Below are 111762 nucleotides of genomic sequence, written 5' to 3'. Positions count from 1 at the left end.
GCGGACGGCGTGCTGTCGCGCGACCTCGAAGGGCTGCTGCACGATGGCGACCAGCGCTGGCTGACGCCGAGTGCCAAGACGGTGTCGTCGCTGACGCCGGAGCAGTTCAAGGCGTTCTGGGCGCCATTGCTCGCCAGCGGTCCGATCGAGGTCGACGTGTTCGGACAGATCAACCCGGACGAGGCGATCGCCGCGGTGGCCAAGAGCTTCGGCGCGCTGCCGCCGCGGGTGGACAGCTCGACCGCGCCGCCGCCGGTGCGCTTCCCCGCGCATGTCGCGAGCCCCGTGCTGCGCTATCACAACGGCCCCGACAATCAGGCGAGCGCGGTCATTGCCTGGCCGACGGGTGCGGGCCTGACCGATATCGCCGAAGCGCGGCGACTGGACGTGCTGGCCCAGGTGTTCAGCGACCGCCTGTTCGAACAGATGCGCCAGGCGGAGGGCGCGAGCTACAGCCCCGGCGTCGCGAGCAGCTGGCCCCGGGGCCTGCCCGGCGGCGGCCGCCTCATGGCGGTGAGCCAGGTCGCGCCCGCCAACGTGCCGCTGTTCTTCAGCCTCGCCCGCAAGATCGCCGCGGACTTGGCCAAGACGCCGGTCACCGCCGACGAGCTGGAACGCGTGAAGGGCCCGCTACAGCAAAGCTACGCCCGCGCCGCGACCAGCAGCCTGTTCTGGCTGCGCGAAATGTCGGGCGGCACCTTCGACGAACGCCGCATCGACGCGGTCCGTCGCCTGGGCCGCGACTTCGGCGAGGTGACGCCACAGGTGTTGCAGGCGACCGCGGCGAAATATCTGGTGCCCGAGAAGGACTGGACGCTGGCGGTGCTGCCGCGGAAGAAGTGAGGGGCGGGGGGACGCGAGCGCGCCGTGACCTCCCCCTCCGTCAGCTTCGCTGCCACCTCCCCCTGGCGGGGGAGGAATGGCTGAAAAGTCCTCCCTCGCTTTAGCGGGGGAGGGGGACCGCCCGCGTCAGCGGGTGGTGGAGGGGGCGTTTCCGCGGGCGTTTAGCTCGGCGAGGATGAGCCGCATCACCGCATCGAGATCGCGGAGAATGTCTGCGGCCGGGATGCGCAAGGTCGTGACGCCCTGTTCGGCGAGCCACGCGTCGCGCCTCGCATCGCGTTCGGGGCGGTCGGCGCGGTCATGCGCTTCGCCGTCAACTTCGATGACGAGGCCCGCTTTGGCGCAGTAGAAGTCGAGGACGTATGGGTCGACGGGGACCTGCTTCCGTATGCGGAGCGGAAGTTTGCGGAGTTCGCGCCAGAGCAGGATTTCTGGGAGGGTGAGGTTTCGCCTCAGTGCCTTTGCGTCGGCGAGGTTTCGTTTGGGGCCGCCGAGCTTCACCCTGTCCTCCCCCGCCAGGGGGAGGTGGCACGCCGTAGGCGTGTCGGAGGGGGAGGACAGCGGTGCGCCTGCGACCGAGAATTAGCCTCGCCCCCCCTTTTACGCTCACCCCTTGTACAACGCATCCAGCCGTTCGCCGTACACGCCGCGGATCACGTGGCGGCGGATCTTCAGGCTTGGGGTCAGCTGTTCGTTTTCGATCGCGAAGGGTTCGTCCGCCAGGATGAAGCGGCGGATGCGTTCGGTGACGGACAGGTCCTTGTTCACGCGCTCCACGGCATGGCCGATCGCGGTGCGATATTCGCTGTTTTCCGCAAGGCGCGCCGCCTTGCAGGCGGTGCCATTCGCCGCGCACCATTCCTGCGTCCATTCGGGGTCGGGCACGATCACCGCGACCATATAGGGGCGGCGGTCGCCGGCGATCATCGCCTGGACGATCTCGGGCTGCAGCGTCAGCATGCCCTCGACCTTCTGCGGCGCGACGTTTTCGCCCTTGTCGTTGATGATCAGGTCTTTCTTGCGGTCGGTGATCTTGATGCGGCCCGCCGCGTCGATCTCGCCGATGTCGCCGGTGTGCAGCCAGCCGTCGCGCAGCACGCGCGCGGTTTCCGCCTCGTTGCGCCAATAGCCATGCATCACCAACTCGCCGCGCACCAGAATCTCGCCATCGGGCGCGATCACCACCTCGGTCGCCTCGAGCGGCGGGCCGACCGTATCGACCTTCACGCCCACGCGCGGCCGGTTGCACGAGATGACCGGCGCCGCCTCGGTCTGGCCATAGCCCTGCAGGAAGGTAAGGCCAAGGCTCTGGAAGAACAGCCCGACCTCCGGCGTCAGCGGCGCGCCGCCCGACACCATCGCCTTCATCCGCCCGCCGAAGCGCTTGGCGATCTTGGGCTTGAAAAGCGTGTCGACCAGCAGCTTGGTCGGCCGATCGATGAGCGAGAGCCGCCCCGCGCTCTGCTTCGCGCCGATCTCCAGCGCCTTGTCGAGCAGCCACGCGGACATGCCGCCCTTCTTCTCGATCGCCTTGCTGATCCGCGTGCGCAGCACTTCGAACAGGCGCGGCACGACGAACATGATCGTCGGGCGCACTTCCTCGATATTGGCGGCGAGCTTGTCGAGGCCCTCGGCGTAATAGATCTGGCCGCCCAGCCCGATCGGGAAATGCTGCCCGCCGGTATGCTCATAGGCGTGCGAGAGCGGCAGGAACGACAGGAACACCTCGTCGTCCCAGCCGAAATCCTCGGAGATCAACGCCGCGCAGCCGTTCACATTGTGCAGCAACGCGCCATGGTGCTGCATCACGCCGCGCGGCGCGCCGCCGGTGCCGCTGGTGTAGATGATGCAGGCCAGATCGTTGCGCTGGAAATCCGCCTCCGCCGCGACGCGCGCGGGATCGGCGGGATGATCCGCGATCAGCCGGTGCCAGTCGTGAAAATCGATGCTGGTCGACGGCGCGCGCATCGGGTCGATGCCGATCACCGTCTGCCCCTGGTTCGATCGCAGCACCGCGGGCATCAGCGTCCGGGCGAGCTTTTCGGTCGATACGATGATCGCGCAGGCACCCGAATTTTCGATGATGTGCGCGTGGTCGCGCTCGGTGTTGGTCGTATAGGTCGGCACGGTGACGCAGCCCGCGGCCATGATGGCGAGGTCGCTGATGCACCATTCCGGCCGGTTCTCGGCGACCAGCATCACCCGGTCGCCGCGCTTCATGCCGATCGCCTTCAGGCCGGCGGCAAGGCTCGACACCTGCCGCGCCGCCTCTGCCCAGCTCGTGGCGACCCATTGGCCGTCGCGCTTCGCCCACAGGAAGGGGGCGTCACCCTTTTCCGCCGCGCGCGTGAAGAACATGGTGACGAGATTGGGGAAGTGTTCGAGGGTGCGCATGGCTCTCTCCTGCATGCCGGCGGCGCGTGTGGATCCCGCGCCTGCCGTAACGTCCGTGACGCGCTTTTTATTCCGAGGGGCGATTGGCGACGGGGGCCATGGGCAGCGGCTTGGTGACGCGGCCCGTTTCGTCGATCGCGGCGCCCTCGCTGCGCGGATCGGCGGCACCGACCCAGCGGTTGCCCTTCCATTCGATCGCATTGGCCTTGAGGCCCAGCGGCGCGATCTGCGTCCGTTCGCCAAGCTTGGCGAGCGCGGGCTGGAGCGCTTCGGCGGGCGTGCCCTTTTCCAGCGTCGCGACCGGGCCGGGTGCGTAGACGAGGCCGAGGCGGATGGCGTCCTCTGCCGACAGATTCCAGTCGAGCACGCCGATCAGCGCCTTGGCGATCTGCGCGATGATCGTCGATCCCCCCGCCGCACCGAGCGCGAGGCGCACCTTGCCCTGCGCGTCATAGACGATCGTCGGCGCCATCGAGCTGCGCGGGCGCTTGCCGCCCTCGACGCGGTTGGCGACCAGATAGCCTGCGTCCACGGGCACGATGTCGAAATCGGTCAGTTCGTTGTTCAGCATCGTGCCGTCGACCATCAGGCCGGACCCGAACGGCCCTTCGATCGTGGTCGTCACCTCGACGACATTGCCGTCGCGATCGGCGACGGCGAGGTCGGTCGTACCGGCCACCTCGCTGACCGGCGCGGCGGTGCGCGGCGGCGCGCCCGGCGGCGTACCGGCACTGACCGTCGCCATCGTCGTGCTGGGCGAGATCAGCGCAGAGCGCTGCGCGATATAGGCGGGGTCGAGCATGCCCGTGATCGGCACGCGCACGAAATCGGGATCGCCGACATACATGTTGCGGTCGGCATAGGCGAGGCGCGAGCTTTCGGCGAACAGATGCCAAGCCACCGGGCTGGCCGGGCCGAGCTTGCCCATGTCGAACCGTTCCAGCTGCTTCAGAATCATCAGCACGGTGATCCCGCCCGACGAGGGCGGGCCCATGCCGCAGATCTTGTAGGTGCGATACGGTACGCACAGGTTCGGGCGCGGCTTCGCTTCGTAACTGGCGATGTCGCCGGTGGTCATCTGCGACGGGTTGCGCGCGGCACCGTTGACCGTCGCGACGAGCTTTTGCGCCTGCGGACCGACGTAGAAGCTGTCAGGGCCGAGCTTGGCGATCCGTTCGAGCAGTGCCGCCTGCGCCGGATTGCGGATCAGGCCGTCGGCGCCGGGCGTGAAGGTGGCGCTGCCCTGCGGCGTCAGGTCGCCGCCGAACGAACGAACCGCATTGTTGAACCGCGGCGAGGGCTGGAATCCCTGCTTGGCCAGCCGGATCGCGGGCGCGAACAGCCGCGCCCAGGGCAGTTTGCCGCCGTTGCGATGCGCCAGCGCCATGCCGCGCAGCGCGCCCGGCACGCCGACGCTGCGGCCGCCGGGGACGGCATCGGCATGCGACAGCGGCGTGCCGTCGGCGGTGTAGAACCAGCGCGGGGTGGCGGCGTGCGGTGCGGTTTCGCGCGCGTCGATCGTGTCGATCTGGCCGGTGCGCGCGGCGTGGCGCACCCAGAAGCTGCCACCGCCCAGGCCGGAGCTTTGCGGCTCGACGACGTTCAGCGCGAGCATCGTGGCGATCGCCGCATCGGTGGCGCTGCCGCCGGCCTTCAGCATCTCGACGCCCGCCGCCGCGGCACGCGGATCGGCGGCGCTGACCATGCCGGGCACTTTCGGCGCGGGCGCCGTCGCTCCGGGAGCCCTGGGTCCGGCCGGGGTCTTCGCCGGTGCCGCAAGGGCGGGCAGCGGCAGTGATAGGACGGCGAGCGTCAGGGCAAGTCTGGTCATCGCGGCGAAACCTAACGCCTCGCCGCGTCAGGGCAAGCCGTTACGCCCCTACGGCATCCGTGACGCTGGCGAAGCCATCGTGGGCGAGGCATGCGTCGAGATCGGTCAGGATGCGGCGGGCGAGGCCGGGGCCCTCGAAGACCAGCGCCGAATAGAGCTGCACGAACGATGCGCCTGCCCGGATGCGCGCATAGGCCTCCGCGCCGCTGTCGACACCGCCCGCCGCGATCAGCGCGATGCCACCGCCGCTCGCCGCGCGCACATCGGCGAGGCGCTGGCGTGCGAGCGTGGCAAGCGGCGCGCCCGACAGGCCGCCGGTTTCGCCGGCATGCGGGCTGCGCAGCGGTGGGCGTGACACGGTGGTGTTGCCCATGATGATCGCGTCGATCCGCCGGTCGATCGCCGCGCGGACGATGCCGTCGATCGCAGCCGCATCGAGATCGGGCGCGACCTTCAGGAACAGCGGCGTGCTGCCCCGCGCCTCGGTACAGGCGGCGAGCAGCTCGTCCAGCGCTGCGCCGTGCTGCAGGTCGCGCAGGCCCGGCGTGTTGGGCGAGGAGATGTTGATCGTGACATAATCGGCGAGGGGGACCGCGGCGGTGACGCCGGTGACGTAATCGGCGATGCGATCGGTCGCGTCCTTATTGGCGCCGACATTGATGCCGAGCCGGCCGGAGCGCCGTTTTGCGGCACGGGCATTGGCGAGGCCCGCGTCCAGGCCACCGTTGTTGAACCCCATCCGGTTGATGACCGCGCGATCCGCGACCAGCCGAAACAGCCGCGGTTTGGGGTTGCCCGTCTGGGGCAGGGGGGTCAGCGTCCCCATCTCCACCGCGCCGAAGCCCATCGCGAACAGCCCGTCGACCGCGACGCCATCCTTGTCGAGGCCCGCCGCGACGCCAAGCGGATTAGCGAACCGGAGAGTGCCGATCTGGGTCGCGAGTCGCGGGTTTGGGGTGTGAGCCGCGACGGGCAGCTTTCCGCGCGCCGCCAAGGCCTTCAACGTCAACCCATGTGCGCGCTCGGCGTCGAGGGTGAACAGCAGCGGGCGCAGGGTCTGATACATGGTGGCGCCCATCGCACTGGGGAGGGCGAAGGTCAAAGCCGCCACGCGCCGTCCCGCCCTCCTTTCGTCATCCCGATGCAAACCTTCGTCATCCCGGCGAAAGCCGGGATCCATGGACACGATGCCTCCCGCGGTTCCTGCCCAACACGAGCGTCCCGCCTCCATGGATCCCGGCGTCCCCCGGGATGACGGGGAGGAGGGCGTTCCTCCCACCCAAATCCGTCATTCCCGCGAAGGCGGGAATCCATAACCGCTACCGGTGCGGCCCCATCGAAGACCTGCGCATCTGGATTCCCGCCTCCGCGGGAATGACGAAGGGGGCGGGCGCCCCTTCCGTACCATATCGACCCGCCCGCGACGCAAACACCACACCCCCGCTTGACCCCGCCACACAAACCCCTATCTGGCAATCGGATCGAATTGATCCGATTTGCGAGCCGTTCTCAACAACCGGCGTGCAACAAGCAGTTCGGAGCCATGCGCCTTTCCAGCCTCGCCGATTATGCGGTCGTGATGATGTCCGCCGCTGCGCGCCACTGCGGTGCCGCGGGCCGGCTGAACGCGACGCTGCTCGCCGAAGAAACCGGCGTGCCGCTGCCCACCGCGCAGAAGCTCGTCAGCCGCCTGTCTTCCGCCGGCCTAATCGAGAGCACGCGCGGCACCGGCGGCGGCTTTCGTCTGTCGCGCCCGCCCTCTGCGATCAGCCTCGCCGACATCGTCGAGGCGGTCGAGGGCCCGATCCAGCTCACCTCTTGCGTCGAGGGCAGTCGCCACGACTGCGCGATCGAAGGCGCGTGCCAGGTCCGCCCGCATTGGGGCATCGTCAACGAAGCCGTCCGCGGCGCGCTCGCCGGTGTCAGCCTCGCCCATCTCTCCCGCGCGCCGGCCGCCGCCGCGCCCCGCATTCCTGTACAGGTGTAACCCATGGCCACCAAGAACGCCGAAGCCTATGCGGCCGTCTCCAAGACCTACGAATGGGGCTTCACCTCCGATATCGAACAGGACTTCGCGCCCAAGGGGCTGAGCGAAGACACCGTCCGCTACATCAGCGCCAAGAAGGACGAGCCCGAATGGATGCTCGACTGGCGCCTGAAGGCCTTCCGCCTGTGGCAGACGCTAGAGGCGCCGGACTGGGCCAAGCTCAACGTCCCCCCGATCGATTACCAGGACGCCTATTATTACGCCGAGCCCAAGGCGAAGCCGAAGCTCGGCAGCCTGGACGAGGTCGATCCCGAAATCCTGCGCGTCTACGAAAAGCTCGGCATCCCGCTGGAAGAGCAGAAGATGCTCGCCGGCGTCGAGGACGGCAGCGAACCCAGGCGCCGCGTCGCGGTGGACGCGGTGTTCGATAGCGTGTCGGTGGCGACGACCTTCCGCAAGGAGCTGGAGGCCGCCGGCGTCATCTTCCGCTCGATCAGCGAAGCGATCCGGGAATATCCCGACCTCGTGAAGAAGTGGCTTGGCAAGGTCGTGCCGCAGCGCGATAATTATTTCGCCACGCTCAACAGCGCGGTCTTCAGCGACGGCACCTTCGTCTACATTCCGGAGGGCGTGCGCTGCCCGATGGAGCTGTCGACCTATTTCCGCATCAACGCCGAAAACACCGGCCAGTTCGAACGCACGTTGATCATCGCCGACAAGGGCTCGTACGTCAGCTACCTCGAAGGCTGTACCGCCCCGATGCGCGATGAGAACCAGCTGCACGCGGCGGTCGTCGAACTCGTCGCGATGGACGATGCCGAGATCAAATATTCGACCGTCCAGAATTGGTATCCGGGCGACGAGGACGGCAAGGGCGGCATCTACAATTTCGTCACCAAGCGCGCGCTCTGCCAGGGCAAGAACAGCAAGGTGTCGTGGACGCAGGTCGAAACCGGCAGTGCGATCACCTGGAAATATCCGTCCTGCGTGCTTGCGGGCGATGGATCGGTCGGGGAATTCTACTCGGTCGCGGTGACGAACAATCGCCAGCAGGCCGACACCGGCACCAAGATGATCCACCTCGGCAAGAACACCAAGTCGACCATCGTGTCGAAGGGGATCAGCGCGGGTCGCAGCGACAACACCTACCGCGGCCTGGTCCGCGTCGCGCCGACCGCGGAGAACGTCCGCAATTTCACCCAGTGCGACAGCCTGCTCCTTGGCGACCAGTGCGGCGCACACACCGTGCCGTACATCGAGGTCAAGAACCCGAGCGCGCAGATCGAGCATGAGGCGACGACGTCGAAGATCAGCGAGGACCAGCTGTTCTACGCGATGAGCCGCGGCCTGGATCAGGAAGCGGCGGTCGCGCTGATCGTCAACGGCTTCGCTCGCGAAGTGCTGCAACAGCTGCCGATGGAGTTCGCCGTTGAGGCGCAGAAGCTGCTGGGGATCTCGCTGGAAGGCTCCGTCGGATGACCCAAGCACCCCGTCCTGCCGGACTTGTTCCGGCATCCACCGTGCCACAAGGGGGCGCTGCCCGAGTGGAGGAGTGGACCCCGGAACAAGTCCGGGGTGACGGTGGCGTGTTGTGCTGCGGCGGACTTAGCAAGTGACGATTGCCGGCTGGTCAGGCTTGGCGGTGGTAATTGCGGTTAGCTTGGTGAGCACGCTGGCAATCGTTTTCTCGTTCCTGTTTTTCGTTATCCATCTTTCAAAGAAGAAGCGTTCCCGCTGATGCTGAAAATCGAAAACCTCCACGCCGAGATCGACGGCAAGCCGATCCTCAAGGGCCTCAGCCTCACCGTCAACGCGGGCGAGATCCATGCGATCATGGGTCCGAACGGCGCGGGCAAGTCGACGCTGGGCTACGTGCTCGGCGGTCGCCCCGGCTATGAGGTGACCGAAGGCTCGATCACCTTCGACGGACAGGACCTGCTCGACCTCGAACCCAACGAACGCGCCGCCGCCGGCGTGTTCCTCGGCTTCCAGTATCCGGTCGAAATCCCCGGCGTCAGCAACGTCCAGTTCCTGCGCGAGGCCTTGAACGCCCAGCGCGCGACGCGCGACGAAAAGCCGCTGTCGGGCGCCGAATTCCTGAAGCTCGCCCGCGCGCAGGCCGCATCCCTCGAAATGGATGCCGAAATGCTCAAGCGCCCGGTCAACGTCGGCTTTTCGGGCGGCGAGAAGAAGCGCAACGAGATGGTGCAGATGGGCATCGTCGACCCCAAGTTCGCAATCCTCGACGAAACGGACTCGGGCCTCGACATCGACGCGCTGCGCATCGTCGGCGACGGCATCAACCGCATCATGCGCAAAGCCGACAAGGCGGTGCTGCTGATCACCCACTATCAGCGCCTGCTCGACTACGTGCAGCCCGATCACGTCCATGTTCTGGCCGACGGCCGCATCGTCCGTTCGGGCGGACCGCAGCTGGCGCTGGAGCTGGAGAAGGAAGGCTATGCGGGGGTGGTCGCGTGACGCTGTCCCAAAAGTCCTCCCTCGCTTTAGCGGGGGAGGGGGACCGCTCGCCGCAGGCGAGGGGTGGAGGGGGCGTCTCCGCATACGCGAGCCTCGCCATATCCTCCCCCTCCGTCACGGCTGCGCCGCGCCACCTCCCCCTGGCGGGGGAGGACTGGAAGCCGAGCGCCTCAGGCACCATTCGTCCTCTCCGCGTCTCCGCGTCTCCGCGTGAAACCTCGTCTCTTCGCGTCTTCGCGTCTTCGCGCGATCAAAAGAGCATCGCCGCATGACCGACGTCCTCGACCTTCCCACCACCCGCGACGAGGCGTTCCGCTGGGCCGATATGCCCGCGCTGCAGGCCGCGCGCGCGCTGTCCGCGACGACGGCAGCGATCCCGCAACCGATCCTGGCCGATGCCATCCGGCTGGTGTTCGTGGACGGCGATCTGGTCGACCAACCGGCCGGGCTCGACATCGCGTCCATGATGCTCGCCAGCGACCACCCGCTCGCCCGCCATGCGGCGGGGCAGGGGCTTGGCGTGACGCTCGCGCCCCGGAGCGTCACCCGCCTCGAGATCGTCCGCGCCAATGCGGGCGGTGACGGCCACACCCCGCTCAGCATCACGCTCGGCGAAGACGCCGTCCTCACGCTGGTCGAAACCTATACCGGCACCGGTTGGACCAACACGCTGACCCGGTTCGATCTGGGCAAGGGCGCCCGCGTCATGCGCGCGGTGCGGATCGTGCAGGATGCGGGCTTCGTCTCGACTCGGGACGAGGTGGCCATCGCCGAAGCCGCCAGCTTCGTCAGCGTCGCATTGGGCGCCACCGCTGCCGGCACCCGCCTCGACGCCGCGCTGACGCTGAACGGCGACGGCGCCTATGCCGAACTCGGCGGCGCGCTGCTGACCCGTGACGAGCAGCGCCAGGAATGCGCGGTCCGCGTCCGCCACGCCCACCCCAACGGGCAGTCGCACCAGCTGTGGCGCGCGGTCGCTGCCGATCGTTCGACCGTCAGCCTCGCCGCCGCGGTCGAGGTGGCGCGCGATGCGCAGAAGACCGACGGCGAACAGTCGCTGCGCGGTCTGCTGCTGCAACGCACCGCGACGGTGAACCTGAAGCCCGAGCTCGAAATCTTCGCCGACGACGTGAAGTGCGCGCACGGCGCGACGGTCGGCGAACTCGATGCACGCGCGCTCTTCTACATGCAAAGCCGCGGCATCCCCGCGGCGCGCGCGAAGGCGTTGCTGACGCGGGCGTTCGTTGCGGACGCGCTCGACCGGATCGCCGACGAAGCAGTGCGCGAGGTGTTCGCAGCCGACGCCGACGGCTGGCTGGATAAAGCCCTCTCCCATCGGGAGAGGGAGGGGACCCGCCCGGCGCAGCCGGGTGGGGAGGGTGAGGGCGGCGCATGATCGACGCTGCCAGCTGCCCTCACCCTTCCGCCGCTTTGCGGCTCCCTCCCTCTCCCGATGGGAGAGGGCGTTTCGAAGGGTTACGTACCCTCCACTTCGTCCACTTCCGCGCGTGCGGAGCCGTCGCATGACCGCCACCGAAGCCCCGCTCGACCGGCTCGCCGACTTCCCCGCGATCCCCGCCGGCTGGGCGTATCTCGACACCGCCGCCACCGCGCAGAAGCCGCAACCCGTGCTCGACGCGATTGCCCGCGCCTATGGCGAGACCTATGCGACCGTCCACCGCGGCGTGTACCAGCGTTCCGCCGACATGACGCTGGCCTATGAAGCCGCGCGCCAGAAGGTCGCGCGCTTCATCGGCGCGGCAACTCCCGACGAGATCGTCTTCACCCGCGGCGCGACCGAAGGGATCAACCTCGTCGCGCAATGCTGGGCTGTGACGCAGCTGAAGGCCGGCGACCGCATCCTGCTGTCGATGCTGGAGCATCACAGCAACATCGTACCCTGGCAGATGGTCGCCGAGCGAGTCGGCGCCGCGATCGACGTGCTGCCGCTGACGGACGACCATCGCATCGACCTCGACGCGATGGAGCGCATGCTGACGCCGCAGCACAAGCTCGTCGCGCTGGCGCATGTGTCGAACGTGCTCGGCTCGGTGCTCGACGCCAAGCGCGCGACCGACTTCGCGCATGGCGTTGGCGCCAAGATCCTGCTCGACGGCTGCCAGGCGGTGCCGCGCGTCGCGGTCGATGTCGCGGCGATCGGCTGCGACTTCTACGTCTTCTCCGGCCACAAGCTTTACGGCCCGACCGGGATCGGCGTGCTGTGGGGCAGGGGCGATTTGCTCGCGGCGATGCCGCCCTATCAGGGTGGCGGATCGATGATCGATCGCGTCACCTTCGCCAAGACGACCTATGCGCCCCCGCCGGGCCGGTTCGAGGCAGGCACCCCGCATATCGTCGGCGCGCTCGGCCTCGCCGCCGCGATCGATTATGTCGAGGGCATCGGCCTCGCGGCGATCCACGCGCACGAAACCGCATTGGTCCGCGACGCGCGCGCGGCGCTGTCGTCGCTCAACTCGGTCCGGCTGTTCGGGCCGGAGGACAGCGCCGGCATCGTCAGTTTTGCGGTCGAGGGGGTGCATCCGCACGACGTCGGCACCATCTTGGACGAAGGCCGCGTGGCGATCCGCGCCGGCCATCATTGTGCGCAGCCGTTGATGGAGGCGCTGGGCGTCGACGCGACCGCGCGCGCGAGCTTCGCGGTCTACAACGGCCCGCAGGATATCGAGGCGCTGGTGAAGGGCGTCGAACGCGTAACGAGGATATTCGGATGAGCGATACGATCCGTATCGAGGAAGTGGACGCGGTCGAAACGCCGCCGCGCGCGCGCGTTGACGATGCAGCCGAGCCGCGCCAGCGCGACTATCTGTCGGGCTTCCTTCAGCAGAAGCCGCAGGGCGATGCGCCCGGCGAGCCGGGCGGCGCACTATATGAAGGTGTGATCGACGCGCTCAAGGAAATCTACGACCCCGAAATTCCGGTCAACATCTACGACCTCGGCCTGATCTACGGCGTCGAGGTGACGGCCGAGGGGCAGGCCGTGGTGACGATGACGCTCACCACGCCGCATTGCCCGGTCGCGGAATCGATGCCGGCCGAGGTGGAGATGCGCGTCGCCGCGGTGCCGGGCATCGCCTTCGCCGACGTCAACCTCGTCTGGGATCCGCCTTGGGATCCGCAGAAGATGTCCGACGAGGCGAAACTCGAATTGGGGATGCTGTGATGGCCACCACGCTCCGTCAGCGCCCGGCGCCGCTGATCCTCACCCCATCGGCGGATGCGCGCATCGCCGACTTGATGGCGCGCGCGCCCGACGGCGCGATCGGCGTCAAGCTGTCGACGCCGCGTCGTGGCTGCTCGGGCCTCGCCTATTCGGTCGATTACGTCACCGAAGCCAAGCCCTTCGACGAGCGGATCGAGACGCCCGGCGGCACGCTGTTCGTCGACGGCGGGTCGATCCTGTATCTCGTCGGATCGACGATGGATTGGGTGGAGGACGATTTCACCGCCGGCTTCGTCTTCAACAACCCCAACGCCAAGGGCGCCTGCGGCTGCGGCGAGAGCTTCACCGTCTGAGGCGCCCCCCCCGGGGGGCGGCGCCTGCTGGGGCTTCAGGCGCGGTTGGCGGCGCTGAGCACCGCGCGCACCGAGGCGGTGGCAATGTCGGTGTCGAGGCCGACGCCGAACACGGTGCGGCCGTCGGCGGTGCGGCATTCGACATAGGCCGCGGCCTGCGCATCGGCGCCATGGCCGATGGCATGCTCGCTGTAATCGACTACGTCGAGGTCAGGCCCCGTCGTCTCGCTGAGCGCCGCGATGACGCCGGAAATCAGGCCATTGCCGCGGCCGGAGATCGAGCGCTCCTCGCCATCCACCGCGACGCGGCCGACGAACAGCCGATCCCCGGCGGTGCCGCGCTCCTCATAGTCGCGAAGCACGAACCGGTCGCCTTCGCGGGGCAGGTAGGTCGCCTCGAACCGGCCCCAGATGTCGGCGGCACCGAGCTCGCGGCTGGTTTCGTCGGCCAGCGCCTGGACGTGGCGGCTGAAATCGGCCTGCAGGCGCTTGGGCAGCTTCAGGCCCTTGTCCTGTTCGATCACCCAGGCGACGCCGCCCTTGCCCGACTGCGAATTGACGCGGATCACCGCTTCGTAGCTGCGGCCGAGATCGGCGGGGTCGATCGGCAGATAGGGGACCTCCCACGCCTCGTCGTTCTGCTGTTCGCGGGCCGCAAACCCCTTCTTGATCGCGTCCTGATGGCTGCCCGAAAAGGCGGTGAACACCAGCTCGCCGGCATAGGGGGTGCGGGGATGGACGGGGATGCGCGTCGCATATTCCACCGTCTTCACGATGGCATCGATGTCCGACAGGTCGAGCCGCGGGTCGACCCCTTGCGTGTACATATTGAGCGCGACGGTCACGAGGTCGCAATTGCCGGTGCGCTCGCCGTTGCCGAGCAGGCAGCCCTCGACGCGATCGGCGCCGGCCATCAGCCCCAGCTCCGCCGCGGCGACGCCGGTGCCGCGGTCGTTGTGGGTGTGGAGCGAGATCACCACCGCGTCGCGGTTCGGGATGTTGCGGCCGAACCATTCGATCTGGTCGGCATAGACGTTGGGCGTCGCGCACTCGACCGTCGCGGGCAGGTTGAAGATGATCGGCTTATCGGCGGTGGGTTGCAGCACGTCCATCACCGCGGCGCACACCTCGACCGAGAAATCGAGTTCGGCAGTCGAGAAGGTTTCGGGGCTATATTCGAACCGCCAATCGGTGTTGGGGCGCTTGGCGGCCTCGTCGCGCAGCACCTTGGCGCCTTCGATCGCGATCTGCTTCACCTCGTCGCGGGTCATGCCGAACACGATCTTGCGCCACGCCGGCGAGACGGCGTTGTAGAGGTGGACGATCGCCTGCTTCGCGCCGTCGAGGCTGGCGAAGCTCGTCTCGATCAGGTCGCGGCGCGATTGGGTGAGGACCTGGACGAACACGTCGTCGGGGATGCGATCGGTCTTCACCAGGCCGCTGATGAAGTCGAACTCCGTCGCACCGGCGCTTGGGAAGCCGACCTCGATTTCCTTGAGGCCTACCTTCACCAGCAGATCGAAGAAGCGCGTCTTCTTTTCCGCGTCCATCGGGTCGATCAGCGCCTGATTGCCGTCGCGCAGGTCGGTCGACAGCCAGCGCGGGGCCTGGGTGATCACCCGCGACGGCCATTGCCGGTCGGCGAGGTCGATGGTGGGGAAGGGGCGGTATTTGGTCGAAGGATCGCGAAGCATGGGGAGTCCCGTCGTCGGCCGCGCGCTGCCGGCGCGGCAAGGTGGCGCTGAAGCGTTATCCGGCCCTTAGGGGAGCATGCATGAGCAGTGGCCGCCCCTAAGGGCGGGTAAGTCGCAGGGTGGCGGCGGCGCTCATCATCACGGCTGCGTCATGACGGAGCGCGGCGGCTTTGTCCACCCGCCAAACGGGCGGTGCGTGCGGAAAAGTTTCAGGCCATCCCGCACGCACGACCATTTTATTGCGCGGTAAAGGCGGCGTTGATGTCGAGCTTCACATCGTCGGCGACGACGGGGAGCGCATAGCCGAGGCCGAAATCGCTGCGCTTGATCATCGCGGTACCGCGGAAGCCGAAGTTCAGCTTCTTGCTCATCGGGTTGGTGCCCGCGCCAACGAAGGTCGCGTCGATCGTCACCGGCTTGGTGACGTTCTTGATCGTCAGGTTGCCGGTGATCTTCGCGCGATTGCCGTTGGCGACGACCGAGGTCGAGACGAAGCGCGCGGTGGGATAGGTCGCGGCGTCGAAGAAGTCCTTCGATTCTAGATGATGCTTGAACTGTTCCGACGTGGTCGACAGCTTGTTGATCGCGAACGTGACGTCGAGCTTCGCCGCGGCGGGGCGCTTGGGATCGATGGTCAGCGAGCCGCCTTCCGCGCCGAACTGGCCGGACAGCATGCTGAAGCCCATGTGGTTGAGCGTCCACGTCACCTGCGTGTGCGCGGGATCGACGGCATAGGTGCCAGCGGTCACGGCGGCGGCGTTCGGCGAGCCGGGCAGGCCGGCGGGGGCCTGCGCGATAGCGGGCACGGCGGCAGCGGCCAGGACGGCGGCGAGGATCAGGCGCATGTGGTGGGTCTCCCTGGGAACAATCGTTTCGGGTTTGACCATAACGCTGCGCAGGGGGAAAGTGCCGGTTCGGAAACGGTTGGTTGCGCGCTTGGCTGTCGTAGTCCTCCCCCGCCAGGGGGAGGTGGCACGGCGAAGCCGTGACGGAGGGGGAGGGAAGCGACACGCCTCGGCTGGACGGGCGTCGCCGTCCTCCCCCTCCACCATTCGGCAGGCGCCGAACGGTCCCCCGCCCCCTGGCGGGGGAGGATTTACAGGACCGCTTAGTTCTTCGCCTTGTCGACCAGCTTGTTGGCGCCGATCCAGGGCATCATCGCGCGCAGTTCGGTGCCGACCTTTTCGATCGGATGCGCGGCGGCCTGCTTGCGGCTGGCCTTCAGCTCGGGCTGGCCGGCGCGGTTGTCGAGGACGAAGTTCTTGACGAAGCGGCCCGACTGGATGTCGGCGAGCACGCGCTTCATTTCCTTCTTCGTTTCCTCGGTGATGATCCGCGGGCCGGTGACGATATCGCCATATTCGGCGGTGTTGCTGATCGAATAGCGCATGTTGGCGATGCCGCCTTCATACAGCAGGTCGACGATCAGCTTGGTTTCGTGGAGGCATTCGAAATAGGCCATTTCGGGGGCGTAGCCCGCCTCGGTCAGCGTTTCGAAACCCGCCTGGATCAGGTGGGTGATGCCGCCGCACAGCACGGCCTGCTCGCCGAACAGGTCGGTTTCGCATTCCTCGCGGAAGTTGGTTTCGATGATGCCGGACCGGCCACCGCCGACGCCCGACGCATAGGCGAGCGCGACGTCATGCGCGTTGCCGCTGGCGTCCTGATGGATCGCGATCAGGCAGGGCACGCCGCCGCCGCGGACGTATTCGCTGCGCACGGTATGGCCCGGGCCCTTGGGCGCGATCATGATGACGTCGATGTCCGCGGGGGGCTCGATCAGGCCGAAATGCACGTTGAGGCCGTGCGCGAAGGCGAGCGCCGCGCCGGGCTTCATATTGCCCTTGAGGTCCGCGTCCCAGATCGCCGCCTGATGCTCGTCGGGCGCCAAGATCATGACGATGTCGGCCCACGCCGCCGCTTCCTTGTTCGACAGCACCTTGAAGCCGGCGTCGATCGCCTTCTTCGCGGTGGCCGACCCTTCGCGCAGCGCGATCGCCACGTCCTTGACGCCGCTGTCGCGCAGGTTCTGCGCATGGGCGTGGCCCTGCGACCCATAGCCGACGATGGCGATCTTCTTGTCGGTGATGAGGTTCAGATCGGCGTCGCGATCGTAATAGACCTTCATTGTACTTCCTTTCGTCACCCCGGCCTCAAGCCGGGGTCCCGCTGTTGTCCCGCCGGTTGAAGAAGCGGGACCCCGGATCACGTCCGGGGTGACGGGAGGGTTGTGGGGAACGGGTGGTGAAACTTACGCCGCCTCTTTGCCGCGGGCGATGGCGACGATACCGGTGCGGGCGACCTCGATCAGGCCGACTTCGCCCATCAGCTCGACGAACTTGTCGATCTTCTCGATCGAACCCGTCACCTCGAACACGAAGCTGGTCGTCGTCGCATCGACCACGCGGGCGCGGTACACGTCGGCGAGGCGCAGCGCCTCGATCCGGTGATCGCCGCTGCCCGCGACCTTCACCAGCGCGAGCTCGCGTTCGACATGCGCGCCCTGCGCGGTGAGGTCGGTCACCTTGTGGACGGGCACCAGCCGATCGAGCTGGGCGATGATCTGTTCCATCGTCGCCGGCGAGGCGCTGGTGACGATGGTGATGCGGCTGACCGTCTTGTCGGCGGTGATCTCGCTGACCGTCAGGCTTTCGATGTTATAGCCGCGTGCGGTGAACAGGCCGGCGATCCGCGCGAGGATGCCCGGTTCGTTGTCGACGATGACCGCCAAAGTGTGGCGTTCGGTGGCTTCGGTCTTGATGTGCAAATCAAATTCCTCCCCGGAACGGGGAGGGGGACCGCTCGCGTAGCGAGTGGTGGAGGGGGCCCTCCACCGGCGCCATCGCTTGCCGCACTCCCCCTCCACCATGCTCCGCATGGTCCCCCTCCCCGTGCCGGGGAGGAATAAAGGGTCAAACCAGCGCTTTCGCCTCGTCGTCCATCGTGCCGCTGACCTCATTGGCCTGCAGGATCATATCGGTATGCGCGGCGCCGCTCGGGATCATCGGGAAGCAATTGGCGAGCTTCGCGACGCGGCAGTCGACGATCACCGGGCCGTCATGGTCGAGCATCGCCTGGATGCCGTCCTCCAGCTGGTCGCGGCGGTCGATCAATATGCCCTTCCAGCCATAGGCCTCACCCAGCTTCACGAAGTCGGGCAGGCTGTCCGAATAGCTTTCGGCGTAGCGGCTTTCATAGGTCAGCTCCTGCCACTGGCGGACCATGCCCATATATTCGTTGTTGAGGATGAAGATCTTGACCGGCAGGCGATATTGCGTCGCTGTCGCCAGTTCCTGGATGTTCATCTGGATGCTGGCTTCGCCGGCGATGTCGATCACCAAGGCATTGGGGTTGCCGAGCTGCGCGCCGATCGCGGCGGGCAGGCCATAGCCCATCGTACCGAGGCCGCCGCTGGTCAGCCACCTGTTGGGCTTCTCGAAGCCGAAGTGCTGTGCCGCCCACATCTGATGCTGGCCGACCTCGGTCGTGATGATCGGGTTGCGCGCGTGCGTCGCCTCCCACAAGGCGCGGATCGCGCGCTGCGGCATGATGTCGCTGGCGGTTTCGGGGAAGTCGAGACAGCCGACCGCGCGCCAGCCGGCGATGCGGCGCCACCAGTCGGTGGTGTCGGGCTTGGGGTGCTGGCGCGCCTTCCAGATGCGGACCATGTCCTCCATCGCATGGCCGGCGTCGGCGATGACGGCGAGGTCGACGCGGACGTTCTTGTTCACGCTCGACCGGTCGATATCGATATGGACCTTGCGGCTGTTCGGACTGAACGCATCCAGGCGGCCGGTGACGCGGTCGTCGAAGCGGCTGCCGATTGCGATCACCAGATCGGCCTGGTTCATCGCCATGTTCGCCTCATACGTCCCGTGCATGCCGAGCATGCCGAGGAACTGCTGCGACGAGGCGGGGAAGGCGCCAAGGCCCATCAGTGTCGAGGTGACCGGCGCGCCCGAGATGCGGGCGAGCTCGATGAGCAGCTGCGACGCCGCCGGACCCGAATTGATGACGCCGCCACCGGTGTAGAGGATCGGGCGCTCGGCGGCAGCAAGCATGTCGACGACCTGCTCGATCTCCGACTGCGGCGCCTTGACGCGCGGGCGATACGTCTTGTGCTGGATCGGGCCGGGCTTGGTGTAGCGCGCGGTCGCGACCTGAACGTCCTTGGGGATATCGACGACGACGGGGCCGGGACGGCCGCTGGTTGCGATATGGAACGCCTCGTGGATCGTCGGGCCCAGCTTCGCCGGGTCCTTTACCAGGTAATTGTGCTTGGTGCAGTGACGCGTGATGCCGACCGTGTCGGCTTCCTGGAACGCGTCTGTGCCGATCAGCCCGGTCGGAACCTGGCCGGTGATGACGACCATCGGGATCGAATCGAGCAAAGCATCGGTGATGCCGGTGACCGCATTGGTCGCGCCGGGGCCGGAGGTGACGAGGACGACACCGGGCTTGCCGGTCGAGCGGGCATAGCCCTCCGCCGCATGCGTCGCCGCCTGTTCGTGGCGGACGAGGATGTGCTTGATCCGCGTGCCGTTGGCGTTCGCCCGGAACATCGCGTCATAGATCGGCAAGACCGCCCCGCCGGGGTAGCCGAACACGACCTCCACGCCGAGATCGCACAGCGCCTCGACCAGGATGTCTGCTCCGCTCTTTTCGCCCACGGTTCGTCTCCACCAGAATTGCGTTTGGTGCGGCGCGGGTAGCCGGACGGGCCAGGGGGGTCAACCCTTTTCTATAATAAACTTGCTATGGCGACATCGATTTCATTCGATTCTGTCGCGATGTGCCATTCTTCGGGCGGTTGATGGCGAAACCAAGTATATTGCCGCTTCGCGTAGCGCCGCGTGTCGAGCTGAACCTGTGCCAGTGCGGCGTCGCGCGAGGTCGCATCGCGCAGATATTCGCCGATCGGCGGCACGCCGATTGCGCGACGGATCGGCGCGTCGGCGGGCAGGTCTTTACGGGCGAGCAGCGTGGCGACTTCCTCGATCGCGCCGTTGGCGAACATCGTCTCGCAGCGGGCGTCGATCCGGTCGAACAGCGACGAACGGTCGGGGAGCAGGATCGCGGCGGCGAGCCGGATGCGGTCGCCGATACCGCCGACCCGCTGCGCCTGCCAATGCGCGAGTGGCCGGCCGGTCGCGCGCACCACTTCCAATGCGCGTGCCACCCGCGTGGTGTCGGCCGGGGCGAGGCGGGCGGCGGCCGCGGGGTCTTCCTGCGACAGCAGACGATGCGCCTCGGCTACCGGCAGGCCGCGCACGTCGGCGCGGATGGCGGGGTCGATCGGGGGCACGGGCGCGATACCGTCGAGCAACGTCCGCATGTACAGGCCGGTGCCGCCGACCAGGATGGGCAGGCGACCCTCGGCATGGACGGCGTCGATCGCGGCGCGCGCCTCGTCGGCCCAGCGTGCGGCGGAATAACGCGCGTCGGCACCGTCGACATGACCGAACAGGCGATGCGGCACGCGCGCCTCTTCCGCGGCATCGGGGCGGGCGGTGAGGATTCGGAGGTCGGCGTAGACCTGGCTCGCGTCGGCATTGATGACGACGCCGTCGTGGCGCTCGGCGATCCGGATCGCTGCAGCGGACTTGCCGCTGGCGGTCGGCCCTGCGATGAGCGCGACGCTCGGTTTGGGGTGGGAGACGGACATGTTCACGGCAACGCTCATAGGCGAAGCGCTGACGCGAGGCGACCTGTCGGCCGCAGTCGACCGGCTGGCGGCGGCGGGATGTGCGCCCGGCGCGGCGGCGTGGCTGGACGAGGGCGTCGCGGCGGATGTCCCGTTCGCCCTTGATGCGGCAGCGGGGCGCGGCGCGCTGGAGGGCGCGTTTGCCGCCACCGACGTTATCGTTCAACCGACCGCCTCGCGGCGGAAAGCGCTGCTCGTCGCCGACATGGATTCGACGATGATTACCGTCGAATGCATCGATGAACTCGCGGACTATGCCGGGATCAAGGCGGAGGTGTCTGCCGTCACCGAGGCGGCGATGCGCGGCGAGCTCGACTTCGAAGGGGCGCTGGACGCCCGCGTCGCGCTGCTAAAGGGCCTGAGCGAAGACGTGATCGCGCAATGTCTTGCCGAGCGGGTGACGATCATGCCGGGTGCCAAGGCGCTGGTGCGGACGATGCGCGCGCAGGGCGGGCATGCGGTGCTGGTGTCGGGCGGCTTCACGCGGTTCGCCGAGCCGGTGGCGGCGGACATCGGCTTCGATCGGGCAATCGCCAACGTGTTGCTGATCGAGAACGGCCGGCTGACGGGCACGGTCGCCAAGCCGATCGTAGGATCGGCGACCAAGGAGGAGACGCTGCGTGCCGCGATCGCGGAGCGTGGGATCGACCCGGCGCTGAGCCTGGCGGTGGGGGACGGCGCGAACGATCTTGCGATGATCGGCGCGGCGGGGCTGGGCGTGGCCTATCACGCCAAGCCGATCGTCGCGGCCGCGGCCGCGGCACGGGTGGATCATGGCGATTTGAGCGCGTTGCTCTACGCGCAGGGCTATGCGCGCAAGGATTGGGCGGCGTAGGCGACGATCCGCATCCACCCCGTCACCCGGAACGAGTCCGGGGTGACGGGGAGGGCAGGCCGCTCGAACCACGCCGAAATTAGGGCGCCACCACCACGCAGGACACGCCCGAAGCCGCGCATGCCTTTTGCGCCGCGGCCTTGTTGGCGAAGCCGCTGGCCTGCAGCCGGATCACGTTGCCCGCCTTGGCGTAGACGGGCTGCGCGCCACCCAGCTTGCCGCGGACGCGCGCCCATTGCGTGCTGGCATTCGCCTGGGTGCTGAACGCGCCGAGCTGGATTTTCCACGATCCGCCCATGGCGGCAGGGGCAGCGGCGGCGGCCGGCGCTTTGCGGATCGGTTCATGCGGCGCGATCCGGTCGTTGACCGGGCGATCGGGCGAGCGCTGGTGCGGCGGGATGACGTCCTCCGGCTTGCGCGGCGGCGTCTTGGCGGGCCGAGGCGTTTCGACGGAGCGGGAGGGCGGCACGCTGGTCGTCGCCACCGCGGTGTTGCGCTGGGCGGCAGGCGGCGCATTGCGCAGCTCGTCGCGATACCGCTGGGCCAGCGCCGTGCCGCGCTCGCGGTCGGCCGGGGTGATGTACTGGTCCATCTGCGCCAGCGTTTCCGACGCGGCCTTCAGACCGGCCTGCGAGGCCAGGGTCATCAGCGCATAGGCGCGTGGATAGTCGCGCGGCACGCCGTCGCCGTTGAACAGCATCGTGCCGAGCACCAGCTGCCCGCGCGGTTCACCGCGGGCGACCGACTTTTCCAGCCACGGCGCGGCTTCGGCCTTGCGGCCCGACTGGAACAGCGCGAGCCCGTAATTGTCCTGCGCCTGATAATGGCCCTGGAGCGCCGCCTTGCGGAACCAGCTTTCCGCAAGCGCCGGATCGACCGGCACGCCGCGGCCAAGCTTGTACGCTTGGCCGAGGTTGAACTGCGCATCGGCGTCGCCCGCCACCGCCGGCCCGCGCCATTGTGCGACCGCGCCGTCGTAATCGCCGCGACCCCAGGCGTCGACGCCCGCCTTGACGCTCTGCGCGCCCGCCGGCGTGGCGAGCGCCATGCCCGCCGCCAGCGCCGCGCGTGCGAGTCCACCGAAGTTCCGCATTCCGCTGCCCTTTTTGATCCCGTGTTGCCGCCACCATGCCCCGCCAGATCGCGCAAGGCAAAGTGGGATCGCCGCACACCGTCCCATTAACCGGTTCTTAGCCTCGATCTGACAGGTATCGCGACAGATTTGGACGGTTCGAAGGGAAGCTATGCGCGTCCTCGCGGTGGCATCGCAAAAGGGTGGGTCGGGCAAGACGACCTTGTCGGGGCATCTCGCCGTGCAGGCGCAGATGGCCGGCAATGGTCCCGTCGTGCTGATCGACATCGACCCGCAGGGCAGCCTGTCCGAATGGTGGAACGAGCGGACCGCCGACTTTCCTGCCTTCGCGCAGACCACGGTCGCGCGGTTGCAGGCCGACCTGGAAGTCTTGCGGCAGCAGGGATTCAAGCTGGCACTGATCGATACGCCGCCAGCGATCACCATGGCGATCCAGAGCGTCATCGCCGTCGTCGAACTCGTCGTGGTGCCGACGCGGCCCAGCCCGCACGATCTGCGCGCCGTGGGTGCCACCGTCGATCTGTGCGAGCGGGCGGGCAAGCCGGTGGTGTTCGTCATCAACGGTGCGACGCCGCATGCTCGGATTACCAGCGAGGCCGCGATCGCGTTGTCGCAGCACGGCACCGTCGCCCCCACCACCATTCACCAGCGCACCGATTACGCGGCGTCTATGATCGATGGCCGAACCGTGATGGAGGTCGACCCGGACGGACGATCCGCGGCAGAGATCACGGAATTGTGGACGTTTGTCGCCGACCGGCTGGAGAAGAATTTCCGCCGGACCGTGTTCAGCGTGCCGAATGCGTCGGGCCATGCCGGCTTCGGCGCGCGTCCGGCGGGCGGTGGCTTCGGTCGCCGGGTGATCGGGGGCTGATCGCGTGACCGCATCGTCCAAGCCGATGGCGGCCTTGTCGTCCGGCCTGCTCGCCCGCAAGGGACAGGCGCGGCCGGCGATGCGCAGCGGCGCACTGATGAGCTTTCCCCCCAGCCAGAGCGATGACCTCGGCTGGAACGACATGGGGGCGGCAGACAGCGTTCCACCCGTGCTCGTCCAGCGCGACCTGCTCGCGGCGCAAATCGGCCGACCCGCCGCCGTGGCCGAGGTCTCCCTCGCCGCAGCCCAGCGCATCCAGCGCGAGACGCCAACCGAAGGGCAGACGGCCCTGGCGCTGCGCATCGATGCCGATCGGCATCTGCGGCTGCGGCTGGCCAGCGCCATCACCGATCGATCCGCACAGGATCTGCTGACCGACGCCCTCGACGCGCTGCTCGTCGCGGTGCCCGAGGTCGATACGCTCGTCGCGCAATTGTCGCGCGCAAGGACTCGGCCATGACCCGGCCGCACCGCACCAGGGTCGCGAAACACTGGGGGTTTATCCGATGACACCGCGTCTCATACTGTCGCTCGGCCTGTCCGCGCTCGTGCTCGGCGGCACGATGGTCGGCTGCACCGCGACCGGCAATCACCTTGCCAAGGCGAGCGACCGCGCGGCGGCGCGTACCGCCAAGGCGGCGCACCGCGACGCCGAAAAGGCCGCGCGCGCACTGGCGACGCGGGACCCGTCCGCGGTGGCCTATGCCGAAAGCGCGGTATCGCAGGCACCGCGCGACGCGGGCTATCGCATGCTGCTGGGCCAGGGCTATCTGCAGGCAGGGCGCTTCGCGTCGGCGCGCGACACCTTTGCCGATGTCGTCGACCTGATGCCGGGCAACGGCAAGGCCGCGCTCAACCTCGCACTGGCGCAGATCGCGACGGGCGACTGGTCCGCGGCGCGCGCGACGCTGGACGCCCATGCCAAGGATATCCCCGCCGCCGACCTGGGCCTTGCCACGGCGCTGGCCGGTAATCCGGCGGGCGCGATCACGATCCTCGACGCTGCGGCGCGCGCGCCGGGCGCGACCGCGAAGATCCGCCAGAACCTGGCGTTGAGCTATGCGCTCGCCGGGCGCTGGGACATGGCGCGGATCGCCGCGGCGGCGGATATGTCGTCCGCCGATCTCGACGCACGGATGGAGCAGTGGGCCGCCTTCACCCAGCCGAAGGGCGCGCCCGATCAGGTCGCGAGCCTGCTCGGCGTGCGGCCGGTTGCTGATGCGGGCCGGCCGGTGGCGCTGGCACTCAACGCGCCGACGCCGGTGACGCCGATGCCGGATGCGCCGGTGCAGACGGCCGCGGTCGAGACGCCCACGCCGGTCGCTGCCGAGGCGCCCGCACCGGCGGTCCAATTCGCGAAGGTCGACCTCCCACCGCAGCACCATGCGGTGCAGCCAGCGCCGACGATGCTGATCCGCGCCGATGCCACCCCCGCCAAGCTGGCGCTTGCTGGCAGTGGTCAGCGCCATGTGGTGCAGGACGTGCCTGCGGCGACGCCGCTCGCCCGATCCGCGCCGGCAGGCGACTGGTTCGTCCAATTGGGTGCGTTCAGCAACCCGGCGGTGGCCCGGTCGGGCTGGGCCAATGCGACGCGCCGTTTCGCCTCGCTGTCCGGTCATCAGCCGACGAGCGCGCGCTTCGCCGCCGAACAGGGGTCGCTGTATCGTCTGTCGTTGGGTGGCTTTACCCGCGATGCGGCGGTGCAGATGTGCCGCGCCTATCGCGCCAAGGGCGGCGCCTGCTTCGTCCGCCGCGAGGCGGGGGATCGCATCGCGCAATGGCTGCGGACGCCGGTGCAACTGGCGTCGCGCTGACGAGCAAACCGGGAGCGCAGGTCGCCTAGGCGATCTCGCGCCCGCCCTTCCACACGCGGAGCACGCGGCCCTGTACGGGCAGGCCGTCGAAGGGTGTATTGCCTTCTGAGGCGAAGGCGGTGCCATCGACCTGCCACGGCGTTTCCGGATCGAACAGCATCAGGTCCGCCGGCTGCCCGGCGGCGAGCGTACCCGTCTCCAGTCCCAGCACGCGCGCAGGGTTGACCGACAGCATCGCCAGCAGCCGTTCGAGCGGCAGCAGCCCGTTGCGCACCAGCATCAGCCCCAGCGGCAACAGCGTCTCTGCGCCCGCCATGCCGGCCGCCGAATCGACGAAGGGGAGGCGCTTCGCTTCCGGGCCGTGCGGATCGTGGCCCGAGCACAGCACATCGATCGTCCCGTCCGCGATCGCGGCGCGGGCGGCCTGCCGGTCGCTCTCGCTGCGCAGCGGTGGAGAGACATGGGCGTAGGTGCGAAAATCGCTCATCGCGATATCCGACAGATGCAGATGGGCGGGCGTGATACCGCAGGTGACGCGGACTCCGCGGCGCTTGGCGGCACGGATCAGGTCGAAGGCCGCAGCGGTGGTCGCCTGCCGGATATGGAGCCGGGCGCCGGTTTCCTCTGCCAGCATCAGGTCGCGCGCGACGGCCAAGGCTTCGGCGACGGCGGGGGCGGCGGGCAGGCCGTGTCGCGTCGCCGTCTCGCCATCGGTCGCGACGGCGCCCGCGGTCAACGCGCCATCTTCGGCATGCGCGACGACGACGATGTCGAGGTCACGCGCGTAGGCGAGGACGCGCAGCATGACGCCCGAATCGGCGATCCAGCCGCGACCCGTGCCGACCGCACGCGCGCCCGCGGACGCGCAGATCGCCATTTCCGCCATCTCTGCCCCGGCCAGGCCGCGCGTTGCCGCGGCGATGGGGTGGATCCACAGGTCGGGCTTGCCGATCAGTGCGGCGCGCTGGACGATGCCGGGATCGTCCAGCACCGGATTGCCATCCGGCATCAGCGCGACGCGGACGATGCCGCCCGCCCGGAAGGCGGCGCGATCGATGCGGAATACGCCGAGGTCGACGATGCCGGGGCTGAGCGTCTTGCCGCCGCAATCGACGATCGTCGCATCGGCGGGCAGGTCGATCGTGCCGCTGGCGACGATCGCGCCGTCGCGGACCAGCAGGCTGCCGTCGCGGACGCCGCCGGTGGGGCAGGCGAGACGGGCGTTGATGAAGCCGATCACGCTCATGCCCAGCCCTCCACCTTGCGGGCGCGGCGGGTGAGGACGTCGAGGCAGGCCATGCGCACCGCCACCCCCATCTCCACCTGTTCGGTAATCGCCGATTGCGGCCCGTCCGCGACGCTCGAATCGATCTCGACGCCGCGGTTCATGGGGCCGGGGTGCATGACCAATGCATCGGGCAGTCGGGCGATTCGCTCGGGCGTCAGGCCGTAGCGAAGCCGATATTCGCGGCTCGACGGAATGTAATCGCCTGCCATCCGCTCGTTCTGGACGCGCAGCATCATGACGACGTCGGCGCCGACCAGCGCCTTGTCGAAATCGGTGAAGGGGGTGACGCCCATCCGCTCGACTGCCTTGGGCATCAGCGTCGAGGGCGCGCAGACTCGGACCTCTGCGGCGAGCGCGGTGAGCGCGAGGATGTTGGAGCGCGCAACGCGGCTGTGCAGCACGTCGCCGCAGATCACGACGCGCTGGCCGGCGATGCTGCCGCGGCGGCGGCGGATGGTCAGCGCGTCGAGCAGTGCCTGCGTCGGATGTTCGTGGCGCCCGTCGCCGGCGTTGAGCACCGGGCAGTCGACCTTGTCCGCGATCAACCGCACCGCGCCCGAGGCCATATGGCGGATGACGATCACGTCGGCGCGCATGGCGTTCAGCGTCTGCGCGGTGTCGATCAGCGTTTCGCCCTTCTTCACGCTCGACTGCGCGGCATGCATGTTGACGACGTCCGCGCCCAGGCGCTTGCCCGCGATTTCGAAGCTCAGCAGCGTGCGCGTGCTGTTTTCGAAGAAGGCGTTGATCTGCGTGAGGCCGTCGAGGCGTTTGTCGGGCGCCGCATGGTTGCGGTTCGCGGCGATCCACGTTTCCGCCTCGTCGAGCAGAAAGGCGATCTCATGCGGCTGGAGGCCGTCGATGCCGGTCAGGTGCCGGTGCGGGAAAACGGCGCCGCCCGGAAGCTGGGCGGCGGGGCTGTGATCGGAGGCTTGCATCAAGTCGCCCGGTTAGCGGGCGCGCGGGGCAGGGGCAACCGGGAAGGGCTGGGGTCGCATCATCACGATAACCCTCCGCCATGGGCTAGAGCCGGATGACATGATTTAGAATCGTTCGTGCTGAGCTTGCGAAGCACAGGTGCCCGCAAGCGCCGACCTCGCCTGTGGCGCCCTGCCTTTCAACAGGCTCAGGGCGAACGGAGAAGGGGGATGAACGCCATGTCATCACGCACTAGCCGCGAACCGGGCGGCAGACGGCGGGCAAAAAAATAGCGGCCCGAAGACCGCTATTTCCCAACCGAAGTTGTCACAGCAACTTAGTTGCTGTCGGCCTTGCCGCTGTTGTCGTCGGCGACGACGACGATGCCAGCAGCCACGGCAGCGACCGCCAGAACGGCGATCAGGATGCCGCCACCGGCCAGCTCGTTCTTCTTGCCCGACACCGAACCGGTGCGGACCGACTTGGCGACCGACAGGCTCGCCGCCGGGTTCGCCGGAGCGGCAACCGCCGGAGCAACAGCCATCGTCGCGGCCGCAGCGGCCATCAGATACTTCCCAAGACGCATAAAAACTCCCTCTTCATGTTCGTCACGGTCGCCCTGCCATAAACAGGTAAACAAGACAACCACTCACGCCGGCCGTTTACGCTCGCGGACAGCATTTCATACGACACCGGATGATGCCGTCTCCGCGGTCATAGCAGGGGTCGGTCCGGCATGAACCCCCCCATATGCCGCGCCAACAACGCCTGACCGGGCCAGAGTATCCCTTCAGCCCGTCAGCCGACCTGCACGGTCCAGCGCTCGGTGCCCTCCAGTCCCAGCGCGGTCAGTCGGCCGGTCTGGTAGGCGCCCGTATCGACGCCGATGCGATAGCCCTGCACGTCGAGGTCTTCGCTGATCGTGTGGCCGTGGACGATCACCTTCTCCAGCGGGCCGTTGTGATCGAGGAACGGCTTGCGAATCCAGCGCAGGTCGGCGGTGCGCTGGGCCGCCAGATCGGTATCGGGGCGGACGCCAGCGTGGACGAAGGCATAGTCGCCGATTACGATCAGGTCTTCGAATCGCTCGACGAACGCCTGATGCTCGGCCGGCACGTGGCGTTGCATCGCCTGATGCAGCTCGTCATAGTCCATCCGGTCGTACTCGGTGGAATCGACGCCATAGCTCAGGATCGTCTCGCGCCCGCCGATGCGGCAGAACATGCGTAGCGCCTTCGGGTCGCCCTTCAGTGCGTCGAGGAACACCTCTTCGTGATTGCCGAGCAGGAACCGGGTGGCGGGGCGGTCTGCGGCCAGACGGTACAGCCGCTCGATGACACCCGCCGAGGCCGGGCCGCGATCGACCAGGTCGCCGAGGAAGATCAACGTCGTTTGCGCGCGCCCGCGCGCCGCGTCGTCCGCGTCGATCGCGCTGAGCAGGCGGCTCAGCTGGTCGTCACAGCCATGGATATCGCCCACCGCATAGACGCGTTCGCCATCGGGGATCGCAGGGGTGGGAGCGGCCGCCGCGCGGCGCCCCTGTAGCAACTTTTTGAGCATGAAATCCCGTCAGTCGAGCAGGCAGGGCAGATAGGGCGCCGTACCGGTGGCGGCAACACCCTGAACCGCGCCTGACGGGCAGGCGTCAACCCGCGAGGCGGAGCGCGTCGCGCGGCGATCGGGGGGCGGGCTGGTCCGGCCAGATGCCGCGTGTATCGAGCACCAGCTTGTCGGCGCGCTCCTCCAGCGGCACTGATCGGAACACGTCATGATCGACCAGCACGATCATGATCGGGCAGGCATCGATGGCGGTGTCGATGTCGATCAGCGTCGCGCCATGGGCTTCCAGCGCGGGCGGCAGGCGGTCGGCATAGGGCTCGACGATGCTCACGCGCGCACCGAACCGTTCGCTGAGCGCCTGCGCGACGCGGAGCGCCGGGCTCTCGCGGAAGTCGTCGATATTCGCCTTGAACGCGAGGCCCAGGCACGCGACCGGCGCGCCGGGATGCGCCTCGATCAGCGCCGCGGCCTGGGCGATGACGTGATCGGTCTTGCCGTCGTTCACCAGTCGGGCGGTGCGGATCAGCGGCGTGTTGGCGGGATCGGCATGGACCAGGAACCAGGGATCGACCGCGATGCAATGGCCGCCGACGCCAGGGCCGGGTTGCAGGATGTTGACGCGCGGATGGCGGTTGGCGAGGCGGATCACCTCCCAAACGTCGACGCCCATCGTGTCGGCGACGAGGCTCAATTCGTTCGCGAAGGCGATGTTGACGTCGCGGAAGGCGTTTTCGGTGAGCTTCGTCATCTCCGCTGCGCGGGCATTGGTGGTGACGCACGCGCCGCGCACGAAGCGGCGGTAGAAGGTCAGTGCCTTGCGGGCGCAGCGCGGGGTGATGCCGCCGATCACGCGATCGTTGTCGATCAGCTCGACGAGGATGCGGCCGGGCAGCACGCGTTCCGGGCAATAGGCGATGGCGACGTCGGCGGCTTCGCCGGCGCGGCCGGGTACGCGCAGGTCGGGGCGCAATTGGGCGAGCAGGTCACGGACCCGCTCGGTCGTGCCCACCGGCGACGTCGATTCGAGGATTACCGTATCGCCCGCCTTCAGCACGGCGGCGATCGTCGTCGCGGCGTCGAGCACGAAGCGGATGTCGGGCGCATGATCGTCGGCGAAGGGCGTCGGCACCGCGATGACGAAGACATCCGCCGGCTCGATCGTCAGCGAGGCGCGCAGCGATCCGCGGGCGACCACGCCCGAGACGAGGCCGTCCAAGTCGACCTCCTCGATATGCACGCGGCCCGAATTGACCGTCTCGACCACCGATGGCGTGACGTCGACGCCCAGCACGCGCGCACCGGTGCGCGCGATCACGGCGGCGGTGGGCAAGCCAATATAGCCCAGCCCCAGGACGACGACCTTCAATTCAGAGTCCGAAACCATCGGCGACGATCCTTGCGATCCGGCTGCTGGCATGACCGTCGCCGAACGGATTGTGGGCGCGGGCCATGGCGGTATAGGCCGCCTTGTCGTCGAGAAGGGTGAACACTTCGGAAACGATGCGCGCTTCGTCGGTGCCGACGAGGCGCGCGGTGCCCGCCGAAACCCCTTCCGGCCGCTCGGTCGTGTCGCGCATCACCAGCACGGGCTTGCCGAGTGCGGGTGCTTCCTCCTGCACGCCGCCCGAGTCGGTCAATGCGATCGTGCAGGCGTCGAGCGCGCGGATGAAATGCGGATAATCGAGCGGCGCGATCCGCGCGACGTTCGGGGCGGCCGGTAGCACGGCGTCCATGACGGCCGCGACATTGGGATTGGGGTGTATCGGGAAGAGCACGGCCACGTCCGGCCGTGCCGCGATCCGCGCGATCGCCCGCCCGATCGCCGCCATGCCGTCGCCGAAATTCTCGCGACGATGCGTCGTGACCAACACGATCCGCCTGCCGGCGAAGCGAGCGAGCAGCGGGGCGAGATCGCTGGCGAGGTCTGGCTGTTCGGTGATGCGTGCGCGGGTCCAGTGCAGCGCGTCGATCACGGTGTTGCCCGTGACATGGACGCCCTTCGTCACATTCTCGCGCGCCAAAGCCGCCGCCGCCGTCTCGGTCGGCGCGAAGTGCAGGTCGGCGATCGGCGCGACGATGCGACGGTTCACCTCTTCGGGCCAGGGATGATAGATGTCGCCGGAGCGTAGCCCGGCCTCGACGTGCGCGACGGGAATCTTGCGATAATAGGCAGCGAGCGCCCCCACCATGGCGGTCGCGGTGTCGCCCTGGACGATGACGCGGTTGGGCGCGATGCGATCCATCACCTCGCCCAGCGCGGTCAGCAGGCGCGCGGTCAGCCGGTCGAGCGACTGGCCCGGCTCCATGAGGTCGAGGTCGACATCCGGGGTGAGGCCCGCGATCGCCAGCACCTGATCGAGCAAGCCCCGGTGCTGTGCGGTCACACAGGTAACGACGTCCATGCCATCGACCTGTTGCAGCGCCCGGACGACCGGGAACAATTTGATCGCTTCCGGGCGGGTGCCGAAGATGACCAAAGTTCGGGGGCGGCTTGTCGTAGTCATTGCCGAAGGTTAGTGCGGCGCCCGTTAACAAGCGAGTAAACGTTGGCGCCGTTTTTCTGCGGCGTCATGCCGGATTTAGGGTCACCGATGACGATCAAGCGCGTACGCAAGGCGATTTTCCCGGTCGCGGGCCTCGGCACCCGGTTCCTGCCGGCGACCAAGGCGATGCCGAAGGAGATGCTGACGGTCGTCGACAAACCGCTGATCCAATATGCGGTGGACGAGGCGCTCGAGGCGGGGATCGAGCAGATCATCTTCGTCACCGGCCGCGGCAAGCATGCGCTCGAAGACCATTTCGACATCGCCTACGAACTGGAAGACACGATGCGCGCGCGGGGCAAGAGCCTCGAGATCGTCGACGGCACGCGCATGAAGCCGGGCAGCCCGGTCTACATCCGCCAGCAGGAGCCTCTAGGTCTCGGCCACGCTGTCTGGTGCGCGCGCGAGATCGTCGGCAACGAGCCGTTCGCGGTTTTGCTGCCCGACGAATTGATGGTCGGCACGCCGGGCTTCGTCGCCCAGATGGTCGCGGCCTATGACAAGGTCGGCGGCAATATCGTCGGTGCGTTGGAAGTGGCCGACAGCGAGACGGACAAATATGGCATCATCTCGCCGGGCAAAGTAGACGGGCGGCTGACCGAGGTCACGGCGCTGGTCGAAAAACCGGCAAAGGGCACCGCGCCGTCGAACCTGATGATCCCCGGCCGCTACATTCTGCAGCCGGAAGTGATGCGCATCCTCGAGCGCCAGGAAAAGGGTGCGGGGGGCGAGATCCAGCTGACCGACGCCATGGCGCAGTTGATCGGCCAGCAGCCGTTCCACGGCTTCACCTTCGATGGCGCGCGTTACGATTGCGGGGACAAGGCGGGTTATATCCAGGCGAACCTCGCGCTCGCGCTGGCGCGGCCGGACATCGGCCCGGCGGTGCGCAGTTTCGCGCAGATGCTGCTCGGCTGATCCGTCAGCCGCCGCAGGTGCGGCAACCGGGGTCCTTGGGGAGCGACAGGGTACGGAAGCGCAGGTCGAGCGTGTCGGCGAGCAGCAGCTTGCCGGCCGCGTCCGCGCCGAAGGGGTGTAGGGCGCGCAATACCTCGAGCGCGGCCAAGCTGCCGATCATGCCGGCCATCGGCCCCAACACGCCGTCTTCGGAGCAACTGACGCCCGCGCGTTCGGGATCGTCGCCGACGAAGCAGCGATAACAGGGCTTGTCCGCTTCCCAGCCACGGAACACGCCGAGCTGTCCGTCGAACTGGCCGATTGCCGCCGACACCAGCGGCACGCGTGCGGCATAAGCGGCGTCCGCTACGGCCAGCCGCGTCGCGAAATTGTCGCAGCCGTCCAGAACGACGTGCGCGTCCGCTACCAGGGGTGCGATTGAGGTGGCATCGATCCGCTGGCACACCGCATGCGCCTCGACATGCGGGTTGAGCCGCCGGGCGGCGGCGACGGCGGTCTCGGCCTTCCGATGGCCGATGTCCCCGGTCGTGTAGATCGTCTGGCGTTGCAGGTTGGACAGATCGACCGAATCGTCGTCGACGATCGTCAGCGTGCCGATCCCGGCGGCGGCGAGATATTGGATCGCGGGCGAGCCGATCCCTCCCGCGCCGATCACCAGCACGTGCGCCTGTTTCCAGCGCTGCTGACCCGCGCCCCCCACGTCCTTCAGGATGATGTGGCGGGCGTAGCGGGTGAGTTCGGCGTCCGACAGGATCACGCGCAGCGGCTCGACCGGCGCGTCATTGCGGCCATGAAAAGGTCAGGCTGGTGCGATACCAGTTGCCGGGATCGACCGTGCCGACAGGCGTGCCGCTGCGCATCATGCTCGACACGAGGCCGGCAGAATATTGCTCGACCGATGGGCAACCGATGGCGCGGGGGACGATGCGTCGCGGCTGGGACGCCGCGGAGAACAAGACCGCGAGATCGACCTTGAGCGTCCAGCCGGCGGCCGTCTGGATCGCGGCGGTGCATCGGCCGGCCTGCACCTCGCTCCGCACGAACGCGGACAGGGTCATGCCATCATCGACAGCCCGGGCGAAGGGCAGCGGTCGCAAGGTGCTCCAATCCTGCGGCGGCATCGGTGCGGGCGATGCCACGGCAAGCTGCGCTGCAAGGAACCATGCGATCATCATCGTCCGGTGGACCCGAATCCTCCGCTACCCCGCGCAGTATCCTCCAAAATTTCAACACTTTCCAGTGCCGCGCGCTGGACGGGGGCGGGCACGATCTGAGCGATCCGGTCGCCGCGTGCGATCGGGAACGGCGCGTCGCCCAGATTGATCAGGATCACCTTCACCTCGCCGCGATAATCGCTGTCGATCGTCCCCGGCGTGTTGAGGCAGGTGATGCCGTGTTTCAGGGCAAGCCCCGAGCGCGGACGCACCTGGACCTCGAAGCCATCGGGAATGGCGAAGGCGAAGCCGGTTGCGACCGCCGCCCGCGCGCCAGGCGCCAGGGTCAATGCCTCGGCCGCGACGACGTCCATGCCCGCGGCGCCATCAGTGGCATAAGCGGGCAGGGGCAGGCCTTCGCCATGGGGTAGGCGTTGGATGCGGATCGTAAAGGCGGTCATGGCGTCGCTCTTAGCGCCCCGGCGCGGGGCTTGTCGAATGTGGTACGATCAGCTGTTGTGGACGATGGCCAGCTTGTTGCCCGTCGGATCGCGCAAATAGGCCGCATACCAATGGGGACCGTAATGCTCGCGATGACCGGGCGCGCCCTCATCCTGCGCGCCATGCGCCATTGCCGCGGCGTGAAAGGCGTCGACCTCGTCGCGCGTCTGGGCGCCGAACGCCATCATCGTGCCGTTGCCCGCGGTTGCCGGCGTTCCGTCGAACGGCTTGCAGATCCAGAGCGTCAGGCCGTCGCCGCTGCCACCCGCGGAATAGCCGCGCCAATCGGGAAAGCTGGCATGCGCCGACCAGCCGATCGTCGCCAGCACGGCATCGTAGAAAGCATGCGCCACGTCGGTATCGGCGGCGCCCAGCGTCACGTACGGATTCATGCATCGTCTCCCCTTGTGTCAGGGGGTGAGGCTATCAAACGAATCGGAACGTATCAAGAACGTATAAGCGCATCGGCGATGCGGTCTGCGATCCGGAGCGCGACCGCGTCCTTGCCCATGCGTTCCCACGACTCGACGCCATGGGCCGTCACCAGATGCACGGTATTGGCGTCGCCGCCGAACACGTCGCCCGACACGTCGTTGGCGACGATCCAGTCGGCCCCCTTGCGATCGCGCTTGGCGCGGGCGTGGTCGATCACCTGTTCGGTCTCTGCCGCGAATCCGACGACGAGACGGGGGCGGTTCGGCCCTTGCGCCACCGTGGCGAGGATATCGACGTTCTCGGTCAGGGTGAGCGCAGGCGGGGCCTCGCCCTTCTTGACCTTCTGCGGCGCGGCCTCGACGCGCCAGTCGGCGACCGCGGCGACCATCACCGCGGCATCCGCGGGCAGTGCGGCCTGCACCGCGTCCGCCATATCCTGTGCCGACACCACGTCGATGCGGCGGACGCCCTGCGGCGTGGCGAGCTCAACCGGGCCCGCCACCAGCGTCACCTCGGCCCCTAGTGCCGCAAGCGCACCGGCGATGGCGAAGCCTTGCTTCCCGGAGGAGCGGTTGGCGATGTAGCGCACCGGATCGATCGCCTCATGCGTCGGTCCCGCGGTGACGAGGATATGGCGCCCGGAAAGGCGGGTATCGGCCGGGGCGAGCGCGCGGTCGATGGCGGCGGCGATCGCTTCGGGTTCCGGCAGGCGACCGGGGCCATATTCACCGCACGCCATCGCGCCCTCGTCCGGCTCCAGCACAATAATGCCGTCACGGCGCAACTGCGCGACGTTGCGCTTGGTCGCCGGATGCTGCCACATCCTCACGTTCATCGCTGGTGCGGCGAGAACGGGCGTGTCGGTCGCGAGCAGGAGCGTGGTTGCAAGATCGTCGGCGATCCCGGCCGCCATGCGCGCGATCAGGTCGGCGGTCGCGGGGGCGATGACGATCAGGTCGGCCTGGCGGCTGAGTTGGATATGGCCCATCTCCGCCTCGTCCTTCAGGTCCCACAGGCTGGTGTAGATCTGGTCCTCGCTCAGCGCCGCGAGCGTCATCGGCGTGACGAAATGGCTTGCGCCCTCGGTCATCACGCACCGCACCGCATGGCCGCGCTTCCTGAGCAGGCGGATCAGTTCGCACGCCTTGTAGGCAGCGATGCCGCCGCCGACGATCAGGAGGACACGTTTCATCGCACGATCCTTTTTACCGTGATCCGCCGCCGGTCGAACACGGCGCTCGACAGGTCTCGCAGCGCATCGGGCACGAAGACGAGGCCGACGAGCAGCACCGGCGCGATCAGCAAGCCCCAATAGAAGGTGTCGAGCCGGCCGAAGACGCTCAGCACCAACGCATAGCCGCTGAGCAGGACGACAATCCGCAGGCCAAGACCTGTATGCCACGCCGCCCAGCCGAACAGCGACAGGCCGACGAGAGGGGCCGTCAGCCATATCGGCAACAGCGCCAGCCCCGTCGACAGCGTCATCGTCCGCACGAAGAAGCCGAAGCCGAGTTGTCCCGACCAGCCCGGCGACACGGGATCGAGCGGGCGGACGAAGGCGGCGACGGCATGCGCATGGAGCGCCAGGACCGCGGCGAGCAGTACGCAGGCGATGGCCCAGCCGATCGCCTCACGCCCGCGTCCCTCGACCAACGCCATCGCCAGCATGACGATCAGGTACAGCCCCGCCGTCTCGCGGATCACGGCGGCGGCAAGCCCGATGGCAATGGCGGGCAGCGGATCGCGGACGCGGTAGAGTGCTAGCGACAGCGCCAGGAGCAGGCCCGCCCAGATTTCATGGAAGGCGGACAGGCTCGGCTGGACGAAGGGAATGAGCCCCGCGGCGAGCAGCATCATCGCGACGATCCGCGGCAGCAGGCGCGTGAATACGCCGCGCAGCCGCACCCACCAGGCGACGACGACGGTCGCTGCCAGCAGATCGAGCAGCACCAGTACAAGAGGTCCGGGCAGGGCGGCCTCCACCACGGCAAGCGTCGGCAGCCGCACGGTGACGAAGGGCCGCAGCGGATAGTCGCCCGCGCGCATCGCATCGATCGCGGCAGGATAATAAGACGCGCCGTGGCGCACCGCCTCGACGATGCCGTCGTACAGCGCGATGTCGGTCTGGCCGTCGGTGGCCCGCGCGCCGTCGGTCGCCGCAGCCGGGACCGGCGTCGCGAAGACCAGTAGCGTCGCAAGGAGCAGCCCGACGAGCGCCACTACCACCAACCAGGAATCGCGCACGTTCAGCCCGGCAAAGCGCGACGGGCGCGCGATCCAGAGCGGGACGAGCGGCCGGCGCAGCATCGGCGTCAGTGCAGCACCAGCCACGTCGCCGCCACGCTGGCGCAGGCGGTCAGCACGGCGACCGCGGCATAGCGCCAGCCGCCGCCGATGCGCACGACCTCGATCTCGCGCAGTGGCGGGGCGGGGGGCTCGCCGCCGGGTGCGGGGTAGCGCGCCTCGATCCGGCGGATCAGTTCCGGCAGGCCGGCGATGGTGCGGACGTCCTGGATCAGGCGATCCGCGATCGCGGCTTCGGGCCCCAACTCGGTGCGGATCCACTCGCGGACGAACGGCGCGGCCGATTCCCACAAATTGATATCGGGATCGAGGCTGGTCGCCACGCCCTCCACCATCACCATCGTCTTCTGGAGCAGGAGCAGGTGCGGCTGCGTCACCATGTCGAAATCGCGGGTGATGCTGAACAGGCCGTCGAGCATCATGCCGATCGACATGTCCTTCACCGGCAGGCCGCGCATCGGTTCGCCCACGGCGCGTAGCGCGGTCGCGAACTCGGCGACATTGTGGTGCGCGGGGACATAGCCCGCCTCGAAATGGATTTCGGCGACGCGTTTGTAATTGCCGGTGATCAGGCCGTAGAGGATTTCGGCCAGCCACACCCGCGCGCGTCGGTCGATCCGGCCCATGATGCCGAAATCGATCGCGGCGATCTTGTCGCCGGGCAGGGCGAACAGATTGCCCTGGTGCATGTCGGCGTGGAAGAAGCCCTCGGCGATCGCCTGGCGCAGGAACGCCTGCACCAAGGTGTTGGCGAGCTTCTTCACGTCATAGCCGGCGTCGATCAGCGCCTGACGGTTCGACAGCTTGATGCCGTCGATCCATTCCATCGTCAGCACGCGCGTCGACGAGCGCTGCCAGTCGATCGCGGGGACGACGAAATCGGGTTCCGCCGTCATCGCCTCGGCGAGTTCAGAGGCGGAGGCGGCTTCGCGCTGGAAGTTGAGTTCGCGCAGCGTCCAGCGGCGGAAATTCTCGACCGTCAGGCGGGGGCGCAGGCGCTTGGCCTCGCCGCCGAGCCCTTCGAGCTGCGCGGCGGCCCATTGATAGGTGTCGATCGCACGCGTGAAATCCGCCTCGACGCCCGGGCGCAGCACCTTCACCGCGACCTGCCGGCCATCGGTGGTGATCGCGCGATGGACCTGTGCGATCGACGCGGCGCCGACCGGGGTTTCGTCGATCTGGGCGAAGACGGCGCTCGGCGGACGGCCGAGGCTGGCCTCCATCGCGGCGCAGATCGTGTCGAAGGGCACGGGGGGCAGCTGATCCTGCAGGCGCAGCAGGTCGTTGGCCGCGACGTCACCGACGAGGTCCGGCCGGGTCGCGAGCGTCTGGCCGAGCTTGATCGCGGCGGGGCCGATCGCCTGGAAGGCATCGGCGTAGCGCGGCGTGGCCGGCACGCGCGCGCCGAAGCGGGCGACGCGGGCGAGGCGGCGGACGGGGGCAGGCGTGTTGCGGTCCTGCTCGATCCCGCGCAGCGCGCCGTGGCGCGCGAGGATGCGGCCCCACTTCAGCAGTCGCCAGATATGGACGACGGAGGTCGTCACGCGAGCGCCCCTCCCGTCCGGGAGGAGCATGGTCGGTGCGCCATCAGATCTTCCAGCCCGAATGGATCGCGACGAGGCCGCCAATGATCGGTTCCACCTTCGTCCGCACGAAGCCTGCGTCGGCGATCATGCCCTTGAACGTCGGCATGTCGGGGAAGCGGCGGATCGATTCGATCAGATAGCGATAGCTGTCGGCATCCTGCGCCAGCAGCTGGCCGAGCTTGGGCACCAGTTTGTGCGAATAGCCGTCATAGACTTCCTTGAACCCCGGCCAGGTCGTGGTCGAGAATTCGAGGCAGAAAAAGCGGCCGCCGCGGCGCAGCACGCGATGCGCCTCGCGCAACGCCTTGGGGATATCGGTGACGTTCCGGATGCCGAAGGCGATGGTGTAGGCGTCGAAGAACCGGTCCGGGAAGGTCAGCGTCTCGGCATTCGCCTCGGTCCAGACGAGGCTGTCGAGCCCGCGCTTGGCCGCGCGTTCCATGCCGACCGCGAGCATATCGGGGTTGATGTCCGCGACCGTCACCGACGCGCCCGATTCCGCGATGCGGAAGGCGATGTCGCCGGTGCCGCCCGCCATGTCGAGCACCTGCTCGCCCTCGCGCGGTTGCAGACGGCGGACGAAGCGGTCCTTCCACAGCCGGTGCATGCCGCCCGACATGGCGTCGTTCATCAGGTCGTAGTTCTTGGCGACGCTGGAAAAGACGCCGCCGACGCGGGCGGTTTTCTCGTCCGGCGCGACATCTTCGTAGCCGAAGGAGACGGTTCCGGTGGGGGCGGTATCGGTCATGGCACCCGCCCTAGCCGTGGCTTGTGGCGGGAGCAAACGCTACCTAGCTTTGGCGGCGTGCCAGAGCTTCCCGAAGTCGAAACCACCGTTCGCGGGTTGACCCCCGTGCTCGCCGGCCAGCGCCTGACCCATGTCGAGCCGCGCCGTGCCGATCTGCGCAAGGCGATCCCGGTCGACCTGCGCCAGCGGCTGACGGGCGCGATGGTGACGGCGCTGGGCCGGCGGGCCAAATACGGGCTGATCGATACCGATCGCGGCGATACGCTGATCTTCCACCTCGGCATGTCGGGGCGCTGGCGCGTCGACCCGGCCGAGCGACTCGCGCACGATCACCTGCTGATCGAGACGGGGGAGGGGCGCAGCCTGGCGCTCAACGACGCGCGGCGATTCGGCTTCCTCGATCTGTGGGAGACGGCGGCGATCGACGCGTATCCGCCCTTCGCGGCGATGGGGCCGGAGCCGCTGGGGGAGGGCTTCACCGGGGCCTATCTGCACGATGCGTTGCAGGGCCGCGCGGCGCCGATCAAGGCAATGCTGCTCGACCAGCGGATCGTTGCGGGCCTTGGCAACATCTATGTGTGCGAAGCGCTGCACGTGGCGCAGATATCGCCGACGCGGCCGGCGGGTCAAATATCTGTGAAGCGACTCGAGGCGCTGGCGGTGGCGGTACGCGACGTGCTGCTTGCGGCGATCGAGGCCGGCGGATCGACGCTGCGCGACTATGCCCGGCCGGACGGCGAGCTGGGGTATTTCTCCAAGCAATTCCTGGTCTATGGCCGCGAGGGGGAACCGTGCGCTTGTGGTGGGACGGTGCAGCGGCGGGTGGATAGCGGGCGGTCGACATTTTATTGTCCGAAGTGTCAGAGGGGGTAGGGTTTGGCTTTCTGCATGGGCCCTGCATTCGTCATTCCCGCGCAGGCGGGAATCCAGACACGCTACCCTTTCAGCTCCATCTCCGACGTTAGAGGTTATGGATCCCCGCCTTCGCGGGGATGACGACCATGCGTCGGGATGACGACCATGCGTCGGGATGACGACCGTGCGCGGGGAAGACGAAAAGTTGGGCAGAGAAGGGGGCGTCATGTCACTCCCAAGGTTGACCCCGCCTCCCGCAATCGCTAAGGGCGCTGCCTTCGAGACGGCGTAGGGTGTTCCCGGCGCCTCTTTTACACTGACCACATTACTCGCAAGGACGTACCGAATGGCGAATACGCCGCAAGCCAAGAAGCGCATCCGTCGCAACGCACGCCGCGCCGAAATCAACGGCAACCGCGTCGGCCGCATCCGGACCTTCGTCAAGAAGGTCGAGTCGGCGCTTGCTTCGGGCGACAAGGCTGCTGCGACCACGGCGCTGTCGGCCGTCCAGCCGGAGTTGGCCCGTGGCGTCGCCAAGGGCGTGCTGCACAAGAACACCGCGAGCCGCAAGTTCGCGCGTCTGACCAAGGCCGTGACCGCGCTCGCCTGAGCCGTCCTTCACGTCCGCAAATCAGCCCGTCGGGACCATCCCGGCGGGCTTTTTTGATGCCCAAAACGGATGGGTTTGGAACGAAAAGTGAAAGGCAGGACTCACCGCGATTCGTGCCCCGAGTCCGTCGTCCCTGCAGGTCTGGTTGCGTGGATTAATGGCGTAATATCAAAGGCTTATAAGATTTCCGAACGCATTTCCGCGGGCGGAGGGCTGTCAATCCTCTTTATTTCAGGAATGTGACCTGCGGGGGGCTTGATCGACTCGGGCAAGGCTTCATAACTCGCCTTCACCGCGGCGCCGTTCTGGGCCAGCGGGGACTTGAACAGCGTGGGCATGCCGAACGGCCGGTGGTCGTAAGGGGGATCTGTCTGTCTGAACTACAGCCACTGGGGTGACACGCGTCGCTTCCGGTAACGAAGGGGCGTGCGTTGAACGATCGGCAGGTAGCGGCGGTGACGGAGAGCGAGGCGCAACGCGCCTGGGCGCGCGTCCGCAGCAACCTGCGCGAATCGGCCGGTGCGCGGTTGTTCGAACAGTGGCTGAAGCCGATGGAGCTGATCGAGGACGGTGATCCCGATGCGATCCGCCTCGCGCTGCCATCCGCCTTCATGACCAACTGGGTCCGCAATCATTATGCGGACCGGCTGATGCTGGAATTCCGCGCGCTGTTGCCCGGCGTGCGCAGCGTGTCGATCGAGACGCGTGTGGCGGCCCCGGCGGTGAAGCTGGTTGCCGAGGCGCCTGCGACCCCCGCGCCGCAGCCCGCCGCGGTGCTGCCGTTCGTGCAGTCGGCCCCCGCCGTCGTCGCCAGCGATGCACCGCGTGCTGAGCGACCGCCGCTCGATCCGCGCTTCACCTTCGATCGCTTCGTCGTCGATGCGGCCAATCGCGTCGCGTTCAACGCGGCGCGCGCGCTGGCCGAACCGGGTGTGCCGCGGTTCAGCCCGCTGTTCCTCCATTCGGGGACGGGGCAGGGCAAGACGCACCTGATGCACGCGATCGGCCATGCGTTTCTGGCGCAGCATCCGGATGCGACCGTGCTGTGCATGTCGGCCGAGCGCTTCATGTTCGATTTTGTCAGCGCGCTCCGGGCGCGCGACACGCACGCCTTCAAGCAACGGCTGCGCAGCGCCGACCTGCTGCTGATCGACGACCTGCAGTTCATCGCGGGCAAGGATTCGACGCAGGAAGAATTCTTCCACACGATCAACGAGATCATGGGGGCGGGCCGCCGCCTCGTCATCTCCGCCGATCGGTGCCCGCAAGCGCTGGACGGCGTCGAGGCGCGGATCATCAGCCGCATGTCGGTCGGCCTCGTCGCCGACATCAAGGCGCCCGACCTCACGTTGCGCCGTGCCATACTGGACAGGAAACTCGCAGACCTGCCCGAGGCAAAGGTTCCCGCAGAGGTGCTCGACCTGCTGGCCGCGCGCATCCACGCCAACATCCGCGAGCTGGAAGGCGCGCTGAACCGCGTGATCGCCTATGCGCAGCTGACCGGCGACCGTATCGACCTGGATTTCGCGCTGACGACGCTGGGCGACGTGCTGCGCGGGGCGCAGCGGCGCGTGACGATCGACGAGATCCAGAAGCTCGTCAGCCAGCATTTCGAGCTGAAGCCGCTCGATCTGGTGTCGGCGCGCCGCAGCCGCGCCGTCGCCCGCCCGCGCCAGATTGCCATGTATCTGGCGAAGCGCCTGACGACGCGCTCGCTGCCCGAGATCGGGCGCAAGTTCGGTGGGCGCGACCATTCGACCGTCATCCACGCGGTGCGCAAGATCGAGGAATTGCGCGATCAGGACCGCGATATCGACGCGGCGGTGCGGACGCTGATGCGGGAATTGGAAGCTTAGCCTGAATACGCTCATCGACGGAGGTGGAGTTATGCGTGTCGCTAGCACAACCAATTATGTCGATGTTGAAGGTGATTACGGCTTCGTGGACGGTGTCGAGGTCACGTGCGATCGATGCGGCCACTATGAGGAAAGCTGTGGCACCGGCGACGGTTCGCTCGGTCGGTGCGCTACGCTGCTGCGGCAGAATTGCCCGCGCGGTGAGAACAACTTCTACGAGGTAGGCTGAAGTCGCAGCCTTCTGCGGCGGATCCAAATGACCGCGCAGACATGATTGGTTCGTCATTGCGAGCGCAGCGAAGCAATCCAGGGCGTCTTGGTCCGGCTCTGGATTGCTTCGCTGCGCTCGCAATGACGAGCAACTGGCGCGTGGTCCTCTTAAAGCATCAGGCCCATAGCTTCCTGCGCCTGCCGCAACACCGGGGCGGCGAGGTCGCGCGCCTTTTCTGCGCCCTTGGTCAAAATCGCGTCGATCGCGCCGCGGTCGTCGAGCAGGCGGACCATCTCGTTGCGGATGGGACCGAGCTTTGCGACGGCGAGATCGGCGAGGTCAGGCTTGAACGCGCCGAAGCCCTTGCCCGCATAGTCGCCGAGCACGTCCTGCGGCGTGCGATCGGCGAGCGCGGCGAAGATCGTCAGCAGGTTGCGGGCTTCGGGCCGCTCCGCCAGTTCCTCGACGGTGGCGGGCAGCAGGTCGGGGTCGGTCTTCGCCTTGCGGAACTTGTCGGCGATCGTCTCGTCGCTGTCGATCAGCTTGACGACCGACTGTTCGGAGGGGTTCGACTTGGACATCTTGGCCGACGCATCGCGCAGGCTCATGATCCGCGGCGCGGCGGCGCTGACCAAGGGTTCGGGCAGCGTGAACAGCTCGACGCCGTAATCGGTGTTGAACTTGGTCGCGATGTCGCGCGCCAGCTCCAGATGCTGCTTCTGGTCCTCGCCGACGGGCACGTGCGTGGCGTTATAGAGCAGCACGTCCGCGGCCATCAGCACCGGATAATCGTACAGGCCGACGCTGGCGCCTTCGCGGTTCTTGCCGGCCTTGTCCTTGAACTGCGTCATGCGGTTCAGCCAGCCGACGCGCGCGACATTGTTGAGCAGCCAGCTGAGCTCGCTGTGCGCGGGCACGCGCGCCTGGTTGAACAGGATCGAGCGATCGGGATCGATGCCGGCGGCGATCATCGTCGCGGTCATTTCGATCGTGTTCGCGCGCAGCTGATCGGGCGCGATAAATTCGGTCAGGCCGTGCAGGTCGGCGATGAAGTACATCGTCTCGCCGCCCTCCGCCTGGATCGCATCCTGCATCGCGACCCATTGTTTCACCGCGCCAAGGTAATTGCCGAGGTGGAGATTGCCGGTGGGCTTGATACCGGACACCACTCTTTTCGGGAGGGGGCGCTGTGCGGACATGGACGAACCTTAGGACTGGGAACGGAGAAGCTGGCGGATGTCGCGCGGCTTGAGGGCGCCGGTCGCGAACACCGCGGCGGCATAGACGAGTGCGCCGGTGCCGACCAGCACCGCCATCGCCGCCCAGCGGATCAGGCTGGCGCCGGTGGTGTAGGGCTGGAACAGATCGTTGAGGAAGTACATCACCGCGCCCATCGCGAGCGCGGCGGCGAGCAGGCGCGGCGCGCGGCGCTTGAGTTGCGCGTCGACGACGAACTGGCCGCGCTTGACGAGCGTGCGATACAGCAGCGCGACGTTGACCGTGCTGGCGATCGCGGTGGCGAGCGGCGGCCCCATATGCTGGAGCGGCACGATCAGCGCGAGGTTGAGCGCCAGGTTCACGCCCATCGAGATCGTCGCGTAGCGCACCGGCGTCTTGGTGTCGGAGCGGGCGTAATAGCCCGGCGTCAGCACCTTCACGAGGATGTAGGACGGTAGCCCGATCGAAAAGGCGGCGAGCGCCTGCGCGGTGAAATGCGTATCGGTCGCATCGAACTTGCCATGCTGGAACAGCGCGGCGGCGATCGGCGCGCCGCAGACGACCAGCGCGACCGTGGCGGGCAGGGTGAGCAGCAGCGCAAGCTCCATGCCGCGGTTCTGCGTCGTCATCGCCGCCGCATCCTCGCCGCGACCGAGCAGACGCGAGATGGTCGGCAGCAACACGGTGCCAAGGCCGATGCCGATGAGACCGAGCGGCAATTGGTTCAGCCGGTCGGCGGCGTAGATGTACGAGACGGAGCCGGACGGCAGCAGGCGCGCGGCAAGCGCGGTCGACACGACGAGGTTGATCTGCACCGCGCCCGCACCCGCGGCGGCCGGGCCGATCAGCGCCATCAACCGCTTCACATCGGGCCCCAGGCGGGGCAGCTTCAGGCGCAGCGTCACGCCCGCCCGGCGGCAGGCATACCATAGCCACAACAATTGCAGCGCGCCCGATACGGTGACCGCGATCGCCTGATTACGCGCGGTCATCAGCGGCAGGTCGTCATGGAAGAACAGCAGCGCGGCGATCAGCGTCGCGTTGAGCAGGATCGGCGCCGCAGCATTCACCCAGAAGCGGTGGAGCGAATTGAGGATGCCGCCGAGCAGCGACACCAGGCTGATGAACAGCAGATAGGGGAAGGTGAGGCGCGCGAGCTGGACGGCGAAATCGAATTGCTTCGGATCGACGCCGTTGAAGCCGCCCGACAACGTGTAGGTGACGGGCCACGCCGCCACTTCCATCACCGCGGTCATGACGATCAGGACCGGCAGCAGGATCGACAGCGCATCTTCGGCAAAGGCGATGCCGTGCGCCAGGCCGCTGCCGTCCTTCGCCTTGTCACCCTCGGCCACCTTGCGGTTGAACATCGGGATGAACGCGGCGGAAAACGCCCCCTCGGCGAAGAGGGCTCGGAACAGGTTGGGCAAGCGGAACGCGATCATGAACGCGTCCGATGCGAAGCCTGCGCCTACGAAGCGAAAGAACAGCGAATCGCGGACCAGCCCCAGCACGCGGCTGGTCAGCGTGAGCCCGCCAACCGAGCCGAGCGCCTTGGTAAGGTTCATGGCGCCCGGCCCCGTCGATCAGACATCAGGCGTGGCCGACGTCGCCGACCGAGAAGGCGCCGTTCTGCTCCGCCTGCGCGAGGTAGAGCTGGCCGAAGTCGATCGGCTCGAGCAGCAGCGGCGGGAAGCCGCCGTCGCGCACGCAATCGGCCAGCACGCGGCGCGCGAACGGGAAGAGCAGGCGGGGCGCTTCGCCGAGCAGGAACGGCTGGATCGCATCGGCCGGCACGTTGCGCAGGCCGAACAGGCCGGCATAGGTCAGGTCGACGATGAACGCGGTCTGGCCCTCGGCCTCTGCCTTCACGTCGATCTTGAGCAGGACTTCATGGACTTCCTCGCCGACCTGCGCTGTGCCGATGTTGAATTGCACGTCGATCGCGGGCGGGTTCGGGTTCTGGAAGATCGCCGGCGCGTTCGGGTTCTCGAACGAGAAATCCTTGACGTATTGCGAGATCAGGCCCGCCGCGGGTGCGGTGTCTTCGCCATTGCCGGTCGGCTGCGTGTCGATCGTGGTGCCGTTGTCCTGGTCGGCCATGGAGACAATCCTTCGCGAGAAAAAGCGGTGAAGAAGCAGCGAGGCCGTGGGACCGAAGCGGCCCCTCGCACGTTCGATGCCGATGGCGCCCGCGCCTAGCAGCGCCGGTGGACTGTTTCAACGGCGGTAAAGGCCGCGGAGACGGATCGATGCTGTGGTTTGAAACGTAACGGCTTTCGGCCTATGTATCGGTCAAGATCGGAGGCACGGTGTTTTACGTAGTACTTCTCGCAATGGTGGCGGCGTTTCTGGCGCTGCGCCTGTACAGCGTGCTCGGCAAGCGCACCGGCCACGAACAGCAGCCGTTACCCCGCGCCGCCGACGATCGCGCGACGGCGGCCTTGCCCGTGGTCGCCCGCCCGGTGGACGCCGCGGCGGATACGCGCGAGCCGGTTGGCCGCAATATCGAACCGCAGGCCGAGGCGGGGTTGCGCGCGATCATCGGTGCGGAGCCCGGTTTCGACGTGCAGCAATTCCTGGGCGGTGCGCAGGCGGCGTATCGCATGACACTCGAGGCCTTCTGGTCGGGTGACGAAGCGAGCCTGTTCGAACTGGCCCAGCCTGACGTGGCGCATGCCTTTGGCGAGGCGATCGCGGCGCGGCGCGAGGCGGGCGAGACGCTGGAAAATCGCCTGATCTCGATCGAACGGGCGGTCATCACCGATGCGGCGCTCGATGGCCGTGAAGGCCGCATCACGGTGCGCTTCGATGCGGATATCGCCGCGGTGACGCGCGATGCCGAGGGACAGGTGGTCGCCGGGTCGCTGACCGATGCGGTCGAGACGCATGACCTGTGGACCTTCTCGCGGACGCTGAAGAGCCGCGATCCCAACTGGAAGCTCGCCGACACCGACGAGGTGTGAGCGTCGTACGCCACACGGTGCCGGCTGCGCGACGGAACGGCGTCGGCACAGCCGCATCGCCCTTGCCCCACACACGCCGCTTCGGCACAGCCATAGCTCGTTGCCCCGCGCAGGGCGGGCGGACAATCGGGGTTTTCGTATGAACGGGCATCGCGCCTTGGCCGGCGTTACGCTGGCTCTCGCCCTCAGTGCGTGTGGCGGGCGCATCGTGCCGGTGGATGGCGGCTATGCCCCGCCGCCGCCGACGACGAAGCGGCCACCGCAACCGTCGACCACGCCGCCGCGTCGGGGCGGCAGCGGAGGCCAGGCCACCGTCATTGCGAGCGGGCGCAGCTTCGACGGTCGCATCCAGCCGTCGACGCCATTGCTCGCGACTCCGGTGACGGTCGATCCGACCGCCACCACGGCCGCGACCGCGGGCGTCACGCCGGGACCGGCGATCGACACGCTGCCGATCACCGAGGCGCAGGCGGAGGCGGCCCGTCAGGCGTTCCTGACCAGCTGCCCCGGCCTGATGCGCCGCACCGACGCCTCCGGCCTGACGCGCGGCACCGATTGGCAGCCGGCCTGTGCCGCGGCGGCGACCGTGCCGCGCGGCGGGGCCCGGCAGTTCTTCGCGACCTATTTCGAGGCGGTGCAGGTCGGCGACGGCAGAGCCTTCGCCACCGGATATTACGAGCCCGAAATCGCGGCGTCGCGAGAGCGGCGCGCCGGTTACGAGGTGCCGATCTACGCCCGGCCCGACGATCTGATCGATGTCGACCTCGGCCAATTCAGCGATGCGCTGAAGGGCAAGAAGGTGCGCGGGCGGGTGCAGGGCAGCGCCTTGGTCCCCTATTACGACCGCGCGGCGATTGACCGCGGGGCGTTGCAGGGCAAGGCACCGGTGCTCGCCTGGGGCGCGGACGAGGCGGCGGTGTTCTTCCTGCAGATCCAGGGGTCGGGTCGGCTGCGGCTGCCGAACGGTGAGGTCATGCGGGTCGGCTACGATACGCAGAACGGCCGCGACTATACGGGGATCGGCGCGCTGATGAAGGCGCGCGGGCTTCTCCAGACCGGCCAGACGTCGATGCAGGGCATCGTCGCCTGGCTGCGCGCGCACCCCGAGGAGGGCCGCGCGATCATGGAGGAGAATAAGAGCTTCGTCTTCTTCCGCGAGCTCGACACGCCGCCGGTGGGCGCGATGGGCTATGTGGTCAATGGCGGGGTCAGCGCGGCTGCGGACGTGAAATATGTGCCGCTGGGCGCGCCCGTCTTCCTGTCGATGGACCGGCAGGACGCGAGCGGCCTGTGGGTGGCGCAGGACACCGGTGGTGCGATCAAGGGCAGCAACCGCTTCGACACCTATTGGGGTGCAGGGCCGGTAGCGGAAGCAACCGCGGGCGGCATGGCGGCGCGCGGCACCGCGTTCCTGCTGCTGCCCCGCGGCACGCTGGCGCGTGTCCAGAGCACCTCGTTCGGAACGACGGTCGGTGCGCCAACTCAACCCTGACGAAGCCGACCTATGGGCGCGGGTGATGGCGACGGTGAAGCCGTTGCGCGGCGTCGTGCCAGCGGCGCGGCCCGCCGCCCCCACGCCCGTCGCGCCGGCCAAGGCGACGAAACCGTCGAAGGCGCTGACCCGCGCGCTTGGTCCGGCGCCGGCACCAGCGACGCGCATGGCCGCCCCGCCCGCGCCGCCACGGCAGAACACGCTGGACGGTGGCTGGGACAAAAGGCTGTCGCGCGGGATCGTCATCCCCGACAGCTCGATCGACCTGCACGGGCATAGCCTGTCGTCGGCGCATGCGTTGCTCGACGATGGCCTTGCCCGCGCCATCGCCCGGGGCGACCGCGTGCTGCTGCTCGTGACCGGCAAGCCACCGCGCCCCGAGAGCGAGCGCCCGCACGCCCGCGGCGCGATCCGCGCGGCGATCGCCGACTGGCTCGCCGCCTCGCGCCACGCCGATGCGATCGCGGCAGTACGGGGCGCGCATCCGCGACACGGCGGGCAAGGCGCGCTCTATATCGTGTTGCGGCGCGGGCGGTAGGGTCAGCGCAGCAGGATCAGCGCCGCGCCGCAGAGGATCGCGCCGATCGCGGCGATACGGTGTGCCGTCACGGGTTCGCGTAGCCAGAACACGCCGATCAACAGCGCCGTCACCATGCCCGTCTCGCGCAGCGCGGCGAGCGGGGCGGTGGGGCCGCGAGCGAAGGCGGCCAGCGCAAGACCATAGGTGCCGATCGACAGCGCGCCGGCGATCGCGCCGGGTCCCCATTGTCGCCGCATGTCGGCGAAGACCGCGCCGCGTGTCATCACCGCGAACTGGGCAACGATCATCGGACCCATCAGCACGAAATCCCAGACGATGAAGCTCGCCACTGTCGGCGCGGCGCGGACGCCGTGCGCGTCGGCGACGGTATAGGCCGCGGTGCAGCCGCCGCAGATCGCTGCCCAGCCCAGCGCTTGGCGTGACAGATGGCGGCCGATCGACAGGATCAGGATGCCGCCAGCGACGATCGCGATGCCGGCGATCTGGATGGCGCTGGCCCGTTCGTGGAGCAACGCCAGCGAGACGATCGCGGTCATCGGCGGGGCGAGGCCGCGCATGATGGGGTAAGCGGCGGAGAAGTCGGCCAGTTCGTAGGTGCGCACGACAGCCAGCAGGTAGAGCGCATGGATCGCGGTGCTCGCGACCAGCCAGCCCCAGGCGCCGTGCGGCAGCGGCACAACCAGCAGGCCGGGCAGCAGGATCAGCGCGGCGGTGCCGTCGATCGTCGCGCGGCCCGCCATCTTGTTCTTGCCGCTCTTGATGACGGCGTTGACGACCGCGTGGAGCGAGCCCGACGCGATCATCATCGCCGCCGCGGCAAGCGGCAGCGTCATGCCGCGCGCGTGATGATGTCGGCGTAGATGGTGGTGAGCGTTTCGAGGTCGGCGATGGCGACGGCTTCGTCGACCTGGTGCATCGTGGCGTTGAGCAGGCCGAATTCGACCGTCGGGCAGAGTTTCGACAGAAAGCGCGCGTCGGAGGTGCCGCCGGAGGTCGAGAGTTCGGGGACTAACCCTGTCTGCGCCTCGATCGCGGCGCTGACCATCGCGGTCCAGGGGCCGGGCGGGGTGAGAAACGCCTCGCCCGAAGTCTTGCCGGTGACGATCGCGGCGGGGGCGTGGGTGTGGACGACGGCGCGGACGCGGTCGATAAGGTCGGCCCCGCGCTGTTCGTCGTTGAAACGGATGTTGAGGCGCGCGGTGGCCTTAGCCGGGATGACGTTGTGCGCGGGATTGCCGATCGCGATGTCGGTGATCTCGAGGTTCGACGGCTGGAACCAGGCATTGCCCTGGTCGAGTGCCATATCCTCCAGCGCGGCGAGCGCGCGGGCGAGCTTGCCCGCGGGATTGTCGGCGAGGTGCGGGTAGGCGACGTGGCCCTGCCGGCCCGGCACCTCGATCCAGATGTTCACCGAGCCGCGGCGGCCGATCTTCACCATGTCGCCGAGCTGGCGGACCGAGGTGGGCTCCCCGACGAGGCAGAGGTCGGGCGTGATGCCGAGCGCGGCCAGCCGTTCGATCAGCACGGGCGTGCCGTAGGTCGCCGGGCCTTCCTCGTCGCCGGTGATGAGCAGGCTGAGCGTCGGGCCGCTCGCGCGCGTCGCCGCGGCGACGAAGGCGGCGACTGCGCCTTTCATATCGACCGCGCCGCGACCGTAGAGCAGGGGCCCGCGGATGTCGCCGGACCAGGGGGAGCCCTGCCACCCCTCGCCGGGCGGCACGACGTCGACGTGGCCGGCGAAGGCGAGATGCGCGCCCGTGCCTTCACGCAGGGCGATCAGGTTTTCGACCGGGCCGTCGGGCGCGTCGCCGGTGACGACGCGGTCGATCGTGAAGCCGATGGGGGTGAGCGCCGCCTCCAGCACGTCGAACACGGCGCCGCGCGCGGGGGTGACGCTGTCGGCGCGGAGCAGCGCCTGGGTCAGCGCGACGACGTCGAGGGGCGTACTCACGCGGTGGGCTGCTCGAACTGTTCGATGACCCAGTCTTCCTCCTGCGCGGCGGCGATCCAGTCCTGCATCCAGGGGTGCTGGACGACCGCGTCGATATAGGCGGCGGCGAAGCGCGCGATGGGGAGCTGGTAGGAAATGATGCGCGTGCAGACGGGGGCGAACATGATGTCCGCCGCACCGAAGTCGCCGAACAGGAAGGCGCCGTCGCTGCCGAAGCGGGCGCGGGCCTGCGCCCACAATTCCATGATGCGCTTGAGATCTACGATGACGTCCTCGTCGGGGCGCTTGGCCGGGAAGACCTGGCGGATGTTCATCGGGTGCTTGCGCCGCAATGCGACGAAGCTCGCGTGCATTTCCGCCGCCATCGAGCGGGCCATGGCGCGTGCCGCGTCATCGGCGGGCCAGAAGCGATCGCGCCCGACCTTGTCGGCGAGATAGTCGACGATGGCGAGACTGTCCCACACCACCGCGTCGCCATCCCACAGGATCGGCACCTTGCCCGACGAGGGCGCGAATTCGGCGCCTTCGCGGCGGCGATCCCATTCGGCGTCGTACAGCGGCACGACGACCTCTTCGAAGGGGAGGCCGGATTGCTTGGCGGCGAGCCAGCCCCGCAGGGACCAGCTGGAATAGGCCTTGTTGCCGATGATGAGCTTCATGGGGCTGGGTTAGCCGCGGGGTGCGATGAGGTCCAGCGTGGCGAGGGGGTGGAAGATGGACAACATGGGCGCCTTGGCGGAAACGATTGCGGGCGATCGTTTCGGTTTGTGTGCTGATGGGGAGGGGAGGGGGCGATGGGGGATCATCGGCCCGTGGGGATAGGCGGGCGCGGGGGTGTGTGATTCCGGTTTAGGTGCAGGGGCTTGGGTGGGTTTTGACCCAACAAGGTTCGGGACGATCTCGGCGCAAGCTTCCCTTCGTCACCCCGGACTTGGTCCGGGGTCCACTCTGCGGCGAGGGGGATGGTTCGAGCCTCTTGCCGTCCCCCTGCGGGCCCGTGGACCCCGGACCGAGTCCGGGGTGACGGGATGGGTGGGGAGGGCGGCCGCCTCTTACCCGATCGCTTCGATCACCGCCGCGCGGAGTTCGGGTATACCCATGCCGCCTTCGCTGGAGGTGGCGAGGATGTCGGGGTGCGCCGCCGGGCGCTTGCGGGCTTCGGTGGCGGTGCGGTCCATGACGTCGGCGAGTTCGGTCGCCTTCACCTTGTCGGCCTTGGTCAGGACGAGGCGGTAGCTGACGGCGGCCTTGTCGAGCATTTCGAGGATGTCGCGGTCGACGTCCTTGATGCCGTGGCGCGAATCGATCAGCACCAAGGCGCGCTTCAGCGTGTCGCGGCCGCGCAGGAAGTCGTTGACGAGGAAGCGCCATTTCTTGACGACATCCTTGGGCGCTTTGGCGAAGCCATAGCCCGGCATGTCGACCAGCCGGAAGGCGAGCGGGCTGCCGATATCGAAGAAATTCAGTTCCTGCGTTCGGCCCGGCGTGTTCGACGTGCGCGCCAGGCCGTTGCGCCCGGTGAGCGCGTTGAGCAGCGACGACTTGCCGACGTTCGAACGGCCGGCGAACGCGACCTCCGGCACCACGGGCGCGGGCAGATGTTCGAGGCTGGGGGCCGACTTGAGGAAGCCGACCGGCCCCGCAAAGGTCTTGCGCGCCGCCTCGAGCATGTCGGGCGTGAAGCCCTCATGCTCGGGGGCGGGAACGTCCTCCATCACTTGGCCGCCGCGATCTTGAGGTCGGGGTGGCGGGCGTAGAGGATGCGCTGCTGCAGGATCGCGAGGAAGTTGGACGCGATCCAGTAGACCTGCAGGCCGACCGGATAGCTGGCCATCACGAACATCAGCACCCAGGGGATCACCGCAAACACCTGCTTCTGCGTGTCGTCCATCGGCGCCGGGTTCAGCTTGAACTGGAAGTACATCGAGATTCCGAGGATGATCGGCACGACGCCGATCGCGATCAGGTGCGGGGGCGTGAAGTGCAGGTAGCCGAACAGATTGACCGGGGTCAGCGGATCGGGCGCGGACAGATCCTTGATCCAGGCGACGAACGGCTGATGCCGCATTTCGATCGTCAGCATCAGCACCTTGTACAGCGCATAGAAGATCGGGATCTGGATCAGCGTGGGGACGCAGCCAGCGACGGGATTGACCTTTTCCGTCTTGTAGAGGCCCATGACCTCCTGCTGCATGCGCGGTTTGTCGTCCTTGTAGCGTTCCTGAAGTGCCTTCATCTTGGGCTGGAGCGCGCGCATCTTGGCCATGCTGGCGAACTGGCGCTGGGCGATCGGGAACATCAGGCCACGGATCGTCACCGTCAGCAGGATGATCGCGACGCCGAAGTTGCCGACCATGCGGAACAGCCAGTCGAGATAGGTGAAGATCGGCTTTTCGAGGATTTCAAACCAGCCCCAGTCGATCGCCTTGTCGAGCTTGGTGACGCCCTGATCGTTCTCGTAATGCTGGAGCGCCTTCACTTCCTTGGCGCCCGCGAAGAAGCGCGTCGTCTGCGTGATCGCGCGGCCCGGCGGGAGCAGCTTGGGTGCGAAGGCGTAATCGGCCTGATAGGCGGTGTTGGCGCCGGCGCGGAACTGGCCGTCGAATTGGGCCTGCTGATCGGGGATCAGCGCGGTCAGCCAATATTTGTCGGTGAAGCCCAGCCAGCCGCCGGTGGTGGCGAACTTTTCGGGTGCCTTGTCGAGATCCTTGAACTTGACGCCATAATCGGCGCCGCCGTTGTGGACCGACATCGGGCCGGTGTGGATCTGCCACGTGCCGGGGTCCTTCGACACGCCGACGCGGTTGACATAACCATAGGGGGCGACGGGCACCGGCGCGGCCCCGGCGTTCTGCACCTTCTGCTTGACGGTGAACATATATTGATCGTCGACCGACAGCTCGATCGCGAAGCGTTGGCCGCTGGCGTTGGTCGCGGTTAGCGTAACCGGCTTGCCCGGCGCGAGGATCGGCGACGAGGCGGTCCAGACGGCATCGCCCGCGGGCGGCTTCAGCCCGTCGTCGCGCCAGCTGAAGCCGGCGAAATAGGCCTCCGGTGCGCCGCTCGGCGAGAGCAGGCGAATGGGCGGCGAATCCTTGGCGATCGTTTCCTTGTACTTGACCAGTACGAGGTCATCGATGCGCGCGCCCTTCAGGTTGATCGAGCCTTGCAGCGTCGGGGTCTGGATGCGGACGCGCGGGGAATCGCCCAGCACCGCCTGGCGGCTGCGGATCGCGGCGGGCGCGTCGGCGGTGGGATCAGCGGTCTTCGCGGTCACCGGCACCGACTTGCCGTTGACGATCTTCGTCACCGGCGGGTTCGACACGGGGAAGAACTTGCCCTGGATCAGCGGCCACGCGAAGAGGATCAGCGCCGCGATCACCGCGAACAGGACGAAATTCTGGCGTTCTTTGTTCAAGGTCTTGCCCCGTCTTGGCTCAAGGGACCGGGTCGGGTCCGTGCCCGCCCCATGGATGGCAGCGCGCGATCCGCTTCACCGCCAGCCAGCCCCCTTTGACCGCGCCATAGCGGCGAAGTGCCGTGATTGCATAGGCCGAACAGGAGGGTTGGTAGCGGCAGCTGGGCGGCAGGATCAGCGATGGGCCGAGTTGCCAACCGCGCGCGATCAGGATGAGAAGGCGCGCGATCACCGTTTCGGCTTTCGGGGCCCACGCGGCCGCGACGGCGAATCCTCGCCGCGCGCGATCTTGCCCAGCGCTTTTGCGAATTCGGCCTTCAGCAGCGCATGGTCGCGCTCGATCCCGCCATCGCGGCCGATCAGAACGTGGTCGGCGCCGCGGATGCCGCCCGCGGGCAACAGCTCGCGCGCCAACGCCCGCAACCGCCGTTTCATGCGGTTCCGGACGACGGCGTTGCCGATCTTCTTGGTGACGGTGAAGCCCACGCCCATGGCGGGGTCACCATCCTTGCGATCGTGCACCAGCAGGACGAATCCCGGCATCGGCGCACGCCGCCCCGCATTCGCCGCGAGAAATTCGCTGCGACGCGAAAGAGTGCGGATGCCGGCAGGCGTGCCGACATCCACGGGCGTGCTTACGCCGACAGCTTCTTGCGGCCGCGCGCGCGGCGCGCACGGATCACCGCACGACCGCCGACGGTCGCCATCCGCGAGCGGAAGCCGTGGCGACGCGCACGCACCAGGTTGCTCGGCTGAAAGGTCCGCTTCATGATTCATCCCTCGGATACGTCGAAATAGAAAAGGGCCACCCCGAAGAGGCGGCCGTGATGGGGCGCGCTTAACCAGCAGGCGCGGCGAAGTCAATGCGGTGACGGGGGCTGCGGTGGGAGAGGGGACCCTCATGATGCGCGATGTGGCGCTTGTGTGTTACATCTACAAGACGCGCTCAAGAGATGGCGCGCGATCGATCCGAAATGGTCATTCCCCGTTGCGCGAAAGCGGCTATGACCGGTTACCGGGGGGACGGACATGACGGCGATCGTGCGGACGGTGGCGTATCTGGGGCTGGAGGCGCGCGGCGTCGAGGTGCAGGTGCAGCTGATCGCGGGCCTGCCCGCCTTCAATGTCGTGGGCCTGGGCGACAAGGCGGTGGCGGAAAGCCGCGAGCGGGTGCGCGGCGCGATCGCGGCGATGGGGCTGGCGCTGCCGCCCAAGCGGATCGTCGTCAACCTGTCGCCCGCCGACCTGCCCAAGGAAGGCGCGCATTTCGACCTGCCGATCGCGCTGGCGCTGCTCGGCGCGATGGGCGTCGTCGATGTCGAGGCGCTGGCTGAGTATCTCGTCGTCGGCGAACTGGGACTCGACGGACGGATCGCGCCATCGCCCGGCGTGCTGCTCGCCGCGCTGCATGCGGGCGCCGAGGGGCTGGGGCTGATCTGTCCCGCGGCGCAGGGGAGCGAGGCGGCTTGGGCGGGATCGGTCGAGGTGCTGGCCGCGCCCGACCTGTTGGCGCTGATCAACCATTTCAAAGGCCATGGCCTGCTGGGCGCGCCCGTGCCGGGCGAGGTCGAACCATCGGGCCACGGGCCGGACCTCAGGCAGGTGAAGGGGCAGGAGGTCGCCAAGCGCGCGTTGGAGATCGCCGCGGCGGGTGGGCACAATCTGCTGATGGTCGGGCCACCGGGTGCGGGCAAATCGCTGATGGCGTCGTGCCTGCCCGGCATCCTGCCGCCGCTCGACGCCGCCGAGGCGCTGGAGGTGTCGATGGTCCAGTCCGTCGCGGGGACGCTGGCGGGCGGGCGGCTGACGCGCAACCGGCCGTTCCGCAGCCCGCATCACAGCGCGTCGATGGCGGCGCTGACCGGTGGCGGGCTGAAGGTGAAGCCGGGCGAGGTGAGCCTCGCGCATCTTGGCGTGCTGTTCCTCGACGAGCTGCCGGAGTTCCAGCGCGCGGTGCTCGATTCGCTGCGCCAGCCATTGGAGGCGGGGGTGGTCAGCGTCGCGCGCGCCAATGCGCACGTCACCTTTCCGGCGCGGGTGCAACTGGTCGCGGCGATGAACCCGTGCCGGTGCGGGCATCTGGGCGATGCCAGCCTCGCCTGCGCCCGTGCACCGAAGTGCGCGGCGGATTATCAGGCGAAGGTGTCGGGCCCGCTGCTCGACAGAAAGGTAACTCTTTTCAAGGAAGAGTGCCGTCCATGTTCGCATACGTCTACGCAAGGTGGTCAAGCCAAGAGCAGACCCGAGGTTCCACGCTGGCACGGCAGCTTGCCACGTGCGGCGACTTTGTGGAAAGCAAGCCGGGGTGGACCCTTGCGGAGACGATCACCGACAAGGGCACGAGCGCCTACACGGGCGACAACATCGAAACCGGCAATCTCGGCAAGTTTCGCGACCGCATACTGAACGGGACGATCGATCCCACCAAGGCGGTTCTCGTCTGCGAAGAGTTGGATCGCCTATCGCGCCAGCCCGCCGACGTGATGTTGTCTTGGCTGTCTCCACTGGTGCGGCGTGGCCTCACCATCGTTGTGGTGAACACCGGCCAGACCATCACCCGCGAAATGCTGGACGTGGACATGGGCGGGTTGATGATGATCCTCATCACTGCCTTCGGCTCACACACCGAATCGCGGAAGAAGGCCAAGCGCGTGGCCGCTGCATGGGAGGCCAAGCGGGAGGCGGCACGAACGGGTAAATCAGTCACCCGGACCCACCGGCATCCGAAGTGGATTACCGTCAAAGAGGACGGCACCTTCACGGTCCTGCCGCACCACCGGCTCATCGTGGAGACCATCTTCAAGAACCGGATTGACGGAATTGGGAAGGGGCTCACAGCCAAGACGTTGAACGCGCTCGCGCAGAATGATCCGGCCTTCGCGCCTTGGCCTGTAGGCATGACCGGTGCTGCACCAGCATTGTGGACCGCCACCTACATTGGGCGCGTGCTGCGCAACCGTGCGGTCATGGGCGAGTGGCAGCCCTTCACCCGGCCTCGCAAGGGCGCTCCCGCTCCCGCTGGCGAGCCGATCACCAACTACTATCCGCTCGTGATTGATGCGGCGACGTTCGCCCGTGCCAACGAGGAACGCATCGCGGACGCCCTCAAGCACCAAGGGCGCGGCAACAACCTGTCCAATCTCCTCGGCACTCGTGCCCGCTGTGGCGAGTGTGGCGGGCAGATGGCTGCACGCGGCAGCGCAGCCTACTTCACCAACAAGAAGGGTGAGAAGCGGCGACACTACTTCCTCTACTGTCAGAACGCGAAGTCCGGTGGATCGTGCGAGAACCAGCGCGGCTGGACCTATGACCGGGTTGAGGTTCCGATCCTCGACACCATCCTGTCCCTCGCCATGGACGAGACGCACTTCGACAGTGGCACCAACCTCGCGCCGATCGAGGCTGCGATTTACACCCACAAGGGCACTATCGCCGACGTGGAACATAAGCTCGCCAACCTTCTCGATCTCGTGGAGAGCGGCAACAAGGGAGCAGCAGCACGCTACGCACAGCGCGAGGCGGAGCTTGAGGCTGCACGAGACGCCCTCATGGAGGCGGAGAACCGGCTTGCGGAAGCCAAGGGCAGGGTGAGTCCCACGGAGCATCTACGGCGGGTGGCGGAGGTTCGGACCCTCATGTGGTCCGACGATCAGGACGTAAAGTTTCAGGCGCGCTCCAAGGTGAAGGCGGCACTTGGTGACGTCATTGAGCGCATCACCTTCCACCCCAAAACCGGGAACGTGTCCGTGATGCTGGTGGAGTTCATGCGCATGTTCGTGATCAACCACGCGGGTGAGGTGATCGAGGACATGGACCTCACCAAAATGGGCGGTGGTCCCGGCCACGGGAAGGTCACCACCTATGAGAACGCCACGGTGGCGATCGGTGAAGACGGCAACCACACGCTCATGAGTGGCGATGCGGTGGCAGTCGCCAACGATCTCAACGACGATCAGAAGCTCGCGGCTGTGGCCTACATGCGGAGGAAGGCGTCAGGCTGACCGAGACGGCTTTTCGATGGAAAGCCCCGGAGTGAGCGGTTACCACCTGATCATCACACGCCAAGGATGACGGACACTTATGAACTTGAGGGAGGCGCTGTCCAAGGCCAAGACCGAAGAGGACGTAAAGGACGCATACATCAAGGCCCTTGGGCTCAAGCGCTACCACAAGGGCTTGGTCGATATCCAAGCCGAAGAGATATGGTTCGAAGCCAAGGGCAACCCGACCGCCCCCGTGGTCATGTTCGGGCAGTTGCTGTTCTACCTTCGTGCGGCACGAAAAGCGGGGGAGCACATTCCGGCGTTCCTCGCCGTAATCGATCGAGAAAAAGCGGCAATCCTCCCCACCGAACTCGCGCTTCCGATCCTCGCGGACAAGTCGATCGTGTGGCCCAAATCTGGATCGCAGGCGGGCAAGGCGCTTGCGGCACAGGTCGCTCCCTACATCGAAACGCACTTCGTCGTTTACGATATCGCGACGCACGAAGCCGAATTCAAAAAGGCGATCAAGGGCGCGATCACCGAAGGTAAGATCATCCGAACCCCCATCACCCCGGACAATCTCCGGCAGGTGTTCGATAAATGGGTATCGATGATCGGGAGCGAACTCGGAGACGTAAGCGAGTCCGACTACGCCGTGCTGTTCTTCGCCGATATCATGCACGACGGGAAGAAGGCTGCGATGCGCGATCTTCCTGCCAAGCTCCTGCACGACGACGAGAAGCCGGTCTTCGTGCTTAACGGTGAGACATACGAACTGGCGAGCCTCCACGGCTACCGCGCGTTCTGGGCAATCTACCACCGGCCTCCCGAGGAGGAATATCGCCGCTACCTACTTGAGCGCCGCGACAGCCTTCTTCCGATCGATGAGCGCAGCTTCAAGGGCGCTTACTACACGCCGCTGCACATCGTGGATAAGGCGTATGACGAGCTTGCCTTGGTGCTCGGCAAGAATTGGCAACGCAACTACATCGTCTGGGATATGTGCTGCGGCGTCGGCAACCTTGAGGTGAAGCACAGCAACTACCGCAACGTGTTCATGAGCACGTTGGACGAGGCTGATGTGAAGGTGATGCACGCCAGTCAGACGTGTGTGGGTGCTACCATCTTCCAATATGACTACCTGAACGACGACATCACCGACTTCGGTGAGATCGACTATTCGCTTACGAACAAGCTCCCTGCGGCGCTGCGGCAAGCGATCTCGGACGCAAACAACAAGGTGGCAGGCGCGAAGAAGATTCTCGTTCTGATCAACCCGCCTTATGCGGAGGTGACCAGCGGCGGCAACACGGTAGCCAATCTCGAAGAGGGCACCAGCAAGGCGGGCGTGACAGCGACGATGGTGGCTGAAACCCTCATGGAGGGCTACGGCAAGGCGACCAACGAGCTTTTCATGCAGTTTGTCGGGCGGTTGCACAAAGAGATACCCGCCGTAACCTTGGCAATGTTCAGCAAGCTCAAGTATATCAGCACCCCGACGCTGAACGACTTTCGAAGCAAGTGGAAGGCCAAGTTTCTCGGCGGCTTTGCCGTTCATAGCCAAGCCTTCGACGGTCTGAAGGGCGACTTCCCGATCGGCTTCCTCATATGGGACACGGGTAAGAAACAGCCGATCAAGGACGTAGAGGTTTCCGTCCTCGATCGGTCGGGTAAGACCGTGGGAGAGAAGTCCTTCATCAACTATGACGGGCAAGCGCTGTTGACGGATTGGGTGGCTCGTCCTCCATCCAACAGCGATCAGGTTGTGCCGCTCAAGAACGCCGTGGTGCCCGCGACCGCCGCGAAGGATTTGCGGGGCACGCGCTGGTCGGACGGTGCGATCGGTTGGCTCAACTGCGCGGGCAACGATCCACAGAACGCGGGCTCGAAGACGATGCTGTTTTCGTCTGGATATGGGAGTGCTCGCGGGTTCTTCGTCAATGCCAAGAACGTGGGGCAAGCAGCAGTCGTTTTCGCCGTCCGCCGCCTCATCAAGCCAACGTGGCTGAACGACCGGGACCAATTCCTACAGCCGTCATCGGCGCTTTCGGATGCCTTCAAGAACGACTGCCTCGTGTGGATGCTGTTCAACGGGAGCAACTTGAGCGCTGGCGCGGACGGGCTGAAATGGGGCGGCAAGGACTGGTCCCTGACCAACCACTTTATCCCGTTCACGGAAAAAGAAGTCGGCGCGTCGAAGGGCTTCAAATCTCACTTCATGTCCGACTACCTGTCCAAGCTGAAGCTATCGGCAGAGGCCAAGGCTGTGATGAAGGAAGGCCAGAAGCTGTGGGCGCTCTATCACAAGTCGTCCTTTGGCCGAAGCATCCGTGACGAATACAAACTTAATCGGTCGGATGCGGGATGGTTTCAGATACGCAATGCGCTGGCGGCGAACAACAACAACGTCACTGTGGACTTTGAGCCGTTCAGGGAGGCGTATCGAGCCTTGGGCGACAAGCTCCGCCCCAAGGTATTCGAATACGGGTTCCTGCCCGAATGATGCGGTGAAAGGATAAGGACGGGCGTCGTGGGCGACGGGAAGCGGAAGAAGGAACGTTTCAAGGCTGAACACCCATGGTGCTGCTTCTGTGGCGGGGAGGTGCCCGCAACGACGATCGACCACATTCCCGCACGCACCTGCTTTCGCAACCGTGAGTATCCCCACACCTTCGAGTTCCCGGCTTGCGATCACTGTCAGGGGGCGAGCCGACTGGACGAGATCGCGTTCGCCTTCTGGGTCCGCGCCCTCGATCACAACGATGACAATCTCACAGACAGGGACTTCGACAAGCTGATCTCCGGCTTGCTGAACAATCTTCCCGACCTCGCACCACAGGGGATCGCGTCTCGGAATGGGAAGCGTCAGGCGCTGCGCAGGATGGGCTTGCGAATGGCTCCGGGCCTCACGTTAGACCAAGCGCCGATCGTCAACATAGACACGCGATTGCACGCCTACATCGATCGCTATGCCCGCAAGATCGCGCTCGCCCTCTACTACCGTGAGCAAGGGCGCATCGCGAAGGCGAGCCACCGGGTGCTGGCGACATGGGGACAGGCAAGCGACCAGCGCTTCCTCCAGCGCAGTCAGGGCTTCTACAACATGACGCCCATTGCCACGATCGGCACTCGACCCAACGTCGATATCGGCGATCAATTCCGATATCAGTGCAACAAGGCCGATAAACCGGACGTGTTCGCAGCCCTTGCCGAGTTCGGCAGAGGTGGCGTTGTTCTTCAGATGCTCGTGGTGTCGGAGGATGCCGCCCTCAAGATCGATGACATGCGGGACGAGGGCAACGAACCAGCCGTTCAGGAGTGGATCATCGCGAGAGACAACTACCCGCGACCTAATCAGGCAACGCAGCGCTTGAGCAACTGACTGCCGAGAGGTTGCCCACGGCGCTCCACGCGGGTGCCGCCGTCCACCGGGGTCATAGTGAGCACGAACGAGACAAACCCACTGTCTGTGGCAGCGAAGCGCTTCCCCTCCGGTCCGTCGATCAGCATGGGGCTACCCCACACGTTCTTCGACATGAGACAGGTGGACAGTTGGTCCACGGTCATCGTGGTCACCACGGTGTCCTTGGCGGGTTTGGACAGCACAGCATCCACGTCGCGTGCCATGGCTGGCGTCGTGACGGTGAGCGCCATGAGCGCGAGTGCGATCTTCTTCATCTTAAACCTCATCACCTACTTATCGCGGCATCGCTCCAGCGCGGACTGAAGTCGAGATCGAATGATGGTGAAGGATCACGAGACGAACTGCGAAGCTAAATAGAAGGTCATGGGCTGGCACACGCAGTGCAAAAGGCCAGCCCTTCGACCGGGGGCGGGTGAAATCATCCACGAGGCACAATCGCCTACACCGTCGCCCAGTCTTTTTCTCACCGGTTTGAATTAAAATCCGAGGGTCACAGGTCGCAGGCTTCCCTACCGCCAGCGATCCGTCTGTTCGAGGATCGAAAATCGGAGCCAGTCCACAGCAGATCGTCCTTGATGCACTTATCGTCCGATTCCCACTGCGTTCGAACCGTGTTATCTTTGACGGTGTAGGTAAGCCAAAGGCCGTAATACGCTTCGCCGCCGTAAGGAAAATCATAAACCCTACCGGTGGCAACGTCTGCCATTAGAACTGAACGACAACTTGTGCCGCAACCCATTTCGATGATTGCATAATGACCCGCAAAGTTCGGACCACTCGCCATTTCCTTGACGATGCGGGTCTTGAAGCGGGCGAATGCTTGATCGCGGCCCGTGAAATCAGGAAATTTGATGGGGCCTCGGTATACCCGGTTAGTAGAAAGGGTAGCACGCGACGTTTGAGACGCGACGGGTGAGGTAAGCACCCCGAATACCGCGCCAATGCTCGCCGCCAGTAAACCAAGCCGCATTTTCGTCCCCCGATATCACGTCGATTGGTCATAGCCGGGGCACCGAGAAGCCTCAAGACAACGCAGCCACCGCGTGGCCCGCTTCCACTTCGCCTAAATATCGGATGCAGCGTGGCCCAAAACTCAAGAATCCCGCCACGAAGAAATTGGCGGGCACCTACAAAGAGTGCGTAGACGGCGGCACCGCGCCGCTCGTCCAGCTTGTCGAAGATACCCCCGTCGCTCCCGCATGGTTGAGCGCTGGTGCCAAGGAAGTGTGGGCCGATGATCTCGCCCGCGTGGTGGCCTGTGGTGCTCGCGAGCCCGACAGCCACTTCTTCGCCACATATTGCGAAATGATGGCGCGCTTCATCGCGTCTGTGCGTGCGGGTGATCCGCTGAACGCAGCGTTCGTCTCCGAGCTTCGCAAGGAAATGGAAATGCTCGGCATCGCCGGGGCGAAGGCTCGCCTCGCGCGTGGCGGCGAGAAGGCCGCATCCACCAACCCGTTCGCAAAGTTCCAGTGAAGCAGCGCTTCGAGAAGGGAACCTACGCTCACACCGCGATCAGCTACGCGAAGAAGGTAGTCTCCGGCAAAATCCCCGCGTGCTGGCAGATCAGGGCGTCCGCGCAGCGGATGCTTGATGACCTCAAGCGCCGTGATCTCGTGTTCTCCGAGCCCGCGATCGATCGCGTGTGTGGCTTCATCGAGACACTGGTCCACACCAAGGGCGAATGGGCAGGCCATCCGATCCGCCTTGAGCCGTTTCAGGTTTGGATATTCGCCAATATCTTCGGCTTCCTCCGTAAGTCGGATGGCCTTCGGAAGCATCGCTCCGCCTTCGTCCTGTTGCCGCGCAAGATGGGCAAGTCGATCATCGCGGCAGGCATCGGCAACTACATGGCGTTCGCCGACAACGAGCCCGGTGCCGAAGTGTATTGCGGGGCGTCCAACCTCGCGCAGGCCAACGAGGTGTTCACGCCTGCCAAGCGCATGGCGGAAATGTCGCCGGGGTTCATCGAAGCCTTCGGCGTGGAGGTGATGGCGAAGTCCATCTACTCCGAAATGACCGGCTCCACCTTCGTGCCCGTGATCGGTAAGACCAAGGACGGAAGTTCGCCCCACTGCGCAATCGCGGACGAGGCCCACCAGCACAAAGACGACACGCAGATCGGTGCCTTCAAGACCGGCATGGGCGCGCGTCGTCAGCCGCTGCTTCTAATCATTTCGACCGCTGGCAACCAGCTTGCGGGCATTTGCCGCACCGAACAGCTTGATGCCGAAGCCGTGCTCAAGGGCTCGGCTGTGGACGATCGCCTGTTCTCCGCCATCTACACCATCGATCCCGACGATGATTGGCGCGACTTCTCCGTCTGGCGGAAGGCGAACCCGAACATGGGCGTGTCCGTGTCGGAAGAATACCTGCGAGGCGAGTATGAGAAGGCGCTCCAGTCGCCCGCCAATCAGGCAAACGCGCGGACGAAATATCTGAACCAGTGGGTCGCCGCCGCGAACGGGTGGCTCAATCAGGTCCATTGGGCGAAGGCTGGTGACAGCAAGCTGTCCATCGCCGATCTCAAAGGCTCCACCGCCTACGTCGGCGTCGATATGTCCACGCGGCAGGACTTGACCGCGATCGTGGTGATTGTGCCGCTCCCGGACGGCAAGCGTGCCATCTTCCCGTTTGCCTTCGTCCCGGAAGGCGCGGTGCAGGACAGCCCCAACGCACCGGCCTACGCTTCGTGGGTGGAGTCGGAGGCGCTGGTCGCCACGGAGGGCACAGCGTCCAGCTTCGTGGAGATCGAAGCCAAACTCACCGACCTGTGCGAGCACTTCAACGTCGCGGAAATGGTTTTCGATAGCTGGCAGGGTGAGAACACCCGGCAGAAGTTCGAAGCCATGGGCTTCAACACCAGCATCTTCGTGTCCAACTCATCCGAGTGGACGGTCGCGATGGATGACTTCGAGGCGTCGTTGAAGAACGGTGAGCTTGTCCACCCGAACAACCCGGTGCTCGACTGGTGCGCCGCGAACGTCTGTGCCTATCAATCGGGTGTGTCGCGTCGTCCTGTGAAGCCAAGCAAGGCCGGTCATGAAAAGATCGACCTTATCGTGGCTGGTCTCTACGCCTTCGCCGCTTCTAATAAAGCTCCGCCACCTCCGCCGCTACCGGTTGAGATGTTCTTCCTCGATTGAGCGGAGCGAGCAAGTTTTCCCCCGATAACGGCATGTCGTAAGAGTATTAATTAGGACATGCTCTTATCGGGGGAAAACTTGGCTATGCCGAAGTAAAGCACACCTATCCCCGCGTGGACTTCGCTCGCTACGGCCAAGTCGCCCTTCGACTAAATATCGACATGGGTTTCTGGTCTTCTCTCGATAGCTTCATCTTTGGTCCCCTTCCCGAAACGAAGGGTGGCACACCTGTGCCGGTTCACTCCCCGGATGCGGTGGAAGCCGCGCTCCGTGCCGATCTTGGCGACGAAGGTCTCCTCTCGGATCGCGTGAGCGCCGTCCATGCGTGCGCCCGCGTTATCGCCGAAGGTCTCGCGCAGCCGCCGTGCTTCCTGCATCGCGACACCGGCACGGGCATGGTGCGGGCAACAGACCACGCCCTCCACTCGCTTCTCGCCGAGTCGCCCAACGAGCGCCAGACCTCCTATGAGTTTCGCGAGCAGCTTGGCTGGCACCTCGCGCTCTATTCGGAAGCCTTCGTGTTCATCAATCGTGGCCCGACCGGTGTTGGTGCGATCCGCGAACTTCTGCCCTGCGATCCCGGACAGGCCACCGTGGAGGCGGACGAAAGCCGCCTTGGTGGTCCGGTCACCTACCGCATCTATGGCGTGCAGGTTCCGTCCAATCAGGTGTGGCACCTCAAGGGACCGGCCATGCGCTCGTGGAAGGGCATGTCCACCCTCACGGCTGCACGTCGCGCCATCGGCTTGGCGGAGAGCACGGAGACCTTCGGAGCCGCTACCTTCAAGAATGGCGCGAAACCCGGTGGTCTGATCACCCCGGTGGGCGAAGCGCAATGGACCGAAACGCAGCTTGCCCAGATCAAGGCGGCTTGGAACGCGAGCCGTGGCGCTGCGAACGCCCACAAGACGGTGGCGATGAACGCCCCGATCTCGTTCACCCCGATGGCGAACAACGCGAGCGACAGTCAGTGGATCGAAGCTCGCCGTTTCCAGATCGAGGAAATCTGCCGTTACTTCCGCGTGTCGCCGACCAAGGTGTTCCACACCATGGGATCGCAGTCCTACGCCAGCGTTGAGCAGGCGCATATCGCGCACGATCAGGACACCGACGCCCATTGGCACGAGCGCTTCGTTCAGTCGGCGAACAAGGCGCTGTTGACGCCTGCCGAGCGCAAGCAGGGCTACCGCGTCATGATCGACAATCGCGCGGCGCTGCGCGGCACCGCCAAAGAGCGGATGGAATACTACCAGCTTGGTCTGTTGAACGGCATCCTCACACCCAACGAGGTGCGTGAGCTTGAGGGCTTTGACCGCTCGTCCGATCCTGCCGCTGATCAGCTTCGCCCCGCTGCGAACCTCTACGGCGACCAGCCGAAGGATGAGCCCGACGCAGACGAAGGCGATGAGCCCGTAGCCTAAATAAGTCCATGAAGAAGAAGATGGAGCGGCTTGCGCTTGCGGGTCGCCTTGAAGTCAAACTTGCCGAGCCCGGTGTCGAGACTTCGGAGAAGACTTTCTCCGGCTATGGCGCAGTGTTCGGCAATCAGGACCACGCGAGCGATATCATTGCCCCCGGCGCTTTCACCAAGACGCTGGCGGACCACAAGGCCAACGGGACCGTCCCGGCCATGTTCTTCAACCACGATGCGTGGTCCATGCCGATCGGCGTTTGGACGGAGCTTGAGGAAGACGACTACGGCTTGAAGGCCAACGGCGTGTTTCTCGACACGGCAGCAGGGCGCGACGCCTACACCGCCGTGAAGGCTGGTGCCGTGACGGGTCTCTCGATCGGCTTTTGGGTGGTCGAGTTCTCCATGGAAGGCGGTGTTCGCACGATCACCGAAGCCAAGCTCATGGAGATCAGCGTCGTCACCTTTCCGTGCAACGAGAAGGCCCGTGTCGCGGACGTGAAGTCCGATCCCGAAGCCGAAGGCGACATCACCGAAGAAGATTTCATGGCGAAGCTCGCGGAGCTTGGCGTGGATGAGGAAGACGCCAAGGCGCTCGCCGCCAAGCGCTTCAAGTCTGACGACGAGATCGAAGAGGCCGACGAGAAGTCTGACGATTCTCCTTCCAATGAGGAAGAAAAGAGCGACGAAGCTCCCGCTGATGAGGAAGAAAAGGATGAGGATGGTGAGGACGAAGAGTCCGCAGAAGCCTCCGACACCTCCGATGAGAGCGAAGCTAAATATATGCAGACGGCAATCGAGGCCGTGAACAACCTTATCCGTGAACTGAAACAGGAGAATCATGGCCGATAATTTCGTTACGAAGCTGGGTGAGCTTCATTCTGAAATCACCACCAAGTTCGATGCGCTGGCAACCAAGGTCGCCGCGATCGAGACCGCAGCGGGTCGCCCCGGTGCTGGCAACGTCACCGCTTCGGTCGATACCAAGGCGTTTGACAGCTACCTGCGCAACGGCGTCATCACCCCGGAACTGAAGGCCATGTCGGCGGGCGTCCCGTCCGAAGGCGGCTACACCGTTCCCAAGGTGATCGACTCGCAGATTCGTTCGCTCGTCACCGACATTTCGCCGATGCGTTCGGTCGCTCGTGTCGTGAGCGTTTCGACCCCGGATTTCCACCTCCCGGTTTCGCCGAATGGCGCGAAGTCTTCGTGGGTTGGTGAGAAGGACGCGCGCCCGGAGACGGACTCGCCGACCATCACCGAGATCACCCCGAAGTTTGGTGAGCTTTATGCCTCGCCGTTCGTCACCCCGACGCTGCTTGAGGACTCGCAGTTCGATATCGCTGGCTTCATCGCTGGCAAGGTCGCAACCGAGTTTGCCCGCGCGGAAGGCGAAGCGTTCGTCACCGGCAATGGCACCCTAAAGCCTTCGGGTCTTCTGAACGTCACCACCGCACTGACTTCGGACAAGACCCGCGCCTTCGGCACCGTGCAGCACATCGTTTCGAGCGTCACGGGTGGCCTGAACGCAGACGACCTGATCAAGATCGTCGGCGAACTCAAGGCTGCTTACCGCGCTGGCGCGAAGTGGCTGATGACCAAGGCGACCAAGACCGCGATCCGTTCGCTCAAGGACACCACCGGCCAGTATCTGTTCCAGCCCTCGCTTCAGGCGGGTATGCCCGACATGCTGCTTGGCTACGAAGTGGTCGAGATGGAGGACATGCCGGAGATCGCTGCGAACGCGCTGGCGGTTGCTTTCGGTGACTTCAACGAGTCCTACCTGATCGCCGACCGCATTGGCATGTCGATGCTCTACAACCCCTACGCGAACGCTCCGTATGTTGCATACCAGAGCCGTGCTCGCGTCGGTGGCATCGTCACCAACACCGAGTCCTACAAGGTTCTCAAGATCAAGGCTGCTTAATCGCAGCCTCGATCACGAGGAACGAAACAGTGAGCCCCCGGCGCGAAAGCGTGCGGGGGCTTTCTGCTAAATATCAACATGCAGATCACCCGCCTTTCATTGCCCGAGTTTCCGGCACTCACCGAAGATGAGCTTCAATCTTGGCTCCGCATCGATGCGGGACAGGACGAAGATACTGTGGCGATGCTGGTGGGCTCCGCCACCGAATACGTGGAGGGCGTGACCGGCCTGTGCCTTGGCCTCTCCACCTACCGTGTCGAGTTGGACGGGATCGATGAGAGCTATCGCCTGCCGCTCGCCCCGGTGCAGTCCGTCTCCAAGGTCGAATATCGCGACCGCGACGGCGTGCTCCGTGAGATCGATGGCTGGCACCTCGCCAGCGGCTACCTTCACTTCACCGGCTATCCGGCAGGGATGCCAATCGTCACGCTGGTGGCGGGCTACGACAGCGACGTGGGCATCCCGCAATCGCTCGCCCATGCCATCGCGGTGGTGGTGAGCGCGGGCTACAATGGCCGCGAGGAAATCTCCGACCAGACCGCCAAGACGGTCGATCGCCTGTGCCAGCGCTTCAAGCGGATCGTGTGGTGATCCACCATGATTGAAAGCGGCAAGCTCGATCGGAAGCTACAAATCCTCACCGCTACCAAGACCCGCGATCCCGTGGGGCAGGTTGCCGAGACGTGGGCGGTGACCGCCAACACCTATGCGGAGCGCCTTGAGCTTCGCACCACCGACGTTGCCCGTGTAGCAGGCAAGGAAAGCGTCCCCACGGGTCGCTACCGCCTTCGCTGGCGCACGGGCCTCACCATGGCGAACCGCGTGATCGTGGACGGCGTGACCTACGCCATCACCGCGATCGATGAGCCGGATCGCCGTGCCTCTCTCGTGATCACCGTCGCGGGAGTGTGATGAACTTCAACTTCCGCACTTCCGGGTTCGCGCAGCTTGAGCAGCGCCTGAAGCAGCTATCGCGCGAGGATGCCACCAAGGCGGGGCAGTCGGCGAACCGTGCCGGTGCCGCCGTCTTGAAGAAGGCGGTGGAGAAGGAAGCTCCGGTCTCCAACGTCGCCGAAGGGACCAAGATCACCCGCCACACCAAGGGCGGCAAGACCCGCGAGGAAACACACCACAAGATCAAGAATAACGTGAAGATCAAGAAATCGAAGGCACCCGGGGGGCGCGTCGAAAACTTGGTCCATATCGCGCAGGGTTACCACGCGAGCATGGTGGAGTTTGGCTCGATCCACAATCAACCGAACCCGTTCATGCTGCGTGCTCTTGAGAGCAGCAAGGACGAGATCATTGCCGCCATCGCCAAGGCGCTGAACAAGGGGCTGATCAAGCGGGGCGTCTAATCCGCCTAAATAATCGATGATCGACGCACAGCTTGTTGAGCGACTGAATACGCTCGCCCCGAATATGTATCCGCTCAAGGCTCCGAAGAACTATGAGCAGCCGTGCGTGATCTACAATCTTCTTCACGTCGATCCGGTGCGGAGCGTGGACAGCGGCGCATCTGATCGCGCCTACCTCATCTACCAGATCGACGTTTACGATGAGAGCTACACCAAGGCTTCCACGCTGGCGAAGGCCATCCGCGACGATCTCGTGGAGTGGGTCTCCGAAGACGTGCAGTCCGTCGCATGGACTGGCGCAACACAAACCATCGATGACACCACAGAAGTCGCACTATTCCGCACCATGATGACCTTCCTCATCTTCGCGAACGTCTGAACAAGCCGTCCGTCTCCCGAGAATAAATAACTGGAGGCGCTGGAACAGCGTCGAGTTGTTTCAGGAGACGCATAACACATGGCTACCACTACTTCCCCGATCATTTCGACCGGCACGCTCTTCAAGGTCAAGGTCGGTTCGACCTTCACCAACGTGAAGGGCTTCACTGATTTCTCCGGCCTTGGCGGCGGCACTGCCACCGTGGTCGATGTTACGGACCTTTCGAGCACCCGTAAGGAAAAGCTCGTTGGTCTCGCCGACGAAGGCCAGATCAAGGTCTCGCTCAACTATATCCCGGATGATGCCGGTCAGGTTGCGCTTGAGGCTGCGCGTGATGGTGCGGCAAAGACCAGCTTCCAGATCGTTCTTCCCGATGCCACGCAGTTTGCATTCGACGGCTTCGTGCTGGCGATCGACAAGGCGGTTGGCGTGGACAAGCAGGTCACTGCTTCGGTCTCGATCGAAATCACCGGCACCGTTGTGAAGTCGAAAGCCGCCTAATCATGGCCCTGCTTTCGAAAGCACAGATTTTCGAACAGAAGCCCCTCACTCTCGACGTTGACGTTGTGGAGTGGGGCGGCACTGTCCGCATCAAGGCACCAACACTGCGCGACAACATGCGCCTGATGGATATCTATCAGGTCCGTGAGCGCGAGATCGAAGATTATGAGGCCGATCAGCGCCTCCCGGAGGATGAACGCAAGGGGCTCCCGAAGATGGAGCGCTATGACGACACCCTTCTCCAAATCCTCGTGTCCATCGTGGACGAGAACAACGAGCCGATGTTCGATCCTGTTGAGGATTATGACCGTGTTCTTGGTCTCTCCATGACCTCCGTCGCGGCGATCTACACCCATATCGTCACGCTGCGCACGCCGATGAAGGCGGTGGAGAGCGTTGAGACGCTAAAAAAAACTTCCGCGCGAACCAAGAACGGCGGTTCATCTTCCGCCTCGCGGGGCACCTCGGCAAAACGGTAAGCGAGCTTGAGACAGGGGTTCCCGGACCCTTGTCCGAAGCCGAGCTTCGTGAGTGGATGGTCTACTACGGGTTTGAGCCGTTCGGCTCGCCCGTAGACGATAACCGCTTCGAGCAGCTTGTCTCGCTTCTATTCTCGGCAAACACGCCCGCAAACACGCCTGTCCCGCACTTCTTCGACCGTCGTGACGAAGACGAGAAGGCGCGCGACCAGTGGCTTGAGAAGGCGCACAACACCGAAACACTTGCTGATCGCATTGCCGCCTATTTCGAAGGCCGCATAGCGGGACAGCCTACCGACTAAATATGGTATGGCTTCTGTAGGTAATCTTTCTGTCAGTCTTGGGCTCGACAGCGCTCAATTCATCGCTGGTCTCAAGCGCGCGGCTGCACAGACGCAGGCCACTGGTGCGCAGATTTCCAAGTTCCTCTCCGGCGCGAAGGCGATTGGCGGCACGCTGGCAGCAGCGTTCTCCGTGGACTGGATTCGTGGGCAGATTCAGTCCGCCTTCGACTACGCCGACGCCATTCAGGATTTGGCCGATCGCACGGGCGCGACCACCAAGTTCATCCAAGAGTTTCGCTATGCTGCGCAGCTTTCCGGCTCGTCCGTAGAGGGCGCGGATGCCGCCGTGGAGAAGTTCTCCAAGAACCTCGGCTCCGCTGCGTCGGGCAATCAGGCGATGCTCAAGCAGATGAAGGACTTGGGCGTCACCTCGACCGACGTGGACACCGCCATCAAGCAGGCGGCAGACGGCATCGCCAAGCTACCCACCAAGGCGCAGCAGGCGGCGGCTTCGGTGTCGCTGTTCGGCAAGTCCGCGCAGGAGTTGACGCAGCTTCTTTCGCAGGGATCGAGCGGCATCAACGATCTCGCGCGTGCCGCCGATGATCTCGGCATCGTGCTGGACGATCGCCTCATCGCCAACGCTGGACAGGTCAACGACAAGCTGGACGCCATGTCCATGATCGTGACGGCGCAGTTCGCCAACGTGATCATTCAGAACGCCGATGCCATCGCCGGTCTCGCCGACGCCATCGCCAAGGTGGTGACGCAGTTGATCCAGTTTTGGGCACAGAACCCCAAGACGGCCATGACCATCATGGGCGGGCTCGCGGGCGCGGCTGGCGGCTTCATGGTCGCAGGCCCGTGGGGCGCTGTGGCTGGCGGCATCGGCGGTGCAGCCGGTGGCTATTACATGGGCTCCAAGATGGAGCAGTCCATGAAGGACAACAGCGGGGACTTGAAGGTCCGCCTCGCTGAATTCCGCAAGGCTCGCGCTGCATACAAGGACGCCAAGGCGGGCAAGGGTGGGCAATACCTCCCGGACATGAGCGGGATGGGTGGCATGGGCACCTACATTCCGCCCGACGTGAAGGCGGCGGGTGCCGAGTTCGTCCGACAGGGCAACCTTCTCAAGCAGGCGACCGCACGGCAGGAGGCCGCGAACGCGGCCCGTAACGCCCCCAAGGGCGGCGGGACTGGTGGTGGCACGCTCCCCGGCCTCAAGCCCACGGGTGGGTCGAAGAAGACCACCCCGGAGGATCATTCGGCGGAGTATCGCCAGCGCGCCCTTCGCCAGTTTCAGGACGCCATGTCGGATGCGGAGATCGACTTCCTATCCGCCAAGCGCGATCTCTCGCCCGAAGTAGTCGATCAGTCGGCGCTTGAGCGCGAAATGCTCGAAATCCGCAAGCAGCGTGAGCTTCGCCGCATCGATGACGACACCGGCTCCGACAAAGAGATCGCGGAAGGTAAGAAGCGCTACACGGAGGCGCAGGCGAACGAGTTGAAGGCCAAGTTGGAGGCCATCAACTATCAGGAAGCCGACCTCATCAACCACCGTGAGAACGAAGCTCTTGCGAAGGAAGCGCTCGAAGTCCGCCGTGCTGGTCTCCAGAACGACGTTGATCTTCTCCAAGGTGATCTCGCCCTCGCGCGTGGTCGCACGGAGAAGGCCGACATTCAGAAGCGCATCATCCGCAATCAGGCGGAGCAGGAACGGCTTGAGCTTGAGGCGGTCATCGCCAGCAAGGACAGCACCGACGCGCAGAAGAAGATTGCACAGGCTCGCCTCGATCTTCTCGACCGCATCACCAAGCAGCAGACCGACGCCGTTGATAAGGGCAACAAGAGCCCGTTGGGGCAGTTTCTGGACGATATCCCGAGCACGGCGGAGGAGATCAACGACGCCCTTGAGAACGTGGAGGTGAATGGCCTCCAGTCGCTCCAAGACGGGCTGGCGAACGCCATCACGGGTGTCGGCTCGCTTGGTGACGCCTTCAAGTCCATGACCTCGACCGTGATCAATGGCTTGATCCAGATTGCTCTACAGCAGGCGATCATAAAGCCCTTGGGTAATGCCTTGTTCGGCGGCGGTGACGGCGGTCTCGGAGGTATCTTCGGCGGTCTGTTCGGCAAGCGCGCCAATGGTGGTCTCACCCGTCCGGGTCGCTACCTCATGGGCGAGCGTGGCCCGGAGATCGTGGACGTGGGCAACACCGCCAACGTCGTGAACACCCGCCAGCTTGGCGTTGCCAACGACAACGGCGGCGGGATCAACGTGAGCTTCGGCCCGATCACGAGCAACGATCCGGCGATGGTGAAGGCGCTCGCGCTCCAAGCCATGGCGGAGGCGGCTCCGGTGTTCCGCAAGCAGGGCACCGACGCCACGCTCGCGAAGATCAAGCGCCCGTCACTGTAAATAGGAGAGCGGACAGGATGCTTTCACCCTTTAACATGAAAAGTTCGGTTGAGGATGAAGTTGAATTGAGCCTCCATCCTGTCCGCACCGGGATGGGCTCATGAACGTCGTCGGCGGCTACTGGCACCCTACCTTGGGCTTCAAGGTTATTGGCGACTTCCCGAGCGATGATGCCGGTGAATGGCTCGAAGCCGCCTATTTCGACCTCACATGCAAGGCGTGGGAAGATTTCGGCACCAACGAACAGGGCAAACGTGTGATGGTCGCCACCACGGCGCTCACGCCCATGGTGACCTTCGACCAGAACCTTGAGCGCCTGTTCGATCGCATCGTTGGACACGATCGGCGCTGGTTCAATCAGTCCTGATTGGTGGCTTCGCGTGCAGCCACTTCGGCTGCACGGGCACGAAGCAGCTTTTGGGTGCCGCGCGGATCGTCTGACTGGCGCAGCGCACGCGCCCACCGTTCCGCGTGCTTGCGGCTGTTGAACTCGCCGTAGAGGATGGTTTCCGAGTGGCCCCAATACAGGGCGTTCGGGCGATCGTGTTCCTTCTCCGTGCGACGGATGACGATGAAGGTGTTGCGGTTGCTTTCATCCACCCAAAACAGGTCGGAGATCAGCTTCACCTTGCGGGCGAGGGTCTGCACCGCCAACTCCGTGCGGGAGTCGATCGGCGCACCGTTCTCCATTTCATTCACGAACTTGCGGCTCACGCCAAGGTGGTTCGCGAGGCCCTGTTGTGACAGGCCGGTCCCCTTGCGAAGGGCCTTCAATTCATCTGGTTTCATAGGTTGTCCTTTCTCATGATGAGCGGAAAGTGTAACCTATGGTGACACCGGAGTCGAGCAAAATGTAACAATGGGTTACACGTTGGCATCGGTCGCCGGTTCCTCGATCCACGCCACGAACAGGTGGGAGAGGCCAAGCATCAAGCTCGCGATATACTGGTGGCGACCGTCTCGCACCACGAAGGTGTCGCCTTCCCAATAGCCGTTGGGCGGCGGGAACGGCTGGTCCGATCCAAGCTGTAGGCGCTTCTGGTAGGCGCGATCTACGTCACCGACTGCCATGCGAGCACGGCAGGCCATCTTGATCTTGTGAATGGGCGCGTAGCCCGTCTTGACGATTGCTCCGGCAGGAACCCGGAACGTGCGATCTTCTGTGAACATAAAAGTATTTAGGGCGTGAGCGGAGCGAGCGAGTTTTCCCCCGATAACGACATGTCGTAAGAGTATTAATTAGGACATGCTCTTATCGGGGGAAAACTTGGCTATGTCGAAGTAAAGCGCACCTATATCGACGTGGACTTCGCTCGCTACGCTCAACTTGGGTGATGCCCTGCTAAATATAGGGTGATCTACCCTCTCGCTTTCCCTTCGCAGGCACCGGCTACCGAGCGCCTGATCTTGAACCGTCGCCAGTCGTTGGCCGAATCACCTTGGACGTTCGCCACGCAGGTCACGCAAACCGCGTCACAGTGGGTGCTGGACTGGACTTGGCCTCCCATGACCTTCGTCCGTGCGGAGGCGATCTCGGCATGGCTGTTGAGCCTTAAAGGGCAGCAGGGCACGTTCCGCTTCGCGCCCACGCAGCGCTATGCCTACAACATCACCGGCACCACGCTGGCGTCCCCCGGCTACTCCTACCAAGACACGATCAGCGTGAAGGGATGGGCCGCGAACGTCGCGACCAACCTGCGTGCCGGTCAATATTTCCAGATCGGTGATCAGCTTCTTCGCATCTTGGAGGCAAGCGCCTTCGCTGATGCCAATGGCGCAGTCACGATCGTCTTTGCCCCGGAGCTTCGTCGCGACTTCCCCGCCGACACGGCGGTGAACTTCACCACGCCCACGGGTGTGTTCCGTCTCGGCACCAGCGATGGCTTGGGCTACACCCTCACCCCGGATAGGCTCCCAGAGTTTGGCACCATCACGGCCCGCGAGGCGGTCTGATGCTGAACAACCCCTCCGAGCTTGTGGGCGCGGTTGGCGCTCCAACCATCACCACGGCGATCGCCGCGCGCCTCGCGTTCAAGTCGTCTACCGTCTTCGCGTGGACGGGCGTCGGGTCGATCCAAGCTCCGATGAACACCGGCGACAGTCTGCTTGATGGGCAGACCTTCGACGCGCTCGCCCCGGAGATGATCGAGATCGGCGAGAACACCTTCTCCATGAGTGGATCGGGCGAGCTTACCGTCACCCTGAACGTGCCCGCTGCACCCGACGTGGCTATCGCAGCAGCACAGGTCTACGCGAACGAGTATCAGAGCCGATCCGCCGTCCTGTGGCGCGCGGTGAAGATTGACACCGGCAACCCGCTGGCGAAGCCTGTGTGGCTGTTCCGCCGCATCCGATCCGGCGTGATGGACCGTCTCGAAATCCAAGCCGATGGCATGAGCCACCGCTTCATCCTCACGATCGAGAGCCATAGCGGGCGTATCAGCAACGCGACCAATCAGACCTATCTGAACCAGCGTTTCTATGACCCCAACGACGCCAGCCAAGACTATTCCACGTCAATCGCCAATGGTGATCCGGCACCGACGCGAGCCAACACGAGCGGTTCCTACTCGCCAGTAAACTATGGTGGCGGATATTACGGCGGCGGTTACGAAGGCTACTACTACAACCAGCGCTTGATTGAGTGATCACCCTAAATAATGGGTGAGCACCTTTGTCCGACACCAAGATTGGGAAGAACGTCTTTCCCTAATCCTCGATCGTAAGTCCGATCAGCCCTTCAAGTGGGGCGAGAACGACTGCGCGCTGTTCGCCGCAGACTGCGTGAAGGCCATGACCGGGGGAGACCCGGCTGAAGCCTATCGTGGCAAGTATGACACCGCCCGTGGTGCAGCCCTTGCGCTGCGCGAGCACGGCGAGGGCACGCTTCTCAAGACCCTCCGGGCGCTGTTCACCGAAGTCAGCCCGCATTTTGCGCAGCGCGGCGACGTGGTGATGCTGGACGCGACCACCACCGGCATCTGCGTGGGTCGGTTCTCCTACTTCGTGGGGCGTGAGGAAGGCCAAGAGGGCCTGATCACCATGTCCACGGCGGCGTGCCGCTACGCCTTCCGCGTGCCTTTCGAGGGCGTGGCGTAATGTCAAAGGTGGTCAAGATCGTCGCCTTTGTGGCGATTGCTGTGGCCGTTGTGGCGTTCGCCGCACCGATCGCAGGCGCACTCACCGCCGTTGGTGGCTCCGTCTTCGGTGCCTCGTTCGCGATCACCACCGCCATGGTGGTGGGCGTCGGCATCTCGATCGGCCTTTCCGCCCTTTCGACGCTGTTCCGCAAGTCGGCGAGCCTGTCCAACTCCATGGCGGATCGCCTGTCCGCCAGCGTGGTGCCGAGCGCGCCGAGAAAGGTTGTCTTTGGGCGCACCGCAGCAGGCGCGGACATTCGCTTCTTTGAGACCTTCGGCAGCAAGGAGGACGCCTACGCACAGGTGATCGCGCTCGCGTCGCACCGCGTGAACGCCATCACGCAGTTCTACGTCGAAGATAAACTCACTTGGCAGGGCTATCTGACAGCCCACACGGACGGCATCACGAGCTTCCGGGCGGTCACGGAAGGCAAGCCGGGAAACGGCTTCTCCGTGGGTTCCGGGGCGTATTGGAACGCCTCCAGCACCTTCACCGGGTGCGCCTACATCGCCCTCCACTACAAGCTGGACAACAAGGCGTGGCCGCAGGGCCTGCCCTCGAAGATCACCACGATTGTTGAGGGATGCCCGCTTTACGATCCCCGGCAGGATGGCTCGCGCGGCGGCTCCGGCTCGCACCGTGCAGAGAACCAAGACACATGGGCGTGGCGCTCCGCCAGCGGCGTGGAGATCGGGCGCAACCCGGCACTCGCGCTTCTCACCTATCTGCTTGGCTGGCGCATCAACGGTCGCCTCGCGTGGGGTATGGGCGTGCCGATCGAGAGCATCGATCTCGATAGCTTCCGCGCCTACGCCAACGTCTGCGAAGAACAGGTTCAGACCTCCACGGGGGGCGTGGTCCAGCGCTACACCGCCGATGGCATTGTCTCGACCAGTGATACCCACGAAACCGTCATCAACGCCATCACGGCGGCAATGGGGAGCACCAAGCTCACCGACACGGCGGGGCAATACTGCCTCGTTGGCGGCTATGACGACACCTTCGCGCCCAAGATCGCCTTCGATGAGAACGATCTTGTCGGCGGCGCAGGAACGCCCGCGCCATACTCGTGGACTCCGGCAGGCCCTTCGCGCGAGACCTACAACATCGTCCGTGGTCGCTACGCCAACCCGGATGAGCTTTACCAGCTTCAGGATTGGGGTGAGATCGTCACCGACAATCTGGCGGATAATATTCCGCGCACTTTGTCGCTCGATCTTGGTTTTGTGAACCGCCCGGAGACTTGCCAGCGCATCGCCAAGCAGTTCGTCGCACGCGAGAGCATCACTCCCGGTTTCTTCAGCGCGACGTTCGGCCCACGAGCTTATCTTGTGCAGGTTGGATCGCTCATGACCCTCTCACTTCCGTCACAGGGCTGGAACAACAAGCTGTTCCGCGTGCAAGAGCAGACGGAAACGCACGACATGATTTACCAGATGACACTGCGTGAGGAATCTCCGCAAGTCTATGCTTGGGATAAGAACGAGGCAAAGGCGTTCCCGACGAACATTCGTCCGCCCGGTTACGATCCGAGTATGGTTCCGACAGTCTCCGGTCTGACCTTGAGCAGCACGACATATAAGGGGGTGTGATCAGCCTAAATACTTGCTCATATGAGCCAAGTATCAGAAATCGTCGTGCGCTGGACCCCGGAGACTTCCGGGCGCGTCGCCAGCATTCAGATTCAGTCCCGCATCGCGGGACAAGCAGAGTGGACCGAACAGGCCGCTGCATTCGATCCGACTGTGGGCGAGTTCCGTTTCACCGCGAACGCTCCGGCGACGAAGGTGGAGGTGCGTGCCCGCTTCCGTAACACGGACGGTGTGTTCGGCCCGTGGCTTGGCGACAACATCATCACGGCGTCGGCGGTGGTCGAATATGACACCATCACCGGCACGCCGACGACGATCCACGATATCAACCCCGGCGAAGGCACCAAGCTGGACGGGATCGAGCCGGGTGCGACCAACGGCGCGGTGATCGGCGGCAACGTCAAGAACCCGGACGGCACCCTCTACGTGCCCGTCACCACCGATTATGAAGATATCCGTCACGACGTTGAGCAGGATATCGCCAGCGCCCTGAACACGGCGAAGGCCGGTCTGGACGCTGATATCCAGTCGGTGCGCAACGACGTGACCGCCGCTCGCGGCGAGATCACGCAGGCCAAGACGGATCTCCAGACCGGCATCACCGACGCGAAGAAGGCGGGCACTGACGCAGCCGCGACCGCGCAGGGCATCCGCACCGACCTCACGGCGGAAGTTGATCGCGCCAAGAACGAGGAAGGTGCGATCCGCACCACCGTTGCCAGCGTCAAGCAGACCGCCGACAAGGCGACCACCGACATTTCGGACGAGATCAACGCCCGCACCAACGCAGACAGCGCCCTCGCGAACCGCGCGAGCACCGTGGAGGCACAGCTTCGCGGCGATCAGGACAGCACGCTTGCCGCCCGCATCCGTGACGAGGCAACCGCACGCACCAACGCCGTGGACGCGGTGGCGAACCGCACCAGCACCGTCGAGGCGAAGCTGAACGGCGATCAGGACAGCAAGCTCGCCGCGAATATCCGCGATGAGGCGACTGCGCGTGCGAACGCCGACGATGCCCTGTCTGGTCGCGTCTCTACCACCGAAGCCAAGCTGAATGGCGATCAGGACAGCACTCTTGCTGCACGCATCCGCGACGAAGCTACCGCCCGCACCAACGCGGACGGGGCGCTGGCCACCCGTGCCACCAATATCGAGGCGAGCTTCGGTCGCACCCGCGAGAGCATCCTTCCCACCAACTTTGCGGGTGAGCTTACCGAGTGGGGGCGCGACGGAAGCGGAGCGTTCTACTTCGAGGATCACTCCGCTTCGAGCGGCTGGGATCGCAACCCTACCGTCTTGATGGTTTGGAACGGCGAGGCCGATCAATACATCTATCCGAAGCTCGACAATGGCGCGCAGCTTCTCCCGGTCTCACCGGGGCAGAAGCTGCGTCTCACGGCCAGCTTGGCGATGTGGGGCGGCACCGGGCGCAATATCTACGTCTACTTCGACCTTCACGGGCGGGATCGTGGCTATCTCGGCAACGGCGGTGTCTCGTCCATGACTCCGGCAGGGCTCCTGAACGCGCGCGACGTTGGCGTGGATAATCAGTGGCACGATTTCGTCACCGAGATCACCGTTCCGCAGAGCGCGGCGTTTGTTCGCCCAATCCTGCACGTTTCCGGTGGTGGCGGCTTCATCCGCTCTTTCCGGGTCGAATACACCAATGCCGTGGCGGCTACCGATGCGCGCCTTTCGGACGAGGCTACGGCTCGTTCGGACGCCGACAGTGCCTTGTCGGGTCGCGTCTCCACCACTGAAGCGCAAATGCGGGGTGATCAGGACAGCACCCTCGCGGCTCGCATCCGTGACGAAGCATCGGCTCGCGCCGATGCTGTCTCGGCTGTGGCTGGTCGCACCTCCACGCTGGAGACCTCCTCGTTCGGTGCGGGCAATCTTCTCTCCAACACCGACTTCCTGACGCTGGACGGTTGGACCATGACCAACAATCCCAGTGGCAGTTCTACTATGTCGATCAACGCCGCTGGCGACGCTTGGCACCCGCCTGCCGAGAACACCATTTCGCTGTTCCAGTGGGCACCGGTTGGCGGCAGTCAGTATGTAGAAGCACAGAGCGCCCGCTTTGCTGTCGCCGCTGGCGAGTGGCTACAGTGCTACGTTTATGCCGCAAGCCACCGTTCCGATACGTGGTGCAGCGTCTTCTTCTTCGATGCGAACGGCAACTGGAACGGATACGCGGGCGATTTTGGCGGTGCTCGCCGTGATGCCGGTGGCCGGAACATCGGAGATTTCGATCGCATCGGCACTCCCAGCTTCCGCGTTCCCGAGGGCACGGCATCCGCGTGCCTTGCGATCCGCAAGCAAGATACACTGCCCGGTAATGGTGACAGCTACTCGTGGTTCCTGCGCCCCTACGTGGGCTATGCCAAGCAGGGGCAGACCCAGTTCAATCCATACGCGCCGGGTTCCGCGAAGGTCACCATCGCAGCGACCAACACCAAGATCAGCGATGAGGCGACCGCCCGCTCCAACGCGGACAGCGCCTTGTCGGGTCGCGTATCCACCACGGAAGCCAAGCTGAACGGCGATCAGGACAGCACTCTCGCGGCTCGCATCCGCGATGAAGCGACAGCACGCACCGACGCAGTGTCGGCAGTGGCTGGTCGCACGTCCACGCTGGAGACCGGCTTCTCGCGCATCCCGGAAATCTGGACCGTGAAGGCGGCTGGTAACGGCGCACAGCGCCCCACCAACTTCGGCGACGTGGGCGTGTTCAACCCGGCAGGCACGCAGTGGGGCGGCTATCGCCGATCCTACACCGTGACGGTGTTCGCTATGGGCGCAAACACCGTGGAGGCGTGTGTCGCCTTCGACGTGTATGGTAACGGTGAAGCACAGTATAATGCCGGTGGACCGGGGGCGAACAATGCCGCCGCTATGGCCGCGTATCTCAACAATATCCCGAACGGCAAAACGGTGGTGGTCTTCACCGCCGACGAACCGGCGAACAACCGTGGCAACACTGGTCTTATGGAGGCGATGCAGCGCTGTGGTGCTGGCGAACGCTTCGAAGCGGGCGATTTCCGTCTCCACTCCGCCTACATTCTGATCGGTCGCGCGGGCGTCGCCCGTGGCGGCGGCATGGAATACTATGCTGGCCTTAACAACACCGATCCGGGTTCATGGCTTGAGGTGCCCTTCACGCTGGTGAACGGTCGGGCCGTGAGCGGCGCGCAAGCCGGGATCGCCAGCACCTCCACGAAGATCAGCGATGAGGCGACGGCGCGTTCGAACGCGGACAGCGCGCTGTCTGGTCGCGTCTCTACCACGGAGGCAAAGCTGAACGGTGATCAGGACAGCACCCTCGCGGCTCGCATCCGCGACGAAGCGACCGCCCGCACCAACGCGGACGGGGCATTGGCGACCCGCGCCAACTACCTTGAAGCTAATGCCGGTCTCGCGGCTGGCATCCTGAACGCCAACCCGAATTTCTCGGCTTGGCCGGATGGGCAGCAGCTTCCGAGCTACTGGCATTGGTGGAATGCCGATGGACTGGAGGCGATTTCCCGTCCTGCCAGCGAGACATGGCCGGGTTGGGCGGCTCGCATCAACGCTCGTGCAGGGCAGAACCTCGGCTTCGCACAGATGGACGGCGCAGGCCCGGACGTGTCCCCCGGCTGGTATGTCATGGAGGCGGACGTGCGCCTCGAAACCGGCTCGTGGGAGGGTTCGGGCCTCACCATTCAGGGCGTCTACAATCTCAACTTCGCAGCAGAAGCTGACACAGCGGGGAACGTCCACGCCACTGCGTTGGGGCGTCGTCGCTTCACCAAGCTCGTCTTCGTGTCCGGTGGCCTTCGCAACTGGCACGCCATGACCAACTGGAATGCGTGGACGATGGCTGCGAAGCAGATGGTTTGGTATCGCTGTGCGATCCGCCCCGCGACTGACGCCGAAATCCTCGCGCAGAAGGTCAATAACGACGTGAACGGTGCCGGTGGTGCGATTGCTCGGATCGGCAATGAGGAAACTGCTCGTGCCAACGCCGACAGCGCTTTGGCTGGTCGCACCACCGTCGTGGAGGCACAGGTCTCCAACGACAGCAACAACTTGCTTCGCAACTCGATTTTCAACGCTCCGGGGTGGACCACCAGCAGCACGGGCATTCCGCCGCTGTGGGGCGGGTGGTCGCAGGATAACGGAGCCTACATCGGCGCGAATGGTCGCCGTTCGCGCTACGGCGCGGTTGCTCCGCTCCAAATCGACCGCAACGGCAACAACAACGGTGTGAGCCAAAATCTCGGCACGCTTCCGGCAGGTTGGTATGTCCTTGAAGCTGATCTCGATTTCGAGGACGGCAATCACACTGGGTGCGGCGTCCATATCAACTTCAATAACGGCTATTTGCGTAACTTCCACTTCGGTTCGGAAGCCGACACGAATGGTGGCGTTGTCTCTGGTGGTCTGAACGTCGCGCGCTCGTTCTCGACCATGTTCTACAACGGAGCAGTCGGTAACAATGTCATGTTCTACCTCATGGCGGGTTGGGAAGGCTTCGCTACGGGGCAGGGCTTCCTTCGCACCATCTGGCACAAGGCGGTGGTTCGTCCCGCAACCGATGCCGAGATCAAGGCGCAGAAGGTCTCCGACGCCAATATCACCGCCCGCGTGTCCAGCGTGGAGAGCACCACCGCGACGGTGAACGGCAAGACGCAGGCTTATTTCTCGAAGTCGGTTTCGGTCCCCGGCGCTCAAGCCTTCATCACCGCGCAAGCGCTGAACGATGCGGGGCAGGCGACCAGTGACGTGGCGATCGGCGGTAACTCGATCGCGCTCTACAACACCGCCGATGGCACCGCCCGTCGCGCCATGTATCTCGCGGCAGGCAACGCCACGTTCGACGGCTTCATCACCGCTCGTTCGGGCATCCGTATCGGCGATGGACAGTGGAGCATCGCGGTTTCGCCGAAGGACTTCTCCGTCTCCAACGGGACTTACGTCTCCTACGGCTATGACCTTGGTCGCGTGCCTACGGTGACCTTCGGGCCTGCACCGATCGCCTTGAACGCAGGCGAGGTTTACCGCGCCTATGCGGCAAACAGCACCAGCACGGGCTTCACCGCCGTTTGTGAGATCGTGTCTGCACCGACTTCATCGAACCAGTCGGTTGGACCCGGCTATTCGGTTAACGGCGCGCAGGCGTTCGAAGTGGGCAAGGGGACAGCGGATGCCACCAATGGCGTCTACAACTTCTCCGTGTCCGGGACCGTTCAGGCTTACGCCTACAGCGATGGAGGCGGGATCAACTGCGTCCATGTGGATGCGTGGCTCACCGACATGCTTCAGGCTGGCGACGCGCAGGTGGGCGACGAGATCATGGTTCTTACGGAGCACCGTGAGACATGGGAGCCCGCGCGGGTGGAACGCTCCTATGTGGCGGAAAGCCATTGCGTGCGCATCACTACGGTGTCGGGCATCAAGCTCACCTTGTCCGAAGACACCCCGGTCACGCTCCAAGATGGGCGCGAGATTTGGGTCCGTGAAATCGTGGGCGAGGAAGTCGCTGTGCTCGATCATGGTGCCTTCCGCTGGGAGGAAGTGATCGGCCTCGAAGAGATCGGCCAGCAGCCGGTTGCGCGTCTCTCCGTGTGGAGCGGCACCTATGCGGCTGGTGACGAGAAGGGGCGCATGATCTTCACCCACAACTTGCCCAACAAGCCCTAAATAGAAGATGGCTACTTATATCGCAGAGGGGAGCGGAACACTTGGACTGTGGGCTCGCTCCAACGGCACTTGGGTGAAGCTCGGCACCACGCCGTTCTACGCCTACAACACCTTCGGGACGGGCGGTCTCAAGACCCTCTCGTGGTATACCACCGCGAGCATTTCGGCTCCGGGCGGCATCGATGCCTTCCGCGTCACCATCGATGACGTGGGTTCGATCACGGCGTTCAACAGCGTCTCGTGGGTGACACAGGCGAGTAGCGGGACGCGATCAGCGACCCCCAACGGCGAGCACATCATCGCGACCGTGAGGCCGCAATGACCCGGCTGTCCTATCAAGATCAGCTATCGGAGGGCACGGTGGGCGTCGATTGGCCGTGCGACGGTTGCGGCAAGAACACGCCTGCATGGGCGCGTTACGAGGGGCTTGAGGGCGAGCCATCCGGCTGGATTTGTGGTGGCTGCATCGCCGACGCCACACGCGCCAAGGTGGCAGCGGCAGCAGAGGCGGCGAAGCTCCCGTCCACCGATTGGGCAAGCGATCTCGGCATCTTCCTCAAGGCGGAGCGCAACCGGCTGCTTGATCAGAACCGATGGGCGATCTTCCCGGATAGCCCGTTGAGCGAGGCATCGCGTGCCGAGTTCATGACCTATCTCACGGTCCTGAACCGGATGACGGTCGATTGCCCCGATCCAACCGCGTGGGCGTGGCCGGAGGCCCCAACACCCGCGTTCGACTAAATAACGACATGGATATCAGCAACCTCACCCCGGCGCAGATTGAAGAAGCTCGTGCCATCGCAGCAGCGGCGATGGAGCAGGAGCGGGCACAGGCTGAAGCCGCTCGCCTCGCGCTTCTCGCGCCCGTCACCGGCCTCGTGAACAGCCCCTCGTTCCGCCGCGTCTACGCCGATCTTGCCGCCCTGCGTTCGACCTACTCGGACAACGGCAACTTCTCCGTTCACCTGAACGCCCTTCACGAGATCATGCCGCGCCTCGCGCAGGCTGCGAACATCGGGACAATCGGCTCGCCCGACCCGGAGGAGGCTGGCGATGACGAGTAAGGTGAAGAAGGGTCTTCAGACCGTAGCTCACTACGCCAAGATCGCGTGGGAGGTGCCCGCCGTGAAATCCGCTGCACTGACTTGGCTCATCCGCCTTGGCGTGCCGGGTGCTGCGATCCTCATCCCCGTCATTGACGCGCTGGTGAACAAGTAAGTGGCGGATGTTCCGCAGGACTGGCGCGACCTCCTAATCCGCCTCGATCAGCGTGTTTCGGATGGCTTCGACACGATGAACAAGCGCTTCGACGCCTATGACCGGCGCGCGGATGCGCTTGAGCGTCGCGTTGGCGATATCGAGACCATGCTTGCGGATCGACCGCTCTATATCGCGCAGCATGTCGGGTTAATCAGCAAGGTGAACGAGCTTGAGACCGCGCGCGTTCGCGTAGACGCCATGGCGGGGACTATGCGATGGATTCTTTGCGGCGGTCTCGCCACCGTCGTTGCGACGATCGGCGGCTTCCTCAAGGCTTTCCACGCCATCTAATCGAGCGTTTTTCGATGATCCTAAATAGTCCATGCGTAATGGACTACCGATCGTCAAAGAATTCGAGGGCTGCAAATTACAAGCGTATCCCGATCCCGCTACTGGCGGAGCACCTTGGACTATTGCGTGGGGACGCACCAAGGGCGTTAAGAAGGGCGATACTTGCACGCAGGCGCAAGCAGACGCTTGGCTCAACGAGGAATATGACGAGTTCGAATCCGCCGTCATCAAGGCGCTTGGTGGGGCTCGCACTACTGACAATCAGTTGGGGGCGATGGTCTGCTTCGCCTACAACTGTGGCGTCGCGAACCTGAAATCCTCCACCCTTCTGCGCAAGCACAAGGCCGGTGACTATGCCGGGGCAGCGAAAGAGTTCGCGCGCTGGAATAAAGCAGCAGGCAAGGTGATGGCGGGATTGACCCGCCGCCGCGCAGCCGAAGCGGCACTCTACCTCCGATAAGAAAATGGGACCGAGAGGAGCGGACGCTCTACTCTCGATCCCTGTCCACAGCCGATCGTGTCGGCAAGCTCGTGATCCTACTCACAAGCACCTTATTTAGCTTCAAGAATAATGAGCGCCGCACGCCGATAAACTATTGTGGATTATGTCCACACATTACTTGAGCAACAAGAACCTAATCGCCGAAATCGCCAAGTCCAAGAACAGCTATTGCTGGTTTGCCAGCCCGGACTTCGCCACACCAACCCGATACACAAACAGCCTCTACGGACCTCACAAGGAAGGTTGTGATCCGTTCCAAGAGGGCGAGATCGTCCGGGTTTACACCTTCGACCACGTTCCAGCGTCCACCATCACCAACCGCTCCCGCGATCATGGCGCACGCGGCAAGGCCCCGGTCAACTTCCCGCCATTCCGCCAATATCACGTCCGCGACGGCGAGCTTGTCGAAGTCGGGCGATCCCATTGGAAGGGTGATCTCGCCACCGGCCACTTCTCCGCCGATCACGGGCGGCTCACCAACAATCTCGGCATCGCGCTCATGATGATCTCGGAGCGCTACACGCAGAAATCCAACTGGCGCGGCTACAGCTACCGTGATGAAATGGCCGGTGATGCGCTCGCCCACCTCGTGAAGGTCGCGCTCCGCTTCCATGAAGCCAAGGGGAACAACCCCTTCAGCTTCTACACCACCACCATCTACAACGAGGTGTTGCGACGCCACGAGAAGGAAACCCGCGAGCGGGATATCCGGGACGATCTCCTGTTCATGATGGGCAAGACGCCCTCCATCACCCGCCAGTTGGCCGATCAGGGCGTGAAGCCCACTCCCGGCAAGCGTGGGCGTCCGAAGAAGATCAGGCACGAAGGTGCGCAAATCGCAGCTTGAACAACGTGCGGTCGGTCTCGTCCGGGATGATGAAGGTGATCTTGTCGCTGTCATCCCGGATGGTCCACGAGATCGCTTCGGCTTGGAGCCATTCCAGCACTTCGACGGGGAAGAAGATGCCGCGTTTGGCACCAGCAGGAAGGATGCAGACCTCGTGCGTGGCTGGTCGGCGGGTAAGTGAAACGTCCATCGATTATTTAAATGACCGCGAGTCCAGCGCAGTGATATAAATAGAAGTGTGGATGGGAGTAGTGCCCCGTCTGTAGTTCTCTCTTTTGCTCCAGTGTTGTTTCATACCTTGAGGGCTTCCCGGTTCGCCATTTCCGGGAAGCCCTCTTTTTTCATGGCATGTCACGGAGCGTCGGATCGTCCATCGCGTCCAGAAGCTCGTTCAGGCTCACCAGCCGTCCCGCATAGGGGTGAACCGGCGCGTCATCGTCGGCGGTTACCGCGCGCGCCATCTGCGTGACCATGTAGCGGGTCCGCTCCGCACCATCACGGAAGTCGGGCAGATCGAGGTGGAAGTCCTCGCATGGTGTCGGCGTCCACCAGCCCTTCGGCTGGTAGCGTGGCCGATAGAGCGGCAGCGGTGAGAGATCATCGTCCATGTCGGTGAAGTCGAGATCGTCCAGCGTGAGGCCGATGCCCTCAAGGTTGAAGTTCGTGCTTTCGGGTATCATGACGACGCCACGTCCATGGCGAGCTTGAAGATCGTCGCATCCTCATCGGTGGCAAAACTGATCGAGGCGTTACCGTCCTGATCGAACCAAATCTCGTGTGGCCCTTCGATGTTGCGCTCAACCACGAGGAACAGCGGATGGACGAGATTGGCCTTGGAACGGTCGCCTTCGAGCTTTTCGATGCCCACCATGTGGACGCCAAGCGCCACCGGGTAGGGGAGCGCCGACGATGACGGGAGCTTGCCTTGGCGGCTCTTCACGGAGCGATCCACGAGCCGGAGGCGGCGCTGTGCTTGGGCGAGGGTGAGGCTCATGCCGCCACCTCCGCTTCGCAATCGGCGATGGTAGCCTCGATCTTGGCGAGGGCAGCTTCGGCGCGAAGGGCGCGAGCACGCCACTTGGTCGCTCGCTCGTCGTGATATCTGATCGTCTCACGCATCTCTTCGAGCAAGGCGTCGGGCGTGGAGGTGGGTCCGAAGGCCCACATGAGCACCGTGAAGGCGGCGAGGATGCAGGCGGCGGTGATAATGGTCTCGTAAGTCATGGTTCTCCTTTGTTGTTTCAAATACAGTTCAGCGCTGCTTGCGCAGCCAAGCGACGATCTCGTGGGGGTTCCAGCGAAGCGTGCCGCCGATCTTGAAGGGCTTCGGAAAGCCCTTTTCTTTGCGGATACGGTCGATCGTGGAGACCGACACGGTAAGAAGCGCCGCTACTTCAGGTTTGGTCATAAGAGTTTCAGGCATTTCATTCCTCCTCATGTTTATTTATACACGAGGGGTGATTTGCCGGTCAGTAATCATGCCGCTTGCTTGAGCTTGTCGCGCAATGCGCGGAGCGCCGGGGAAGTCTTATCCTTGGATGCTGCACGGCGATCGTGACGCCCGACCACCGGCTCCATCTGGTAACGGGAGCGAGCGAGGCACGAGTTGGCGAGCAGCAGGTAGAGGCGACGGTTGATCACCAGATGGTGTTCAGCACCGGGGCGGAAGCGGAAGCCAAGGTTGCGTCCCGCCGACTGGTTAAACTCGTCCAGATGGGCGAGCATTACCATGTCGGTGCGCCCCGTGAGGGCGTTCAGCACCTCGCCGATCTCGTATTGGGCGGGAGGCACCATCACCATGGTTTGGAGCACCGGCTTGCCGATGTAGGCGTTTGAGCCCTTCGCCGTCTTGTGGGTGGTGGTCTGCGCGACCGTCGCCGCCTTGTTGGAGATACACTGTAGCTCCGCCCCGGTGGCGGCTTGGTAGGTCTCGCGTTCCGTTGCGACCACATCGGCGAGCTTGGCGCTGGTGAGGCGATCGAACAGCCGGGTGCGAACCGTGTCCCGGTTGAGGAACGGCGTATCAAGCTCCGTCACCACCCACGGGTCACCAAGATGGCGAGCGAGGGCGGTGGGGACGGCTTCCGTGGTGAGCACGATGGTGGTGCGAGCGGTCTTGAACCAGTCTGCGCGCTTGATCGACCACTCGTTGCCAGCGGTCGCCGCGTAGATATCATCCTCGCGCGGCTCGCCATATTCGCCACTGTAGGCGGTCACCACGGTGCTGTCCCACGACGTGACCGCCGCGAGCTTGCTTGCCTCGTTGAAGGTCACCGGGGCGGGAGAGACGGCGGAGACGCTGTTGAAGCTGGTCCAGCGATCCAGCAACGAACCTGCCGAGCTTGCCCACGCCGATGAATCGAGGCGCAGGCGTTCCACCCACTCGCGGGTCGCCTGTGGCACCATGGTGATCAGGTTAGAGGCGGTGATCTCGTCATGGATCAAGATGCCGAGTGCGGTGTCCTCGCGGCACCGGTTGAACAGGTTGGTCTTGTCCGCGCCCCAGAAGGCGGCGGAGAACATGCGGCGGGTGTGGGTGTTCTTGTGCCACTCGTGCGCCACGTCATGGACGGTGAAGATCACGGGAACGCCACCCGTCACCAGCGAACGCTTGCGGCGGAAGTAGGCGTGGACTGCCGCCAGCGCATCGGGCTGGAGATCGGTGATCGCCTCGATATGGCTGTTGTAGCCGCCATTGACGGCATCGCCGATCGTAAGCTCGCGCAGCGACAGGGCGGTGCAGGCGTCCTTGTAGGCCCGCGAAAAACTCTTGAGCACGATGGGGACGAGCTTTCGCTTGTTGCGGCGGGCACCCTCCCGGCTGTGCAGCGCCTTTTGTGATGCCCGAAACTCGGCACACTTCTCCTTCGCGAGCGCGTAGGTGGCGAACGCATACATGGTGGCGGTGGGGAGGAAGTGTTCGTGGAGATCGTCCACAGCCGGTCCCGTGGCTTCGAACAGCGACCGCGACTTGGAAATGCCCTCCGGGGCGCAAATCCAGTGATTGCCCGCGCTGGCGATCTTGTCGCGCAGGATCGTGCCGATCCCGCTGATCGCCGCTGCGTGGGTGGTAGCCGCTTGAGCGAAGCGCTGTTCTTCGGGCGTGCGCTCGCGATCGACCGCGTTGAGTCGGGCGTCGAAGTCTGCCGTCCATTCCTCGATCATGTCGCCAAGGTCGCGGGGGAGTGACTTGGTTTCGATCGTGTCGGCACCCGTGCCCACGAGGAACACGGACGAGTAGTGCATCTTGATGATGCTGTCCGGGGTATCGTCCAGCGGCGAGTTGCTGAAATAGGCCGCGATCTCACCGCCACTCTCGCCGAAGTGGTGAAACTCCGGGTAGGTGCCCTTGGGAAAGTAGCGCTCGATCGATCGGGTGAGGTGATCGAGAAGCGCGCTGTCCCCGAGAAGCTGGGCAGGCGACTTGATGCGGGCACGCGACTTGCGGAACACCTGCTTGGCTTGCAGGAAGTCCGCCACGTCGAAGATGGAGGCGTTGGCGCAGCCCTTGGCGGCGCGGTCATAGATCGCTTCCCACATGACCGCTTGCGGCACCCACGAGCCCACGGGTGCGTCGAAGAAGTGGCCTTCCTTCTCCACTCGGCGCATTCCGAGCGGCAGGCGGCGGAAGCTGTCCGGGAAGCGGATCGAGGCGTCGGGCGTGATCCCGGCAGGGATGCCGAGGATCGGCGACTTGCTGATCCGATCGCACAGGCGGAGCCACGTCGCTTCGAAGCCGTCGCGGATCGACGTGAAGGGACCGGCATGTCGGCGCAGCAGATCGGTGTTGAACACGAAGTGGAGGTGGAAGCTCTTGCCGCCCGAATAGGTGACGTTCAGCCCACGGCAGTCGGCGTAGTCTGCACGAAGCTCCGCAAGGAACCGTCCGATCGCGCTATCAGTGGGCTTCTTCGTGCAGCGGAACCACGAGAGGGTCTGCTTGAAGAAATCGATTTCCTTGGAGTCGAACTCGAAGGTGAACACCACGTTGTCGCACAGCGCCACACGCTGGGACGGGCGGTTGTATAGCTCGTCATCCTTCGCGACGTTGAGCAGTGGGTTGGTGAAAAACTGGAACAGGTGGAAGTCGCGGTCGGAGGGTGAGCGCGCGATCTCCGCCGAATAGTCGCCATGGCGGGAGCGCTGCTTGTCCTCGGAGAGGCTGATATAGCTGGTGCTGTTGTGCAGCATCGGGCGCACGACGTGGGTGATGAAGTCGCAGGAGGTGGCATTCGCCGCCTTCAACTGGTTCACTTCGCGGGTGGTGAGGCGACCCGCGTATGCGTCGAAGACGCGGAAAGAGTCTGTGTAGTCGGTCATCGGTTCCTTCGCTGGTTCCTTGAAGTTGTGTGGCGGGTCGATGAAGGAACCACGCATCACCTCGGCTCATGACTTCCGAAGCTACCCGCCACGTTTTTATTTATACTCGCGGTGGTCAGGTGCTGTCAGTATTGATCAAGGGTCACGCGCAACAAGCCGAACTACGACGTGATCTAATATGAACGAAATGACAGAAATGGAAGAAGTGGCGGATTTCCGACATTAGTTTTCCCCCGATAACGACATGTCGTAAGAGTATTAATTAGGACATGCTCTTATCGGGGGAAAACTCGGCTTCGCCGAAGTAAACGACACCCATACTGCCGTGGACTTCGCTCGTTACGCTCAATCGCTGTAAATAAGCGATGACGACAACTCGCAAGTGCTCTATCCGATCGGCCAAGGCCAAGGCGTGCCGCCTACAGAACAAGCTCCGGGACGCGATCCGCGCCGACAACCCGGACCTCGATCCCGCCGACGTGCTGCCCTGTCCGATGGGGAGCAGCGGCGCGGATATTATCCTCACCCCGGCTGCAAAACGAGTTCACCCCTACAGCTATGAGGCCAAGGCCCACGCCAACGGCTTCGCCAAAGCCTACGCGGCGATCGACCAAGCCGAACGCGGCGATGGCCTGATGCCTGTGGCGGTGGTTCAACACGACCGCGCCAAGCCGCTGGCGATCCTTCATCTGGACGATCTCCGGGAGCTACAGCGGCTCGCCCGGTGGGCTCGCGATCACGGCGGATAACCCCTCCACCACCTGTTCACGAGAGGCGGAGGGGGCATGTGTTCAAGCACGCGCAGCAATCCTACCGGGCGACGTGCGGAGCGCAAGCAGCGTAAATACCGGATGCCAGACAAGCCCCGGACCTTCTCCAGCCGCCCCAAGCACCCCCGCGCCCAGCAGGGCGGCTCCCATGCCCTACGGGACCGAAGCAGGGCCTACAGGCGGCTTCGGGAGCGTTTGCTGTCCGAGCACCCGCTATGCGTCTACTGCCGCTCCACGGGGCTTATACGGGGCGCTACTGTGCTCGATCATGTCGTGGCGTTAGCCTTGGGTGGCACCGACGATCCCGCGAACCTCGCCCCCGCCTGCACCGACTGCAACGACGCGAAGTCCACTGCCGAGAAACGGTTTCTCGCGAGGGGCTATGATCTCGCCGACGTGACCCGCGATCCCGATCTCGGAGACTGGATCACGCGAGCCCGCGAATTGCGAGGTTAACGCGAGTGATTCGGGCTTGACGCGATTTTCTTGAACTTGGTTAACCAGCCTCAAGCAGCCCGAAACCAGAAAAACTTGACGTATTGGAAAAGTGTGAGACGCTCCGCAGCACGAAGGCGCTACCGGAAGTTGTTCTATAATTGACTATAGACTACACAGTTCGGTTTTTGCACAGTTCGGTCGGAATTTGCTTGTCAGATTTGGAGTCTCATGAGACTACCCGTCATCGCAATGATGAACGGGATGAGCGACTATGTTGATTACCAAGGCGCTGGCGCAGGAAGGTGAGTGCCAAGGCAGCGACGGCACCGACTATTATTACGCGGATTTTCTCGACGGACACGGTGACACCCCGCTCGCCTTTGTCGTGGAAGTTCCGGCGATTGAGTTCTACGAGCCGGTCACCGAAGATGGTGTGTCGCACTGCTTTGAACTCGATCGTGCGGAAGCGCTGGATCAGTTCCTCGATCAGTGCGCGGGAGAATACCTGATCAAGGTCTCGGCCTACGCTGAAATCTTGGTGTCAGGCTGGTGGGCGGACGTGACCTCCATATCCTTCAGCGACAAGACGGACGCCGACTTGTTCACGATCCGGTTCGGGAAATGAGCGTCGAAGACATCCTCGCCCTCACAGGTGCGTCACGATCGACCTTCTATCGCTGGCGCGCAGCGCGGAACTTCCCCGCACCAACCCGGATCGGTCACTTCGATGAAGCGGCGGTGAAGGGCTGGTGGGATGCCAACCGCGATCAGATGGGGCGATGGCCGCACAGCGAACGGGCGGACGCCTGATCACCCACCAACCTGAAAATCAATTTACCTGACTGGCGGGTCACCTTCGCCAGCATGGCGGAGCTATGACCTATGACTGACAAGAACCGCCGCAAGCTCGCGGCATATGGCAGCACCAAGGTGGTGGACGGCATCACCTTCACCGCGTCCGCGTTCATGATGGACGGTGAGGTGAACCCCAACTTCATCGAATGGAACGGCGGTGCCCGTGGCGGCATCGTCCGCGAGCGGGCGGGAAAGACGGCTACCGGCACCTGTGGTTTTACCCACCAGCCCCGTGTCATCGCGCTATCGCGGTTCGAATGGGAAAACGTAGGTCGCGAGACCTTCCACCCCATTGCCCGACTGTCGATCGCCGCGCAGCGCAATCGTTACCGGGAAGCAAAGACGCTCGTGGAAGCCTTCGAGGCGGAGGCCGCACGATGAACGAGCCCACCACTGCGAAACTGATCGTTGAAGACATCGCGTGGGATGATGACGGTGAGCAGACCGGCCTTCCCACCACGGTCACCCTCGATTGGTGGGGCGACCACCCCAACGACGCCCCGGATGGCTTCGTGGACGAGCAGATCACCGAACACCTCACCCGCACCTACGCATGGATGGTGGCCGGTTTCTCGTGGAGGGTTGCATGATCAATCCCGAGACCATCACCCCGGCAGAAGTCGCCGCGATCATGGAGGCGGCGGTCGCGGCCTACTGGACGCGCAAGCGGGAGACGCAGCTTCGCTCGGATCGGGCGAAGGCCGCGTGGCGTCGCCGAAAGGGGATCGAGGCATGAAAATCTGGATTCGAGACGAGAACGACAGCACCCGCTTTCACAACACCGAAGGTGAAGTGATCCTCACAGGGCTATTTGGTGACGCCTTGGTCTACATCGAGAGCGAGCGAACGATCTCGATTGTCCATCATGCCCACCGTTTCAACGGCACCCCTCGCACCATCCGGGGAAGGGAATATTACTGGCACATCCATGCGATCAACCTTCCGCACGGCTTCGATGCCGAGCACTGGATCACCCTCATGCAATTGGGGTTGCCCTGATGTGGGTGGGCAAGATCGAGAACGCGATTCTCTATCTCCAGACGATCATCTTGAGCGCGGAAGTGGCAGCAGCGACGAAAGACCCGGAAGAACGCCGGTCACGCGCCTTTGACTTCTACCGCCTTCACTACCTTGATGAGCGAACCCAGATGACCTCGGAGGAAGAAGCTGCCTTTGCGGAATGGTTGCGGGAGACCTTTGCGCCCGGTTAGCCGTGATCGGCTTCATTTCGCTTGAAGAACAAGGAAGCAGCCCCAACATTCCCGCGTGGACAACAGGGAGTGTTCGATGAAGTTGACGGACGGTGAACGCCTCATCGCAGTGATGCTGGCGGAAGTGATGGAAGCGCTCAAGCTCGATCGGGAGCTTGATCCAAAGCTGGTCAAGTCGCTCGTGATCAACAATGACGGTTGGGCGCTCCGGCGCAAATATTCCGGCATCTTCGAGAGCGAGGCACCGTCTGATGAGGTGGTGAAGGAAACGACAGACATTTTGTGGATGTTCGGTATTATCGAAAGCTCGATTTCCAAGCTCACCGGGGCGGAAGCTGAAGAAGCCAAGGTCTGGCACTACAATCAGTGGCACGGCTTCGATGGCAACAACGATCCGCACTACGGCGTCGCCCGGACGATGATCGAGGAGCTTGGCGAATTTGAGCAGAGCCGTAAGGGCGTGAACCTCAACAGCCACACACAATCGTCGCTTCCGCACTACCGCCGCATGTATGAGAAGTTCTACGGCTACGTGCAGGCGGGGCAAGCCGCGCCGCTTTCATTCGACGCCTTGCGGGACATTTGCGCCTGAAGTCGCACCTTCAACCATATGCGGGACCACTCACGCCCGCACAGATCACGGAGGGCATCGCCGCTGCACAGGCGAACGCCCTCCGTTTGCTTGATGACGCCAAGCTCTTGCTGGAGGCAGGGCGCTACCCGTCCGCCACGGCGCTGGCGATCCTCTCCATGGAGGAGCGGGGGAAGGTCATCATCCTCAAGCGCCTCGCCCTCGTGAGCGATCCCGCCGACGTGAAGGCGGCATGGCGCGAGTATCGCAGCCACCGTGCAAAGAATGCCGGGTGGATCATCCCGCAACTGGTGGGGCAGGGTGCCCGGACCATGCAGGGCTTGGCAGCAGGCGTTGACGCGGACGCCGAACACACCGCCATTCTGGACGCCCTCAAGCAGGTGAGCTTCTACACCGACTGCTTGGCGAAGCGGCATTGGAGCATTTCCAACGAGGTGATCGACGAGGGCGTTGCCCGCTCGATCGTCAGGTCTGCCGAAATCATGTGGAGCGCCCGCGCGGTCACGCTGCGCGAGGTAGAGCTATGGGGGGAGATCGTCGGGCCTCACTACAACCAACCCGGCATGATGGCCGCTGTGGTCAAGTGGCAGCACGCCATGGTTGCGGAAGGCTTGAGCGATACTACGCCCGAGTCGCTGGCAGCGTTCATGAGAGGGGAGCCCGTTGCGGTTTCGACAGTTCGCTCTTGAAAAGGGTAATTATGCGTGACCGCATCGACCTGCATGTCGAGGTTGCTGCGGTCAGCGCCGCCGACCTCGTCCTGCCGCCGCCCGAGGAAGGATCGGCCGAGGTCGCCGCGCGCGTCGCGACCGCCCGCGCGATCCAGAGCGCACGCTATGCGGGGCAGACGCCGCGGACCAACGCCGAGGCGGACGGCACGTTGCTCGACGCGGTCGCAACCCCCGACGAAGCCGGCCGCCGCCTGCTCGCGCAGGCCGCCGAAGCGACGCGTATGTCGGCGCGTGGCTACACCCGCGTGCTGCGCGTCGCGCGCACCATCGCCGATTTGGCTGGCGCGGACGACGTGGGGCGCGTCCATGTTGCCGAGGCGTTGAGCTATCGACGACGCGCGCCGACGGCCTGATGCGCTTTCTTGCCGCGGTGAGCCGCGATACCCTTGCGGTGCGCGGCATGACCCGCTAGGCGCCCTGTCTTCGCTGCCCCTGTGGCGAAATTGGTAGACGCATTCGACTCAAAATCGAACGCCGCAAGGCATGCTGGTTCGAGTCCGGCCAGGGGCACCACCGTTTCCCAATCCCCTAAGCACTGTAACAGCTTAGGCGGATTTTGGGGCCTGAATCGCAGCCGCGGTAAGACATTCTCCTTTTCAGAAGCACGGCAATCGCGGTGCCCGCTGGGCACAGTTCGCGTATGCGGCTGCGTGCCCCGTGCGCGCGGTTCGTGTCGTGTCGGATGACGCTTTTTGCGGTTGCGTGCGCGTGACGGATGGCCCGCGCGCCTTGGATGCGAGGTCGCGTTTGAACACCAGCCCGCGCGTCCCTTGCCGGTGGCGGCGAATGTCAGCGCGACGGCGTCGCGCCTTATCTGATGTCCATTTTGAACATGATGAACCAAAAATTATACAATCGGGACCTAAGCCGTCGCCAACGAAGCAAGACATGGCGGGAAATATGCGAGCGTTACGATCTTTGGCGACGATGATCAGCATTCGGGGCGCCATCGCGGTTGCCGTCTTCGTCTGCCTGGGATCGGCGACGACGGGTGTGCTGATCGACCGCGCGGCGCGGGAACGCGCGTCGGAGACCGGTCTGATCGTGGCGAAGCAGATCGCATCCAGCGCGGAAGGCGAATTCGAACGTCCCATCGGGCTGGTCCATTCGGCGCTGGTCGCGATGCAGTCGCTGCGCCAGCAAGGCGTGGTGGATCGCAACGCGCATATCGAAATGCTGCGATCGGAGGTGCGGGGCAACCCGCAGATCTTCGGCATGTCGACCGGATGGGAACCCGGCGCGTTCGACAATCGCGATGCGGCCTTCGTCGACAGCAAGGGATCGGACAAGACGGGCCGGTTCCTGCCCTATCTGTATCGGGCGGGCGATCGCGTGTCGCTGGAGCCGCTGAAGGATTACGCCAAGGAAGGGCCGGGCGACTATTACCTGATGCCGATGCGCGCACGGCACACTGTGCTGATCGAGCCCTATATCTACGCGGTCGAAGGCCATGACGTGCTGATGACGACGATCGCGGAACCGATCATGGAGCAGGGCAAGCCGATCGGGATCGTGACCGCCGACATCGCGCTGAGCGCGTTGCGCGATCGGCTGGACAAGGTGGTCGTCCCGTTCGGCGGGACGGCGACCGTCGTCACCGACAAGGGCACCTTCGTCTACAATCGCAATGCGGCGCTGCTGGGCAAGCCCGCGCCGGCCAGCATGGGCAGCATCGGCCGGACGTCGGACCCGGCGCTGGGCGACGTGCTGCGCATCGAGACGCCGATCCACTTCAAGGGCATCAAGGGCGCGTGGTTCGTCCGCGTCGATCTACCAATGAGCGCGGTGATGGCGGATGCGCGTCAGGCAGAACTGACGCTGCTGATCGCGGCGATCGCGATCATCGGCGGACTGATCATCGTGCTGCGGCGAACCGCGAACCGGATCGTCGGCGAACCGCTGGATGCGATCGCGGGCGAGATGAACGAACTGGCCAACGGCAATCTGGAGGAGCCGCCGGTCCGCGCCATCGTGTCGTCCGAAATCGACCGGATGGCCAAGGCGGTGGCGGTGTTCCGGGCGAACGCCATCGCGCAGCGCCGGTCGGAACAGGATCAGGCGTTCGTCGTGTCCACATTGGGCGCCCATCTGAAGAAGGTCGCGGCGGGCGATCTCACCGCGCAGATCGACCAGCCGTTCAACGGCGACTACGATCGGGTGCGCGTCGACTTCAACGCCGCCATCGACAAGCTCGGCACGACGCTGTCCGCGGTCGCGAGCAATGCGGTGGAGGTGCGGACGGGCTCGGGCGAGATCAGCACCGCCTCGGACGACCTGTCGCGCCGGACGGAGCAGCAGGCCGCTAGCCTTGAGGAAACCGCGGCGGCGATGGACGAAATTACCTCGCAGGTCCGCACCACCGCGGCGGCGGCGCGTGAGACCAACAGCGTCGTCGAGGCGGCCCGCGCGGACGTGACGCTGAGCGATACGGTCGTCGGGCGGGCGGTGATCGCGATGAGCGATATTGAAAAATCGTCCGACGAGATCGCCGAGATCATCAGCGTCATCGACGGCATCGCGTTCCAGACCAACCTGCTGGCGCTGAATGCCGGGGTGGAAGCCGCCCGTGCGGGTGAGGCCGGCAAGGGGTTCGCCGTGGTGGCGAGCGAGGTGCGCGCGCTGGCCCAGCGATCGGCGGATGCGGCGGGCGACGTCAAGGCGCGGATCACCACGAGCACGGCGCAGGTCGGCACCGGCGTGGATGCGGTCGGCGAGATGCGCAAGGTGCTCGATCGCCTGACCGGGCGAATCATCGAGATCAGCCGTCTGGCCAGCGAGATCGCGACGGCGGCCGAGCAGCAGGCGATGGGCCTGTCGCAGATCAACATCGCGGTGAGCGAGATGGACGCCACGACGCAGCAGAATGCCGCGATGGTGGAGGAAGCGACCGCCGCCGCGCGCAGCCTGGCCGGGCAGGCCGATGAATTGGGCGAGCTGATCGCGCACTTCCGGCTGGCCCATGGCGGCTATGCGGCGGCAGGGGCCGCGCGCGCGTCGGTTCCGTTGCGTCTCGCCAGCTGAACCGCTGCCTGGGGCGGCGGAGGCTCGGCCGGGCCTCCGCTTCCCATCATCCGATCCGACGACCACGGCAGCCGGCACGGCGGCCGGTTGCGCATCCACCGCGCCGTCTTTGGCGACGCGAGGAGAGCCGCGCGCCGGCGCGCCATCCGGCTGCCCCTGCCTTGTGAAACGAGCGATGAAGACGATCCATTTCCTCAGCCTGTGCGCCAGCACGGCATTGATCGCGCCGACGCCGGCGCTCGCGCAAGCTGCCGACGGCGTCGGCGCGCCGCAAACGTCGCAACCGCTGGCGCGGGTGCCGGATGCCGATCCGGTGGCGCCCGACGCACCGGCGGACACCCTATCGTCGCGCGAGCATCCAGCGATCACCTATGCGTTGCAGGTCGAGGGGAGCATCGCGGCCAATCCCGTCCATCCGGCGAACGGCGTGAACTTCGGACAGGAGTTCGCCGACCGCGCGAACCGCCCCTTGCTCAACCAGGTGCTGGGAACGATCGCGCGCCCGGTCGCGGGTGGCCCGCGGGTGGACGTGGGCTTCAATCTGCAGGGGCTGTTCGGGACCGACGCGCGCTATTCGCCGACCATCGGCCTGTTCGATCGGACGTTCACCGGCCGCTATCAGTTCATCCTGACGCAGGCCAATGTCGTGGTCCACACGCCGGTGCTGACGCCGGGCGGCGTCGATTTCAAGCTGGGGCTGTCGCCGGGGCTGATGGGATATGAAGGGCTCGATCCCTCGACGCGCCCGTTCTACACCTTGTCCTACGTCACCAATTACCTGCTGGCGTTCCAGACGGTGGGGGCGATCGCGACGGTGCATGTCAGCCCCCAGCTGGACGTCATCGCCGGCATCGATGCGGGGAACGAGGTGGTTCCCGGCAGGTCGGACAACAACGGTGCCGCAGCGGGCTATCTGGGGGTCAGCCTGAGCCATCTGGCCGGCGATCGCCTGACGGTCCTGGCGATGACGCGCTTCGGACCGGAAAATTCGCGTTTGGCCCTGCCCAATGCGAACCGGGCGATGCGCTGGTGGAACGACGTCACGGCGACCTACAAGATCGACGACCGCACGACGGTGGCGGGGGAGGCGAATTACCTGCGCGACGACGGGCTGAACGCGGAAGCCTATGGCGCGACGGCCTATGTGCTGCACTCGATCAACCCGCAATGGTCGGCCAATCTGCGCCTCGATGCGCTGCGCGATCCGCAGGGCGCGTTCGTCGTCACATACGGGTCCGACACGGCCTTCGCCGACGCGATCCGTGGCGTGCCGGCGCTGATCTACACCGCGCCGCCGACGACCTATGGCGCGGTGACCGCCGGCGTCTCGTACCGCCCCGCGGCGCTCAACAGCCGCCGTGTCGCGGTGACGGTTCGACCGGAGATCCGCTACGACCGATCCCTGAACGGGACGCGCCCCTATGATGGCGGGACGCGGCGCGGTCAGTGGCTTGCCAGTGCGGACCTGATCGTCGGCTTCTGACGCCGGCGGAGCGGCGACGCGGGCGTCATCGGTTCGCGCGGCGCCGGATGCCCGCTGCCAGGTCCGTCAGGCGATACGCTCACCAGTTGCGGCGGTAGCCGATCGTCAGCGTGGCGCCGTTGGCGGGCACGCGGCTGCTGTTGAGGTTGCTGCGCAGCAGCTGGCTGTACACCGGCAAATATTGGGTGTTGAACAGGTTCTCGATCCCCGCTGTGATCGTGTCCCGGTCGGTCGGGCGCCAGCGGCTGGTCAGGTCGAACACCGCATATTGTTCGACCTTGCGGCGGCCGAAGCTCTGCACGCCGTTCAGCCGATAGTCGCGGTCGCCCGACAGCAGCCCCTGCAACCGGATGTCGAGCCGGTCGACGGGTGTGACCTCGATATAGGCGGTGACCTTGAGCGGGGGGATGCGATAGCCGGTCATCGGGCGCGACGCGGCGGCATTGGCGGGGCGTTCGCGGCCGCGAATCCAGGTCGCGGTCGCGCCGGCCCGGACGCGGTCGGTCGGGTCGCCGACGTCGAGCGATCCCTCGAGGCCGCGGATGCGCTCGGCGGTGCGCACCAGGATCAGGCCGTTGTTGAGGCTCTGCACATCGCCCAGTTCGGACGTGGTGCGGAATGCGGATGCGGTCATGCGCGCGCGACCGAACCGGCCACGCCAGCCGACTTCATAGCTGTCGATCCGGACCGGCTGCAGGTCGGAATTGCGGATGTTGAAGCCGAGGGTCGCGTTGCGCAATTGCAGCCCGATATCGGGCAACTGGAAGCCTTGCGAAAAGGTCGCGAAAAAATCCTGCCCCGCGACCGGGGTCACCGTCGCGCTGCCGTTGAAGGTCCAGGCGCCATAGGAAATGGTGCCGCCGGGGATCGTGCCCGGCCGTGCCGCACGCGATTGCGAGAGCGGGACGAAGGCATCGAAGCGGGCGCGGACACGGTCGTAGCGGGCGCCCCCTTCGACCGCGAGCCAGTCGGCGAACCGGTGCTGCGCCTGGACGAAGCCGCCATAGGTCAGCGTCGTCAATTTCGGCATGTAGAGGAGCGTCGCGATCCGGTTGAACACCAGCCCCCGGCTCGCATCATACGCAACGGGGTCGAACACATCGAGCGGCATGTCGCTCTGTTCATGGGTAAGGTCGCCGCCCCAGGTCAGCGAGCTGCGCTCCCCAAGCGGTGTTTCGATCGTCAGGCGGCCGCCGAAGACCCGGCTGTTCTGCGTCACCTGATCGACGTTGCGCCCACGCGTCGCGATGCCGCGCGCATCGAATGGCGTGTAGCGCGAGAAGAAGTCGCGGTAATAGCCGAGCGCGGTCAGCCGACTGCCGAGGACATCGCGCGCGGCGAGGTTGGCCGTCAGCACCGTGTTGTAGAGCTGGTTCTGGTTGGCGAGCTGAATCCCGCGCAAGGGGCGGGCGGCGGCGGTGCCGGCGGGCAGGCGGTCGACCGCCGGGTCGGATACGAAATCGGTATGTTGATCGGCGCGATAATGGCTGGCCGACAGCTGGACATAGGCTCCGCCGAACCGCAGCCCGGCTTTGCCGCCGACGTTCCACACGTTGCTGTCGAACAGGTCGCCCTGGCTGGGTTCGGGCGCGCGACGGTTGCCGTTACCGTCGAACCCGCCGCCGATCCGCTGATAGCCGCCGTTGACGATGAAGTCGAAGCTGCCCGCCGAGCCCGAGACGAATTGCTGCACCCGGCCCCCCAGACTGTCCGTGGTCAGGTTGGAGAGCGATCCGGTGCCCGCCAGCACCGTCTCCGCCCGCAGTGGCCCGCCGGCGGGGCGGGTGTTGATCGAGATGATGCCCCCGGTCGCCCCGCTGCCGTACATTGCGCTGCTGCCGCGCAGAACCTGCACCTGCGCAATGTCGGAGGGTTCGAGGCCGATGAGGCCGCGGGCGCTGTCGCGGTTCGTGTTGTACGGCACGCCGTCGACCAGGATCAGCGCGCCGCGGCCGCGCAGCGTCTGGCCGAAATCGGTGATCGTGCGGCTGGAATCGGCGAGGCCCGGCACGGTCTTGGCAAGGATGGTCGCCAGCGTATCGGACGCCGATCGGGCGAGTTCGATCTGGCTCTGATCGATCGTGGTCACCTGATGGCCCGACGCGACGATATCGCTGCGCGACCGCTGTGCCGTGACCACGATGTCGTCGACATTGGCCTCGTCCTGTCGAGGCGGAGCGGTCTGCGCAGACGCGGCCGTCGTTCCCAACAGCGCGCCCACGATGGTCAGATATAGATACTTCACTACCGCCCCCAATTGACTACGCTTCGCAATAGCAACATCGAAAGGTGAGTCAAATATGGACTGGAGGGGGCGGCCGCTCGAGTGCCGAAGCGCAGCCTCGTCTAGGGGTTGAGGGGTTTGCCACGGCAAATCGACATGAAAAATGGCGCTCCTATCGCGAGCGGGGGCGCCGGCGTCGCAAGCGACGCGGTGCGCGGCGCGCGGGTTTCTGCGGAGGACGGCGCGGGGATTCGCGCGCGGCTTCCGACGCACGCCGGAAACGGCGCCAGATCGTCTTCAGCCACTGGGTCAGCCTGTCCATGACCCCGGCGATACGCGAGCAGAGCCTGAAATCTGCTGAACCCCTTCGTCAACGCAGGTTCAGCCTTTGCACCATCCGTCGGCCGGCGACGTGCCTCTGCACCATTTCCTCACGCGGGGGCCGCGCGGCGACGGTTGCTCCGGCGCGGATGTGCGCCTAAGGTCCGGCCGCTTTCTCCCCCATGCGATAGGACCCCATGAGCCCCGCGCCGCGCTACAAACGCATCTTGTTGAAATTGTCCGGCGAAGTGCTGATGGGGGAGGGCGGTGGCCTGTCGATCGACCCCACCGTCACCGCACGCGTCGCCGAGGAAATCGCCGACGTGAAGGCGCAGGGCTATGAGCTGTGCATCGTCGTCGGCGGCGGCAACATCTTCCGCGGCATTTCCGGTGCGGCACGCGGCATGGAACGCGCGACCGGCGATTATATGGGCATGCTCGCGACCGTCATGAACGCGCTCGCGGTGCAGAACGCGCTGGAGCAGATCGGCGTCGAGACGCGCGTGCAGTCGGCGATCCCGATGTCGTCGGTGTGCGAACCCTTCATCCGCCGCCGCGCGATGCGACACCTGGAAAAGGGGCGGATCGTGATCTTCGCCGCCGGCGTCGGCTCGCCCTTCTTCACCACCGATTCGGGTGCGGCGCTGCGCGCGGCCGAAATGAATTGCGACGCGCTGTTCAAGGGCACCAGCGTCGATGGCGTCTACAACGCCGACCCCAAGAAGGATACGAGCGCCACGCGGTTCGCGACCGTCAGTTACGACACGGTGCTCGCTCAGAATCTCAAGGTCATGGATGCCAGCGCCGTCGCGCTGTGCCGTGATTCGAACATCCCGATCGTCGTCTTCAACATCCGCGAACACGGCAATTTCGCCGCGGTGCTGCGCGGTGAGGGCGTCTCGACGGTCGTGCAGAAGGAAGTGGAGTAACCCATGGCTGCCTATGACAAGTCCGATCTCGAGCGCCGCATGGCGGGTGCCGTCGAAGCGCTGAAGCACGACCTGGCCGGTCTGCGCACCGGCCGTGCATCGACCGCGCTGCTCGATCCCGTCACCGTGGAGGTCTATGGCAGCCACATGCCGCTGACGCAGGTCGCGACCGTCTCCGTGCCGGAGCCGCGCATGATCTCGGTCCAGGTGTGGGACAAGTCGAACGTCGGGCCGGTGGAAAAGGCGATCCGCTCGGCGGGCTTGGGCCTCAACCCGATCAACGACGGCCAGACGCTGCGCCTGCCGATCCCGGACCTCACCGAAGAGCGCCGCAAGGAACTCGCTAAGCTCGCCGGCAAGTATGCCGAGGGCGCGCGCATCGCGGTGCGCAACGTCCGCCGCGACGGCATGGACAACCTCAAGACCGATGAGAAGAAGGGCGTGTTCAGCGAGGACGAGCGCAAGCGCCACGAAACCGAGGTGCAGAAGCTGACCGACGCGACGATCGCTGATGTCGATGCGGCGGCGGCGGCGAAGGAAAAGGAAATTTTGGGTAAGTGACGGGCAAACAGCGCCAGCTGTTTAGCTCATGCCGGGGGCATGAGCGGCCCGGCACTCCTTCGGGAGTGTCCGCGTGAGCAGCGCACCCCTCCTCTCGGCGGTTCCGAACACCGGCCTCGTGCCGCGCCATGTTGCGATTATCATGGATGGCAACGGCCGCTGGGCGAAGGCCCGGCACCTGCCGCGCGTGGCCGGGCACAAGGCGGGGGTGGAGGCGGTACGCCGCGTCACCCGCGCCGCGCGCGCGATGGGGATCGAGGCGCTGACGCTCTATGCGTTCAGCTCGGAAAACTGGCGCCGGCCGGAGGAAGAGGTGGGCGCGCTGATGGGCCTGCTGCGGCTGTTCATCCGCAGCGATCTCGCCGAGCTGGTCGAAGAGAATGTCCGGCTGCGCATCATCGGCGACTACCGCCGGTTCGCGCCCGATCTCGTCGCACTGGTCGACGATGCGATCGCCAAGACCGCGGGCAACACCGGCCCAGTGCTGGTGATCGCCCTCAATTACGGGTCGCAGGCCGAACTGGTTGCGGCGGCGCAGACGCTGGCGGCGCGGGCGGCGGCGGGAGAGATCGACCCTGCATCGATTACGCCCGAGCATATCGAGGCGGAGTTGCAGACCGCGGACCTGCCGCCGCTCGACCTCGTCATCCGATCGTCGGGCGAGCAACGGCTGTCGAATTTCCTGTTGTGGCAGGCGGCCTATGCCGAGCTGCTGTTCGTCGAGACACTGTGGCCCGATTTCAACGGCGACACGTTGGCCGATGCGGTGACCGCATTCGGGCAGCGCCAGCGGCGTTACGGCGGCCTGTGAGCGACGCCGCCCCGGGCAAGCGCCCGTCGGACCTGGCCGTGCGCGCGGTGACCGGTGTCGGCATGATCGCCGTCGCGCTGGTCGCGCTGGCGTTCGGCGGCTTTGCGCTCTGGCTGCTCGCTGCGGTGATCGGCGTGTTCATGATGGCCGAATGGAGCGAGCTGAACGGCGCGCCGCCGCAGACCAAGCGGCTGGGCCAATATGTCCTATTCGTGCCGCTGGCGATCATGTGCCCGATCGCGGCCGGTCCCAATTTCTTCGCGCTCGGGCTGTTGGCCGGTGCCTTCTTCTTCCTCGGCATCGTCACGCGGCGCCCGGCGCTGGCGCTGGGCGTCCTCTATTGTGGACTGCCGATCTATGCGCTGCTGCTGATCCGGCATGAGCCCGATGGCCTGCGCAACGCCTTGTGGGCGCTGAGCCTCGTCTGGGCGACCGATATCGGCGCCTATTTCGCCGGACGGACGATCGGCGGGCCGAAGCTGGCGCCCGCGATCAGCCCTAACAAGACTTGGGCCGGGCTGATCGGTGGGATCGTCGCGGCGACCGTGCTCGCACTCGTGATGAGCCGCGTCTATCTGCTGCCGCTGCGCTTCGTGGCGGCGACGCCGGTGCTCGCGATCCTGGCGCAGGCGGGCGACCTGTATGAAAGCCATCTGAAGCGCCGCGCGGGCGTGAAGGATTCGGGTAGCGTCATCCCCGGCCATGGCGGCGTGCTCGACCGGCTGGATGGCGTGGTGCCGGTGCTGCCGATCGCGGCGCTGCTCGTCGTGGTGCCGCTGGGATTTCCTGCATGAAGACCGTCACCATTTTGGGCGCCACCGGATCGGTGGGCACATCGACGCTCGATCTGGTCGAGCGTGAGCCGGACCGGTTCCGCGTCCGCGCGCTGACCGCCAATTGCGATGTCGCCAACCTCGCTGCCGCCGCGATCCGCACGAAGGCGGAAGTGGCCGTCGTCGCGGACGAAAGCTGCCTGCCCGATCTGCGCGCGGCGCTGGCGGGGACGGGCACGCAAGCCGCGGGCGGGCGGCAGGCGATCTGCGATGCTGCGGCGGGCGCGGACTGGACGATGGGCGCCATCGTCGGCTGTGCCGGCCTGGAGCCGGTGATGGCGGCGATCGCGCATGGCGGCACCGTCGTCATCGCCAACAAGGAGCCTTTGGTGTCGGCGGGCGAGGTGATCCTCGCCGCCGCCGCCGCGTCCGGCGCGACGCTGCTGCCCGCGGACAGCGAGCATAATGCGATCCACCAATGTTTCGACTTCGCGCGGCCAGAGCGGGTGCGGCGGATCATCCTGACCGCCAGCGGCGGGCCGTTCCGCGACTGGTCGCTGGAGCGGATGGCGGACGTGACGGTCGAACAGGCGGTCGCGCATCCCAATTGGTCGATGGGCGCGAAGATCAGCGTCGACAGCGCGACGATGATGAACAAGGGCCTTGAGCTGATCGAGGCGGCGCGGCTGTTCCCGGTCGACAACGACCGGATCGAGGTGGTGATGCACCGCCAGTCGGTGATCCATTCGATGGTCGATTATGTCGACGGGTCGATGCTGGCGCAGCTCGGCCCCAGCGACATGCGCGTGCCGATCGCGCATACGCTCGCCTGGCCCGACCGGATGGCGACGCCAATGGAGCCGCTGGACCTCGTCAAGATCGGCCGGCTCGATTTCGAGGCGTGCGATCCGGTGCGCTTTCCCGCGCTGGCACTGGCGCGCGCGGCGCTGGAGGCGGGCGGCGCGCGCCCGGCGATCCTCAACGCGGCGAACGAGGTGGCGGTCGCCGCCTTTCTGGCGCGACGGATCGGCTTCCTCGAAATTGCCGCAATCGTCGCCGATACGCTGGAGCGTTACGACCCGCAGGCGCCCGCCACGGTGGAATCGGTCCTGGCGGTCGATGCCGAGGCACGGCGGATAGCGGACGAGCAGGTTCGGGGCCGAAGCACGGGCCGGACTGGGGGGCGTGTAGAGGTTCACGCGTGAAGGATTGCGCAGCTTGATCCAGTCCCCCGGTATTCTGATGGCGGTACTCGCCTTTCTGTGCGCCATCGGGCCGCTCGTGTTCATTCACGAGATGGGCCATTATCTCGCCGGCCGCGTCTTCGGCGTGAAGGCGGAGGCGTTTTCGATCGGCTTCGGGCGCGAGATCGCGGGCTTCACCGATTCTCGTGGCACGCGCTGGAAATTCGGCTGGCTGCCGCTGGGCGGCTATGTCCGCTTCGCCGGCGACATGAACCCCGCGAGCCAGCCCGATGCGGCATGGCTGTCGCTGCCCGCCGAGGAGCGGATGCGAACCTTCCAGGCCAAGCCCCTGTGGCAGCGCGCGATCATCGTCGCGGCGGGGCCGGCGGTAAACCTGATCCTGGCGGTGCTGATCCTCGCCGGCTTCGCCTATAGCTATGGCGTCGATCGCACCCCCGCCGTCGTCGGCGCGGTGGTGGAGGGCGGCGCGGCGGCGAAGGCGGGCCTGCGCGCAGGCGACCGGATCGTCGCGCTCGACGGCCGCGGGGTCGACACCTTCTCCGACCTCGCGCGCTACGCGCTGATCCGGCCGGGCCAGCAAGTCACGGTGACGGTGGCGCGCGCCGGCCGCGATATCGAGACGCCGCTGACGATCGGCACCGTCCATCAGCGCGACCGGTTCGGCAACGAATATCGCATCGGCCGGCTGGGCTTGCAGAGCGGCGATCCCTTGCTCGCCCCCGTCAGCCTTGCCGAGGCGCCGATCGCCGGTGTGCGGATGACGGGCGAGATCATCGGCGGCACGCTGGAAACGATCGGCCAGATCATCAGCGGTCGCCGTTCGATCGACGAATTGGGCGGGCCGATCCGCATCGCCAAAATCTCCGGCGAGCAGATGGCGCTGGGCGTTTCGGCGTTCGTCTGGCTGGTCGCGATGCTCTCCATCAATCTGGGGTTCATCAACCTGCTGCCAGTGCCGATGCTGGATGGCGGACACCTCTTCTTCTACGCGATCGAAGCGGTGCGGCGTCGTCCCCTCGAACCTCAGGTGCAGGAATGGGCATTTCGCGGCGGGTTGGCCGCGGTATTGGCGTTGATGCTGATCGTCACGTTCAACGATTTGGGCGCGGTTGGTCTGTGGCAGCGGTTGGCCGGGTTGATCGGCTGACCGGGTTGGGGCAGGGCGTTGCGCTGCGGTTCCCGACGTTACGTGGGTATCCTGACGTTTTTGGGGTGGGTTGAGTGACAGCGATGACAAGTTCCAAGTTCGCCGGCCTGGGTGCCGCGCTGCTCGCCGGCACCATGCTGTCGGGTGTGCCCGCCATGGCGCAGACGGCGGCCGCTCCGGCCCAGGCGCCGGCCCAAGCGCCGGCAACGACACCCGCGACCGGCGCACAGGCGGCCACGGCGCCCGCCGCCACGCCGGCGCCCGTGCGCACGATCAAGTCGCTGCGCGTCGAGGGATCGCAGCGCATTGAGCCCGAAACGGTGCTGTCGTACACCAAGCTGCGCGTCGGCATTCCGTACACCGCGGAGACGCTGGACCAGGCGCTGAAGGATCTGCAGGCGTCAGACCTGTTCGTCCAATATCAGATCGAGGGCGTCGAGACCGGCGACATCGTGCTGAAGGTGCGCGAGAATCCGATCATCAACCGCGTGATCCTGGAAGGTAACAAGGCGCTGAAAAGCGACAAGATTACCAAGGAAATCAAGCTCGCGCCGCGTCAGATCTTCACCCGCACCGCAGTGCGGCAGGACGTCAGCCGCATTCTGGAACTGTATCGCCGCCAGGGTCGATTCGCCGCGGTCGTCAATCCGAAGATGGTCAACCTCGACCAGAATCGCGTCGACGTGGTGTTCGAAATCAACGAAGGGCCGAAGTCCAAGGTCCGCCAGATCAACATCATCGGCAACGAGGTGTTCAGCGACGGCAAGCTGCGCGGCGAGATGGCGACGAAGGAATCGCGCTGGTTCCGCCTGCTGTCGTCCAACACGTCCTACGATCAGGATCGCCTGAACTACGACCAGCAGAAGCTGCGCCAATTCTATCTGACGCAGGGCTATGCCGATTTCCGCGTGACCAGCGCGGTCGCCGAGCTGACGCCCGACAAGCGCGACTTCATCATCACCTATGTCGTCGAAGAGGGTAAGCGCTACAAGTTCGGCGATATCACCGTCGACAGCGAGATCCGCGACTTCGACAACAAGAAGCTCGCCGCATCGCTGCCGGTCAAGAAGGGCGACTGGTACAACGCCAAGCTGGTCGAGGATTCGATCGATCAGCTCAGCCAGTCGGCCGGCCTGTTCGGCTATGCCTTCACCGACGTGCAGCCGGATTACAGCCGCGATCCCGAAACGCTGACGATGGGGATGAACTTCCACATTGGTCAGGCGCAGCGCACCTATGTCGAGCGGATCGACATCAACGGCAATACGCAGACGCAGGACAAGGTCGTGCGCCGCGAAATCCGTCTGGCGGAAGGCGATGCGTTCAACAGCTTCCAGGTGAAGCGCAGCCAGGATCGCATCAACAGCCTGGGATTCTTCCAGGACAAGATGGAGATCAAGCAGAACCCCGGTTCCGCGCCCGATCGCGTCGTCCTGGAAACGACGCTGGAAGAACGCAGCACCGGCGAATTGCAGCTGTCGGTCGGCTATTCCAGCCTCGAACGCTTCATCATCCAGGCGAACATCACGCAGAACAATTTCCGCGGCAAGGGCCAGGTGCTGCGCGCGGGCGTGAACTATTCGACCTATTCGAAGTCGGTCGAGCTGGGCTTCACCGAGCCGTATCTGTTCGACAAGAACGTCGCGATCGGCGTCGACGTGTTCCGCCGCGACTTCAACTCGTTCAACTATATCGGCACGCAGCGCCAGACGACCTATTCGCAGGTGTCGACCGGGTTCCAGGTGCGTGCGGGCGTGCCGCTGACCGAATATTGGTCGCTCGCCGGCCGCTATGGCCTGTCCTACGATCAGGTCGGTCTCGATTCGGCGACCTATTTCACCAACGGCGTTTGCGATCCGCTGAAGGCGGGCCGTTACCTCTGCGAAGCAATCGGCAACCGCTGGACGTCGACCGTCGGCTACTCGCTGATCTACGACAGCCTCAACAGCCGCCTGCGTCCGACCGCGGGCCAGCGCTTCGCCTTCAACCAGGACTTCGCGGGCCTGGGCGGTGACGTGAAGTATATCCGTACGCGCGTCGAAGGGTCGAAGTTCTGGAACGTCGGCAGCGGCTTCATCGGCTCGATCGTCGGTGAGGGCGGCTATATCCATTCGCTGGAAAAGAGCCGTGGCCCCGGCATCGACAGCGTCCGCATCACCGATCGCTTCTACCTCGGTGAACCGCAGTTCCGCGGCTTCGACATCCGTGGCGTCGGCCCGCGCGTGCAGCGTCAGGCCTATACGACGGACGCGAACGGCAAGCAGATCCTCGTCACCGATCGCGATCAGATCGTCGACGACGCGCTGGGCGGCCGTGCCTATTACCTGGTCCGCGCCGAGCTGGAGATCCCGTTGGGCTCCGGCGCGCGCGAACTGGGCCTGCGTCCCTCGGTCTACGTCCAGGCGGGCAGCCTGTGGGGCCTGACCAAGCCGCTGCCGACCGCGAGCTTCCCGACGATCACCGATTCGGCGGGCAACGTGACGGTGCTGCCGATCCAGCGGCTGCTGACCGACTCGGCGGGTCGCCAGCTCTATTACAACACCTACACGCCGGACGGCGCGACCGCGCCGGCGCTGCGTGCGACGACCTGTTCGATCGGCTATTCGGCGGTCGCGGGCGGCGCATGTTCGGGCAGCGAGACGAATACCATCGCATTCGATCAGGCGATCTCGCCGTTCAAGGAAACCTATTACGGCAGCAGCCCGACGCCGCGCGTCAGCATCGGCATCGGCGTCAACTGGACGTCGCCGTTCGGTCCGCTGCGTATCGACCTCGCCAAGGCGCTCGTCACCCAGAAGGGCGACGATCCCAAGCTCATTACCTTCAACGTAGGGACGCAGTTCTAATGAAGACGATTACCAAGACGTGCGCCGTGGCGATCGCCTCGGCTTCGGTCGCCCTGCTCGCCGGTGGCGCCTCGGCGCAGACCGCTGGCATCGCCACGGCGCAGCCCGACGCTGCGATCTTCAGCGCGAAGGCGTTCGAAACCGCCAACACGCAGATCGGCACGACCTACAAGGCGCAGCTGGATCAGGCCGCTGCGGCGCAGAACGCGCTGAACACGAAGCTGCGTGGCATCCTCGACGCCAACAAGGACGGCCAGATCAGCCAGGCGGAAGCCGCCGCGGCCGAATCGAACCCGACGATCGCCAAGCAGGTGCGCGACGCCCAGGCTGCCGCGCAGCCCGGCATCGAAGCCGCGCAGAACCCCGCGATCAAGGCGCAGGCCTATGCGCTGGAACAGATCGTCGCCAAGTATGACCCGGCGCTGCGCGCGGTCGTGACGGCGAAGAAGATCAACCTGGTGCTGTCGCCGAACGCGATCCAGTACGCACCGCCGGCGACCGACATCACGCGCGACATCATCGCCGAGATCGATCGCACGACGCCGACCGTCTCGATCACGCCGCCGGCCAACTGGCAGCCGCAGCAGCAGACCGTCGAGCTGCTGCAGCAGTATCGCCAGATCGTCTACGCGAACGCCCAGCGCCGTCAGCAGGCGGGCACTCCGGCTCCGGCCGCTGCGCCGGCCGCCGGCACCCCGCAGGGCCGCTAAGGACCCGCGTCGGTGAGCGAAGACG

117 protein-coding genes, 1 tRNA gene and 2 pseudogenes (1 of these 120 only partly in view) are annotated in these 111762 nt (G+C 65.4%); 72 read left to right on the top strand and 48 right to left on the bottom strand.

Annotated elements, in window-relative coordinates; translation table 11 throughout:
- Nucleotides 1-843: the end of a M16 family metallopeptidase gene (locus SPHME3_RS0115975; RefSeq protein ID WP_020486450.1), read on the top strand. Its footprint begins 2031 nt before the window's first position; 843 of the gene's 2874 nt are visible here — the last part of the coding sequence; the start codon falls outside the window, past its left edge; its stop codon occupies nucleotides 841-843.
- A 126-nt stretch (nucleotides 844-969) separates the two neighbouring features.
- On the opposite strand, the gene SPHME3_RS20240 is transcribed toward SPHME3_RS0115975, so the two are convergent.
- The 4 genes from SPHME3_RS20240 to SPHME3_RS0115955 form a co-directional block, all read right to left on the bottom strand.
- A complete protein-coding gene (locus SPHME3_RS20240; protein WP_024310505.1) occupies nucleotides 970-1344 on the bottom strand; it encodes an endonuclease domain-containing protein in 375 nt (124 codons plus the stop codon).
- 105 nt (nucleotides 1345-1449) lie between these two features.
- Nucleotides 1450-3237, bottom strand: coding sequence for an AMP-dependent synthetase/ligase (locus SPHME3_RS0115965; RefSeq protein WP_017978355.1), 1788 nt, complete (start codon nucleotides 3235-3237; stop codon nucleotides 1450-1452).
- Between the two features lie 67 nt (nucleotides 3238-3304).
- Nucleotides 3305-5068: a gamma-glutamyltransferase gene (gene ggt / locus SPHME3_RS0115960; protein WP_353846221.1), complete on the bottom strand. Its 1764-nt coding sequence runs from the start codon at nucleotides 5066-5068 to the stop codon at nucleotides 3305-3307.
- A 40-nt stretch (nucleotides 5069-5108) separates the two neighbouring features.
- Nucleotides 5109-6146 carry a quinone-dependent dihydroorotate dehydrogenase gene (locus tag SPHME3_RS0115955; RefSeq protein ID WP_017978357.1) on the bottom strand — a complete coding sequence of 346 codons (1038 nt, stop codon included), beginning with the start codon at nucleotides 6144-6146 and terminating at the stop codon, nucleotides 5109-5111.
- A gap of 465 nt (nucleotides 6147-6611) precedes the next feature.
- On the opposite strand from SPHME3_RS0115955, the gene SPHME3_RS0115950 reads away from it, so the two are divergent.
- From SPHME3_RS0115950 to SPHME3_RS0115920, 7 genes are all read left to right on the top strand, one after another.
- Nucleotides 6612-7055: an SUF system Fe-S cluster assembly regulator gene (locus tag SPHME3_RS0115950; protein WP_017978358.1), complete on the top strand. Its 444-nt coding sequence runs from the start codon at nucleotides 6612-6614 to the stop codon at nucleotides 7053-7055.
- A gap of 3 nt (nucleotides 7056-7058) precedes the next feature.
- The gene (gene sufB, locus SPHME3_RS0115945) at nucleotides 7059-8534 is read left to right on the top strand and encodes a Fe-S cluster assembly protein SufB (RefSeq protein WP_017978359.1); all 1476 of its coding nucleotides are present in this window, start codon (nucleotides 7059-7061) and stop codon (nucleotides 8532-8534) included.
- Nucleotides 8535-8792: 258 nt separating this feature from the next.
- The gene (gene sufC / locus SPHME3_RS0115940) at nucleotides 8793-9536 is read left to right on the top strand and encodes a Fe-S cluster assembly ATPase SufC (RefSeq protein WP_017978360.1); all 744 of its coding nucleotides are present in this window, start codon (nucleotides 8793-8795) and stop codon (nucleotides 9534-9536) included.
- Between the two features lie 268 nt (nucleotides 9537-9804).
- A complete protein-coding gene (locus tag SPHME3_RS0115935; RefSeq protein ID WP_017978361.1) occupies nucleotides 9805-10932 on the top strand; it encodes a SufB/SufD family protein in 1128 nt (375 codons plus the stop codon).
- A gap of 127 nt (nucleotides 10933-11059) precedes the next feature.
- A complete protein-coding gene (locus tag SPHME3_RS0115930; protein ID WP_017978362.1) occupies nucleotides 11060-12268 on the top strand; it encodes an aminotransferase class V-fold PLP-dependent enzyme in 1209 nt (402 codons plus the stop codon).
- Entirely contained in the window at nucleotides 12265-12717 is a 453-nt protein-coding gene (locus tag SPHME3_RS0115925; protein WP_017978363.1) for an SUF system Fe-S cluster assembly protein, read from the top strand. The genes SPHME3_RS0115930 and SPHME3_RS0115925 overlap by 4 nt, the downstream gene beginning before the upstream one ends.
- Nucleotides 12717-13070 (top strand): HesB/IscA family protein, encoded by a 354-nt coding sequence (locus tag SPHME3_RS0115920; RefSeq protein WP_017978364.1) that lies wholly within the window; start codon nucleotides 12717-12719, stop codon nucleotides 13068-13070. Before SPHME3_RS0115925 ends, SPHME3_RS0115920 begins: the two co-directional genes overlap by 1 nt.
- Nucleotides 13071-13105: 35 nt before the next feature.
- Here SPHME3_RS0115920 and leuA read toward each other — a convergent pair whose 3' ends face one another.
- The 6 genes from leuA to miaA form a co-directional block, all read right to left on the bottom strand.
- Nucleotides 13106-14764: a 2-isopropylmalate synthase gene (leuA, locus tag SPHME3_RS0115915; RefSeq protein WP_017978365.1), complete on the bottom strand. Its 1659-nt coding sequence runs from the start codon at nucleotides 14762-14764 to the stop codon at nucleotides 13106-13108.
- Between the two features lie 236 nt (nucleotides 14765-15000).
- On the bottom strand, nucleotides 15001-15609 hold the full coding sequence (locus SPHME3_RS0115910; protein ID WP_017978366.1) for a YceI family protein: 609 nt from the start codon (nucleotides 15607-15609) through the stop codon (nucleotides 15001-15003).
- A 263-nt stretch (nucleotides 15610-15872) separates the two neighbouring features.
- Entirely contained in the window at nucleotides 15873-16892 is a 1020-nt protein-coding gene (gene ilvC / locus SPHME3_RS0115905) for a ketol-acid reductoisomerase (protein ID WP_017978367.1), read from the bottom strand.
- Between the two features lie 123 nt (nucleotides 16893-17015).
- Entirely contained in the window at nucleotides 17016-17531 is a 516-nt protein-coding gene (gene ilvN, locus SPHME3_RS0115900) for an acetolactate synthase small subunit (RefSeq protein ID WP_017978368.1), read from the bottom strand.
- Between the two features lie 145 nt (nucleotides 17532-17676).
- Nucleotides 17677-19434 (bottom strand): biosynthetic-type acetolactate synthase large subunit, encoded by a 1758-nt coding sequence (ilvB, locus tag SPHME3_RS0115895; RefSeq protein ID WP_017978369.1) that lies wholly within the window; start codon nucleotides 19432-19434, stop codon nucleotides 17677-17679.
- A 71-nt stretch (nucleotides 19435-19505) separates the two neighbouring features.
- Nucleotides 19506-20429 (bottom strand): tRNA (adenosine(37)-N6)-dimethylallyltransferase MiaA, encoded by a 924-nt coding sequence (miaA, locus tag SPHME3_RS0115890; RefSeq protein ID WP_017978370.1) that lies wholly within the window; start codon nucleotides 20427-20429, stop codon nucleotides 19506-19508.
- Between miaA and serB the strand changes: the two genes are divergently transcribed.
- Entirely contained in the window at nucleotides 20428-21303 is an 876-nt protein-coding gene (gene serB / locus SPHME3_RS0115885) for a phosphoserine phosphatase SerB (RefSeq protein WP_017978371.1), read from the top strand. The genes miaA and serB overlap by 2 nt on opposite strands.
- Nucleotides 21304-21382: 79 nt before the next feature.
- Here the strand turns inward: serB and SPHME3_RS0115880 are convergent, their stop codons facing one another.
- On the bottom strand, nucleotides 21383-22396 hold the full coding sequence (locus SPHME3_RS0115880) for an SPOR domain-containing protein (protein ID WP_017978372.1): 1014 nt from the start codon (nucleotides 22394-22396) through the stop codon (nucleotides 21383-21385).
- 151 nt (nucleotides 22397-22547) lie between these two features.
- On the opposite strand from SPHME3_RS0115880, the gene SPHME3_RS0115875 reads away from it, so the two are divergent.
- The 3 genes from SPHME3_RS0115875 to SPHME3_RS0115865 are packed head-to-tail and all read left to right on the top strand — an operon-like array spanning nucleotide 22548 to nucleotide 25084.
- The gene (locus tag SPHME3_RS0115875) at nucleotides 22548-23270 is read left to right on the top strand and encodes a ParA family protein (RefSeq protein WP_017978373.1); all 723 of its coding nucleotides are present in this window, start codon (nucleotides 22548-22550) and stop codon (nucleotides 23268-23270) included.
- Nucleotides 23271-23295: 25 nt separating this feature from the next.
- The gene (locus tag SPHME3_RS0115870) at nucleotides 23296-23730 is read left to right on the top strand and encodes a hypothetical protein (RefSeq protein WP_017978374.1); all 435 of its coding nucleotides are present in this window, start codon (nucleotides 23296-23298) and stop codon (nucleotides 23728-23730) included.
- Between the two features lie 46 nt (nucleotides 23731-23776).
- Nucleotides 23777-25084 carry an SPOR domain-containing protein gene (locus tag SPHME3_RS0115865; RefSeq protein ID WP_017978375.1) on the top strand — a complete coding sequence of 436 codons (1308 nt, stop codon included), beginning with the start codon at nucleotides 23777-23779 and terminating at the stop codon, nucleotides 25082-25084.
- A 25-nt stretch (nucleotides 25085-25109) separates the two neighbouring features.
- Here the strand turns inward: SPHME3_RS0115865 and SPHME3_RS0115860 are convergent, their stop codons facing one another.
- From SPHME3_RS0115860 to wecB, 6 genes are all read right to left on the bottom strand, one after another.
- Entirely contained in the window at nucleotides 25110-26330 is a 1221-nt protein-coding gene (locus SPHME3_RS0115860) for a dihydroorotase (protein ID WP_017978376.1), read from the bottom strand.
- The gene (locus SPHME3_RS0115855; RefSeq protein WP_017978377.1) at nucleotides 26327-27310 is read right to left on the bottom strand and encodes an aspartate carbamoyltransferase catalytic subunit; all 984 of its coding nucleotides are present in this window, start codon (nucleotides 27308-27310) and stop codon (nucleotides 26327-26329) included. Before SPHME3_RS0115855 ends, SPHME3_RS0115860 begins: the two co-directional genes overlap by 4 nt.
- A gap of 317 nt (nucleotides 27311-27627) precedes the next feature.
- Complete coding sequence (locus tag SPHME3_RS0115850) at nucleotides 27628-27855, bottom strand: hypothetical protein (RefSeq protein WP_017978378.1); 228 nt, start codon at nucleotides 27853-27855, stop codon at nucleotides 27628-27630.
- Between the two features lie 233 nt (nucleotides 27856-28088).
- Nucleotides 28089-28850 (bottom strand): metallophosphoesterase family protein, encoded by a 762-nt coding sequence (locus SPHME3_RS0115845; RefSeq protein WP_017978379.1) that lies wholly within the window; start codon nucleotides 28848-28850, stop codon nucleotides 28089-28091.
- A gap of 85 nt (nucleotides 28851-28935) precedes the next feature.
- Nucleotides 28936-30234, bottom strand: a complete 1299-nt coding sequence (gene wecC, locus SPHME3_RS0115840; RefSeq protein ID WP_024310508.1) for a UDP-N-acetyl-D-mannosamine dehydrogenase — start codon at nucleotides 30232-30234, stop codon at nucleotides 28936-28938.
- A complete protein-coding gene (gene wecB, locus SPHME3_RS0115835; RefSeq protein WP_024310509.1) occupies nucleotides 30218-31354 on the bottom strand; it encodes a non-hydrolyzing UDP-N-acetylglucosamine 2-epimerase in 1137 nt (378 codons plus the stop codon). The genes wecC and wecB overlap by 17 nt, the downstream gene beginning before the upstream one ends.
- An 87-nt stretch (nucleotides 31355-31441) precedes the next feature.
- Between wecB and galU the strand changes: the two genes are divergently transcribed.
- On the top strand, nucleotides 31442-32311 hold the full coding sequence (gene galU, locus SPHME3_RS0115830; protein ID WP_017978382.1) for a UTP--glucose-1-phosphate uridylyltransferase GalU: 870 nt from the start codon (nucleotides 31442-31444) through the stop codon (nucleotides 32309-32311).
- A gap of 4 nt (nucleotides 32312-32315) precedes the next feature.
- Here galU and SPHME3_RS0115825 read toward each other — a convergent pair whose 3' ends face one another.
- From SPHME3_RS0115825 to SPHME3_RS0115790, 8 genes are read right to left on the bottom strand one after another with little or no spacing between them, the layout of a single operon-like run.
- Nucleotides 32316-33068 (bottom strand): HesA/MoeB/ThiF family protein, encoded by a 753-nt coding sequence (locus tag SPHME3_RS0115825; protein ID WP_017978383.1) that lies wholly within the window; start codon nucleotides 33066-33068, stop codon nucleotides 32316-32318.
- A 22-nt stretch (nucleotides 33069-33090) separates the two neighbouring features.
- The gene (locus SPHME3_RS0115820; RefSeq protein WP_017978384.1) at nucleotides 33091-33486 is read right to left on the bottom strand and encodes a hypothetical protein; all 396 of its coding nucleotides are present in this window, start codon (nucleotides 33484-33486) and stop codon (nucleotides 33091-33093) included.
- Nucleotides 33483-33926, bottom strand: a complete 444-nt coding sequence (gene dut / locus SPHME3_RS0115815; protein ID WP_017978385.1) for a dUTP diphosphatase — start codon at nucleotides 33924-33926, stop codon at nucleotides 33483-33485. Before dut ends, SPHME3_RS0115820 begins: the two co-directional genes overlap by 4 nt.
- 48 nt (nucleotides 33927-33974) lie before the next feature.
- Nucleotides 33975-34358, bottom strand: a complete 384-nt coding sequence (locus tag SPHME3_RS0115810) for a VOC family protein (protein WP_017978386.1) — start codon at nucleotides 34356-34358, stop codon at nucleotides 33975-33977.
- Nucleotides 34359-34411: 53 nt separating this feature from the next.
- Entirely contained in the window at nucleotides 34412-35593 is a 1182-nt protein-coding gene (coaBC, locus tag SPHME3_RS0115805) for a bifunctional phosphopantothenoylcysteine decarboxylase/phosphopantothenate--cysteine ligase CoaBC (protein WP_017978387.1), read from the bottom strand.
- The gene (locus SPHME3_RS0115800) at nucleotides 35590-36732 is read right to left on the bottom strand and encodes a hypothetical protein (protein WP_311772506.1); all 1143 of its coding nucleotides are present in this window, start codon (nucleotides 36730-36732) and stop codon (nucleotides 35590-35592) included. The genes coaBC and SPHME3_RS0115800 overlap by 4 nt, the downstream gene beginning before the upstream one ends.
- Nucleotides 36714-38249 (bottom strand): 2-polyprenylphenol 6-hydroxylase, encoded by a 1536-nt coding sequence (gene ubiB / locus SPHME3_RS0115795; protein WP_017978389.1) that lies wholly within the window; start codon nucleotides 38247-38249, stop codon nucleotides 36714-36716. Before ubiB ends, SPHME3_RS0115800 begins: the two co-directional genes overlap by 19 nt.
- A 43-nt stretch (nucleotides 38250-38292) precedes the next feature.
- On the bottom strand, nucleotides 38293-39039 hold the full coding sequence (locus SPHME3_RS0115790) for a class I SAM-dependent methyltransferase (protein WP_017978390.1): 747 nt from the start codon (nucleotides 39037-39039) through the stop codon (nucleotides 38293-38295).
- 57 nt (nucleotides 39040-39096) lie between these two features.
- On the opposite strand from SPHME3_RS0115790, the gene mutM reads away from it, so the two are divergent.
- Entirely contained in the window at nucleotides 39097-39912 is an 816-nt protein-coding gene (gene mutM / locus SPHME3_RS0115785; protein WP_026189125.1) for a bifunctional DNA-formamidopyrimidine glycosylase/DNA-(apurinic or apyrimidinic site) lyase, read from the top strand.
- Nucleotides 39913-40240: 328 nt separating this feature from the next.
- A complete protein-coding gene (gene rpsT / locus SPHME3_RS0115780; RefSeq protein ID WP_017978392.1) occupies nucleotides 40241-40504 on the top strand; it encodes a 30S ribosomal protein S20 in 264 nt (87 codons plus the stop codon).
- Between the two features lie 176 nt (nucleotides 40505-40680).
- Here rpsT and SPHME3_RS21155 read toward each other — a convergent pair whose 3' ends face one another.
- Nucleotides 40681-40842 (bottom strand): hypothetical protein, encoded by a 162-nt coding sequence (locus SPHME3_RS21155; RefSeq protein ID WP_017978393.1) that lies wholly within the window; start codon nucleotides 40840-40842, stop codon nucleotides 40681-40683.
- 93 nt (nucleotides 40843-40935) lie between these two features.
- Between SPHME3_RS21155 and dnaA the strand changes: the two genes are divergently transcribed.
- Nucleotides 40936-42360 (top strand): chromosomal replication initiator protein DnaA, encoded by a 1425-nt coding sequence (dnaA, locus tag SPHME3_RS0115770; protein WP_017978394.1) that lies wholly within the window; start codon nucleotides 40936-40938, stop codon nucleotides 42358-42360.
- A gap of 378 nt (nucleotides 42361-42738) precedes the next feature.
- On the opposite strand, the gene trpS is transcribed toward dnaA, so the two are convergent.
- The 3 genes from trpS to secB are packed head-to-tail and all read right to left on the bottom strand — an operon-like array spanning nucleotide 42739 to nucleotide 45892.
- Nucleotides 42739-43770, bottom strand: coding sequence for a tryptophan--tRNA ligase (gene trpS, locus SPHME3_RS0115760; protein ID WP_029720888.1), 1032 nt, complete (start codon nucleotides 43768-43770; stop codon nucleotides 42739-42741).
- A 9-nt stretch (nucleotides 43771-43779) separates the two neighbouring features.
- The gene (murJ, locus tag SPHME3_RS0115755; protein ID WP_017978397.1) at nucleotides 43780-45357 is read right to left on the bottom strand and encodes a murein biosynthesis integral membrane protein MurJ; all 1578 of its coding nucleotides are present in this window, start codon (nucleotides 45355-45357) and stop codon (nucleotides 43780-43782) included.
- Nucleotides 45358-45382: 25 nt separating this feature from the next.
- Nucleotides 45383-45892 (bottom strand): protein-export chaperone SecB, encoded by a 510-nt coding sequence (gene secB, locus SPHME3_RS0115750; RefSeq protein WP_018251078.1) that lies wholly within the window; start codon nucleotides 45890-45892, stop codon nucleotides 45383-45385.
- 209 nt (nucleotides 45893-46101) lie between these two features.
- Between secB and SPHME3_RS0115745 the strand changes: the two genes are divergently transcribed.
- The 3 genes from SPHME3_RS0115745 to SPHME3_RS0115735 all read left to right on the top strand — a co-directional run bounded on the left by SPHME3_RS0115745 (nucleotide 46102) and on the right by SPHME3_RS0115735 (nucleotide 48785).
- Nucleotides 46102-46755 (top strand): Tim44/TimA family putative adaptor protein, encoded by a 654-nt coding sequence (locus SPHME3_RS0115745; protein WP_024310511.1) that lies wholly within the window; start codon nucleotides 46102-46104, stop codon nucleotides 46753-46755.
- A 139-nt stretch (nucleotides 46756-46894) separates the two neighbouring features.
- Nucleotides 46895-48247, top strand: coding sequence for a murein transglycosylase A (mltA, locus tag SPHME3_RS0115740; RefSeq protein WP_017978400.1), 1353 nt, complete (start codon nucleotides 46895-46897; stop codon nucleotides 48245-48247).
- 25 nt (nucleotides 48248-48272) lie between these two features.
- The gene (locus tag SPHME3_RS0115735; RefSeq protein WP_017978401.1) at nucleotides 48273-48785 is read left to right on the top strand and encodes a Smr/MutS family protein; all 513 of its coding nucleotides are present in this window, start codon (nucleotides 48273-48275) and stop codon (nucleotides 48783-48785) included.
- Nucleotides 48786-48787: 2 nt separating this feature from the next.
- On the opposite strand, the gene SPHME3_RS0115730 is transcribed toward SPHME3_RS0115735, so the two are convergent.
- The 8 genes from SPHME3_RS0115730 to rpmH all read right to left on the bottom strand — a co-directional run bounded on the left by SPHME3_RS0115730 (nucleotide 48788) and on the right by rpmH (nucleotide 54927).
- Nucleotides 48788-49621, bottom strand: coding sequence for a DMT family transporter (locus tag SPHME3_RS0115730; protein WP_017978402.1), 834 nt, complete (start codon nucleotides 49619-49621; stop codon nucleotides 48788-48790).
- Nucleotides 49618-50739: a succinyl-diaminopimelate desuccinylase gene (dapE, locus tag SPHME3_RS0115725; RefSeq protein WP_017978403.1), complete on the bottom strand. Its 1122-nt coding sequence runs from the start codon at nucleotides 50737-50739 to the stop codon at nucleotides 49618-49620. The genes SPHME3_RS0115730 and dapE overlap by 4 nt, the downstream gene beginning before the upstream one ends.
- Nucleotides 50736-51398 carry a glutathione S-transferase family protein gene (locus SPHME3_RS0115720; protein WP_017978404.1) on the bottom strand — a complete coding sequence of 221 codons (663 nt, stop codon included), beginning with the start codon at nucleotides 51396-51398 and terminating at the stop codon, nucleotides 50736-50738. The genes dapE and SPHME3_RS0115720 overlap by 4 nt, the downstream gene beginning before the upstream one ends.
- A gap of 393 nt (nucleotides 51399-51791) precedes the next feature.
- On the bottom strand, nucleotides 51792-52454 hold the full coding sequence (gene yihA, locus SPHME3_RS0115710; protein ID WP_017978406.1) for a ribosome biogenesis GTP-binding protein YihA/YsxC: 663 nt from the start codon (nucleotides 52452-52454) through the stop codon (nucleotides 51792-51794).
- Nucleotides 52454-54157, bottom strand: a complete 1704-nt coding sequence (gene yidC, locus SPHME3_RS0115705) for a membrane protein insertase YidC (protein ID WP_017978407.1) — start codon at nucleotides 54155-54157, stop codon at nucleotides 52454-52456. Before yidC ends, yihA begins: the two co-directional genes overlap by 1 nt.
- A 19-nt stretch (nucleotides 54158-54176) precedes the next feature.
- Nucleotides 54177-54389: a membrane protein insertion efficiency factor YidD gene (gene yidD, locus SPHME3_RS0115700; RefSeq protein WP_017978408.1), complete on the bottom strand. Its 213-nt coding sequence runs from the start codon at nucleotides 54387-54389 to the stop codon at nucleotides 54177-54179.
- The gene (rnpA, locus tag SPHME3_RS0115695; protein WP_017978409.1) at nucleotides 54386-54784 is read right to left on the bottom strand and encodes a ribonuclease P protein component; all 399 of its coding nucleotides are present in this window, start codon (nucleotides 54782-54784) and stop codon (nucleotides 54386-54388) included. Before rnpA ends, yidD begins: the two co-directional genes overlap by 4 nt.
- 8 nt (nucleotides 54785-54792) lie before the next feature.
- A complete protein-coding gene (rpmH, locus tag SPHME3_RS0115690; protein ID WP_017978410.1) occupies nucleotides 54793-54927 on the bottom strand; it encodes a 50S ribosomal protein L34 in 135 nt (44 codons plus the stop codon).
- Nucleotides 54928-55186: 259 nt separating this feature from the next.
- On the opposite strand from rpmH, the pseudogene SPHME3_RS0115685 reads away from it, so the two are divergent.
- The 4 genes and pseudogenes from SPHME3_RS0115685 to SPHME3_RS0115670 form a co-directional block, all read left to right on the top strand.
- A pseudogene (locus SPHME3_RS0115685) lies at nucleotides 55187-56323 on the top strand (YifB family Mg chelatase-like AAA ATPase); the annotation flags it as partial.
- A 32-nt stretch (nucleotides 56324-56355) separates the two neighbouring features.
- Complete coding sequence (locus SPHME3_RS0115680; protein ID WP_081614877.1) at nucleotides 56356-58158, top strand: recombinase family protein; 1803 nt, start codon at nucleotides 56356-56358, stop codon at nucleotides 58156-58158.
- Between the two features lie 79 nt (nucleotides 58159-58237).
- Nucleotides 58238-60643, top strand: coding sequence for a hypothetical protein (locus tag SPHME3_RS0115675; RefSeq protein ID WP_018251075.1), 2406 nt, complete (start codon nucleotides 58238-58240; stop codon nucleotides 60641-60643).
- A 27-nt stretch (nucleotides 60644-60670) separates the two neighbouring features.
- Nucleotides 60671-61522: a hypothetical protein gene (locus SPHME3_RS0115670; RefSeq protein ID WP_018251074.1), complete on the top strand. Its 852-nt coding sequence runs from the start codon at nucleotides 60671-60673 to the stop codon at nucleotides 61520-61522.
- On the opposite strand, the gene SPHME3_RS0115665 is transcribed toward SPHME3_RS0115670, so the two are convergent.
- Nucleotides 61495-61818: a hypothetical protein gene (locus SPHME3_RS0115665; protein ID WP_145957855.1), complete on the bottom strand. Its 324-nt coding sequence runs from the start codon at nucleotides 61816-61818 to the stop codon at nucleotides 61495-61497. The genes SPHME3_RS0115670 and SPHME3_RS0115665 overlap by 28 nt on opposite strands.
- A 236-nt stretch (nucleotides 61819-62054) precedes the next feature.
- Complete coding sequence (locus SPHME3_RS20825) at nucleotides 62055-62534, bottom strand: hypothetical protein (RefSeq protein ID WP_081614876.1); 480 nt, start codon at nucleotides 62532-62534, stop codon at nucleotides 62055-62057.
- 104 nt (nucleotides 62535-62638) lie between these two features.
- Here SPHME3_RS20825 and SPHME3_RS0115660 point away from each other — a divergent pair, with 104 nt between their 5' ends.
- The 14 genes from SPHME3_RS0115660 (at nucleotide 62639) to SPHME3_RS0115595 (ending at nucleotide 73835) form a co-directional block, all read left to right on the top strand.
- Nucleotides 62639-63040 (top strand): hypothetical protein, encoded by a 402-nt coding sequence (locus SPHME3_RS0115660; RefSeq protein WP_018251072.1) that lies wholly within the window; start codon nucleotides 62639-62641, stop codon nucleotides 63038-63040.
- Nucleotides 63037-64710 carry a terminase large subunit gene (locus tag SPHME3_RS0115655; RefSeq protein WP_018251071.1) on the top strand — a complete coding sequence of 558 codons (1674 nt, stop codon included), beginning with the start codon at nucleotides 63037-63039 and terminating at the stop codon, nucleotides 64708-64710. Before SPHME3_RS0115660 ends, SPHME3_RS0115655 begins: the two co-directional genes overlap by 4 nt.
- Before the next feature lie 113 nt (nucleotides 64711-64823).
- Nucleotides 64824-66131, top strand: a complete 1308-nt coding sequence (locus tag SPHME3_RS0115650; protein WP_196801631.1) for a phage portal protein — start codon at nucleotides 64824-64826, stop codon at nucleotides 66129-66131.
- A gap of 8 nt (nucleotides 66132-66139) precedes the next feature.
- Complete coding sequence (locus SPHME3_RS20235) at nucleotides 66140-66973, top strand: HK97 family phage prohead protease (RefSeq protein WP_020493500.1); 834 nt, start codon at nucleotides 66140-66142, stop codon at nucleotides 66971-66973.
- Nucleotides 66963-68048: a phage major capsid protein gene (locus SPHME3_RS0115640; RefSeq protein WP_018251069.1), complete on the top strand. Its 1086-nt coding sequence runs from the start codon at nucleotides 66963-66965 to the stop codon at nucleotides 68046-68048. Before SPHME3_RS20235 ends, SPHME3_RS0115640 begins: the two co-directional genes overlap by 11 nt.
- Before the next feature lie 78 nt (nucleotides 68049-68126).
- Complete coding sequence (locus SPHME3_RS0115635) at nucleotides 68127-68639, top strand: head-tail connector protein (RefSeq protein ID WP_018251068.1); 513 nt, start codon at nucleotides 68127-68129, stop codon at nucleotides 68637-68639.
- 6 nt (nucleotides 68640-68645) lie between these two features.
- Nucleotides 68646-68960 (top strand): phage head closure protein, encoded by a 315-nt coding sequence (locus tag SPHME3_RS0115630; protein WP_018251067.1) that lies wholly within the window; start codon nucleotides 68646-68648, stop codon nucleotides 68958-68960.
- Nucleotides 68960-69406, top strand: a complete 447-nt coding sequence (locus tag SPHME3_RS0115625; RefSeq protein ID WP_018251066.1) for an HK97-gp10 family putative phage morphogenesis protein — start codon at nucleotides 68960-68962, stop codon at nucleotides 69404-69406. The genes SPHME3_RS0115630 and SPHME3_RS0115625 overlap by 1 nt, the downstream gene beginning before the upstream one ends.
- A 16-nt stretch (nucleotides 69407-69422) precedes the next feature.
- Nucleotides 69423-69785, top strand: coding sequence for a DUF3168 domain-containing protein (locus SPHME3_RS0115620; protein ID WP_018251065.1), 363 nt, complete (start codon nucleotides 69423-69425; stop codon nucleotides 69783-69785).
- A gap of 78 nt (nucleotides 69786-69863) precedes the next feature.
- Nucleotides 69864-70286, top strand: coding sequence for a phage tail tube protein (locus SPHME3_RS0115615; protein WP_018251064.1), 423 nt, complete (start codon nucleotides 69864-69866; stop codon nucleotides 70284-70286).
- Nucleotides 70287-70288: 2 nt separating this feature from the next.
- On the top strand, nucleotides 70289-70765 hold the full coding sequence (locus tag SPHME3_RS0115610; protein ID WP_018251063.1) for a hypothetical protein: 477 nt from the start codon (nucleotides 70289-70291) through the stop codon (nucleotides 70763-70765).
- Nucleotides 70766-70794: 29 nt separating this feature from the next.
- Nucleotides 70795-71067 (top strand): phage tail assembly protein T, encoded by a 273-nt coding sequence (locus SPHME3_RS0115605; RefSeq protein ID WP_097351939.1) that lies wholly within the window; start codon nucleotides 70795-70797, stop codon nucleotides 71065-71067.
- Nucleotides 71068-71074: 7 nt separating this feature from the next.
- Nucleotides 71075-73468 (top strand): phage tail tape measure C-terminal domain-containing protein, encoded by a 2394-nt coding sequence (locus SPHME3_RS0115600; RefSeq protein WP_145957856.1) that lies wholly within the window; start codon nucleotides 71075-71077, stop codon nucleotides 73466-73468.
- 100 nt (nucleotides 73469-73568) lie between these two features.
- Nucleotides 73569-73835 (top strand): hypothetical protein, encoded by a 267-nt coding sequence (locus SPHME3_RS0115595; RefSeq protein WP_018251060.1) that lies wholly within the window; start codon nucleotides 73569-73571, stop codon nucleotides 73833-73835.
- On the opposite strand, the gene SPHME3_RS20230 is transcribed toward SPHME3_RS0115595, so the two are convergent.
- Both SPHME3_RS20230 and SPHME3_RS0115585 read right to left on the bottom strand, forming a co-directional pair.
- On the bottom strand, nucleotides 73826-74257 hold the full coding sequence (locus SPHME3_RS20230; protein ID WP_018251059.1) for a helix-turn-helix transcriptional regulator: 432 nt from the start codon (nucleotides 74255-74257) through the stop codon (nucleotides 73826-73828). The genes SPHME3_RS0115595 and SPHME3_RS20230 overlap by 10 nt on opposite strands.
- 75 nt (nucleotides 74258-74332) lie before the next feature.
- Entirely contained in the window at nucleotides 74333-74557 is a 225-nt protein-coding gene (locus SPHME3_RS0115585) for a hypothetical protein (protein ID WP_196801630.1), read from the bottom strand.
- A gap of 417 nt (nucleotides 74558-74974) precedes the next feature.
- Here SPHME3_RS0115585 and SPHME3_RS20495 point away from each other — a divergent pair, with 417 nt between their 5' ends.
- From SPHME3_RS20495 to SPHME3_RS20490, 12 genes are all read left to right on the top strand, one after another.
- Nucleotides 74975-75421 carry a hypothetical protein gene (locus tag SPHME3_RS20495; RefSeq protein ID WP_018251057.1) on the top strand — a complete coding sequence of 149 codons (447 nt, stop codon included), beginning with the start codon at nucleotides 74975-74977 and terminating at the stop codon, nucleotides 75419-75421.
- Nucleotides 75421-76116: a hypothetical protein gene (locus SPHME3_RS0115575; RefSeq protein ID WP_018251056.1), complete on the top strand. Its 696-nt coding sequence runs from the start codon at nucleotides 75421-75423 to the stop codon at nucleotides 76114-76116. The genes SPHME3_RS20495 and SPHME3_RS0115575 overlap by 1 nt, the downstream gene beginning before the upstream one ends.
- 16 nt (nucleotides 76117-76132) lie before the next feature.
- Nucleotides 76133-76567 carry a DUF6950 family protein gene (locus SPHME3_RS0115570; protein ID WP_018251055.1) on the top strand — a complete coding sequence of 145 codons (435 nt, stop codon included), beginning with the start codon at nucleotides 76133-76135 and terminating at the stop codon, nucleotides 76565-76567.
- A gap of 8 nt (nucleotides 76568-76575) precedes the next feature.
- Nucleotides 76576-78201, top strand: a complete 1626-nt coding sequence (locus SPHME3_RS0115565) for a phage tail protein (protein ID WP_231376770.1) — start codon at nucleotides 76576-76578, stop codon at nucleotides 78199-78201.
- Nucleotides 78202-78222: 21 nt separating this feature from the next.
- Nucleotides 78223-83889, top strand: coding sequence for an interleukin-like EMT inducer domain-containing protein (locus SPHME3_RS20220; protein WP_018251053.1), 5667 nt, complete (start codon nucleotides 78223-78225; stop codon nucleotides 83887-83889).
- A gap of 73 nt (nucleotides 83890-83962) precedes the next feature.
- On the top strand, nucleotides 83963-84211 hold the full coding sequence (locus SPHME3_RS0115555; RefSeq protein WP_018251052.1) for a hypothetical protein: 249 nt from the start codon (nucleotides 83963-83965) through the stop codon (nucleotides 84209-84211).
- On the top strand, nucleotides 84208-84630 hold the full coding sequence (locus SPHME3_RS0115550) for a phage tail assembly chaperone (RefSeq protein ID WP_018251051.1): 423 nt from the start codon (nucleotides 84208-84210) through the stop codon (nucleotides 84628-84630). The genes SPHME3_RS0115555 and SPHME3_RS0115550 overlap by 4 nt, the downstream gene beginning before the upstream one ends.
- Before the next feature lie 8 nt (nucleotides 84631-84638).
- On the top strand, nucleotides 84639-84953 hold the full coding sequence (locus SPHME3_RS0115545) for a hypothetical protein (RefSeq protein WP_018251050.1): 315 nt from the start codon (nucleotides 84639-84641) through the stop codon (nucleotides 84951-84953).
- Nucleotides 84943-85107, top strand: a complete 165-nt coding sequence (locus tag SPHME3_RS21150) for a hypothetical protein (protein WP_156021393.1) — start codon at nucleotides 84943-84945, stop codon at nucleotides 85105-85107. Before SPHME3_RS0115545 ends, SPHME3_RS21150 begins: the two co-directional genes overlap by 11 nt.
- On the top strand, nucleotides 85108-85440 hold the full coding sequence (locus SPHME3_RS0115535; RefSeq protein ID WP_018251048.1) for a hypothetical protein: 333 nt from the start codon (nucleotides 85108-85110) through the stop codon (nucleotides 85438-85440). It abuts the gene before it with no gap.
- Nucleotides 85441-85471: 31 nt separating this feature from the next.
- Nucleotides 85472-85900, top strand: coding sequence for a lysozyme (locus tag SPHME3_RS0115530; RefSeq protein WP_018251047.1), 429 nt, complete (start codon nucleotides 85472-85474; stop codon nucleotides 85898-85900).
- Nucleotides 85901-86060: 160 nt separating this feature from the next.
- Nucleotides 86061-86789, top strand: a complete 729-nt coding sequence (locus SPHME3_RS20490) for a hypothetical protein (protein ID WP_018251046.1) — start codon at nucleotides 86061-86063, stop codon at nucleotides 86787-86789.
- On the opposite strand, the gene SPHME3_RS21145 is transcribed toward SPHME3_RS20490, so the two are convergent.
- The 6 genes from SPHME3_RS21145 to SPHME3_RS20210 form a co-directional block, all read right to left on the bottom strand.
- Nucleotides 86758-86979, bottom strand: a complete 222-nt coding sequence (locus SPHME3_RS21145) for a hypothetical protein (protein WP_145957858.1) — start codon at nucleotides 86977-86979, stop codon at nucleotides 86758-86760. The two genes, SPHME3_RS20490 and SPHME3_RS21145, sit on opposite strands and share 32 nt — an antisense overlap.
- A 151-nt stretch (nucleotides 86980-87130) precedes the next feature.
- Entirely contained in the window at nucleotides 87131-87469 is a 339-nt protein-coding gene (locus tag SPHME3_RS0115515) for a hypothetical protein (RefSeq protein ID WP_018251044.1), read from the bottom strand.
- Nucleotides 87466-87783: a hypothetical protein gene (locus SPHME3_RS0115510; protein WP_018251043.1), complete on the bottom strand. Its 318-nt coding sequence runs from the start codon at nucleotides 87781-87783 to the stop codon at nucleotides 87466-87468. The genes SPHME3_RS0115515 and SPHME3_RS0115510 overlap by 4 nt, the downstream gene beginning before the upstream one ends.
- Nucleotides 87780-88013: a hypothetical protein gene (locus SPHME3_RS0115505; protein WP_018251042.1), complete on the bottom strand. Its 234-nt coding sequence runs from the start codon at nucleotides 88011-88013 to the stop codon at nucleotides 87780-87782. The genes SPHME3_RS0115510 and SPHME3_RS0115505 overlap by 4 nt, the downstream gene beginning before the upstream one ends.
- 28 nt (nucleotides 88014-88041) lie before the next feature.
- Nucleotides 88042-88212, bottom strand: a complete 171-nt coding sequence (locus SPHME3_RS20820) for a helix-turn-helix transcriptional regulator (protein WP_172436173.1) — start codon at nucleotides 88210-88212, stop codon at nucleotides 88042-88044.
- Nucleotides 88213-88265: 53 nt separating this feature from the next.
- Nucleotides 88266-91109 (bottom strand): hypothetical protein, encoded by a 2844-nt coding sequence (locus tag SPHME3_RS20210; RefSeq protein WP_145957859.1) that lies wholly within the window; start codon nucleotides 91107-91109, stop codon nucleotides 88266-88268.
- 365 nt (nucleotides 91110-91474) lie between these two features.
- On the opposite strand from SPHME3_RS20210, the gene SPHME3_RS20485 reads away from it, so the two are divergent.
- From SPHME3_RS20485 to SPHME3_RS0115420, 15 genes and pseudogenes are all read left to right on the top strand, one after another.
- Entirely contained in the window at nucleotides 91475-91858 is a 384-nt protein-coding gene (locus SPHME3_RS20485) for a hypothetical protein (protein WP_018251039.1), read from the top strand.
- Nucleotides 91859-91894: 36 nt separating this feature from the next.
- Nucleotides 91895-92335, top strand: a complete 441-nt coding sequence (locus SPHME3_RS21715; RefSeq protein WP_081614873.1) for an HNH endonuclease — start codon at nucleotides 91895-91897, stop codon at nucleotides 92333-92335.
- 253 nt (nucleotides 92336-92588) lie between these two features.
- Nucleotides 92589-92942, top strand: a complete 354-nt coding sequence (locus SPHME3_RS0115480) for a hypothetical protein (RefSeq protein ID WP_018251037.1) — start codon at nucleotides 92589-92591, stop codon at nucleotides 92940-92942.
- Nucleotides 92939-93127: a helix-turn-helix transcriptional regulator gene (locus SPHME3_RS0115475; RefSeq protein WP_018251036.1), complete on the top strand. Its 189-nt coding sequence runs from the start codon at nucleotides 92939-92941 to the stop codon at nucleotides 93125-93127. The genes SPHME3_RS0115480 and SPHME3_RS0115475 overlap by 4 nt, the downstream gene beginning before the upstream one ends.
- 72 nt (nucleotides 93128-93199) lie before the next feature.
- Nucleotides 93200-93553: a hypothetical protein gene (locus tag SPHME3_RS0115470; RefSeq protein WP_018251035.1), complete on the top strand. Its 354-nt coding sequence runs from the start codon at nucleotides 93200-93202 to the stop codon at nucleotides 93551-93553.
- Nucleotides 93550-93762, top strand: coding sequence for a hypothetical protein (locus SPHME3_RS0115465; RefSeq protein ID WP_018251034.1), 213 nt, complete (start codon nucleotides 93550-93552; stop codon nucleotides 93760-93762). Before SPHME3_RS0115470 ends, SPHME3_RS0115465 begins: the two co-directional genes overlap by 4 nt.
- A complete protein-coding gene (locus SPHME3_RS21140; RefSeq protein ID WP_018251033.1) occupies nucleotides 93759-93908 on the top strand; it encodes a hypothetical protein in 150 nt (49 codons plus the stop codon). The genes SPHME3_RS0115465 and SPHME3_RS21140 overlap by 4 nt, the downstream gene beginning before the upstream one ends.
- Nucleotides 93905-94171 (top strand): hypothetical protein, encoded by a 267-nt coding sequence (locus SPHME3_RS0115455; protein ID WP_018251032.1) that lies wholly within the window; start codon nucleotides 93905-93907, stop codon nucleotides 94169-94171. Before SPHME3_RS21140 ends, SPHME3_RS0115455 begins: the two co-directional genes overlap by 4 nt.
- Nucleotides 94171-94383, top strand: coding sequence for a hypothetical protein (locus SPHME3_RS0115450; protein WP_018251031.1), 213 nt, complete (start codon nucleotides 94171-94173; stop codon nucleotides 94381-94383). Before SPHME3_RS0115455 ends, SPHME3_RS0115450 begins: the two co-directional genes overlap by 1 nt.
- Before the next feature lie 76 nt (nucleotides 94384-94459).
- On the top strand, nucleotides 94460-94975 hold the full coding sequence (locus SPHME3_RS0115445) for a YfbU family protein (RefSeq protein WP_018251030.1): 516 nt from the start codon (nucleotides 94460-94462) through the stop codon (nucleotides 94973-94975).
- Nucleotides 94966-95664 carry an AbiV family abortive infection protein gene (locus tag SPHME3_RS0115440; RefSeq protein WP_018251029.1) on the top strand — a complete coding sequence of 233 codons (699 nt, stop codon included), beginning with the start codon at nucleotides 94966-94968 and terminating at the stop codon, nucleotides 95662-95664. Before SPHME3_RS0115445 ends, SPHME3_RS0115440 begins: the two co-directional genes overlap by 10 nt.
- Nucleotides 95628-96059: pseudogene (locus tag SPHME3_RS0115435) on the top strand (magnesium chelatase subunit ChlI family protein); the annotation flags it as partial. The gene SPHME3_RS0115440 and the pseudogene SPHME3_RS0115435, both read left to right, overlap by 37 nt.
- 75 nt (nucleotides 96060-96134) lie before the next feature.
- Nucleotides 96135-96219 (top strand) — tRNA-Leu (locus tag SPHME3_RS0115430).
- A gap of 414 nt (nucleotides 96220-96633) precedes the next feature.
- Entirely contained in the window at nucleotides 96634-98727 is a 2094-nt protein-coding gene (locus SPHME3_RS0115425; RefSeq protein ID WP_018251027.1) for a methyl-accepting chemotaxis protein, read from the top strand.
- Nucleotides 98728-98902: 175 nt separating this feature from the next.
- Nucleotides 98903-100210, top strand: a complete 1308-nt coding sequence (locus SPHME3_RS0115420) for an outer membrane beta-barrel protein (RefSeq protein WP_017978413.1) — start codon at nucleotides 98903-98905, stop codon at nucleotides 100208-100210.
- Between the two features lie 79 nt (nucleotides 100211-100289).
- Here SPHME3_RS0115420 and SPHME3_RS0115415 read toward each other — a convergent pair whose 3' ends face one another.
- Nucleotides 100290-102455, bottom strand: coding sequence for a TonB-dependent receptor (locus tag SPHME3_RS0115415; RefSeq protein WP_017978414.1), 2166 nt, complete (start codon nucleotides 102453-102455; stop codon nucleotides 100290-100292).
- A gap of 497 nt (nucleotides 102456-102952) precedes the next feature.
- Between SPHME3_RS0115415 and pyrH the strand changes: the two genes are divergently transcribed.
- From pyrH to SPHME3_RS0115375, 8 genes are all read left to right on the top strand, one after another.
- Entirely contained in the window at nucleotides 102953-103684 is a 732-nt protein-coding gene (gene pyrH / locus SPHME3_RS0115410; RefSeq protein ID WP_017978415.1) for a UMP kinase, read from the top strand.
- A gap of 3 nt (nucleotides 103685-103687) precedes the next feature.
- Complete coding sequence (gene frr / locus SPHME3_RS0115405) at nucleotides 103688-104245, top strand: ribosome recycling factor (protein ID WP_017978416.1); 558 nt, start codon at nucleotides 103688-103690, stop codon at nucleotides 104243-104245.
- A gap of 73 nt (nucleotides 104246-104318) precedes the next feature.
- Nucleotides 104319-105056: an isoprenyl transferase gene (locus tag SPHME3_RS0115400; protein WP_020486453.1), complete on the top strand. Its 738-nt coding sequence runs from the start codon at nucleotides 104319-104321 to the stop codon at nucleotides 105054-105056.
- Nucleotides 105053-105850 (top strand): phosphatidate cytidylyltransferase, encoded by a 798-nt coding sequence (locus SPHME3_RS0115395; protein WP_017978418.1) that lies wholly within the window; start codon nucleotides 105053-105055, stop codon nucleotides 105848-105850. Before SPHME3_RS0115400 ends, SPHME3_RS0115395 begins: the two co-directional genes overlap by 4 nt.
- Nucleotides 105847-107034 (top strand): 1-deoxy-D-xylulose-5-phosphate reductoisomerase, encoded by a 1188-nt coding sequence (locus SPHME3_RS0115390; RefSeq protein WP_017978419.1) that lies wholly within the window; start codon nucleotides 105847-105849, stop codon nucleotides 107032-107034. Before SPHME3_RS0115395 ends, SPHME3_RS0115390 begins: the two co-directional genes overlap by 4 nt.
- A 13-nt stretch (nucleotides 107035-107047) precedes the next feature.
- Nucleotides 107048-108181 carry a M50 family metallopeptidase gene (locus tag SPHME3_RS0115385; protein WP_024310512.1) on the top strand — a complete coding sequence of 378 codons (1134 nt, stop codon included), beginning with the start codon at nucleotides 107048-107050 and terminating at the stop codon, nucleotides 108179-108181.
- Nucleotides 108182-108264: 83 nt separating this feature from the next.
- Nucleotides 108265-111027 (top strand): outer membrane protein assembly factor BamA, encoded by a 2763-nt coding sequence (bamA, locus tag SPHME3_RS0115380; RefSeq protein WP_017978421.1) that lies wholly within the window; start codon nucleotides 108265-108267, stop codon nucleotides 111025-111027.
- Nucleotides 111027-111737 (top strand): OmpH family outer membrane protein, encoded by a 711-nt coding sequence (locus tag SPHME3_RS0115375; protein ID WP_017978422.1) that lies wholly within the window; start codon nucleotides 111027-111029, stop codon nucleotides 111735-111737. The genes bamA and SPHME3_RS0115375 overlap by 1 nt, the downstream gene beginning before the upstream one ends.
- Nucleotides 111738-111762 lie beyond the last annotated feature (25 nt).

The organism is Sphingomonas melonis DAPP-PG 224 (genome assembly GCF_000379045.1).
GTDB lineage: Bacteria > Pseudomonadota > Alphaproteobacteria > Sphingomonadales > Sphingomonadaceae > Sphingomonas > Sphingomonas aquatilis.
This window is presented reverse-complemented; position numbering and strand designations above follow the sequence as displayed.

Bases quoted from the DNA above. Each gene is read 5' to 3' on its own strand.
- SPHME3_RS0115965 (WP_017978355.1), bottom strand. From the start codon at position 3,237: ATGCGCACCCTCGAACACTTCCCCAATCTCGTCACCATGTTCTTCACG.
- ggt (WP_353846221.1), bottom strand. From the start codon at position 5,068: ATGACCAGACTTGCCCTGACGCTCGCCGTCCTATCACTGCCGCTGCCC.
- SPHME3_RS0115955 (WP_017978357.1), bottom strand. From the start codon at position 6,146: ATGGGCGCCACCATGTATCAGACCCTGCGCCCGCTGCTGTTCACCCTC.
- SPHME3_RS0115950 (WP_017978358.1), top strand. From the start codon at position 6,612: ATGCGCCTTTCCAGCCTCGCCGATTATGCGGTCGTGATGATGTCCGCC.
- sufB (WP_017978359.1), top strand. From the start codon at position 7,059: ATGGCCACCAAGAACGCCGAAGCCTATGCGGCCGTCTCCAAGACCTAC.
- sufC (WP_017978360.1), top strand. From the start codon at position 8,793: ATGCTGAAAATCGAAAACCTCCACGCCGAGATCGACGGCAAGCCGATC.
- SPHME3_RS0115935 (WP_017978361.1), top strand. From the start codon at position 9,805: ATGACCGACGTCCTCGACCTTCCCACCACCCGCGACGAGGCGTTCCGC.
- SPHME3_RS0115930 (WP_017978362.1), top strand. From the start codon at position 11,060: ATGACCGCCACCGAAGCCCCGCTCGACCGGCTCGCCGACTTCCCCGCG.
- SPHME3_RS0115925 (WP_017978363.1), top strand. From the start codon at position 12,265: ATGAGCGATACGATCCGTATCGAGGAAGTGGACGCGGTCGAAACGCCG.
- SPHME3_RS0115920 (WP_017978364.1), top strand. From the start codon at position 12,717: ATGGCCACCACGCTCCGTCAGCGCCCGGCGCCGCTGATCCTCACCCCA.
- leuA (WP_017978365.1), bottom strand. From the start codon at position 14,764: ATGCTTCGCGATCCTTCGACCAAATACCGCCCCTTCCCCACCATCGAC.
- SPHME3_RS0115910 (WP_017978366.1), bottom strand. From the start codon at position 15,609: ATGCGCCTGATCCTCGCCGCCGTCCTGGCCGCTGCCGCCGTGCCCGCT.
- ilvC (WP_017978367.1), bottom strand. From the start codon at position 16,892: ATGAAGGTCTATTACGATCGCGACGCCGATCTGAACCTCATCACCGAC.
- serB (WP_017978371.1), top strand. From the start codon at position 20,428: ATGTTCACGGCAACGCTCATAGGCGAAGCGCTGACGCGAGGCGACCTG.
- miaA (WP_017978370.1), bottom strand. From the start codon at position 20,429: ATGTCCGTCTCCCACCCCAAACCGAGCGTCGCGCTCATCGCAGGGCCG.
- SPHME3_RS0115880 (WP_017978372.1), bottom strand. From the start codon at position 22,396: ATGCGGAACTTCGGTGGACTCGCACGCGCGGCGCTGGCGGCGGGCATG.
- SPHME3_RS0115875 (WP_017978373.1), top strand. From the start codon at position 22,548: ATGCGCGTCCTCGCGGTGGCATCGCAAAAGGGTGGGTCGGGCAAGACG.
- SPHME3_RS0115870 (WP_017978374.1), top strand. From the start codon at position 23,296: ATGGCGGCCTTGTCGTCCGGCCTGCTCGCCCGCAAGGGACAGGCGCGG.
- SPHME3_RS0115865 (WP_017978375.1), top strand. From the start codon at position 23,777: ATGACACCGCGTCTCATACTGTCGCTCGGCCTGTCCGCGCTCGTGCTC.
- SPHME3_RS0115860 (WP_017978376.1), bottom strand. From the start codon at position 26,330: ATGAGCGTGATCGGCTTCATCAACGCCCGTCTCGCCTGCCCCACCGGC.
- SPHME3_RS0115855 (WP_017978377.1), bottom strand. From the start codon at position 27,310: ATGCAAGCCTCCGATCACAGCCCCGCCGCCCAGCTTCCGGGCGGCGCC.
- SPHME3_RS0115850 (WP_017978378.1), bottom strand. From the start codon at position 27,855: ATGGCCGCTGCGGCCGCGACGATGGCTGTTGCTCCGGCGGTTGCCGCT.
- SPHME3_RS0115845 (WP_017978379.1), bottom strand. From the start codon at position 28,850: ATGCTCAAAAAGTTGCTACAGGGGCGCCGCGCGGCGGCCGCTCCCACC.
- wecC (WP_024310508.1), bottom strand. From the start codon at position 30,234: ATGGTTTCGGACTCTGAATTGAAGGTCGTCGTCCTGGGGCTGGGCTAT.
- wecB (WP_024310509.1), bottom strand. From the start codon at position 31,354: ATGACTACGACAAGCCGCCCCCGAACTTTGGTCATCTTCGGCACCCGC.
- galU (WP_017978382.1), top strand. From the start codon at position 31,442: ATGACGATCAAGCGCGTACGCAAGGCGATTTTCCCGGTCGCGGGCCTC.
- SPHME3_RS0115820 (WP_017978384.1), bottom strand. From the start codon at position 33,486: ATGATGATCGCATGGTTCCTTGCAGCGCAGCTTGCCGTGGCATCGCCC.
- dut (WP_017978385.1), bottom strand. From the start codon at position 33,926: ATGACCGCCTTTACGATCCGCATCCAACGCCTACCCCATGGCGAAGGC.
- SPHME3_RS0115810 (WP_017978386.1), bottom strand. From the start codon at position 34,358: ATGAATCCGTACGTGACGCTGGGCGCCGCCGATACCGACGTGGCGCAT.
- coaBC (WP_017978387.1), bottom strand. From the start codon at position 35,593: ATGAAACGTGTCCTCCTGATCGTCGGCGGCGGCATCGCTGCCTACAAG.
- SPHME3_RS0115790 (WP_017978390.1), bottom strand. From the start codon at position 39,039: ATGACCGATACCGCCCCCACCGGAACCGTCTCCTTCGGCTACGAAGAT.
- rpsT (WP_017978392.1), top strand. From the start codon at position 40,241: ATGGCGAATACGCCGCAAGCCAAGAAGCGCATCCGTCGCAACGCACGC.
- SPHME3_RS21155 (WP_017978393.1), bottom strand. From the start codon at position 40,842: ATGCCCACGCTGTTCAAGTCCCCGCTGGCCCAGAACGGCGCCGCGGTG.
- trpS (WP_029720888.1), bottom strand. From the start codon at position 43,770: ATGTCCGCACAGCGCCCCCTCCCGAAAAGAGTGGTGTCCGGTATCAAG.
- murJ (WP_017978397.1), bottom strand. From the start codon at position 45,357: ATGAACCTTACCAAGGCGCTCGGCTCGGTTGGCGGGCTCACGCTGACC.
- secB (WP_018251078.1), bottom strand. From the start codon at position 45,892: ATGGCCGACCAGGACAACGGCACCACGATCGACACGCAGCCGACCGGC.
- mltA (WP_017978400.1), top strand. From the start codon at position 46,895: ATGAACGGGCATCGCGCCTTGGCCGGCGTTACGCTGGCTCTCGCCCTC.
- SPHME3_RS0115735 (WP_017978401.1), top strand. From the start codon at position 48,273: ATGGCGACGGTGAAGCCGTTGCGCGGCGTCGTGCCAGCGGCGCGGCCC.
- SPHME3_RS0115730 (WP_017978402.1), bottom strand. From the start codon at position 49,621: ATGACGCTGCCGCTTGCCGCGGCGGCGATGATGATCGCGTCGGGCTCG.
- SPHME3_RS0115720 (WP_017978404.1), bottom strand. From the start codon at position 51,398: ATGAAGCTCATCATCGGCAACAAGGCCTATTCCAGCTGGTCCCTGCGG.
- yihA (WP_017978406.1), bottom strand. From the start codon at position 52,454: ATGGAGGACGTTCCCGCCCCCGAGCATGAGGGCTTCACGCCCGACATG.
- rpmH (WP_017978410.1), bottom strand. From the start codon at position 54,927: ATGAAGCGGACCTTTCAGCCGAGCAACCTGGTGCGTGCGCGTCGCCAC.
- SPHME3_RS0115680 (WP_081614877.1), top strand. From the start codon at position 56,356: ATGTTCGCATACGTCTACGCAAGGTGGTCAAGCCAAGAGCAGACCCGA.
- SPHME3_RS0115675 (WP_018251075.1), top strand. From the start codon at position 58,238: ATGAACTTGAGGGAGGCGCTGTCCAAGGCCAAGACCGAAGAGGACGTA.
- SPHME3_RS0115665 (WP_145957855.1), bottom strand. From the start codon at position 61,818: ATGAAGAAGATCGCACTCGCGCTCATGGCGCTCACCGTCACGACGCCA.
- SPHME3_RS20825 (WP_081614876.1), bottom strand. From the start codon at position 62,534: ATGCGGCTTGGTTTACTGGCGGCGAGCATTGGCGCGGTATTCGGGGTG.
- SPHME3_RS0115660 (WP_018251072.1), top strand. From the start codon at position 62,639: ATGCAGCGTGGCCCAAAACTCAAGAATCCCGCCACGAAGAAATTGGCG.
- SPHME3_RS20235 (WP_020493500.1), top strand. From the start codon at position 66,140: ATGAAGAAGAAGATGGAGCGGCTTGCGCTTGCGGGTCGCCTTGAAGTC.
- SPHME3_RS0115640 (WP_018251069.1), top strand. From the start codon at position 66,963: ATGGCCGATAATTTCGTTACGAAGCTGGGTGAGCTTCATTCTGAAATC.
- SPHME3_RS0115635 (WP_018251068.1), top strand. From the start codon at position 68,127: ATGCAGATCACCCGCCTTTCATTGCCCGAGTTTCCGGCACTCACCGAA.
- SPHME3_RS0115630 (WP_018251067.1), top strand. From the start codon at position 68,646: ATGATTGAAAGCGGCAAGCTCGATCGGAAGCTACAAATCCTCACCGCT.
- SPHME3_RS0115625 (WP_018251066.1), top strand. From the start codon at position 68,960: ATGAACTTCAACTTCCGCACTTCCGGGTTCGCGCAGCTTGAGCAGCGC.
- SPHME3_RS0115620 (WP_018251065.1), top strand. From the start codon at position 69,423: ATGATCGACGCACAGCTTGTTGAGCGACTGAATACGCTCGCCCCGAAT.
- SPHME3_RS0115615 (WP_018251064.1), top strand. From the start codon at position 69,864: ATGGCTACCACTACTTCCCCGATCATTTCGACCGGCACGCTCTTCAAG.
- SPHME3_RS0115610 (WP_018251063.1), top strand. From the start codon at position 70,289: ATGGCCCTGCTTTCGAAAGCACAGATTTTCGAACAGAAGCCCCTCACT.
- SPHME3_RS0115600 (WP_145957856.1), top strand. From the start codon at position 71,075: ATGGCTTCTGTAGGTAATCTTTCTGTCAGTCTTGGGCTCGACAGCGCT.
- SPHME3_RS0115595 (WP_018251060.1), top strand. From the start codon at position 73,569: ATGAACGTCGTCGGCGGCTACTGGCACCCTACCTTGGGCTTCAAGGTT.
- SPHME3_RS20230 (WP_018251059.1), bottom strand. From the start codon at position 74,257: ATGAAACCAGATGAATTGAAGGCCCTTCGCAAGGGGACCGGCCTGTCA.
- SPHME3_RS0115585 (WP_196801630.1), bottom strand. From the start codon at position 74,557: ATGGCCTGCCGTGCTCGCATGGCAGTCGGTGACGTAGATCGCGCCTAC.
- SPHME3_RS20495 (WP_018251057.1), top strand. From the start codon at position 74,975: ATGACCTTCGTCCGTGCGGAGGCGATCTCGGCATGGCTGTTGAGCCTT.
- SPHME3_RS0115575 (WP_018251056.1), top strand. From the start codon at position 75,421: ATGCTGAACAACCCCTCCGAGCTTGTGGGCGCGGTTGGCGCTCCAACC.
- SPHME3_RS20220 (WP_018251053.1), top strand. From the start codon at position 78,223: ATGAGCCAAGTATCAGAAATCGTCGTGCGCTGGACCCCGGAGACTTCC.
- SPHME3_RS0115550 (WP_018251051.1), top strand. From the start codon at position 84,208: ATGACCCGGCTGTCCTATCAAGATCAGCTATCGGAGGGCACGGTGGGC.
- SPHME3_RS0115545 (WP_018251050.1), top strand. From the start codon at position 84,639: ATGGATATCAGCAACCTCACCCCGGCGCAGATTGAAGAAGCTCGTGCC.
- SPHME3_RS21150 (WP_156021393.1), top strand. From the start codon at position 84,943: ATGACGAGTAAGGTGAAGAAGGGTCTTCAGACCGTAGCTCACTACGCC.
- SPHME3_RS0115530 (WP_018251047.1), top strand. From the start codon at position 85,472: ATGCGTAATGGACTACCGATCGTCAAAGAATTCGAGGGCTGCAAATTA.
- SPHME3_RS21145 (WP_145957858.1), bottom strand. From the start codon at position 86,979: ATGGACGTTTCACTTACCCGCCGACCAGCCACGCACGAGGTCTGCATC.
- SPHME3_RS0115515 (WP_018251044.1), bottom strand. From the start codon at position 87,469: ATGATACCCGAAAGCACGAACTTCAACCTTGAGGGCATCGGCCTCACG.
- SPHME3_RS0115510 (WP_018251043.1), bottom strand. From the start codon at position 87,783: ATGAGCCTCACCCTCGCCCAAGCACAGCGCCGCCTCCGGCTCGTGGAT.
- SPHME3_RS0115505 (WP_018251042.1), bottom strand. From the start codon at position 88,013: ATGACTTACGAGACCATTATCACCGCCGCCTGCATCCTCGCCGCCTTC.
- SPHME3_RS20820 (WP_172436173.1), bottom strand. From the start codon at position 88,212: ATGCCTGAAACTCTTATGACCAAACCTGAAGTAGCGGCGCTTCTTACC.
- SPHME3_RS20210 (WP_145957859.1), bottom strand. From the start codon at position 91,109: ATGACCGACTACACAGACTCTTTCCGCGTCTTCGACGCATACGCGGGT.
- SPHME3_RS20485 (WP_018251039.1), top strand. From the start codon at position 91,475: ATGACGACAACTCGCAAGTGCTCTATCCGATCGGCCAAGGCCAAGGCG.
- SPHME3_RS21715 (WP_081614873.1), top strand. From the start codon at position 91,895: ATGTGTTCAAGCACGCGCAGCAATCCTACCGGGCGACGTGCGGAGCGC.
- SPHME3_RS0115480 (WP_018251037.1), top strand. From the start codon at position 92,589: ATGTTGATTACCAAGGCGCTGGCGCAGGAAGGTGAGTGCCAAGGCAGC.
- SPHME3_RS0115475 (WP_018251036.1), top strand. From the start codon at position 92,939: ATGAGCGTCGAAGACATCCTCGCCCTCACAGGTGCGTCACGATCGACC.
- SPHME3_RS0115470 (WP_018251035.1), top strand. From the start codon at position 93,200: ATGACTGACAAGAACCGCCGCAAGCTCGCGGCATATGGCAGCACCAAG.
- SPHME3_RS0115465 (WP_018251034.1), top strand. From the start codon at position 93,550: ATGAACGAGCCCACCACTGCGAAACTGATCGTTGAAGACATCGCGTGG.
- SPHME3_RS21140 (WP_018251033.1), top strand. From the start codon at position 93,759: ATGATCAATCCCGAGACCATCACCCCGGCAGAAGTCGCCGCGATCATG.
- SPHME3_RS0115455 (WP_018251032.1), top strand. From the start codon at position 93,905: ATGAAAATCTGGATTCGAGACGAGAACGACAGCACCCGCTTTCACAAC.
- SPHME3_RS0115450 (WP_018251031.1), top strand. From the start codon at position 94,171: ATGTGGGTGGGCAAGATCGAGAACGCGATTCTCTATCTCCAGACGATC.
- SPHME3_RS0115445 (WP_018251030.1), top strand. From the start codon at position 94,460: ATGAAGTTGACGGACGGTGAACGCCTCATCGCAGTGATGCTGGCGGAA.
- SPHME3_RS0115425 (WP_018251027.1), top strand. From the start codon at position 96,634: ATGATCAGCATTCGGGGCGCCATCGCGGTTGCCGTCTTCGTCTGCCTG.
- SPHME3_RS0115420 (WP_017978413.1), top strand. From the start codon at position 98,903: ATGAAGACGATCCATTTCCTCAGCCTGTGCGCCAGCACGGCATTGATC.
- pyrH (WP_017978415.1), top strand. From the start codon at position 102,953: ATGAGCCCCGCGCCGCGCTACAAACGCATCTTGTTGAAATTGTCCGGC.
- frr (WP_017978416.1), top strand. From the start codon at position 103,688: ATGGCTGCCTATGACAAGTCCGATCTCGAGCGCCGCATGGCGGGTGCC.
- SPHME3_RS0115390 (WP_017978419.1), top strand. From the start codon at position 105,847: ATGAAGACCGTCACCATTTTGGGCGCCACCGGATCGGTGGGCACATCG.
- bamA (WP_017978421.1), top strand. From the start codon at position 108,265: ATGACAAGTTCCAAGTTCGCCGGCCTGGGTGCCGCGCTGCTCGCCGGC.
- SPHME3_RS0115375 (WP_017978422.1), top strand. From the start codon at position 111,027: ATGAAGACGATTACCAAGACGTGCGCCGTGGCGATCGCCTCGGCTTCG.